This window comes from Granulicella aggregans, from assembly GCF_014203275.1.
GTDB lineage: Bacteria > Acidobacteriota > Terriglobia > Terriglobales > Acidobacteriaceae > Edaphobacter.
Map to the genome: position 1 here is coordinate 346,030 of NZ_JACHIP010000005.1, position 115,343 is coordinate 461,372.

84 protein-coding genes and 1 pseudogene (2 of these 85 only partly in view) are annotated in these 115,343 nt (G+C 59.9%); 41 read left to right on the forward strand and 44 right to left on the reverse strand.

The annotated features are described in order from the left end of the window. The 11 genes and pseudogenes from HDF16_RS18705 to HDF16_RS18755 all read right to left on the reverse strand — a co-directional run. Positions 1 to 455, reverse strand: the beginning of a protein-coding gene (locus tag HDF16_RS18705; RefSeq protein ID WP_184220051.1) for a protease pro-enzyme activation domain-containing protein. Its footprint begins 3,427 nt before the window's first position; 455 of the gene's 3,882 nt are visible here — the first part of the coding sequence; its start codon is at positions 453 to 455; the stop codon falls past the left edge of the window. 666 nt (positions 456 to 1,121) lie between these two features. Then, the gene (locus HDF16_RS18710; protein ID WP_184220054.1) at positions 1,122 to 2,618 is read right to left on the reverse strand and encodes a methyl-accepting chemotaxis protein; all 1,497 of its coding nucleotides are present in this window, start codon (positions 2,616 to 2,618) and stop codon (positions 1,122 to 1,124) included. Between the two features lie 131 nt (positions 2,619 to 2,749). Then, a complete protein-coding gene (locus HDF16_RS18715; protein WP_184220057.1) occupies positions 2,750 to 4,543 on the reverse strand; it encodes a porin in 1,794 nt (597 codons plus the stop codon). Positions 4,544 to 4,750: 207 nt separating this feature from the next. After that, on the reverse strand, positions 4,751 to 5,824 hold the full coding sequence (locus HDF16_RS18720; RefSeq protein WP_184220059.1) for a protein-glutamate methylesterase/protein-glutamine glutaminase: 1,074 nt from the start codon (positions 5,822 to 5,824) through the stop codon (positions 4,751 to 4,753). Further along, positions 5,821 to 6,252, reverse strand: coding sequence for a chemotaxis protein CheX (locus HDF16_RS18725; RefSeq protein ID WP_184220062.1), 432 nt, complete (start codon positions 6,250 to 6,252; stop codon positions 5,821 to 5,823). Before HDF16_RS18725 ends, HDF16_RS18720 begins: the two co-directional genes overlap by 4 nt. Before the next feature lie 28 nt (positions 6,253 to 6,280). After that, positions 6,281 to 6,664 carry a response regulator gene (locus tag HDF16_RS18730; RefSeq protein ID WP_184220065.1) on the reverse strand — a complete coding sequence of 128 codons (384 nt, stop codon included), beginning with the start codon at positions 6,662 to 6,664 and terminating at the stop codon, positions 6,281 to 6,283. Further along, on the reverse strand, positions 6,654 to 7,175 hold the full coding sequence (locus tag HDF16_RS18735; RefSeq protein WP_184220069.1) for a chemotaxis protein CheD: 522 nt from the start codon (positions 7,173 to 7,175) through the stop codon (positions 6,654 to 6,656). Before HDF16_RS18735 ends, HDF16_RS18730 begins: the two co-directional genes overlap by 11 nt. Next, entirely contained in the window at positions 7,172 to 8,068 is an 897-nt protein-coding gene (locus tag HDF16_RS18740; protein WP_184220072.1) for a CheR family methyltransferase, read from the reverse strand. The genes HDF16_RS18735 and HDF16_RS18740 overlap by 4 nt, the downstream gene beginning before the upstream one ends. Beyond that, on the reverse strand, positions 8,065 to 10,359 hold the full coding sequence (locus HDF16_RS18745; protein WP_184220075.1) for a chemotaxis protein CheA: 2,295 nt from the start codon (positions 10,357 to 10,359) through the stop codon (positions 8,065 to 8,067). The genes HDF16_RS18740 and HDF16_RS18745 overlap by 4 nt, the downstream gene beginning before the upstream one ends. 478 nt (positions 10,360 to 10,837) lie before the next feature. Then, positions 10,838 to 11,179: pseudogene (locus tag HDF16_RS31910) on the reverse strand (methyl-accepting chemotaxis protein); the annotation flags it as partial. 949 nt (positions 11,180 to 12,128) lie between these two features. Next, positions 12,129 to 12,647, reverse strand: a complete 519-nt coding sequence (locus HDF16_RS18755; RefSeq protein WP_348641357.1) for a chemotaxis protein CheW — start codon at positions 12,645 to 12,647, stop codon at positions 12,129 to 12,131. Positions 12,648 to 13,026: 379 nt separating this feature from the next. Here HDF16_RS18755 and HDF16_RS18760 point away from each other — a divergent pair, with 379 nt between their 5' ends. From HDF16_RS18760 to HDF16_RS18780, 5 genes are all read left to right on the forward strand, one after another. After that, positions 13,027 to 13,395, forward strand: a complete 369-nt coding sequence (locus HDF16_RS18760) for a response regulator (RefSeq protein ID WP_184220080.1) — start codon at positions 13,027 to 13,029, stop codon at positions 13,393 to 13,395. A 2-nt stretch (positions 13,396 to 13,397) separates the two neighbouring features. Beyond that, positions 13,398 to 13,865 carry a hypothetical protein gene (locus HDF16_RS18765; RefSeq protein ID WP_184220083.1) on the forward strand — a complete coding sequence of 156 codons (468 nt, stop codon included), beginning with the start codon at positions 13,398 to 13,400 and terminating at the stop codon, positions 13,863 to 13,865. Positions 13,866 to 13,915: 50 nt separating this feature from the next. Then, positions 13,916 to 14,173: a hypothetical protein gene (locus HDF16_RS18770; protein WP_184220086.1), complete on the forward strand. Its 258-nt coding sequence runs from the start codon at positions 13,916 to 13,918 to the stop codon at positions 14,171 to 14,173. Positions 14,174 to 14,509: 336 nt separating this feature from the next. Then, positions 14,510 to 15,106, forward strand: coding sequence for a hypothetical protein (locus HDF16_RS18775; RefSeq protein ID WP_184220089.1), 597 nt, complete (start codon positions 14,510 to 14,512; stop codon positions 15,104 to 15,106). Further along, on the forward strand, positions 15,103 to 16,398 hold the full coding sequence (locus tag HDF16_RS18780) for a methyl-accepting chemotaxis protein (protein WP_184220092.1): 1,296 nt from the start codon (positions 15,103 to 15,105) through the stop codon (positions 16,396 to 16,398). Before HDF16_RS18775 ends, HDF16_RS18780 begins: the two co-directional genes overlap by 4 nt. A 59-nt stretch (positions 16,399 to 16,457) precedes the next feature. Here the strand turns inward: HDF16_RS18780 and HDF16_RS18785 are convergent, their stop codons facing one another. Next, entirely contained in the window at positions 16,458 to 17,549 is a 1,092-nt protein-coding gene (locus HDF16_RS18785) for an acyltransferase family protein (protein WP_184220095.1), read from the reverse strand. A 154-nt stretch (positions 17,550 to 17,703) separates the two neighbouring features. Between HDF16_RS18785 and HDF16_RS18790 the strand changes: the two genes are divergently transcribed. The 9 genes from HDF16_RS18790 to HDF16_RS18830 all read left to right on the forward strand — a co-directional run bounded on the left by HDF16_RS18790 (position 17,704) and on the right by HDF16_RS18830 (position 37,765). Continuing rightward, positions 17,704 to 20,931 carry an efflux RND transporter permease subunit gene (locus HDF16_RS18790; protein ID WP_184220098.1) on the forward strand — a complete coding sequence of 1,076 codons (3,228 nt, stop codon included), beginning with the start codon at positions 17,704 to 17,706 and terminating at the stop codon, positions 20,929 to 20,931. Then, complete coding sequence (locus tag HDF16_RS18795; protein ID WP_184220101.1) at positions 20,931 to 22,571, forward strand: efflux RND transporter periplasmic adaptor subunit; 1,641 nt, start codon at positions 20,931 to 20,933, stop codon at positions 22,569 to 22,571. Before HDF16_RS18790 ends, HDF16_RS18795 begins: the two co-directional genes overlap by 1 nt. Continuing rightward, positions 22,571 to 24,724 (forward strand): TolC family protein, encoded by a 2,154-nt coding sequence (locus HDF16_RS18800; protein WP_184220104.1) that lies wholly within the window; start codon positions 22,571 to 22,573, stop codon positions 24,722 to 24,724. Before HDF16_RS18795 ends, HDF16_RS18800 begins: the two co-directional genes overlap by 1 nt. Positions 24,725 to 24,785: 61 nt before the next feature. Then, positions 24,786 to 25,733, forward strand: coding sequence for a carbohydrate kinase family protein (locus HDF16_RS18805; RefSeq protein ID WP_184220107.1), 948 nt, complete (start codon positions 24,786 to 24,788; stop codon positions 25,731 to 25,733). A gap of 117 nt (positions 25,734 to 25,850) precedes the next feature. Further along, entirely contained in the window at positions 25,851 to 27,890 is a 2,040-nt protein-coding gene (locus HDF16_RS18810; protein WP_246409295.1) for a beta-N-acetylhexosaminidase, read from the forward strand. Between the two features lie 468 nt (positions 27,891 to 28,358). After that, on the forward strand, positions 28,359 to 31,061 hold the full coding sequence (locus HDF16_RS18815; protein ID WP_246409296.1) for a glycosyl hydrolase 2 galactose-binding domain-containing protein: 2,703 nt from the start codon (positions 28,359 to 28,361) through the stop codon (positions 31,059 to 31,061). A 107-nt stretch (positions 31,062 to 31,168) separates the two neighbouring features. Continuing rightward, positions 31,169 to 32,503, forward strand: coding sequence for an APC family permease (locus tag HDF16_RS18820; protein WP_184220111.1), 1,335 nt, complete (start codon positions 31,169 to 31,171; stop codon positions 32,501 to 32,503). A 500-nt stretch (positions 32,504 to 33,003) separates the two neighbouring features. After that, positions 33,004 to 36,516, forward strand: coding sequence for a carboxypeptidase regulatory-like domain-containing protein (locus HDF16_RS18825; protein WP_184220114.1), 3,513 nt, complete (start codon positions 33,004 to 33,006; stop codon positions 36,514 to 36,516). Positions 36,517 to 36,595: 79 nt separating this feature from the next. Beyond that, positions 36,596 to 37,765: a tetratricopeptide repeat protein gene (locus HDF16_RS18830; protein WP_184220117.1), complete on the forward strand. Its 1,170-nt coding sequence runs from the start codon at positions 36,596 to 36,598 to the stop codon at positions 37,763 to 37,765. Here the strand turns inward: HDF16_RS18830 and HDF16_RS18835 are convergent, their stop codons facing one another. The 7 genes from HDF16_RS18835 to HDF16_RS18865 all read right to left on the reverse strand — a co-directional run bounded on the left by HDF16_RS18835 (position 37,766) and on the right by HDF16_RS18865 (position 46,948). Continuing rightward, complete coding sequence (locus HDF16_RS18835) at positions 37,766 to 38,041, reverse strand: hypothetical protein (RefSeq protein WP_184220120.1); 276 nt, start codon at positions 38,039 to 38,041, stop codon at positions 37,766 to 37,768. It lies immediately after the preceding gene. Positions 38,042 to 38,082: 41 nt separating this feature from the next. Next, the gene (locus HDF16_RS18840) at positions 38,083 to 38,466 is read right to left on the reverse strand and encodes a hypothetical protein (protein ID WP_184220123.1); all 384 of its coding nucleotides are present in this window, start codon (positions 38,464 to 38,466) and stop codon (positions 38,083 to 38,085) included. Between the two features lie 78 nt (positions 38,467 to 38,544). After that, complete coding sequence (locus HDF16_RS18845) at positions 38,545 to 39,771, reverse strand: multiheme c-type cytochrome (protein WP_221312892.1); 1,227 nt, start codon at positions 39,769 to 39,771, stop codon at positions 38,545 to 38,547. Between the two features lie 221 nt (positions 39,772 to 39,992). Next, on the reverse strand, positions 39,993 to 41,075 hold the full coding sequence (locus HDF16_RS18850) for a YncE family protein (protein WP_221312893.1): 1,083 nt from the start codon (positions 41,073 to 41,075) through the stop codon (positions 39,993 to 39,995). Between the two features lie 99 nt (positions 41,076 to 41,174). Next, positions 41,175 to 43,463 (reverse strand): beta-glucosidase BglX, encoded by a 2,289-nt coding sequence (gene bglX, locus HDF16_RS18855; protein ID WP_184220129.1) that lies wholly within the window; start codon positions 43,461 to 43,463, stop codon positions 41,175 to 41,177. A 237-nt stretch (positions 43,464 to 43,700) separates the two neighbouring features. Continuing rightward, positions 43,701 to 45,545 carry a translational GTPase TypA gene (gene typA / locus HDF16_RS18860; protein WP_184220132.1) on the reverse strand — a complete coding sequence of 615 codons (1,845 nt, stop codon included), beginning with the start codon at positions 45,543 to 45,545 and terminating at the stop codon, positions 43,701 to 43,703. A gap of 83 nt (positions 45,546 to 45,628) precedes the next feature. Beyond that, the gene (locus tag HDF16_RS18865) at positions 45,629 to 46,948 is read right to left on the reverse strand and encodes a zinc dependent phospholipase C family protein (RefSeq protein ID WP_184220135.1); all 1,320 of its coding nucleotides are present in this window, start codon (positions 46,946 to 46,948) and stop codon (positions 45,629 to 45,631) included. 177 nt (positions 46,949 to 47,125) lie between these two features. Here HDF16_RS18865 and HDF16_RS18870 point away from each other — a divergent pair, with 177 nt between their 5' ends. Continuing rightward, positions 47,126 to 47,758 carry a cysteine dioxygenase gene (locus HDF16_RS18870; RefSeq protein WP_184220138.1) on the forward strand — a complete coding sequence of 211 codons (633 nt, stop codon included), beginning with the start codon at positions 47,126 to 47,128 and terminating at the stop codon, positions 47,756 to 47,758. Between the two features lie 140 nt (positions 47,759 to 47,898). On the opposite strand, the gene HDF16_RS18875 is transcribed toward HDF16_RS18870, so the two are convergent. Further along, positions 47,899 to 48,906, reverse strand: a complete 1,008-nt coding sequence (locus tag HDF16_RS18875; protein WP_246409297.1) for an alpha/beta hydrolase — start codon at positions 48,904 to 48,906, stop codon at positions 47,899 to 47,901. A 106-nt stretch (positions 48,907 to 49,012) separates the two neighbouring features. On the opposite strand from HDF16_RS18875, the gene HDF16_RS18880 reads away from it, so the two are divergent. From HDF16_RS18880 to HDF16_RS18895, 4 genes are all read left to right on the forward strand, one after another. Beyond that, positions 49,013 to 50,479: a circularly permuted type 2 ATP-grasp protein gene (locus HDF16_RS18880; RefSeq protein ID WP_184220141.1), complete on the forward strand. Its 1,467-nt coding sequence runs from the start codon at positions 49,013 to 49,015 to the stop codon at positions 50,477 to 50,479. Between the two features lie 86 nt (positions 50,480 to 50,565). Beyond that, a complete protein-coding gene (locus HDF16_RS18885) occupies positions 50,566 to 51,552 on the forward strand; it encodes an alpha-E domain-containing protein (RefSeq protein WP_184220144.1) in 987 nt (328 codons plus the stop codon). A gap of 140 nt (positions 51,553 to 51,692) precedes the next feature. After that, positions 51,693 to 52,679, forward strand: a complete 987-nt coding sequence (locus HDF16_RS18890) for a transglutaminase family protein (protein ID WP_184220851.1) — start codon at positions 51,693 to 51,695, stop codon at positions 52,677 to 52,679. Between the two features lie 322 nt (positions 52,680 to 53,001). Further along, entirely contained in the window at positions 53,002 to 56,448 is a 3,447-nt protein-coding gene (locus HDF16_RS18895; protein WP_184220147.1) for a choice-of-anchor D domain-containing protein, read from the forward strand. Positions 56,449 to 56,577: 129 nt separating this feature from the next. Here the strand turns inward: HDF16_RS18895 and HDF16_RS18900 are convergent, their stop codons facing one another. The 3 genes from HDF16_RS18900 to HDF16_RS18910 all read right to left on the reverse strand — a co-directional run bounded on the left by HDF16_RS18900 (position 56,578) and on the right by HDF16_RS18910 (position 59,360). Continuing rightward, positions 56,578 to 57,396, reverse strand: a complete 819-nt coding sequence (locus tag HDF16_RS18900) for an SDR family oxidoreductase (RefSeq protein ID WP_184220150.1) — start codon at positions 57,394 to 57,396, stop codon at positions 56,578 to 56,580. Beyond that, positions 57,393 to 58,802, reverse strand: a complete 1,410-nt coding sequence (locus HDF16_RS18905; RefSeq protein WP_184220153.1) for an FAD-binding oxidoreductase — start codon at positions 58,800 to 58,802, stop codon at positions 57,393 to 57,395. The genes HDF16_RS18900 and HDF16_RS18905 overlap by 4 nt, the downstream gene beginning before the upstream one ends. A gap of 108 nt (positions 58,803 to 58,910) precedes the next feature. Further along, a complete protein-coding gene (locus HDF16_RS18910) occupies positions 58,911 to 59,360 on the reverse strand; it encodes a nuclear transport factor 2 family protein (RefSeq protein ID WP_184220156.1) in 450 nt (149 codons plus the stop codon). Positions 59,361 to 59,455: 95 nt separating this feature from the next. Here HDF16_RS18910 and HDF16_RS18915 point away from each other — a divergent pair, with 95 nt between their 5' ends. The 4 genes from HDF16_RS18915 (at position 59,456) to HDF16_RS18930 (ending at position 66,425) form a co-directional block, all read left to right on the forward strand. Beyond that, positions 59,456 to 60,367 (forward strand): NAD-dependent epimerase/dehydratase family protein, encoded by a 912-nt coding sequence (locus HDF16_RS18915; RefSeq protein WP_184220160.1) that lies wholly within the window; start codon positions 59,456 to 59,458, stop codon positions 60,365 to 60,367. Positions 60,368 to 60,579: 212 nt separating this feature from the next. Then, entirely contained in the window at positions 60,580 to 63,117 is a 2,538-nt protein-coding gene (locus tag HDF16_RS18920; protein ID WP_184220163.1) for an ABC transporter permease, read from the forward strand. 249 nt (positions 63,118 to 63,366) lie between these two features. Beyond that, positions 63,367 to 63,711, forward strand: a complete 345-nt coding sequence (locus HDF16_RS18925; RefSeq protein WP_184220166.1) for a PadR family transcriptional regulator — start codon at positions 63,367 to 63,369, stop codon at positions 63,709 to 63,711. A 2-nt stretch (positions 63,712 to 63,713) separates the two neighbouring features. Then, a complete protein-coding gene (locus HDF16_RS18930) occupies positions 63,714 to 66,425 on the forward strand; it encodes an ABC transporter permease (RefSeq protein ID WP_184220169.1) in 2,712 nt (903 codons plus the stop codon). 248 nt (positions 66,426 to 66,673) lie between these two features. Here the strand turns inward: HDF16_RS18930 and rplT are convergent, their stop codons facing one another. The 5 genes from rplT to HDF16_RS18955 form a co-directional block, all read right to left on the reverse strand. After that, positions 66,674 to 67,063, reverse strand: a complete 390-nt coding sequence (rplT, locus tag HDF16_RS18935) for a 50S ribosomal protein L20 (RefSeq protein WP_184220173.1) — start codon at positions 67,061 to 67,063, stop codon at positions 66,674 to 66,676. A gap of 191 nt (positions 67,064 to 67,254) precedes the next feature. Continuing rightward, on the reverse strand, positions 67,255 to 67,452 hold the full coding sequence (gene rpmI / locus HDF16_RS18940) for a 50S ribosomal protein L35 (protein WP_184220176.1): 198 nt from the start codon (positions 67,450 to 67,452) through the stop codon (positions 67,255 to 67,257). Positions 67,453 to 67,822: 370 nt separating this feature from the next. Continuing rightward, a complete protein-coding gene (locus tag HDF16_RS18945; RefSeq protein ID WP_184220178.1) occupies positions 67,823 to 68,497 on the reverse strand; it encodes a hypothetical protein in 675 nt (224 codons plus the stop codon). A 111-nt stretch (positions 68,498 to 68,608) separates the two neighbouring features. Further along, entirely contained in the window at positions 68,609 to 69,004 is a 396-nt protein-coding gene (locus HDF16_RS18950; RefSeq protein ID WP_184220181.1) for a helix-turn-helix domain-containing protein, read from the reverse strand. Then, positions 69,001 to 69,327 (reverse strand): type II toxin-antitoxin system HigB family toxin, encoded by a 327-nt coding sequence (locus tag HDF16_RS18955; RefSeq protein WP_184220184.1) that lies wholly within the window; start codon positions 69,325 to 69,327, stop codon positions 69,001 to 69,003. The genes HDF16_RS18950 and HDF16_RS18955 overlap by 4 nt, the downstream gene beginning before the upstream one ends. 264 nt (positions 69,328 to 69,591) lie before the next feature. Here HDF16_RS18955 and gyrB point away from each other — a divergent pair, with 264 nt between their 5' ends. Further along, the gene (gyrB, locus tag HDF16_RS18960) at positions 69,592 to 72,270 is read left to right on the forward strand and encodes a DNA topoisomerase (ATP-hydrolyzing) subunit B (protein ID WP_281383520.1); all 2,679 of its coding nucleotides are present in this window, start codon (positions 69,592 to 69,594) and stop codon (positions 72,268 to 72,270) included. Between the two features lie 256 nt (positions 72,271 to 72,526). Here the strand turns inward: gyrB and HDF16_RS18965 are convergent, their stop codons facing one another. Then, the gene (locus HDF16_RS18965; protein WP_184220190.1) at positions 72,527 to 73,279 is read right to left on the reverse strand and encodes a methyltransferase domain-containing protein; all 753 of its coding nucleotides are present in this window, start codon (positions 73,277 to 73,279) and stop codon (positions 72,527 to 72,529) included. 493 nt (positions 73,280 to 73,772) lie between these two features. Between HDF16_RS18965 and HDF16_RS18970 the strand changes: the two genes are divergently transcribed. Continuing rightward, positions 73,773 to 73,997: a hypothetical protein gene (locus HDF16_RS18970; protein WP_184220193.1), complete on the forward strand. Its 225-nt coding sequence runs from the start codon at positions 73,773 to 73,775 to the stop codon at positions 73,995 to 73,997. Positions 73,998 to 74,145: 148 nt separating this feature from the next. Here HDF16_RS18970 and HDF16_RS18975 read toward each other — a convergent pair whose 3' ends face one another. The 3 genes from HDF16_RS18975 to ypfJ all read right to left on the reverse strand — a co-directional run bounded on the left by HDF16_RS18975 (position 74,146) and on the right by ypfJ (position 76,702). Further along, positions 74,146 to 74,778, reverse strand: a complete 633-nt coding sequence (locus HDF16_RS18975) for a response regulator (RefSeq protein WP_184220196.1) — start codon at positions 74,776 to 74,778, stop codon at positions 74,146 to 74,148. A 59-nt stretch (positions 74,779 to 74,837) separates the two neighbouring features. After that, positions 74,838 to 75,590, reverse strand: coding sequence for a Crp/Fnr family transcriptional regulator (locus tag HDF16_RS18980; RefSeq protein ID WP_184220198.1), 753 nt, complete (start codon positions 75,588 to 75,590; stop codon positions 74,838 to 74,840). 200 nt (positions 75,591 to 75,790) lie between these two features. Beyond that, entirely contained in the window at positions 75,791 to 76,702 is a 912-nt protein-coding gene (gene ypfJ, locus HDF16_RS18985) for a KPN_02809 family neutral zinc metallopeptidase (RefSeq protein ID WP_184220201.1), read from the reverse strand. A gap of 245 nt (positions 76,703 to 76,947) precedes the next feature. On the opposite strand from ypfJ, the gene HDF16_RS18990 reads away from it, so the two are divergent. Further along, a complete protein-coding gene (locus HDF16_RS18990) occupies positions 76,948 to 78,348 on the forward strand; it encodes a cytochrome P450 (protein WP_184220204.1) in 1,401 nt (466 codons plus the stop codon). Positions 78,349 to 78,494: 146 nt separating this feature from the next. On the opposite strand, the gene HDF16_RS18995 is transcribed toward HDF16_RS18990, so the two are convergent. Further along, complete coding sequence (locus tag HDF16_RS18995) at positions 78,495 to 80,255, reverse strand: DUF885 domain-containing protein (protein ID WP_184220207.1); 1,761 nt, start codon at positions 80,253 to 80,255, stop codon at positions 78,495 to 78,497. 120 nt (positions 80,256 to 80,375) lie between these two features. On the opposite strand from HDF16_RS18995, the gene HDF16_RS19000 reads away from it, so the two are divergent. From HDF16_RS19000 to HDF16_RS19030, 7 genes are all read left to right on the forward strand, one after another. Beyond that, a complete protein-coding gene (locus HDF16_RS19000) occupies positions 80,376 to 82,196 on the forward strand; it encodes an amidase (RefSeq protein ID WP_184220210.1) in 1,821 nt (606 codons plus the stop codon). Between the two features lie 292 nt (positions 82,197 to 82,488). After that, positions 82,489 to 83,748, forward strand: coding sequence for a competence/damage-inducible protein A (locus tag HDF16_RS19005; RefSeq protein ID WP_184220213.1), 1,260 nt, complete (start codon positions 82,489 to 82,491; stop codon positions 83,746 to 83,748). Between the two features lie 209 nt (positions 83,749 to 83,957). Continuing rightward, positions 83,958 to 84,095 carry a hypothetical protein gene (locus HDF16_RS19010; protein ID WP_184220216.1) on the forward strand — a complete coding sequence of 46 codons (138 nt, stop codon included), beginning with the start codon at positions 83,958 to 83,960 and terminating at the stop codon, positions 84,093 to 84,095. 23 nt (positions 84,096 to 84,118) lie between these two features. Next, complete coding sequence (locus HDF16_RS19015) at positions 84,119 to 85,354, forward strand: alkaline phosphatase family protein (RefSeq protein WP_184220219.1); 1,236 nt, start codon at positions 84,119 to 84,121, stop codon at positions 85,352 to 85,354. 17 nt (positions 85,355 to 85,371) lie between these two features. Next, complete coding sequence (locus tag HDF16_RS19020) at positions 85,372 to 85,752, forward strand: hypothetical protein (RefSeq protein WP_184220222.1); 381 nt, start codon at positions 85,372 to 85,374, stop codon at positions 85,750 to 85,752. Continuing rightward, entirely contained in the window at positions 85,749 to 87,191 is a 1,443-nt protein-coding gene (locus HDF16_RS19025) for a hypothetical protein (protein WP_184220225.1), read from the forward strand. The genes HDF16_RS19020 and HDF16_RS19025 overlap by 4 nt, the downstream gene beginning before the upstream one ends. A 249-nt stretch (positions 87,192 to 87,440) precedes the next feature. After that, entirely contained in the window at positions 87,441 to 87,848 is a 408-nt protein-coding gene (locus HDF16_RS19030; RefSeq protein ID WP_184220228.1) for a VOC family protein, read from the forward strand. 82 nt (positions 87,849 to 87,930) lie between these two features. Here HDF16_RS19030 and HDF16_RS19035 read toward each other — a convergent pair whose 3' ends face one another. Together HDF16_RS19035 and HDF16_RS19040 are read right to left on the reverse strand one after the other, a co-directional pair. Continuing rightward, a complete protein-coding gene (locus HDF16_RS19035) occupies positions 87,931 to 89,754 on the reverse strand; it encodes a glycoside hydrolase family 13 protein (RefSeq protein WP_246409298.1) in 1,824 nt (607 codons plus the stop codon). An 86-nt stretch (positions 89,755 to 89,840) separates the two neighbouring features. Continuing rightward, positions 89,841 to 91,841 carry a peptidylprolyl isomerase gene (locus HDF16_RS19040; protein WP_184220234.1) on the reverse strand — a complete coding sequence of 667 codons (2,001 nt, stop codon included), beginning with the start codon at positions 91,839 to 91,841 and terminating at the stop codon, positions 89,841 to 89,843. Between the two features lie 370 nt (positions 91,842 to 92,211). On the opposite strand from HDF16_RS19040, the gene HDF16_RS19045 reads away from it, so the two are divergent. The 4 genes from HDF16_RS19045 (at position 92,212) to HDF16_RS19060 (ending at position 97,606) form a co-directional block, all read left to right on the forward strand. After that, positions 92,212 to 93,840 carry a S41 family peptidase gene (locus HDF16_RS19045; protein ID WP_184220237.1) on the forward strand — a complete coding sequence of 543 codons (1,629 nt, stop codon included), beginning with the start codon at positions 92,212 to 92,214 and terminating at the stop codon, positions 93,838 to 93,840. A 280-nt stretch (positions 93,841 to 94,120) separates the two neighbouring features. Beyond that, complete coding sequence (locus tag HDF16_RS19050; protein ID WP_184220240.1) at positions 94,121 to 95,074, forward strand: uracil-DNA glycosylase; 954 nt, start codon at positions 94,121 to 94,123, stop codon at positions 95,072 to 95,074. Between the two features lie 83 nt (positions 95,075 to 95,157). Next, on the forward strand, positions 95,158 to 95,817 hold the full coding sequence (locus HDF16_RS19055; RefSeq protein ID WP_184220243.1) for a hypothetical protein: 660 nt from the start codon (positions 95,158 to 95,160) through the stop codon (positions 95,815 to 95,817). Positions 95,818 to 96,010: 193 nt separating this feature from the next. Continuing rightward, the gene (locus tag HDF16_RS19060) at positions 96,011 to 97,606 is read left to right on the forward strand and encodes a DUF5597 domain-containing protein (protein WP_184220246.1); all 1,596 of its coding nucleotides are present in this window, start codon (positions 96,011 to 96,013) and stop codon (positions 97,604 to 97,606) included. 20 nt (positions 97,607 to 97,626) lie between these two features. On the opposite strand, the gene HDF16_RS19065 is transcribed toward HDF16_RS19060, so the two are convergent. After that, a complete protein-coding gene (locus HDF16_RS19065; RefSeq protein ID WP_184220249.1) occupies positions 97,627 to 99,126 on the reverse strand; it encodes a GGDEF domain-containing protein in 1,500 nt (499 codons plus the stop codon). A 116-nt stretch (positions 99,127 to 99,242) separates the two neighbouring features. Between HDF16_RS19065 and priA the strand changes: the two genes are divergently transcribed. Together priA and HDF16_RS19075 are read left to right on the forward strand one after the other, a co-directional pair. Then, positions 99,243 to 101,723, forward strand: coding sequence for a replication restart helicase PriA (gene priA / locus HDF16_RS19070; RefSeq protein WP_184220252.1), 2,481 nt, complete (start codon positions 99,243 to 99,245; stop codon positions 101,721 to 101,723). A 169-nt stretch (positions 101,724 to 101,892) separates the two neighbouring features. Next, positions 101,893 to 102,408: a hypothetical protein gene (locus tag HDF16_RS19075; protein WP_221312894.1), complete on the forward strand. Its 516-nt coding sequence runs from the start codon at positions 101,893 to 101,895 to the stop codon at positions 102,406 to 102,408. A gap of 140 nt (positions 102,409 to 102,548) precedes the next feature. On the opposite strand, the gene HDF16_RS19080 is transcribed toward HDF16_RS19075, so the two are convergent. Both HDF16_RS19080 and HDF16_RS19085 read right to left on the reverse strand, forming a co-directional pair. Further along, on the reverse strand, positions 102,549 to 102,785 hold the full coding sequence (locus HDF16_RS19080) for an anti-sigma factor family protein (RefSeq protein WP_184220258.1): 237 nt from the start codon (positions 102,783 to 102,785) through the stop codon (positions 102,549 to 102,551). Continuing rightward, positions 102,785 to 103,411, reverse strand: coding sequence for a sigma-70 family RNA polymerase sigma factor (locus tag HDF16_RS19085; protein ID WP_184220854.1), 627 nt, complete (start codon positions 103,409 to 103,411; stop codon positions 102,785 to 102,787). Before HDF16_RS19085 ends, HDF16_RS19080 begins: the two co-directional genes overlap by 1 nt. A gap of 229 nt (positions 103,412 to 103,640) precedes the next feature. Between HDF16_RS19085 and HDF16_RS19090 the strand changes: the two genes are divergently transcribed. Next, the gene (locus HDF16_RS19090) at positions 103,641 to 105,995 is read left to right on the forward strand and encodes a transglycosylase SLT domain-containing protein (RefSeq protein ID WP_246409299.1); all 2,355 of its coding nucleotides are present in this window, start codon (positions 103,641 to 103,643) and stop codon (positions 105,993 to 105,995) included. A 168-nt stretch (positions 105,996 to 106,163) separates the two neighbouring features. Continuing rightward, positions 106,164 to 106,427: a hypothetical protein gene (locus HDF16_RS19095; protein ID WP_184220261.1), complete on the forward strand. Its 264-nt coding sequence runs from the start codon at positions 106,164 to 106,166 to the stop codon at positions 106,425 to 106,427. Between the two features lie 12 nt (positions 106,428 to 106,439). Here HDF16_RS19095 and HDF16_RS19100 read toward each other — a convergent pair whose 3' ends face one another. The 6 genes from HDF16_RS19100 to HDF16_RS19125 form a co-directional block, all read right to left on the reverse strand. Continuing rightward, entirely contained in the window at positions 106,440 to 107,072 is a 633-nt protein-coding gene (locus HDF16_RS19100; RefSeq protein WP_184220265.1) for a response regulator transcription factor, read from the reverse strand. Next, positions 107,065 to 109,188: a sensor histidine kinase gene (locus tag HDF16_RS19105; RefSeq protein ID WP_184220269.1), complete on the reverse strand. Its 2,124-nt coding sequence runs from the start codon at positions 109,186 to 109,188 to the stop codon at positions 107,065 to 107,067. The genes HDF16_RS19100 and HDF16_RS19105 overlap by 8 nt, the downstream gene beginning before the upstream one ends. Then, positions 109,188 to 110,162, reverse strand: coding sequence for a substrate-binding domain-containing protein (locus HDF16_RS19110; protein ID WP_184220273.1), 975 nt, complete (start codon positions 110,160 to 110,162; stop codon positions 109,188 to 109,190). Before HDF16_RS19110 ends, HDF16_RS19105 begins: the two co-directional genes overlap by 1 nt. Before the next feature lie 28 nt (positions 110,163 to 110,190). Beyond that, positions 110,191 to 112,032, reverse strand: a complete 1,842-nt coding sequence (locus tag HDF16_RS19115; RefSeq protein ID WP_184220276.1) for a beta-L-arabinofuranosidase domain-containing protein — start codon at positions 112,030 to 112,032, stop codon at positions 110,191 to 110,193. A 39-nt stretch (positions 112,033 to 112,071) separates the two neighbouring features. Further along, positions 112,072 to 113,526 (reverse strand): tetratricopeptide repeat protein, encoded by a 1,455-nt coding sequence (locus HDF16_RS19120; RefSeq protein WP_184220279.1) that lies wholly within the window; start codon positions 113,524 to 113,526, stop codon positions 112,072 to 112,074. Positions 113,527 to 113,599: 73 nt separating this feature from the next. Continuing rightward, positions 113,600 to 115,343 carry the 3' portion of a TonB-dependent receptor gene (locus HDF16_RS19125; RefSeq protein WP_184220282.1) on the reverse strand. The gene runs 1,499 nt beyond the window's last position, so 1,744 of the gene's 3,243 nt are visible here — the last part of the coding sequence; its start codon lies beyond the right edge, outside the window — the gene reads right to left on this strand; the stop codon is at positions 113,600 to 113,602.

Genomic DNA, 115,343 nt, shown 5'->3' on the forward strand with positions numbered 1-115,343 from the left:
TCAATCACGTTCCGAGCCTTTGCAACCTTCGTCACCGTGAAGCCCTGCGACTGCAGCCAGCTCGTCACGCTCTGCAGGTCGTCAGCATTCATGCCAAAGGTATCCCCAAACTGCGCCGGAGTCAGCCAGTGATGATAGCGAGGCGAGGCCGGATTCTGCAGATCACCGAGGAGCTCCGACAGTGCCTGCTGCTGCTCGGCGCTGCGGTTCAAGAGCAATAGCATCTTCGGAGCAGCCGTCGAAGCCGGCGCCGTGCCGAGGTCCTTTGCATGCGTAACCCACGGTCTCACCGATGCGTTCAGCGAGACGCGGTCACTCGCATCGACTGCCTGGAGAACACGTCGCGGAGACACCCCGGAGACAGCGCCCTGAGCCATCGCTGTTGCCGACAACAGCACCGTTGCAACCACGCCAAGAGCCGGACGAAACATCTTTCGAGTTCTTATCAGCTTCATAGTCATTCCTGGTGAGACCTGGGATTTCTCCGCGTCCGCCGCAGCCTGTCTCCATCGTTTCTGATCAAGCGGACGACCCCTACGGCGGGGCGCCCGCCGCTGGCCGACGAGACAGACCGCAAAGTTCTCGGCCTTAGCTGGATATGGAGTGCGTTGAACCAAAGCGTAACGCGATGTTCATCATTTTTTCTTGATGACGGAGGCATTTGCGCTGGCCCGTGTAATTCCTGCGGCGGACAGGTTGATTGGCACATTGAGAAGCGCCATCTTCAAGCCTTGCGGCACCGCTAAAGCGGCCGCCCGCCATCCGAATGCCTGCAATCGGCACGCATAATCCGGCACAGCGGCTGACTGATGATCTGCTTTTATGTTCGGGGAAAGGGGTTGAGTGCGGGGATAATTCTGTGCCCGGATGTCAAGGCATCGAATCTTACAAGCAGGATGATGTCCCAGAGAACGATGTTCCCTATGGGTATGCAACGCCTGAGCCAACCGGAGGCAGGAGTGGTGACGAGCTGAACGGACAGCACCAACCAACCGCCGTGAGTGGAACGGCAAGGATGACGTCGCAACGACGTCGAGGTAGACGCCTGCTTCGTCTGGGAAGTCGAATCTGCTCGATACGCCAGTCTCGCTCACGCGCCAGTGCAGCTTACTTCATCGATCCTAGCGGTGTGATAACAGCAGCCGGCCATTCGATTCACTGAAGCCGGAAGATCGATAGGTCTTCGTCTCAGCGCCGCCGACGAGTGCGTTAAGGCTGGCGACAATGCTGCGGATCGCTTCGGATTGGGCAGCGAGTTCTTCCGAAGAGGCCGCACACTCTTCTGCGCTTGCGGCACTCTCCTGTGTGATCTTCTCGATTTGCTGAATGGAATTGGCGACCTGGTCTATACCGCGCAACTGCTCCTGGCTTCCGTGATAGATGTCGTCAACAAGTTGTTTGATCTTGCCGGAGTCACCCGTAATCGCTCTGATCACGGTAGCTACCTGGTCTACCTTCTCCTTGCCTGCGGACGACTTGACGATGGAGTCTTCGATAAACTCTGCCGTGTCCTTGGCTGCCTGGGCACTTCGCTGCGCAAGACTTCGAACTTCATCCGCGACCACGGCGAACCCAGCGCCTGCTTCTCCCGCCCGCGCCGCTTCCACCGCCGCGTTGAGTGCAAGAATGTTGGTCTGGAACGCGATCTGCTCGATCACCTTGATGATGCGCGAGATCTGCTCCGTGGAGGTGTTAATGCCATTCATCGCGTTCTCCATCTCCACCAGGCACCGATCGGCCTCTTCGAAACGAATCTGAGAAGAGGCGAACATAGCCGCGGTCGACTGCGAGGCATCCGTGCTGCGCCTGCTCATAGAGGTTATCTCAATGGTTGCGGCAGAAGTCTCTTCGATGAAGGCCGCTTGCTCATTCGCGCCTTGCGCAAGATTGGTGCTCAGAGCGGCAACCTGCCCCGAAGCAGACGCGATCTCTTCTGCGCCCTCGTTCAGCGAAGTGGCCGCAATCCGCAGCTCCTGGTTTACCTGTCGCACGATAAATAGAACCAGGCCGGCGATCGAAAACGAGATGCACGCCGCGATAAATGAATACCATCCCGCCCTGACCATGGCTGCACTCGACTCTGCCGCAGCGGCCGCGAGCGAGCGATGCTGTTCTTCAACGATCGCGGTAGCCCCGGCATGCATCGCGGCTGAAATCACCTTGTTTTGGCTGCGCAACGCGTAAGCCTTCGCGATGTCGCCAGACTTGCAGATTTGAACTAACTCGGCAAAGCGCGGCCTCCAGGTCTCTCGATTGGAGCGCACACTTTCAAGAGCGCTATGTTCCGCGTCACTCACCGCAAGGGGCTCCATCTCACGGAGGAGACTGTCAATCTTCTTACCCGATTCCTCGTAGAGGTTCACATACTGAGGTGCGGAAGATTCATCCTTCGCCTCGTAAGAGAGCATGAGCCCCCGCTGAGCTCCCTGCATCTCCGTCGTAGCGAGTTCGACCGAAGATCCAATCGCCAGCTTCTTGTTATAGACCTCGATGATCTTGTTCAGTTGCTTATTGCTCTGCTGGGTCTGATAGACGAAGAGCATCAACAGAGCGGCGATCAGCCCGAATGTCAATGCAAAAGCACCCAATACCCGCTTACCTACTGTCCATCCGCTCATGGCGTCTCCTGGAACGATTCCCCGTCCGGTTGTCTCAAGATCTCCCGCAAGGCAAAAGTGTCATGCTCTATCTCTTGCTTAGTTCCCATCTCTATCGAATCCCAAATTCAATTGTGCTCAAGGCCCGTGCTCTAGAATCGTTTATCAAGACCCGCGGAGACGCCCTTCAGGTGGCCCCCGGCCCAGCAGTGCGGATCGGAAGACTCTCCTCCTGTCGCGTCGCTTGCATCATGGCAATCGGCCGTGACTCCGCGACCTCCCGCACCCAGATCGTAGTGTGCATAAGGCCCGTTGAACGTTGCCGCCCAGTCAAAATAGGCTGTTAGCCCTCCCGCAAGCCGGTGACGGTACGCGACCGTATAAAGGTTTGCCGAATTGTCTTTCCCACGTCCACCTGTCGCATCTCCCGGCGAGCCCAGTGGAGGTAGTTCAAGCGAGGTGTTGTGCTGTCCCGGATCGCCTGGCGTCCGGTAAGCGCGGCCCCAACCCATCGAGATGCTGTCCTCGGCGGAGATCACCTGGGTCAAGGAAAGCCAGCTTCCAGAACGTTGCCGCTCATTCTGGAATTCCAGGAAGTCAGGAACATAGCGGTGCATCATCTCGTAGATCGCACTCACTGTTGTCTTCCCGGCGAAAGTGTACTGTGCTCCGAGTTTGGCCGCGTCCTCGTCCGCAACGGAGGCAGCATAGTAGGAGGGTGGAACGCTTGCGTAAAGGCCCGTGAGATCGCTTTGGCGATTCACCTTCATATGCCGCTCGTAAGCAGCCACGAGGTAAAGAGGCTCTTTGGTGTAAGAGACGCTTGCACTCACCGCGTCGCTGAATGCGCCGTCGTTGCAAGCGTACGGCAGGCTTCCGCCACTACCCGGAATATCTATGCCGGTGCAATCGGACTCACCTGCAGCGATATTATCGCTGGTGCTGGAGCGGTTCTGCCCCGGCGAGAAGAGCATGTTGACCTCAAGGCCGTCGAGCCTCTTGGACGTATACCAGATGGAGTGGTCGAGCCTTGTGCCGAACTCGACACGGTTGTCTCCGCCAGTGTTTCCCATGATTACCTGGTAGTCGCCGATCATTGCGAAGAAGGGGTTCAACCTCGCCGTTGATTGCTTGTAGGGAGCATCCGTTTTGCCGAAGACAATCGCGCCGAACCTAGGCGATCCCAGACCGATGTAGCTGTTTCTCGAGGTGAGACCACCCTTAACTTGGTTGCTCTCGGAACTGTTACTCTCGGCCGTGCCTGAAGTCGAAGAGATGTCAATCTGTGTCTCTAGTTGATAAACAAAATCCAGTCCCTTGAGGCCGGTGGCCTGCGTCCCTCGTATACCAACGTAAGAAAGGTTGGTAGAAAGATCAGGCAACCAACCGCCGTTGCCAACTGGCGGGAGTCCGTTCCCATCTCTCAGGTCGCGAATTCCCTTCGTCATCACATCGAACGAGACATCGAGGTTGCCATACGTTGTGAGTTCACCGGCGTGCGTGTAGAAGGTGAGATCCTTGCCTGGCTTCCGCTCGAAGAAACGGTGGGTCTTATTTATATCCGTGGGTAAGGTCTCGCCTCGGGTCAGACCGGCGACTGCTTCCGGATCGACTGCCTTCACGGAAGGGGTAGTCAAACCGGGTGCGCTGGCGGGCGCGCCATGCTGGGGTGTCGAACTCGCGGCCGCCTGTTGGCCTGACGCTGGGCTCGCTGATCCGTTGAGTGAGCTCTTGATAGCGTCGAGTTGAGCCTGCACTCCAGCAAGTGTCTGTTCAAGTTGCAGAACGCGCGCAGCAAGCACGGCCTTGTCCGAATCGGGTACTGAAGTCTGCGCCGAGACAGGCAGGCCTATTCCTACTAACAATACGGCAACCGCAGGAATCGTCCATCGCAACATAGCGAACGTCGCGATCTTGCCTCTAACTTTGAAGACTTCCTTAACCATCGAATCGTTTACCTCTCAACCTCTGAATGACGTACTGCCCCGCTATCGCCATCTTTGGTTGTCTTGATCAGGTCCACGGCGGCAATCTGTCCCCGAAGTTGTACCCCACTTGCGCAAGAACAGGCACACAGGTCCAGACACAGTCCTGGTTCGGCGCTAGCGAAATGCCAGATCCGCGCGTAGTCCGCACCTCACCACCGCCTATCTCTAAGCAGACCGCTTGATGGCTTGTGCCCCCTTCGTGACCAGCTTCACGATAGCTGCGGGAATACCCTGCAGCGGGAGTACCTGCTCCACTGCATTCAGCCTCGCGGCCTCTCGCGGCATTCCATAAACGACACACGTCTGTTCATTTTGCGCGATCGTTCTTGCCCCTGCGTTCCGCATACTCAACATGCCCTGCGCTCCATCAGCACCCATACCCGTCAGCAATACGCCGACTGCGCGGGACTTCGCTGTATTCGCAACGGAAGCAAACATCACGTCGACTGCCGGCCGCTGGTAGCAGATCTTTGGACCGTCCTGAACCTGGACGAAATACCCTCCGGCCCTCGCACGCAACACCATGTGAAAGTCACCCGGAGCCACCAGCGCACGTCCGGGACGAACTTCGTCGCCGTCTTCGGCCTCCTTGACTTCGAAGGGGCATGAGGCGTCAAGCCGTCGCGCGAACGACGTCGAGAACTGCTTAGGAATATGTTGCGTGATGACGATTCCCGGTATGTTCGCCGGCAACTGCATCAGCACATCGCGAATCGCCTCAGTCCCTCCAGTGGAGGCACCGATAGCGATGACCATGTCATTCTGCATCATGGTTGGCGCTTGCGGGAGCGGCGGGGCCACTATAAATTGCTTCGACACGGGCGCAGAGACCCTCGCTCCCGCGGCTGCCCGCAACTTTTGCGCCAACCCCTCCCTCAGTTCCCCGATGGAGTAAGGACCGCCCGGCTTTTCCATCACTTCAACTGCACCACTTGCGAGCGCCTCAAGAGAGATCTCACAGGAAGCCTTCGTCAGCGAGCTGATGATGATCACCGGCATAGGATGAAACTTCATCAGCTTCTTGAGGAAGGTCAGCCCGTCCATGCGCGGCATTTCGATATCGAGTGTGATGACATCCGGCTTCAGCGCGAGGATCTTGTCCCGCGCGACATAGGGGTCTGGAGCGGTCGCGACCACTTCCATATCCGACTCCATGGCAATCGTGTCAGAGAGAATCTTGCGAACGATTGCCGAGTCGTCCACCACCATTACCTTAATCTTGCCATTCTGTACGCTCATGCGGTCGCCTGAAGTTCCAACCACGTATAGATAAAGCCTTCGTCGAGTGCGTACGTCCCCTGGATTCGGCCGCTCTTCGCAGGCGATTCTGTGTCGGCGGAGACATGCTTCGGAGGAGATAGGGTGAACGCCTGCTTGGAATCGATCTGTGCCAGCAACGTGCCACACACCATATTCGTGAGCTCGCAGACGACCTCGACTGTCTGCTTTTCGCTAAGGTCCGCCTCGTCCTCCCCAAGGAAGTTGGCTGCTATCACAGCAGCAGTAGAAGGCGGTACGGCTATCCCAAAGGCACCCCCGGGAATACCCGAAAACTCAAGCTCGCCGCAGATCCAGTTCGGGCGATCATCTCCCATTTCATCCGTGGCCTCACCCTCAGAGGAGATGAAGCACATCGACTCGAGGACCTCGGCAACAGCACTTTCCATAAACGGCTTCAACTCACTCGCTTGCATCTTATGCACACCTCGACGTCATCTTGGTCAATGCGTACCCTAGCGTTCTCGGTACAAATGGCTTCGTCACATAACCCTTCGCACCCAGGGCCATCATCCTTTGCATTCTTTCTTCGCTGCGATCGGTAGAGACAACGAGCACGAGAAGATGCTGGTAATCCGGCGTAATTGAGATTCGCTCCATCAGTTCCTCGCCGTTCATGTTGGGCATGTTGATGTCCGTGAAGACGATATCCACTCGCTCCTGGGCAAGAACCGTGAGGGCCTCCAAGCCATCGCCAGCCTCCAGGCACTGCTCCGTGACGAAGCCCGACTGCCCCAACATCTTCTTAATAACCTTTCGCATCCCCGGTGAGTCATCGACGATCAATACGTTATAGGCCATTTGCTTCTCTCCGTTCAGTAATTCCCTGGTGAACCTCGTGCTGTCCCCGGCCGAATGACACCAGGATTTTGCCGCTGGCGACCTCTAGACGAGCCGTCCTCGGCGATGTTCCGCCCACTTCTTCGTGGTGGAGCATAACGCCAGCCTTCCATAAAATCTTTCGCATCGACATGAGGTTCCTTTTACCGATACTGAAAGAATCATTCGTGCCAAGAATCTGTGCGCCGCCTAAAGCAGTTACCTGGATACGTTCCTTTCGCGCGCCCGCTTTATAGGCCGTGTGAAATAGAAGTGGAATCCCTGTGTCCGCGAACATAAAGGGCTTCTGCGCTGCGCGATCTTTATCCATCGTGGAGTCCGGCAACATGTAATGCAGCAACCCCCCTACACGAGCCACTGGATCGTAGATGAGCAATCCAACGCAGGATCCAAGAGCATGTGTCGTGATGACAGCGTTCGGATCTCCGGATACGGCGCAATCGCTAATGCCTACAGTAAGAACATGGCTCATCTAGATCCTGCTGTTCCTCGCCGTTGGCTTGCCGCCTTCGCGCCTCTAGATCCACCCGCCTTGCGGTAGGTTGCCGTGCAGATGTACTCAAGGGAATGATTGATCCCATTCAGGCTCTCAGCATGGCCGATCAGAAGGTATCCTCCTGGAGCTAAACGGGAGACAAGATTATCGACAACGGTCTGCTGCGTCTGCTGATCGAAATAGATCATCACATTCCGGCAGAAGATCACCTGGAATGGGCCGATTGACGTGCACTGTTCAAGCAAATTCCATTGCCGGAACGTAATAAGCTTCTTCGTGGAAGCCTTCACCATGCACTGTGTAGAGAACTCGCCGGTACCTTTCATCAGGCATTCCCGACGCATCTCAGGGGTCAGAGCTTGCACAGATGTCAGTGGATACAAGCCTTTCTTGGCCTTCTCGAGAACGCGGGTCGAGATGTCGGTCGCAGTGATGGCAAGATTCGAGTAAGCCCTCGGCCCCATAGCATCAATCATCGTGAAGGCGATGGTGTATGGCTCCTCGCCCGTCGAACACGCCGCGCTCCAGATGTTCACCTCACTCTGTTCGGGCAACTCCGGAAGAACCACATCGCGCAGAAAGTCGAAGTGACGAGCCTCACGAAAGAAACTCGTATGGTTGGTCGTAAGAGCATCGATCATCTCGGTAAACATGGCTCCCGACGTGTCGGCCTCTACCTGGTCGCAATATTTCGTGAAGGAGGGCAGCTGCAGCAAACGGATCTTCTTTCCAAGTCGCGACGAGACAAGAATGTGCTTACCCGTTAGGTCAACGCCGCAGAAGTCATACGCCATGCGCCGAATGCGCTCAAACTCCTGGTGGCGCATCTCAATACCAGTAGTGGCAATCGGAGAGACTTCAACAATCATCGTCTTCTCCCTCTGTAGATTCCATCCGTATCGAGAATCAGCCCCACTCTTCCATCGCCAAGGACTGCGCAACCTGAGAATCCTGACGCATCCTGGAACGTCTCGCCCAGACTCTTGATGACCACTTCCTGCTTTCCAAGTAGATCGTCGACAAGCATGCAATAAAGCTTGTTCTCAGACTCAACCACGACGAGCAGACCCTGGCTGGGAGTTTCGATTCGCGACTTCACTCCTAGCCTCTGATTGAGCCTGACGATAGGCAGAAGTTGCTCACGCACCAGGACCATCTCTTCCTTACCCTCGACGCTGAACAGCGTGCTGGCCAACGGCTGGAAGATCTCGCGCACTACGGAGAGCGGAACGATGTAGTGGTTGTTGCCAACCTCGACTACGAGGCCGTCAATAATGGCTAGCGTCAGGGGCAGCTTCAACAGGAAGGTTGTGCCCTTGCCTAGCTCCGACTGGGTCTCGATTCGCCCGCGAAGTTTCTCTACGTTCCGCCGAACAACATCCATACCCACGCCGCGTCCCGAGACATCCGTGATCTTTTCGGCTGTCGAGAAGCCGGGCGCGAAGATGAGTTGGTAGACCTCGAGCTCGGTCAGTTGAACATTCGGAGTGATGATCTCTTTCTCTTCAGCCTTCCGGCGAATCTTTTCTGCGTTGAGGCCCCGCCCGTCATCGGAGATCTCAATGACGATCTGTCCGCCCTGGTGATAAGCAGCCAGCTTGATGATCGCCACAGGAGGTTTGCCGGCAGCGATGCGTTCTTCCGGCGTCTCGATGCCGTGGTCGACCGAGTTGCGAACCATGTGCAGAAGCGGATCGGAGAGCTCTTCCGCTACAGTCTTGTCCACTTCAGTGTCGGTCCCCGAAGTCTGCAGAACAACCTGCTTCCCAGCCTTGCGCGACAAGTCACGGATGACTCGTTCGATCTTCTGGAACAGGTTTGCGACAGGCACCATCCGCATGCTCATCGTCGCGCGCTGCACTTCAGCGGTGACACGAGCTAGATGCGAAAGGTCTCCGATCAGCCGGGAGTCAGTCGAGCTCAGCAAGACGTGGCTATGACGGATCAGAGATTGAGCGATGACCATCTCGCCGACCATGTCCATCAGGTAGTCCAGCTTCGCAGTCTCGACACGCACAGATCCGGAGTCGGGGGTCTTTGCTGGCTCGGACGTCCTAGCAACTTCGGTTGGCTTCGCGGGAACGGCTGCGCGAGATTCTGCGGGAGCAGCAGTTGGAACTATGGCTTGAGGTGGGGGCGTAACAACGATCGGCTCAGGCTTTACTGGCTCAGGAGCTGCAATGAAAGCGGATGGCACAGCCGGGAAGAAGTCATCTTCCGGCTCTTCAGCCTGCGGAGTTGGCGGCTCGGAAGCAGCGACCACAGCCGGTTCCACCTGAGCGGGAGTCGACACCGATGCCTTCTTCTTGGTCGCCTTCCCCTTCGATGCAGCCTTCTTTGTCTCTTTGACTTCTGCCTTGGCGGGTGCCGCTACAGGTTGTGCTGGGGGCTCGACGACTGATACAGCCTTGGCAGGAGCAACTTCCGGTTGTCCACCTTGGCTAGTGACCGCAACCAAACGAATCCGCGCGATCAGATCGCCGCTGTCCGCCGGATCGGCTGACTCCGCGCCGCCCAGCACGCGATCGATCGACGCCATCTCAACCAGGAGAAAATCCGCACTCGCTAGAACCACGTCCACAATCGGCGTGTCGATCCGTATCTTTTCGTTGCGCGCCAGATCGAGCAGCGTCTCTACTTCATGCGCCACCCCTTGCATAACGGAGAAGCCGAGAAACCCGGCTAATCCTTTGATCGTATGGAAGGCACGAAAGACAGCGTGGATGATCTCCATCGCGCCCGGATCGCGTTCCAGCGTGAGAAGCTGTCCCTCGATCAGCGAGAGGTGCTCGCGCGCCTCGACCAGGAAGTCCGCAATCAGCTCGGCATCGTCACCAAGAGAAGCGTAGGGAGGTGGTGCATTCGCTGGAAGACCTGCTTTTTCGTTACTGATCATAAGGCGTAGCTCATCGATCCCAGTCCTAAGAATTCCTTCGATATCTTTCCCGGTGCCGTTAGTGAGAGAATCCACCAAAGCGGCTGTCCGGTCTGCAAGCTTGTCACAATCTCCCTGGCGTGCCTGTTCACCCAGCGATCGAAGATCCGCGAGAACCGTTGCGCCAATCCCCTCCACCATGATGCGTACAGACACCTGGTTCAGAGCCTCTTCCAGTGCCTCAGCGGCAGTTGCCCTCGATTGATCATTTACAGACGACGGCATATCTTCTCTCTCGGTACCGCTTCGTGATGCTCGCAACTACGACTGTGAACACCATCGTTCGGATATGTCCACGCCAGAATGCTCCCTGGCTCGACTAGAACGATTGGAAGCTCTCTTCCATCGGAAATGGATCTGGTTCGGCAGACGATGGAGTTACCACGGCTGACACCTTCGCGCTCTGGCTTACTCCTCGCGGACGATCGCTCTTGAAGCTTCGCGCCGCGGTCGTGACCGGAGGACGATAGAGCTTCGGTGCAACCTTTGGCCGACGCGGGCCGCGCGAGGAGAAGCTTGCCGCCTGAACGCTGCCGCCCACCATCTCGTGCAGGCGACCGATGACGTCCTTCAATGTCTCGGACTGCGCGCTAAGCTGCTCGGCCGCTGCCGCGCTCTCTTCTGCGCTGGCCGCGTTGGTCTGCGTGACCTGCTCCATCTGGGTAATCGCTCGACCGATCTGGTCGATTCCCCGGGACTGCTCTTCGCTGCCCAGACTGACCTCATCGACCATTACCTTCACCTTCGCCGCGTCTTCCGTAACCGCGCGAATCGCGAGCGCCACCTGGTCAACCTTCACCTTGCCTTCACCCGAACGCGTTATCGAGTCTTCGATAAGGGCAGCAGTGTCCTTGGCCGCCTGTGCACTGCGCTGTGCGAGGCTGCGAACCTCATCGGCGACAACCGCAAAGCCCATGCCAGCCTCACCCGCACGCGCCGCTTCAACCGCAGCATTCAGAGCGAGGATGTTCGTCTGGAACGCAATCTCGTCGATCACCTTGATGATCTTGGAGATCTTGCCACTGGAATCCGTGATCAGGTCCATTGAGACGACCATCTCTTCGAGATAACGGTTCGCCTGGCCTACCTTCTCCTGTGACATGGCTAACAGTTCCGCAGTAGAGCGCGAGTTGTCCGTATTCTTTCGCGCCATCGAGTTGATCTCTTCAGACGACGCCGAGGTCTCTTCAAGGGAGGCAGCCTGCTGCGAAGCGCCCTGGGCCAGAGACTGGCTGGACGAAGACACCTGCCCGGCAGCCGTGGCCACCTGTTCGGCACCGTCGTTCAGTTCGACGATGCTGCTTTGCAAGGTCGAGTTGATTCCCTTGATCACCCACGCTACAGCTCCACCCACGCCCATGGCGAGCAGCACAAAAGCTATGCTGAGATAGCGAGCCGGCGCGATGCTGCTAATCGCGTCTTCAGCACTCACAACGACAACCTTATATTGGTCCTGTGCAATCTGGTCGGCTGCGGCGCTGATCTCTTTCGCCGCGGGGTTAAGCTTACTAACGTAGACGGTGTCCATCGCACCGAGGTCGCCCTTGGTCGCTGCTTGATAGTCTTCTGTGATCAGCTGCGACAAAGGACCCAGCTTATCCAGGACTTTTGACTGCATGTCGTCACGCAGCTTGGGAGTTTTCGCCGCGCTCTTGAACTCTTCACCTTGTTTGCGGATGTGCTCGAGATCGTCCTGCAGCAAGCCGTAGTTCTTCTGCACCTCCGACATGTCTTTTATGTGAGCGCGGAGGTTGAGTCCTCGGATGCTTGCAAGTATGTCGGTGCTAGTGTTGTTCACGTCACCGGAGAGGTAGAGATTGTGCGATCGCACCATCGCACTTTCCTTGAGCTTGTCACCCAGCGAGTCGAGGTTATAAACCGCAACGATACCCATCAGCAAACTGATCAACACCGCGGCCCCAAACCCTGCGTACAGCTTCTTACCTATCGTCATTTGTAGACCCCGTATCTTTGTTGTTTCGAGTGTTCAGGCGTTAGCTGCGAGCAACCATGCGCTCCAGCTGATTGCCGCGGAGAACCTGCTCGATATCGAGCACGATCTTGACGCGCCCCTTGATCTTGGCCATGCCACGGACATAGGGCATCACGCCGTCGAGCCCAAAGTCTGGAGTGTCTTCGATATCTTCACCGTTGAAGGTAAGCACCTCCACGACGCCATCGACAACGATGCCGACAGGCTGTTCGCCGCCGTCCACCTGCATGCGCACTACGACGATGCACGTCAGATCGGTATCTTCGCGATCTTCAATGCCGAACTTACGGCGAAGATTGATCACCGGGACGATCTTCCCGCGCAGGTTGATCACCCCTTGGACGAAGGAAGGGGTCTGCGGAACGCTGGTAATCGCCTGCATCTTCATGATCTCTTTGACATTCATCACGTTGATGGCGAACTCTTCAGACCCTAGTTGAAAGATCAGGTGCTTACCGCTGATCTCTGTAGCGGGTGACGGAAACATCTTGATGGAGGGAGTATTGATTGCAGTCGCCACGGTGTGTCCTCGAGCCTTATCTATCGACAATTCTGATAGTTTTTTCTTGAACTGGTAATGGTACTTTCAGGTGATCCCGATCGCGAACGTTGCAGCTTTGTTCGAGCGGCGCTAATCGCGAATAGACGGTTCCGCGCGCCCGCGACAGTGTCCGATGGCGCTACAGAAGCGAATTCTGTCTTGGATGACTATTGGCAATATTGTTTGCTTTTGCCATATCACTACCGGGTTACGCTGGAGAACCGCAGTGGCATCCTGACGAGCCCTCAATAGTCCTAGGCGCGATGAAATCTTTTCACTGAAAGGCCGATAGTGAGCATGCCTTAACCATCGCGGGACACCTGGGTCCGCATCGGTACAGGCGAGAGGGAGTTTTTTAATGGACATATTACTGGTGGACGACAGCAAGACGATGCGCATGCTGGTGCAGCGCGCTATCCGTCAGGCAGGTTACAGGAGCCTCTCATTCGGCGAGGCGGAGAACGGTGTGCAGGCGCTCGAGTCGATGCATCAGGAGAAGCCGAAACTCGTTCTTTCAGACTGGAATATGCCAGAGATGTCAGGCATCGAGCTCTTACAGTCGCTGCGCAAAGAGGGGAACAAGACACCCTTCGGATTCATCACCTCGGAGAGTTCCGCGGAGATCAGGGATATGGCCATCAGCAACGGCGCGAGCTTCCTGTTGACCAAGCCCTTCAATCCGGACGATGTACAGGCTGCACTCGATCCCTTCCTGGAAGGTTGCTAGCCGTGGCCGAGCCGAAACCCTTCACCATCGCAAAGCTGTTCACGGATCTCACCGGACAGAACGTTAATTTCACGCAGATCTTGAAGGCCCCCTTGACGAAGGCCGCTCAAGCTTACGGGGTCTACCTGATCAAGCCGATGGATTCGATCCGGGTGGTTCAGGTTGATCTTCCATTGCTCGGCTCTCTCGGCGGCGCTCTGTTAGGGCTTCCTTCACAGACGGTGAAAGAAAGTCTGGCGGCCCCAGCACTCGATGAGCCACTGCGTGACGCAATTCACGAAGTACTCAACGTGGCCTCTACTATTGTTTCGATCGATGACAGGGCAGTATTCCAGACGATGCACTTTGGTGTCGATTCACTGCCAACGGGCGTCGCAGATTCTTTGAAAAACCCAGCATTCCGCTCCTACTTCACCGTGACGATGAACGGCTATGAAGGCGGCGCATTTTCGATCTTCGCTCCAATCTAAGTGAAAAGTGTCCAGGATTGGAGCCATTCCAAACGGCGGTTAGGTGAACGATGCTGACAGTCTACGATGTCCAGGTTTTCCTGAGTGCGGCCGCGAGTGTGGCCGATGTAATCAAGCTCAAGGATCACTTCAAGGCACTCTCTATAAACTCCGTTGGTCTCGATAGCAACGACCTCAGTTATAGGTCGGCAGGCCTGTCGTTTTCCATCTACGGAAATATCGGCCCGTTCATGATGAAGAGAATGGCGTTGGAGTGCACGGAAAACGTCTTCCCCGGCTCCATCGTGGATCTGTCGGAGCGCCCATAAGGCCGCGCAGGCCAGTCGTAGCGGTCGGCCCTATGCTCGAGACGCATCGCTCCGACTTCGCCACTCCGTCACCTGGATCACTTCTTGCCGGAAAACAATAGAGAGTCATCATCGACTCAACTCCATCGATGTGCCGACGCGTGACCTACAACCTTCGTGCAAGCGGCGAAGCTCATCGCAGTAGATACAGTCAGTTGCAGCAATCGCCCCCACAGAGAATCGCGATTTGAACCGGTAAATTGCAAATGAGAGCGCCGGATCTTAAGGCATACTTCCAATCTCGCGTGCCTCCAGGGGGCCACCATCACACGACGCCTTCGATCTCCGAAAACTTTCTTGCTCGTCTGGGCGGCTGCGGCTCTCGTTATCGGCACCGTCCTCACGTCCTATCACCAGCCTATGCTGGCACCGGGGGAGGCAGTTCTCAACCTCGCGGAAGCTTCAACCCCGTCCCAATGGCAGGCCATTCATGTTCTGTCCGGAGCCTGTGGGTGTTCTCAGCGCGTGATGCGCAACCTGCTTGCTCGCGGCCCGATGGCGGGAAGCATCGAGCAAATCATCATCGCTGACGGGGACGAGTCCGACCTGCCGGGCACGGACCTCCTTCTAACGCAGTTGAAGGAAGCCAAATTCCAGGTCACCCGCCGTAAGACCGAGGACTTGGTCCGCGACACGGGGATGCGGGGGGTCCCGCTCCTTGTGATCGTTTCACCGAATCATACCGTGGCCTATCTGGGCGGCTATGGCATGAACGGCGATCAGGCAAACTCCATTCTGGCCCGGTCTATAGCGGGTAAGGCAGGTTCTCCCTTTCCAATCTTCGGGTGCGCGGTCGGACAGCGTGTTCGCCGCGAAGTCGACCCTTTCGGACTTAAGTACGGGGCCCTTGGCAACAGGCTGTCACTTGCTATAAGAAAGGCATTCTCAGCATGAACACCAGCGGAGCCTATCAGCTCGCCTACACCAGAAAAGCCAATATCTTCGGCTTCCTGTTTCTCGCGGCCCATCTGCCTCTGCTCTGCGGCGTAGCGAGTTTCAATAATGGAAGCCTCGTGACGGTAGCGAGCGTCATGCTGATCCTGCTCGCCGGTCCGGCAATGATCCTGCTTCAGGATAAGAGCTCTCCACTTGGCTCCATCGCGATCGCCGTCGCCGCGATGGGAACCAGCGCGCTCGCGATCTATGTGGCGAATGGAATGATCGAGGCTCACTTCGAGATCTTTGTACTCATCGCGTTATTGGCGGTCTACGGACGGATCGCTCCTCTGCTCACGGCCGGCGCGACGATTGCGCTCCACCACGTTCTCTTCTGGCTGTGGCTCCCGGCCGGCATCTTCAACTACAAGGCTTCCTTCCAGGTAGTCCTGGTGCACGCCTTCTTCGTGGTACTTGAGGTTGTTCCCTGCTGTTGGATCGCTCTTCAACTCGGCCGTGCTATCGAATCGCAAAGCATAGTGCTCGAGTCCCTTAAGAACTCGGCGGATCACATCTCGTCAGCCGCCGCGGAGATCTCTTCGTCAAGCCTCTCCCTTGCGAAGGGCGCCTCTCAACAGGCCGCTTCGATCGAGGAAACCTCCGCCTCCACTGCGGAGATCAGCAGTAAGGCCCAGAAAAATACGGAGCACTCAAAAGACGCAGCCGATCTGGTCTCGGAGTCTGATGCTAACTTTGTCAGGACAGACGCTTCCCTGTCCCAGATGATCAAGGCCATGGATGCGATCAACGAGTCGAGCGAGAAGATCTCCAAGATCGTCAAGGTCATCGATCAGATTGCGTTCCAGACAAATATTCTCGCGCTCAACGCCTCGGTTGAAGCGGCGCGCGCCGGGGAAGCCGGCATGGGCTTCGCCGTTGTCGCCGATGAAGTTCGCAGCCTGGCACAGCGCAGCGCGGCAGCGGCCAAAGACACGGCAGAGCTGATCACGGACTCCATCACGAAATCCAAGGCCGGCATGCTCATCGTCGATGAAGTAGCTATCGCTATCCGGTCCACCACGAAGGACGTGGCAAAGATCAAGGAACTCGTCATCGAGATCAATAGCGGCAGTAGAGATCAGTCGGCGGGAATCAGCCAGATCTCACAATCGATTCAGCGTATGGAGGCGGTGACCCAGGCGGCTGCCGCAGCCTCTGAACAGGCAGCCGCCGCCACTGAGGAGTTGACCCACGAATCCGAATTCATACGCGAGATCGTTCAAAGGTTGACAGTGTTGAGCGGCGGGTAGACCTCGTTGCATGGTCTCTCCGTTGTGATTCTCGCTGGCGAAAATTCTTCCGAAGTGCCCTAGTCTCCGACGGCCACAGCTTCGCGCTCTTTCACCACATACTGCCGTAGCTTCTCCGGCCACCGATGATCCATGCAGGGTTTCTCCACCAGCAGGTAGAACACGGTGCAGCACACTGAGATCAATCCCAGGCTTACCGCCCACACCATCGCCGCGCTGTGCAGCTTAATCGCCACAACGCCAATAATCTGCTGGTGGATCAGGTAGATCGAATAGCACATTCCGCCGATCGTCGACGTAAACCGCGACCGGAACACTACGTTCACCAGCTTCCCTGCAAACGCCGACCAGTACACCGCGACCAGGCCCAGCGGCATCATCAAATTCCACCACTGCTTGTCGGTCGCCAGCACCAGATACCAGCCCAGCACCGCCGCAACGTCCCACAAGTACGTCCTGACCTTTGGCGGATTCAGCAGGTAAAGATCCGCCAGCAGGAATCCCGCGACGAAGAACTGCAGCGTCCCCACGATGCTATGGTCCGATCGATAGTGCCCATTCAGCGACAACCCAAACGCTGAGAACGCCAGCGTCGCCATCACCAGCACCGTCCTGCGCACTCGCGTATTGCGGATCGCGAAGACATAAACCAGCAGCGGGACCAGCAGGTAAAACTGGATCTCCACCTCAAGTGACCACGCCACGGGATTAATGGTGCTCAACGCTGCGTAGATCACCGAGTGCATATAAAACAGCGTCGCCAGGAAGTGTGGAATCAAAGTACCGAGCGGCTGCTTCTTCACCACGATCAGCACCGCTAGGCAGAGCAGGACGCTTACCAGGTAAGGCGGCTCAATGCGCGTGAGGCGGCGCAGAAAGTACGTCTTAAGCTCCACCTTCCTGCCCCTCTGTAACCAAAACTTGGCGAACGGCAGAGCCAGGACGAATCCACTCACGGTAAAGAAGAGTTGAACTCCGCGGTTCAGCCGGCTCGTCATAAACGAGGGATCTTCGAGCAGGTAAAGATGTGTCTTCTGCAGCAGGTGGTAGAGGATCACGAAGACGATCGCGACAAACCGGAAGGAGTCGATCTCCGGTACATACACCCTGCCCCCAGTATCGCGCCGCAACAGGCCCCACAACGTTTGCATGCCACCCCATTCGCAGCGCTTTCGGGCGGCTACGTCTTCATTCCCATGAAAAGTATAACGGGATGAAATCGAACGAAAGCATGTTTATGCAACGGGAGTCCTGCAACTATAGTCCAACGTACATTAGAACCAAGGTAATCTCCGAGGGGACTTCATGTGGATCGTAAGACTGGCGCTCCGGCGTCCTTACACGTTTGTCGTTGTGTCGATGCTCATCCTCGCCCTGGGCATCGGCTCCGCCATTGAAGCCCCCAAGGACATCTTCCCCTACATCGACATCCCCGTCGTCACTATCGTCTGGGCCTACCCCGGTCTAACCCCCACCGAGATGGAAGGCCGCATCGTCACCATCTGCGAGCGCGCCCTCACCACCACCGTCAACGACATCGAACACTCCGAGTCCGAGTCCTACCAGGGTGTCTCGGTCGTTAAAGTCTTCTTTCAACCCACCGTAAAAGTCGACCTCGCCGTCGCGCAGGTCACGGCCATCATGCAGACCATACTGCGTGGCCTTCCCCCCGGCAGCTTCCCTCCCAACGTCATCAAGTACGACGCCTCTAGCGTTCCCATCGTCCAACTGGGACTCTCCGGCGAAGGCCTCTCCGAGACCGACCTCTACGACCTCGGCCTCAGCTTCATACGCCCCCGCCTCGCCACCGTTCAGGGTGCCGCTGTCCCCCTCCCTTACGGCGGCAAAGCCCGCCAGGTCATGGTCGACGCCGACCCCGACCTGATGTACGCGAAACACATCTCCGCCGCCGACGTCTCCACCGCCATCGGCCAACAGAACCTCATCCTCCCCGCCGGCACCGCCCGCCTCGGTGGTCGCGAGTACGTCGTCAAAGTCAACAGCAGCCCCACCATCGTCTCCGCCCTCAACGACCTCCCCGTTCGCGCCGCCAATGGTGCCGTCGTCTATATAAAGGATGTCGCCCAGGTGGAACTCGGCTTCGCCGTCCAGACCAACGTCGTCCGTGAGAACGGCAAGCGTGGTGCCCTGCTGACCGTCCTCAAGAATGGCAAAACCTCCACTATCGACATCGTCGACGGCGTCAAGCAGGCCATCCCCCGCATCACTGCCGACCTGCCCCAAGGCCTCAAGGTCACGCCGCTCTTCGACCAGTCCATCTTCGTCAAAAGCTCCATCAGCGAGGTCGTCCGCGAGGCCACCATCGCCGCCGTGCTCACCGGCCTGATGATCCTGCTCTTCCTCGGAAGCTGGCGTAGCACCATCATCGTCTGCGTGTCCATTCCGCTCTCCATCGCGACCTCGCTCATCATCCTCACCGCCCTCGGCGAGACCATCAACGTTATGACCCTCGGCGGTCTCGCGCTCGCCGTCGGCATCCTCGTCGACGACGCCACCGTCGAGATCGAGAACACCCATCGCAACATGGGCGAGCAAAAATCTCTCGTCCGCGCCATCCTCGACTCCGCCGAGCAGGTCGCAGCACCCGCCTTCGTCTCCACGCTCTCCATCTGCATCGTCTTCATCCCGGTCGTCCTGCTCACCGGCGCGGCGAAGTTCCTCTTCACCCCGCTGGCCGAAGCCGTAGCCTTCGCCATGATGGCCTCTTACTTCCTTTCACGAACCCTCGTTCCCACCATGATGCACTTCCTCCTCCCCGCCGAACTCGTCCTCTATCAGGACGAAGCCGCCGCCATCGAGGAAGAAAAGCACAACTGGATCTGGCGCTGGCACAAGAAGTTCGATCATCAGTTCGAGAAGTTCCGACATAAGTACAAGGGCGTCCTCGCGTGGTGCCTCGACAACCCCGCCATCACGCTCACGATGTTCGCCGCCTTCATCCTTCTCTCGCTTCCGCTCGTCTTCGTCATCGGCCGCGACTTCTTCCCTTACGTCGACTCCGGCCAGATGCGACTCCACGTCACTCCGCCCGAAGGCATGCGCATCGAAGACTCTGAACAGTACTTCGCCGCCGTCGAAAAAGAGATTCGCCACGTCATCCCGCCCGACGAGGTCAAGCTCATCCTCGACAATATCGGTCTTCCCAACGGGGGCATCAACCTCGCCTTCGGCAGCACCGGTACCATCAGCAACTCAGACGGCGAAGTCCTCATCGCCTTGAACCCCGGCAAACGCGATACCGAGCGCTATATGCGCGAACTTCGCGCCGACCTTGCCCAGAAGTTCCCGGACGGAGACTTCTTCTTTGCGCCCGCCAACATCACCAACCAGATCCTCGACTTTGGCCTGCCCGCGCCCATCGACTTGCAGATTGTCGGTCGCGGCAAGAACAACTATCAGATCGCCCAGGAACTCCAGAAGAAGATCGCCGCCATTCCCGGCGCGGTCGACGTCCACATCCACCAGCAGGTGTCCTATCCAACGATGCAGGTCAACGTCGACCGCAGCCGCGCCCGCCAGCTTGGCCTGACCCAGCAGGACGTAGCCCAGGGCATGCTCATCTCGCTGACCGGCACCGCCCAGACCGCTCCCAACCAGTGGCTGAACCCGCTCAACGGAGTTAACTACCAGGTCGTTGTGCAGACGCCCATCTATCGCAACAGCAGCCTGCAGGAACTGGCTCGTACTCCCATCAGCTCGCCGAATGGCAACTCCAGCCAACTCCTCGGCAACCTCGCGAGCTTCCGTCGCGACGCCTCGCCCATCGTCATCGACCACTACAACATTCAGCCCACGTTCGACGTCTATGCGGATGTTGACCAGCGCGACCTCGGCGGCGTCGCCAGCGACATCCAGAAGATCATGGACGACACCAAGAAGTCGCTCCCGGCAGGCACCGTTCTCACCCTACGCGGTGAAGTCAAGACCATGCAGGACTCCTTCATCCGCCTTGGCATCGGCATCATCTTCGCGATCGCCCTGGTCTACCTGCTGATGGCCGTCAACTTCCAAAGCTGGCTCGATCCGCTAATCATCCTCATGGCCATCCCCGGCGCCTTCTGCGGAATCCTCTGGATGCTCTTCGCCACCCAGACTACCTTCAGCGTGCCCTCGCTGATGGGCGCGATCATGACCATCGGTGTAGCCACCGCGAACTCGATCCTGATGGTCGTCTTCGCCAACGACGAGCGCGTTGCCGGTAAGGACCGCTACGAGGCTGCCCTAAACGCTGGCTTCACCCGACTCCGTCCCGTCTGCATGACCGCCCTTGCCATGATCATCGGAATGCTGCCGATGGCGTTGGCCTTCGGGGAAGGCGGCGAACAGAACGCCCCACTCGGTCGCGCCGTAATCGGAGGCCTTCTGCTCGCCACGGTCGGCACCCTCTTTATCGTCCCGGTAATTTATTCACTGCTCAAGAAAAACCCGCCCATCGACTTCTCCAAAGAGATCGACGAAGAGTACACCGAAGGCGACCCCAACGAAACGTCCCAGAAGGAGCAGTACGCCTGATGCCCACGCCCGACAATCGTTCCGACAATCAGCGGCTTGCGAACTCCTTCGCCGACCCCAACTCCCTCGACGATCAGAAGCTCGGCAACGCCTTCGTCGAATCGAACTCCAGCAAGAAGAAGAAGCACCATCACGAAGACCACGATCACGATCGTTCGAACAAGAAGCCCGTCAACAAGCGCATCCTCTTCTTCTTCATCATCGCCGTGGTGGTCGTCTTCCTACTCGTCTTCTTGCTCGGCTTCCTGCCCCGTCACTCCCGCAACAAGGAGATCGAAGCCCGCGCCAAAGATCAGAAAGACTCGGTGCCCGTCGTCCAGGTGCAGCAGATCAAGCACGCGCAGGATACCGCTGGCCTCACCGTCCCCGGCACCACCACTCCGCTCATTGAGGCCTACGTCTACGCCCGCTCGAACGGCTACATCTCCCGCCGTCTCGTCGACATCGGCGACCATGTCCGCAAGGGCCAACTGCTCGCCATCATCGACTCCCCCGACCTCGACCAGCAGGTCGACCAGGCCCGCGAACAGGTCTCCCAGGCCGAGTCGCAGGTAGCCCAGCAGAAGGCGCAGCTTGCTCTCGCCACCGTCACCGTCCAGCGCTACCGCGTCCTCGTTGCCAAAGGCGTCTTCTCGAAACAGGATGGCGACCAGCGCGAGACCGATTACCAGGGTGAGATCGCCAACGTAGCCGCCGCCGAACGCAACGTTGAAGCCTTCAAGGCCAACCTCCGCCGCACCATCGCCCTTCAGAGCTACGAACGCGTCACTGCCCCCTTCGACGGCGTCGTCACCGCCCGCAACTTCGACGTCGGTGCCTTAGTCTCCGCGTCTGGTTCGGCCAATGGCTCCGGCGCGGGCGCACCGCAAGGCCAGCAAACCGGCTCAGCCAGCGGAGCTACCAACAACTCCGGCACCTCCGGCTCTTCTTCCACTGCCGCCAGCCCGAGCACAGGTGGCGGCCAGGGCGGAGCACTCTTCTCCATCGCCCAGGTCCAGCGCCTTCGCATCCTCGTCTCCGTACCCGAGGGCTACGCTCCACAGGTCTTCGTCGGCCAGCATGCCACCGTCAACCTCCAGGGCGCACCCGACGCCAGCTTCTACGGCGACGTCACCCGCACCGCCTCCTCCATCGACCAGAACACTCGGACACTCCTCACAGAAGTCCAGGTCGACAACAAATCAGGCAAACTGCTCTCGGGCATGTACGCCGTCGTCACCTTCGACGCCATCAAGGGCACGGGCTCCATCCTCGTCCCCAGCGATGCCATCGCAATCCGCAAGGACAAGTCCGTCATCGCCATCCTGACCAGCGACAACAAAGTCCGTATGCAGCCCGTACAGATTGGCCGCGACTACGGCCCATCCACCGAGATCACATCTGGCCTCAAAGACGGCGACACCATCATCACTGAGATCACCGACGACATCACCGATGGCGCACCGGTCAAGCCGAAAGCCGCTGGCGGTCCCGGAGAAAACCCCGACGCAAAGAGCACCATCAACCAGCCAGCCCCTCCCGGCGGCCCTAGCCAGTACGGCAACCAGTCCATCACCGACCAGAACATGCAAGGCAAAAACGCCCAACCCCAGAAGAAGTCCGGCAAGAGCAATGACTCAAAGTCGGGGAGCAAGCAATAATGCGCCCACTGACATCATCCATAAAGAATCGTCATCTCGACCGAAGCGCAGCGAAGTGGAGAAACCACCGCATTTCGCTCTTACCCTTAGCCCTGCTCGCAACCAGTCTCGCATCTGCGCAGACCACGATTGAGCCATCCGCCGGAGCTGTAACGTCGCCAGTTACAAATCAGCAGACAGTCCCTGACGCTCCACGTTTGAATCTACCGCCCATCACGCCATTCACCGCCGCACCCGCATCTCCCGCGCCGCAACTCAGCCGCGACGAGGCCGTAGATACCTCTCCTACTCGTTCCGCCCCCAAAGGCCTGCGCCCGGACTTCCTAGGCTTCCTTGGCCCGTATCGCCGAGCTACAGTTCCACAACTGTTCCCCGGCACAGGAGAACGCCTCAACTCCTTGGTAAAAGAGGGCAAGCTCTACCTCACCCTGCACGACGCCATCGCCTTGGCCATCGAGAACAATCTCGACGTCGAAGTCGAGCGCTATAACATCGTCCTCGCCGACACCGACCTAGTTCGCGCCAAAGGCGGCGGCAGCACCCGCGGCATCGACTTCACGATCCAGGAGCCACAGAACGGCGTTGGTGGCCCCGGCAGCCCTCTGCTCAACACTGCCGCCGTCAGCACCAATCCTGTAACTCCTACGGTTACAGATCTCACCTCGCTCAATTCCATGGTGCAGTCCCAGCAAAACCTGTCCGAAGCTGGCACCGGCTCTACCTATTCTCAAGGTCCCAACATCCCGCTCTACGATCCCAGCCTCTTCGCGGAATCAGGCTACCTGCAGCGCTCCAACACCACCACGCTGACCTCCACTACCGGCACCGACGCAGGCAGCACCACAACCACCCAGACGGGCAGCCTGAAATATGTAACCGCTAACGTTGCTTATCTGCAAGGCTTCAGCACCGGCGCTCAGATTGAAGCCACCATCAACAACGACTCCTCCGTCGTCTACGGCTCCGCCTCGCAGTACGATCCCTTCGCCACGGTAAGCACCTCCAGCACCGTCACCCAGCCGTTACTGCGCGGGCGCGGGCGCGAAGTAAATCTCCGTTATCTCCACATTGCGGGCAATAATCGCAAGGCGTCCCGCCTCCTCTTCGAGCAGCAGGTCCTCGAAACCATCTACGGCACCTCCCGGCTCTACTTCGACCTCGTCTCGTTGGGAGAGAACGTGACCGTCAAGCAGGAGTCCCTCCGCGCCTCGCAAAAGCTCGTTGAAGATGACGAATCGCAGGTCGACCAAGGCACCCTTGCCCCCATCGAACTCACCCGTGCTCGCGCTCTGCTCGGCAGCAGCCAGTTCGATCTCATCCAGGCCCAGGGCCTCTATCGCCAGCAGGAGGTCATCCTCCGCGACGAACTCATTCGCACCGGCTCGCCTGTCTTCGCTGCGCAGTTTACCGAGATCGTCCCCACCGACCGCATCCTCGTCCCCGACCAGCCCGATCCCTTGAACGTCCCCGACCTGATCCAGCAGGGCCTCGCCCGCCGCCCCGACCTGGCCCAGGCCGCTCTCCAGATCAAGAACGGAGAGATTAGCGTCAAAGCCTCCCGCAACCAGGCGCTGCCGCAGCTCAACCTCTACGGCAACGTCGAAACCCGAGGCTCCTCCGAGCAAGCCTACGAGCAACTCGGCAGCACTGGCACCGGTCTCCCCACCATCCCGCAGAACTTCGCCCTTGGCGGCCTCCGCACTTCCACCATCTATCAGGGAGGCGTCCAACTTACCCTGCCGCTTCGCAACCGCGTAGCCCAGTCGGATGCAGCCCGCGACACCATCCAGCTGCGCCAGGCTCAGGCCCGCACCGAAAAGCTCGCCAACCAGATTCGCGAGGCCATAGAGAACGCCGTCATCGCAGTCGACACCGCATACGCCGCCTACAAAGCCGCGACCACTAGCCGCGACTACCAGGAGCAGCTGCTGCAATCCGAACGAGACAAGCTGACCGTCGGCTCGTCGACCAACCTCCTTGTAGTCCAGAACGAGACCTACCTCGCCCAGGCTCGCTCTACCGAGATCGCTGCGCGCAGCAACTGGAAGAAGGCCCAGATCGACCTCGACCACGCCATCGGCAATCTACTCGACCGCAATAACATCAAGCTCGACGATGCCATCTCCGGCACAATCGCCAATACGCAGCCATGATCCGCTTATTTTGGCCAGAACGGCCATCTCACGCATTCATCGGCCATTTACAGTATTAAAGATGGCAAAAACTGCAAAGGTCGATCTGGTCGGCGTCGGTCTCAACGCTACGGACACCGTAATCCCACTATCCAAATACCCCACCCGCGGCTCTAAAGTCGAGTACAGTCACGCCTCCGTCCTTCCAGGCGGCCAGGTCGCCTCCACCGTCGTCGCCTGCCAACGCTGGGGCATGAAGACCCGCTACGTCGGTAAACTCGGCGATGATGTCGCCGCCACCCTCCACCGCGAAGCCTTCGCCCACGCCGGCGTCGAGACGCGCCTTATCACCGTCAACGGCGGCGCAAGCTCACAGTCCCTCATCCTCGTTGACGACGGTGGTGAGCGCACCGTCCTCTGCCGCCGCGACGAACGCATGAATCTGCGGCCAGAAGAGTTGAATCGCGACTGGATCGTCAACGCAGGCGCCCTTCACGTCGACGGCTACGACACCGCCGCCGCCACCGTCGCCGCCCAGTGGGCGCGAGAGGCAGGCGTCCCCGTTATCGCCGACCTCGACGAGACCTACCCCGGTATCGAAGACCTCCTCGCCAACGTGGATTACCTCGTAGCCAGCCGCGACTTCCCCATCCGCCTCATGGGCGAATCGAACCTGGAGTTCGCCTTGCAGCGGATGCAGCGCCGCTTCGGATCCCGCATCACCGCCGCCACCCTCGGCGAAGACGGCGTCCTGGCTTGGGATGGCGAACAGTTCCACCACGCCCCCGCTTTCCGGGTCCCTGTCGTCGACACAACCGGCGCAGGCGACATCTTCCACGCCGGCTTCATCTACGGCATGCTTCAGGATTGGCCCCTGCAGCGCCAGTTGGACTTCGCCTGCGCCGCAGCAGCCCTTAACTGCACCCAGGTCGGCGCACGCGGAGGCATTATGCCCGTCGACGTCATTGAAGAGTTGATGGCAACCGGCCCACGCTACGACAGCGCCTTTTGCATTCAGCTCGCCGACTAAAAAAATGGCGCACTAGGGCAAAGCGGGCCGGTAATTGAATGCTTAGCCGGGATATGATCATTTCAATCCCGACTAGACCTCTGCCGGCCCGACCTAAGTAAGAAGGAGACCCCTCTGTTGATCGCCTCTTCCCTGCCATCACGCCTTTCCGCTGTCGCCGCACTCTCCGCCTCACTCTTCTGCACCTCTCTTCACGCCCAGGCCCCGCTCCAGATCATGCCGCTGCCCGCCCACGCCACGATCGCATCGGGTAGCTTCGCCGTCGCCGGTCCGCTCCCGGTCGTCTTCACCGGCTATAAAGAGCCCCGCCTCGAACGCGCCCGCCAGCGCTTCCTCGCCAACGTCGCCAGCCGCACCGGCGTTCCCCAGTGGGCCACCGCACTGGCCAGCGCCCCCGTCATCACGATCCACACCGGCGGCCCCAGCGCCACGGTCCAGCAGGTCGCCGACGACGAGTCCTATAAGCTTCAGGTCACCCGGTCCGGTATCACCCTTGACGCGCCAACACCGCTAGGCGTGATGCACGGCCTGCAAACTCTCCTCCAGCTCATAGAACTGACTCCCACAGGCTTCACCATCCCTGCGGTCACCATCGATGACGCACCCCGCTTCCCCTGGCGCGGCCTTATGGTCGACTCCGGCCGCCACTTCATCTCACTCGACGTCCTCTACCGCACTCTCGACGGCATGGAAGCCACCAAACTCAACGTCTTTCACTGGCACCTCTCTGAAAACCAGGGCTTCCGCCTCGAGAGCAAGGCCTTCCCACTCCTGACTGAGAAGGGCTCCGACGGCCTCTACTACACGCAGCAACAGGCCAAAGAAGTAATCGCATACGCGCGCGACCGCGGCATCCGCGTCATCCCGGAGTTCGACATGCCCGGCCACGCTACCGCCATGTTCGTCGGCTATCCCGACCTGGCGAGCGGCCCCGGCCCCTACACGATCGAGCGCCAGTGGGGCATCTTCGATCCCGCCATGGACCCCACCCGCGAGTCCACCTACAAGTTTCTCGACAAGTTCTTCGCCGAGATGACCGCCCTCTTCCCCGACGCCTACTTCCACATCGGCGGCGACGAGTGCAACGGCAAAGAGTGGGACCGCAATCCGCGCATCCAGGAGTACATGCGCGCCCATAACCTCAAGGACGACGCGGCCCTCCAGGCCTACTTCACCACCCGCGTCCAGGAGTTAGTCACCAAACACGGCAAGATCCCAATCGGCTGGGATGAAGTCCTCCAGCCCAACACCCCGAAGCAGGTGATGATCCAGTCCTGGCGCGGCCAGGAATCCGTCGCCGACTCCGCCAAGCGCGGCCACAACGTTATCCTCTCGAGCGGCTACTACATCGACCTCAGCGAACCCGCTTCGCAGCACTACGCCGTCGACCCGCTCGGCAAGGCAGCCAGCCTCACCCCCGAAGAGAAGAGCCATATCCTGGGCGGCGAAGCCACTATCTGGAGCGAGATGGTCACCTCCGAGACCATCGAAGGACGCATCTGGCCTCGCACCGCAGCCATCGCGGAGCGCCTCTGGTCGCCGCAGGACGTCACCGACCAGGCATCTATGTATAAGCGCCTCGCAATCGCAGCCCAGACTTTGACCTGGCAAGGTAGCCCGTATCTCGCTACCAGCAGCAATATGATCGACCGCATCGCCAACGGCAAAGACTCCGCCCCACTCCGCGTCCTCGCGAGCGTCGTCGAGCCGCCCAAGGAGTACGCCCGACCAGACCTGAAGCCGTACGATAGCTCCTCGCCCATGAACCTGCTCGTCGACGCGGTCTCCCCAGAGAGCGACACCGCCCGCAACTTCCGTGACCTGGCTGCACGCATCGCCAGTGGCACGGCATCTCCCGCAGAGCACGCTCAGGCCCGCCAATGGCTGATACTGTGGCGCGATAACGATGCAGCTCTTCAACCCACAATCTCGTCGTCGGCACTGGCAGCGGAACTGGCCCCCATCTCTCGCAACCTGCACGACAGCTCAACCATCGGCCTGACAGCCCTCGATGCCATCGAGCAGAAGAAGCCCCTCGCTTCCGCAACCAGCTCCCAGCAACTGGCCGCACTGAAGACCCTCGAAGCCCCACAAGCGGTCCTCCTCAATCAGACTGTCCCCGGCATCGAGGCCCTGGTCACCGCCGCGGGCCACTAACCCAGCGGATAAGCCAACGCCCATCATCACCACGAATCCGGGTGCCCCATCCATGGCTCGCCTTTGGCCATGGGTGGGACATTCGCGCCACGCGCGAACCGCCTTCTCTCCCGCTCCCCCATAAATCCGTCATCCCGAGCGAAGGCCCTCGCAGTCTCGCCGCAGGGGCCGCAGTCGAAGAATCCGCTGCTCCGCCCGCATCACCCACATCGTTCGTAACTTTTCGCCACGCCCCCCAGACTCGTCATCCTTCTCAAAGCGAAGGACCTGCTTTTGCCTTTGTCGTTGCCTGTTCTTCCATCTCAGACGACAGAACCCGATTCCGTTTGACATCCCAACCCATTTCCCTTTATCTACTAATCACGTATTAAAACGTTGCAATAAAGGAATCCAAGCGATTCCTGAGCTTCTGTCACCCTGAATTTTGGCCCGCACTCCATTCCAAATCTCCTGTAGGAGGGTTAGCAGATGATGCTCCCGCGCAAGGCTCCCGTTTACAGCATGGTCGTCTCGCGGCTCTGCGCTCTCGCTCTTCTCTCCGCCGTTCCCGTCCTCCACGCGGCTACCTCCACTCCGCTCAAGCTCGGCTGGACCGTCCAGTCGGACTGCAAGATCCACGGCGACGGCGCTTCTCTTTCACTACCCGGCGCGGACACAAAGGGCTGGTACACCGCGACCATCCCCTCGACCGTGCTCGCCGTGCAGGTCGCAGCGGGCGAGTTCAAAGAACCCTACGTCGGCATGAATCTCCGCAACATCCCCGGCACCTCCTACCCAGTCGGCGAAAACTTCTCCAACATCGATATGGCCGCCGACAGCCCCTACCGCTGCGGCTGGTGGTACCGCAAGTCCTTCGAAGTCCCCGCCACTGGGGCCAATAAAACGAGCTGGCTGCACTTCGCGGGCATCAACTACAAAGCCGACGTCTGGCTCAACGGCATCAAGATCGCCGGCTCCGACGAAGTTCAGGGAGCCTATCGCACCTACGACTTCAACGTCAGCAAAGCCCTTAAGCCCGGCCACGAAAACGTCCTAGCCGTCGAGACTTTTGCTCCCACACCGACCGATCTCGGCATCAACTGGGTCGACTGGAACCCGTGCCCACCCGACAAGGACATGGGCCTTTGGGGAGCCGTCAGCCTGCGCACCAGCGGCCCCGTCGTCGTCCGCTCGCCGCTCGTCACGACGCACTTCCCCGACGCGTCCCTCAAGTCCGCCGAGCTCACCGTACACGCCCAGGTCACCAACGCCACAGACCACGCCATCTCCGGCAAGCTCGAAGGCACCGTCGCTGGCATCGCCATCTCGCAGCCTGTGACCCTCGACCCCAGCCAATCGAAGTCCGTCACCTTTCCCAATCTCACTATCGCAAGCCCGCACGTATGGTGGCCAGCGGACGTGGGCGCTCATCCCCTCGAGAACGCGACCCTACGCTTCGTCATCGACGGCCAGCTCTCCGACGAAAAATCCATCCGCTTCGGCATCCGCGAAGTCGTCTCCGAGCTCACCACCAAAGGCGCACTCCTCTTCAAGATCAACCAGCGCCCCATCCTCATCCGCGGCGCAGGCTGGTCGCCCGACATGATGCTGCGCGACGATAACGAAAAGCTCGCCGCCGAGTTCACCCTCGTCCACGACATGCATCTCAACACCATCCGCCTGGAAGGAAAGCTCGAAACCGAAGAGTTCTTCAACCTTGCCGATGAGCAGGGCGTTATGGTCATGGCCGGCTGGTGCTGCTGCGACCATTGGGAGCACTGGGACAAGTGGGACGCCAACACCCTCAAGGTCGCCACCGCCTCGCTCGACGCACAGATCATGCGCATCCGCAGCCACTCCAGCCTGATCGCCTGGTTCAACGGCAGCGACAATCCGCCGCCCGCCAACGTTGAAACCGCCTACCTCAACGTACTCAAGCAGGATGCGTGGCCCAACGCCATCGTCTCCTCCGCCACCGGTCAGAAGACAGCAGTCACCGGCGAAAGCGGCGTCAAGATGACCGGCCCCTACGACTACGTCGCTCCCTCCTACTGGCTCACCGACACCAGGTACGGCGGAGCCTACGGCTTCAACACCGAAACCAGCCCCGGCCCTGCCATCCCATCGCTCACCAGCATTGCAAAGATGCTTCCGCCCGATCATCGCTGGCCGCAGGACGCCGTCTGGAACTATCACGCCGGCAGCGAGGGCTTCAAAGACATCCGCGTCTTCAACGACGCCATGACTGCCACCTACGGCTCCGCCACCACACCGGAACGTTACAACCTCATCGCGCAGTCCATGGCCTTCGACGGCGAACGCGCCATGTTCGAGGCCTATGGCCGCAACAAGTACACCAAGACCACCGGCGTCGTTCAGTGGATGCTCTCGAACGCCTGGCCCTCCAGCATCTGGCACCTCTACGACTACTACCTGGACGCCGCCGGCGGCTTCTACGGCGCGCGCAAGGCCAACGAGCTTCTCCACATCCAATACTCCTACGACGACCACAGCATCTGGGTTGTGAACAGCCTCTACGAAGCAGCACCGCAGCTCACAGCGACCGCCCGCGTCTACGACCTCGGTCTGAAGGAACTCTTCACTAAGTCGAACACCCTGGACGCTGCATCCGACAGCTCCACCAAGACCATCGACATCCCGCAGGACGTCTTCGCCAATACCTCCGGTACCTACCTGGTCATCCTCGAACTCAAAGACGCCAAAGGCAAGATCGTCAGCACCAACTCCTACTGGGTTCCCGGCAAGCTCACCGAATTCGACTTTGCCAAGACGAATTACACCCACACCCCAGCGAAGACCCCTGAGGACATGACCGCTCTCGCCTCGCTACCCCCCACGAACGTAACCGCGACCGCGCAGAACACCGGCAGCAGCATCCACGTCCGCCTCTCCAACCCGTCGAAGAAGCTGGCCTTCCAACTCTCCGTCGAACTCGAAGACGAGCACGGCAACAAGCTCCCACGCATCACCTGGAACGACAACTACATCGAGCTCTTACCCGGCCACGCTCACGATCTCACCGCCCAGCTTCCCGCCGAAACCCTCAAAGCCCTCGGCATCAAGGACGCCTCAACTCTCAAGGTCAAACTCGAAGGCTGGAACGTAGCCCCAATCACCATCAGCCCTCTAGCCACGGTCAATAAAACTAAGGACTCAGGAACAGGCGAGTAAGAATGGGTGCCCCGCCCATGGCTCGCCTTTGGCCATGGGTGGGATGTACGAACCTCGCCCAGCAGCCCTTCGTTGTACTCTGAATCAATCCCTCACCAAGGACCCACATGCCCAAAGATCAGCACGCGCCCGTAACGCTAAAACGCTCCCTGCGTTACCGCGACCTGATCCTATACGGCATCATCCTCATCCAGCCCACGGCCCCCATGCCGGTCTTCGGCGTCATCTACCAGGAGTCGCGCGGGCACGTCGTTCTCGCCATCCTGCTCGCGCTCGTCGCCATGCTCTTCACCGCCTACAGCTACGGTCGCATGGCCCGAGCCTACCCGACCGGCGGCTCTGCCTTCACCTACGTCGGCCAGGAACTCCACCCCGGCCTCGGCTACATCACCGGTTGGTGCATGGCCATGGACTACATTCTCAACCCGCTCATCTGCACCATCTGGTGCAGCAAAGCCGCGATGAACTTCGTCCCCGGCGTCCCTTACTTCGCCTGGGTGCTGCTCTTCGCCCTCCTCTTCACCGGCCTCAACCTCCGCGGCGTAGAGACCTCCGCTCGCATAAACGCCGCCGTAGCCGCTGGCCTCGGCGTCGTCATCGTCCTCTTCGTCGTAGCCGCGATCCGATACCTCATCCACACCGCGATCGGCTCGCCCGCCTTCTTCCTCGATCCGCTCTACAACAAGGCCACCTTCTCTGCCCCGGCCGTCTATCGCGGCACTTCGATCGCCGTCCTCACCTACATAGGCTTCGACGGCATCTCTACCCTCAGCGACGAGGCCCACGACCCGCAGAAGACCATCCCCCGTGCCATCATCCTCACCTGCCTCATCACCGGCGTTCTCGCGAGCATCGAAGTCTATCTCGCCCAACTTGTTTGGCCGCGCGGCATGGCCTTTCCCGACCTCGACACCGCATACGTCGCCGTAGCTCAACGTGTCGGAGGAGTCTTCCTCTTCGCCATCATGAACGGCGCCCTATTAATCGCCACGGTCGGATCAGGTATGGCGTCGCAACTTGGAGCAGCCCGCCTGCTTTTTGCAATGGGGCAGGATGGCGCTTTACCTCGTAGTTTCTTCGGATCACTCAACCCCGTCCGGCGCATCCCGCAAAACAACGTGCTCCTCATCGGAGCAATCGTATTGGTCGGATCACTCGCGATGAGTTATCAGTTGGGCACAGAGCTTCTGAACTACGGGGCCCTGCTCGCGTTCATGGGAGTCAACGTTGCATCCGCCGTCCTTGCGTGGCGTTCCCGTGAGCCGGCCTTCTGGGTAGCAATCGTTTTCTCGCTCGCCGGATTCATCGTCTGCTTCTTCCTCTGGCTCAACCTTGGACGAACCGCGCTTTGGGCCGGAACCATCTGGGCGTGTCTGGGAATCCTGTTATGGCTGGTCCGTCGCAAGCGGATAGGCTCGCCGTTGGCCACGGAACAGGGATAACAGGTACGCGGCAAAATCGCGCCGAAAGTTCAGCACGAAAGCCACTTGTTATTTAGAAAACTGACTGGCTTGAGTAACTGAGGGTTCCCTTCCACGAAAAATTCCTGCTTCGCTTATCTCTAACTTCCCATTCTCAAGTAATCGTTTCCCGACTGCTTTGAAAATTGTTTTTTACTAGCGGAGATTGTTTCAGAACACAGAAGATCTCAACCTTCCGTCGTTCGTAAACGCTCCCGGGAACCCCCTTGCCCAAAAGTGGTCCGTCCGCCTGCCTCGAAAAAATTCTCTAGAAACAACCCATTGACACCTTCGTGCAAAAGCGTATAGATTTTGCAGCCGAATCAACTGAATCGTTTTTGTAGAGGCCAACCGAAGCCTCGAAGGTCGGAGTTGCTCTTTCCGGCATAGCAGGAAATGCCACGGCAGGCCGAGCTGCGGATCGGCCAGAAGCATAAGCCTGGGCCCACGTACGACGCAACACTTTTTAGGAGGAGTGAACCGTGAATCGAAAGATAAGGCGTTACCTATCCTTGCCAGTCGTTCTTTTGCTGGCCTTTGTAGTTTCTCTAACCTGTTCAGCTCAACAGAACTCAGAAATCAACGGAATCGTCACCGATAAGCAGGGCGCGGTCGTTCCAAATGCGCATCTCATACTCACTCTCCCAAGCACCGGCCTGACCAGGGAGACCGACAGCAACACTTCCGGCTTCTTCACTTTCCCCGGCCTCAATATCGGTACTTACACCCTCAAGGTGACAGCACCAGGCTTCCAAACTTCACTGCAGTCAGGCCTTGAACTGAATATCTCGCAGACCCTGCGTTCGGACATATCGATGATCGTCGGCTCGGTCGACACCACTGTCTCCGTTGAAGCCAGCGCCCTGCAGGTCCAAGCCGACTCGAACGTGGTCAGCACGCTGATCAACTCGGAGCAGTTCTCCGAGATCGCTACCGAAAACCGCAACTTCGCCGCGCTCGTGGCCCTTGGACTTGGCGTCAGCACGACACTGCCCGACAGCAATACGCCGACTTCTGTCGCGTCCAACTTCAACATCAGCGTGAACGGCCTTCGCGAGAGCCATAACATCTGGCTCATCGACGGCGGTGAAGCCGACGACCGTGGCGGCGGAGGCGGCCCCAACATCATGCCCTCGCAGGACGCCATCTCACAGCTTGAGACGCTCTCCAGCAACTATCCTCCGGACTACGGTATCTCCTCCGGCGCGACCATCTCGCTCGGCCTCAAGAGCGGTACCCGCAAGTTCCACGGCTCCATCTGGGAGTTCAACCGCAACGCCGACTACGACGCCAATACCTACTTCAACAAGCAGGGCGGTCAAGCGCGCACCAAGCTCAACTACAACATCTACGGCTTCAACATCGGCGGCCCTCTCTTCGTTCCCAAGACCTACAACACCGGTAAGGAAAAGACCTTCTTCTTCTGGAATGAGGAGTGGCGCAAGATCGTACAGGGCAGCACTCCGAACGCCGTGAACACCTTGCCTGCGGCAGACTTTCCGGTCGCTGGCCAGAATTTGGCGTACGTCGCTCCAGCCTTCGCGCCCACTACCTCAATCATTGTTCCGACCGTAGGCGACGCCGCCTACAACGCCAAGCTGGCGACCCTTGGGCTAGTAGCGGGGCAGCCGTTCCCGAACCAGACCATCCCGGCCGCTTTGCTTGACCCCAACGCCATCCTCTACCTGGCCAGCGGAATCGTTCCGAAGCCCAACCTTGCAAATGGTCAGAACGTCTCCTCGGCCAACCAGCCGATCTACGTTCGCGACGACGTCGTTCGCATCGACCATAAGCTCAACGACAAGTTTCAGATCCTCGGGCACTATCTCGCCGATAAGGTAATCCAGGGCTATGCTTCGCCGATGCTCGGCTGGTCCGGAGCGAGCTATCCCACCATCACCAGCACGCTTACAAACCCCTCCAACAGCGCAGTCGTCAAACTCACCGACACCATCAGCCCGAACCTGCTTGCCGAAGCCAGCTTCAACTACGACGGCAACGTGATCGGCATCACCAATAGCGCCAATTCACAAAACCCCTCAGGTTGGACAGTCAGCCCCTTCTTCGCCAATGGCTCAAAAAACGTTCCCAATATGAATTGGGGATCACCCTACGGGACTCAGGAGAATCCCGGTTCCGCACCCTGGCATAACGCAGCCCGCGACTACTCGCCCAACGGCAGCCTCTACTACGCCGTCGGGAAACATCAGATGAAGTTCGGCCTCGGTTACAACCGCTACACCAAGAACCAGCAGCTATTCGGAGATCCCGGCGGGCAGTTCAAATACGGGACGCTCAGCAATGATTCGTTCGTCGATATGATCCTTGGCCTCGCTTCAACCTACGACCAGGCACAGGCGCTGAACACCAATCACTACGTGAATCAGACGACCTCGGCCTACGTCATGGACAACTGGCACGTTACCCCAACTCTCAGCTTGCAGCTTGGCCTCCGTTATGATGCCTTGCCGCACGCTTACGAACGCGCCAACCAGATCGCCAACTTCGATCCTACGCAATACCTGCAGAGCTCCGCAGCTCAGTTCAACGCTGACGGTACGCTCAATGCTTCCGGCCCTGGCTTTCAGACCGTCGGCGGAACAGCTTTCTACCAGAACGGCATCTATAACGCCGGGACCAACGGATATCCCAAAGGTCTCGTCACCAACGACTACGCAACCCTTCAACCGCGCGTCGGCTTCTCTGACGACATCTTCGGCCACGGAAAGACCATCCTCCGCGGCGGATTCGGCTCCTTCTACGAACGTGTCCAGGGCAACGACATCTACAACACGGCCGCGAACGAGCCTTACTTCAACGATCCGCAGGCTTCCAGCGTCTATCTCTCCAACCCGCACACCAGCTTCGCCACAGGCAACACCGCAGCTTTGCCTAACTTCGCTCAAGGCCTGACATCCCTGGCGCGCACTTACAAAGCGCCCGGCGTTGTTCAGTACAGCCTTGGCGTCCAACAAGAGCTTCAGCCATCACTGATCCTGGTCGTTCAGTATGTCGGAAATCTCGCATGGCACCAGCAGGTGGAGCGCAACATCAACACCTATTCGCTGAACACACCTCTAACCTCAACCCAGGCCGCTCTTGGATCGGTCCACACTCCGGGTAGGGCAGATAACTCGCTCTACAGCCGCGCTAACGCAGGCGATCCGAACAACAAGTCGGGGACCAATCCTGGTGCCAGCTCCATTCCGGTTCCTGACCAGCTTCGCAACTTCGTCGGCTACACGGGAATCACGCAACAGGAGAACAGCACCAATGGCGGCTACAACGGCTTCCAGACTGGCCTGCGCGCCCAGAACAAGCATGGCCTCACCGGTGAGATCGACTACACGTGGTCGCACGAGATCGACATCACCAGCTTCGACGAAGCCACCGTCAGCAACCCCTTCAACCTGAAGTACGACAAGGGGTCGGGCGCAATTGACCGGCGCAACATCCTCAGCATCAACTACGTCTACAAACTGCCCTTCTTCACCAGCCCCAACACCTTCGCACATAGCATCGCCGGTGGCTGGGAAGTCGCTGGAACGTTCATCGCAGAGACCGGAGTCATCATCCAGAACCAGGGCCCTGGCCTGTCGGTGGGCTACGATCCAGTCGGTCTCGGCGGAGGCTACAGCAACCGTCCAAACGTAAATGGCAAGGTCCACTACACGAAGAAGTCGACCCAATGGTTCGACCCAAGCGTCTTCTCCGCTCCAATCCCGGTATGGGCTGGCGGCGTCAACCAGGGCTTTGGTAACGCTCGCAAGGATACCGTTCTCGGCCCTGGCCGCAACAACTTCACAACCTCACTCTACAAAACCTTCGTCATCCATGAGGGCATTGAATTCAAGTTCCGTGCCGAGTCCTTCAACACCTTCAACCACACCCAGTTCAACGGCGTGAGCAACAACTACGGCAACGGAAACTTCGGTGCCATCACCAGCACCTACGACCCGCGTGTCCTTGAGCTTGGCGCATCACTCAAGTTCTAACCACCTCACTCCAACCGAAACAGGCGCGGCAGGTCTCTCTGCCGCGCCTGTTTCTCTTTTGTGCCTTCACACGGTTATCATGAACGCGTCTACAAACCGCCTCTCCTCCTCCATGCGTTCTCTCTTCTGCCTTATCCTCGCCGCAGCTTCACTACAAGCTGTCGCACAGTCCCCGGATCGCGCCGCAGCCATCGCCCTCGAACAACGGGGCCGCACCGTAGAAGCAGAACTAGCGTGGCACTCCATCGCCGCCTCCGATCCCGGCAACGCCGAAGCCTTCGCCCATCTCGGCCTGCTCGCCTCTCGTCAGGAGCACTACGCCGACGCCATCGCCAGCTACAACAAAGCCCTCGTGCTCGCCCCGAATATGCCCGGCCTGCAGATGAACCTCGGCCTCGTGCTCTTCAAGGCAAACCAGTTCCCCGCCGCCATCAAGAACTTCTCCGCGCTGCTCAGTCTCCATCCCGATGCCGCGACCGTCAATCATCTAACTATCCTCCTCGGCATGGCCCACTTCGGCATGGGCGACTATCTCGTTGCGATCCCTTACCTCGAACGCTCCGCCGCCAACGATCCCCAAAGCCTCACCCTCCGTCTCACGCTCGCTCACAGCTGCCTCTGGAGCAAGCAGTACGACTGCGTCCTCTCCGTCTACAAACAAATCCTGGCTCTCAACGCCGACTCCGCTGAAGCCGACATGATCGCTGGCGAAGCGCTCGACGAGAAAGGTGACGACTCCGGCGCCATCGGACAGTTTCGCGCCGCCACCCACGCCAACCCCAGCGAGCCCAATGCACACTTCGGACTTGGCTATCTCCTCTGGAAGCAGCAGCACTTCGACGAAGCCGCTGTCGAATTCGAGGCCGAGCTCAACATCAACCCCACCCAGGGCCAGGCCCGCGCCTACCTCGCCGACTCGCTCGTAGAGATCAATCAGTTCGAGAAGGCCCGCCCCGATCTCGAACAACTTGTCGCTGCTCCGAACTCATCCGCAATGGTCCACCGCGATCTCGGAATCGTCTATGGCGAGACCGGCCACCCCGAAGACGCCATGAAGCAGCTTCAACAAGCCATCCTACTCGACCCCAGCTATGTCTCTGCCCACTGGCGCCTCGCGAAGATCTATCAGGCCACCGGCAACAAGGCCCTCGCCAAATCGGAGTTCGAGATCGTAAGCACCATGAAGCAGCAAAGCAGCCGTCCTCTCACTCAGCAACTGGACACAACTCCATCATCACAGCACCCGTAACTATGGCACCTTCCCCACCTCCGCCTTCACCACTGCAGCCAGCTTCTGCAGCTCCTCCACCTTCTTCACCATCGCCAGCGACAGCGTATCCGGGCCATTCTTCGCCATCTCCGCTTGCACCTCGCGGCTAAGCGCAAGCATCCTGTGTGTATCCGCGATCAGCTTTACACGCTTCGGGTCGAATGATTCAGCCTTCGTGCTCGCATTCGCAGAAGGCTCCGCCTGACTCTGCGCTAGCGCAGCCGGAACTCCGGCCATCAGAATGAGCGTGAGCACTAATGAGCAGATCCACCTTCGCCGCTGCAACGTAGCCCTCATCACTGCGCCTTCATCGCAATGGCGAGATTCTTCGCCAGCGTTTCGATCTTGTTTACGTTCGCGGCAAGCTCCGCCTTCGAGGCATCACCCGCCGGCCCAGAGGCCGCCTTCTCCGCACGCTCCGACAACACCACCAGTTCATTCGCTGCCCACACAATCAGCTGCCTGCGCTTCTCGTTCTGTGCCGCGACCGCCCTCCGCATCGCGGCGGCCGCCGCCGGGTCTTCAGCATGGTTGCGGAGACGCGGATCAATCTCTCGCGGCGTTGGGTCAGGCAGCTTCAGCACCTGCGACGGACTGTTCTGTCCTCGTGCGCCATCCACCAGCAGGCAGTTCATTCCGGCAGCTAAGAGTATCCACTTAAGCAGGCGCTCTCTTCGCATATCCACCTCCAGCATCGCGGACCCGAGTACAGAAGCCATCAAGCCTTACGCAAAGCACCAGGCCATCGCTGCCGCAAATTATAGTCCCGCAGACGCACCCATCTTCGCCATCGGATAGACCTTTATCCAGTGGGTCCTCATCCGGGCGCGCACTGTCTGCCCCGCCGTCTCGGAGGCGATCACCTGCGTCTCCTCCACCGGCATATGGCAGTCGATGCAGTTCTTCTTGATCGCCGCTCCCTGCGTCTTCGCCACCCCGCAACTCTGCCACTGATGGCATGTCAGACATTTCTCCGAGTAAGCAGCCGCCACCTTCTCCGGCTCATGCACGTTGTGGCAGGTCGAGCACGAGAGCGTCGCCGAACCTTGATAGCACTTGCTTCGCTGCAACAGTCCCACCTGGTTTCCATGCACGTCTGGATGCTCCGCCGCCGCCCCGGGCATCGATTCAAAGTAATCTTTCAGCGGCCTCCCCGGCACATACGAGTACGCCGGGAGCAAGGCCCTCCTCTGTATCCCGCCGTGGCAGACCGCGCAGGCATCCACCTGCAGGTCCCGCGTAAACTTCGCCGGATTCAGGATCGCTGCATCGCCTCCATGCGCCGCGCCCGCGGAATACTTCGCCACATGCGCCGACCCGCCGCCATGGCAGCTCTCGCAGGTAATCCCCGTCACCAGGGTCGTCTTCACATACGCATTCGTCATCGCGTCGCTGGATGCCGCCGCGATATAGCTCGCGTGGCACTCCATGCACCCCGGATTCACAGGTCGCGTGAAATCCGCAGTGCCATCCGTGTACCCGGGGCTGTTCACCCATCGCTTGCCATCACTCCAGTAACTCACCGGCAGTTCGAACAGCTTGTCGCCCTGCCAATAGAGATACGTCTGCCCGCGCGCTCCCGACCCAGTCACCACGTCGATGCTCTCGCGGCGCTTGTGTGTCTCCTTCCCCCATCCCGTCACTGCAGTCTGTGAGAAACCCGTGCCGTCCCTCTCCATCTTGAAAAAGAGCGAAGGCAGCTCAGGATTCTTCGCCTCATCATGGATTGTCAGAACATTCTCGCCGCTGCGAAAACTCCCCAGCAGACTTCGGTCGTTCGCCGGTGCAGATGCCGCTCGATGCGCCGTGTGCATGTAGGAGCCGGTCTCACCCGCATGACAGTGCGCGCAAGCCGCATCGCCGACATATCCCGGCCTCGGATCATGCTCCGCACCCTGTCCAGCCAACGAACGCCCCACCGCGAACATGCATACGAAGGCACCCGCTAAGAATCGCGACGCAATCCTCTTTCGGCTCACAATCATCGCGCCCTTGACGCTCTCTCTACGAGCCGAGTCTATGTCCTCTCTAATTGGCAATCCGAGTCCCGGCCCCCGCTCGACCGAGATGACTATACCTCTCGAAAACCCGCCGAACAAGAGGCCATAATCTCGACTTAGCCCTTTCAGAAGCGTCATCTCCACCGGAGCGTAGCGAAATGGAGGGCCCCCGCATTTCGTCTTTGTCTTTCCCGCTTTCATCCCCATTACTGCGCCGCCCACGCCAGCCCATCCGGATCGCCGCCCACATCCACATGCCCCGTCACCTGTAGCGTCTTCAGATCCACCACGGCCACATAGTTGTCCGGTCCGCAAGATACAAAAACACGGTTGCCCACCGGGTCCATCAGTATCCCCGAAGCTCCATGCCCGATCTTCACCCGCTTGAACTCCTTCCGCGAAGCCACGTCGTAGACCACCAGATCCCCGTCACCCAGGCTTGAGATCACCGCACGCTCGCCATCCGGAGTAAACTTCAACCGGTTCGCCCCGAAGGTCTTTGCCGCAATAGTCGCCATCACTTTCTTGCTCGTCAGGTCGATCACAGACAAAGTTCCATCCTGTGCATTCGCGGTCCACAGTTCGGTCCCATCTGGTGTCACGTCGAATCCTTCATCGCCTCTGCCCACCGGGATCACAGTCTCCTTCCAGTCCATCCGCGGCGCGTTCCCTCCCGGAGGCGGACCACCTTGCGACATGCCCGGAGGTGGCTTCATACCTGGGGGTGGCCCCATCGGAGGCAGCGTCACCAGCTCCAGAACGGTCACCGTCGCGGAACTCACATTCGTCGTGTAGATATGTTTCTCGTCCCTCGCAACATAGATCATGTGCGTCCGGTCCTGCCCCGTTCCCATGATCCATTCCACCTGCGCCGTTGAAGGATTGTAGGTCGCAATCGCCTTTGCACCCTCCGCCGTAAACCAAACCTTGTCGTCCGCGAACGCCAACCCATGCGGCCCGTTCAATGCGCCCGTATCGATGTCCGGCAGCGCCTTTTGCCCCACCAAATCAATCACAGACAACGCGTGAAAACGCCCGCCACCATAGATAGACACATACGCCGTCTTGCCATCGTCCGACGCGATCACCTCATGCGGGTCAGGCCCCACCGGTGCCTTCGCCATCACCTGCAACGTATCCGCATCCACGATCGACAGAGTGTGGTCCCGCTTCGAGAGCGCCAGCAGAGACCGCTTCGGTTGAGCTTGCGCAAACGCACCCATCGCAGCCGCAAGCAACGTCACCAAGGCCGCGGCGGCCAGTAATACACGCTTGTCCTCAAGCTGCATCAACCCCTCCGGCTAATCTGGAAACAGCATACAGATTCTTTGACAGACGTAGCCCCGCAACGTCGCTTCCACACATTCAAATGCCGTCGCGTCTGAGCCTCACTCCGCCACGATAAAGCTGTCGTGCAACGTTGCCGCCGAGCTGTCCCCTACCCAGACATCAAACTCCGACGGCTCAACTACCCATCCGTTCTTCGCCGCGCTCCAGTAATTCCGCTCATCATGCCCGATCGTGAACGTCACCTCGCGCTTTTCTCCCGGCTTCAGCGTCACCCTCTCGAAGCCCTTCAGCTCCCGCACTGGTCGCGACGCCGATCCATATTTCTGGTGAATATAAAGCTGCACCACCTCGTCCGCCGCGACCGCTCCTGTATTTGTAATCATGGCGGTTGCTTTTATCGCGCCGTTCACCGGCGAGCTCTTCGCGCTCAGCTTCAGGTCGGAGATCGTGAACGTTGAATAGCTCAGCCCGTACCCAAACGGATACAGCGGAGACGTCTCAACATCCCAGTAGCGAGACGTGAATTCCTTCGAGTCATACGGCTTATGCGATTCCGTATGCGCGTAATACACCGGAATCTGCCCTGCCGCCCTCGGCCAGCTCACCGGCAGCTTGCCCCCCGGAACCGCATCGCCCACCAGCAGATCCGCCACGGCGTTGCCCGCCTCCGTCCCGCCGAAGTAGCAATCCATGATCGCCGGGATATGCTCTGAAGCCCATTGCAGATCCAGCGGACGCGTGCTGAACAGCAGCAGCACCACCGGCTTGCCCATCGCCTGAATCTTCTCCAGCAACTCCTGCTGCTTGCCCGGTAGCATCAGCGATGAACGCGACGAGTACTCGAAGTCCATCCCCGCGAGTTCGCCCAGCGTCATCACAACCACATCCGAGCTACTGGCCAGATCAAGCGCCTTCTTCATCTCACTCGCAGCCTCGTCCCCGCTCCACGGCGTCTCCAGCTTCGCCCCGAACAGGCCATCGAACGATGACGGAAACGCCTTCGCAATCTGGACACCCTCGGCAAACTCAACATCAGCACTTTGCAGCTTCGCCTTGATCCCCGCGTACACCGAAACCGAGTCCTCGCCTTTCGCCGTCAAACTCCACGGCCCATTCATGTCGGCGCCGGAGTTGCCCAGCGGCCCAATCACCGCGACCTTCTTCACCGACTTCGACAGCGGCAGCACACCGCCCTCGTTCCGCAGCAGCACCGCAGTCCGCGCCGCCGCCGTCCGCTCAGCCGCGCGATGCTTCGCCAGCATCTCCACATGCGTGCCGTCGGTCGCGTCCGCATAGGGGTGTTCAAACAACCCAAGGTGATACTTAGCCGCCAGGATCGGCCGCACAAGCTCGTCAAGTTGCGCTTGCGAGACCTTGCCCGCATCCACCAGCTTCTTCAGATTCTCCAGATACGTCCCGGAGCCCATGTCCATATTCACGCCCGCAGCCGCGCCGCGCCCTGCCGCGTCGAGCCTGTCTTTCGCGAACCCCTGCGTTACCAGGCTGCCCACCGCGAACGCGTCGCTGACGACAAAGCCCTTGAATCCCATCTGCTCTCTCAGCAAGTCATGCAGTAGATGAATGTTCCCCGCCGCCGGAACATCGTTCAAATCCATGTACGCGCTCATCACCGTTCCCGCGCCCGCCTCCACTCCAGCACGAAACGGCGGCAGATAAACATTCTGCAGTTCCTCTTCAGAGATGTACGCAGCGTCGTAATCCCGTCCACCCTCAGCCGCACCGTAGCCCGCGAAGTGCTTTATCGTCGCCATAAACGGCCGCGGACTTCCCGGTCGTCCCTGAAATCCAAACACCTGCGCCCGCGCCATCGCCGCCCCAAGATACGGGTCTTCGCCCGCACCCTCTGAGATCCTTCCCCAACGCGGGTCGCGCGCAATATCGAGCATCGGCGCAAAACTCCACCGCAGGCCTGCGTGTCCCGCCTCCTCCGCCGCCATCGCCTGTCCGGCTTCGGCCTGCGCCGGATCCCACGAAGCCGCCGTAGCGATCGGCACCGGCCACTCGGTATCAAACCCATGGATGACGTCGAAACCAAACAAAATCGGAATATGCAGCCGCGTCTCGGTCAGCGCAATCTTCTGCAGTTCGTTGATCTTCTTCGGATCGGTCAGAAACAAGAACGACCCCACCTCACCCCGCCGCACCCGGTCCTCATAGGACACGGTATCCGTCTTCATGCCTGGCACCGGCACCGGGAAGAAGAACGGCTGATTCAACTGCCCGACCTTCTCCTCGGTCGTCATCTGCTTCAGCAACGCATTCGCGCGCTCATTGTCCTTCGCAGAAGTGGGACCCTGCGCAAGCGCCGTCCCTCCAAACAACACACCGCTCATCGCGGCGATCAGACATACAGAAATTCTGCGCATACACGGCCTCTCAAAGTCCTTCAACTTAGCTATAGGATGACGCCCACCGCAAGAAAGCTAATATAGACCCTTTCTGCAACTCCGGTCTCCCGAAAATGGCACGCTGGCTCTGCCACCACTCTGTACCCCATTCATCGCAGCAAAACCGCGATGAGTGAGGCTTCCACAAGACTCCCCCAGAAACAAAAAGGCCCGCATCCACCGGATGCGGGCCTCTTCAATTTGTATCGCCTGAAGTTACAGCTCGACAGGAGCGCTCGTTCCGCGCTTCGGTCGCCGGTTCGGCTGCAGTACCTTCTTGCGGATGCGCAGCGACTTCGGCGTTACCTCAACCAGCTCGTCGTCCGCGATGAACTCGATACACTGCTCCAGCGTGAACTGCTTGTAAGGCACCAGCCGCACAGCATCGTCCGAACCCGAAGCACGCATGTTCGAAAGCTTCTTCTCACGCACGCAGTTCACGTCGAGGTCGTTATCGCGCGAGTGCTCGCCGACGATCATGCCCTCGTACACCTCAACACCATCGGCCACAAACAGAATGCCGCGATCCTGGAGACCATCGAGCGCGTAAGCCGTCGTCGTTCCCTGACGGTCAGAGATCAGAGCGCCCGAAAGGCGCTGCGGAATCTCGCCCTGGTAGGCAATATAGCCATCAAGAATCGAGTTCATGATGATCGTTCCACGCGTCTCGGTCAGCATCTCCGAACGAAGCCCGATCAACCCGCGGCTGGGAATCCGGAACTCCATGCGAACCCGTCCCGAACCGTGGTTCGTCATCTTGTTCATCTCGCCTTTTCTCGGCCCAAGACGCTCGATCACGGTTCCGACAAAGGTTTCCGGAACGTCGATCGAAAGCTGCTCAACCGGCTCCATCAAGTTGCCGTCAATCCGCTTCGTAACAATCTCCGGACGGCTCGCCATCAACTCGAAGCCTTCGCGACGCATCATCTCGATCAGAATTCCAAGCTGCAACTCGCCGCGGCCCAGCACCTTGAACGCATCCGGCGATCCCGTGTCCTGCATCTTGATCGACACGTTCGTCAGCAGTTCCTTATCGAGACGATCCTTCAAGTTACGCGAGGTAACAAACTTGCCTTCACGTCCGGCAAACGGCCCGTTGTTCACGTTGAATTGGATCGCAATCGTCGGCTCGTCGATGATGATCGGAGGCAGCGGCTTCGGGTCTTCGATGTCGCAGAAGCTCTCACCGATAAAGATGCCGGGAATACCCGCGATCGCAACGATGTCGCCAATCTGCGTCTCTTCGATATCCGTGCGCTTCAGCCCCGAAAAGCTGAACAGCTTCGTGATCTTGTGCTTGGTAAACGTTCCGTCGATCTTCGCGACACTGTATTCCTGGCCTGTCCGCATCGTTCCGTTGAAGACGCGACCGATAGCCAGACGTCCCAGATAGTCCGAGTAGTCGAGATTTGTCACTAGGATCTGCAGCGTACCTTCGGGGTCACCCTTGGACACGGGAATCGTCTGGATGATCTGCTCGAAGAGCGGTTGCAGGTCGACTCCGGGAATCGCCATATCGGACGTTGCCGTGCCTGCCTTACCATTCGTGTACATCACCGGGAAATCGAGCACGGACTCATCCGCGTCGAGGTCGATGAACAGGTCATAGACTTCATTCAATACTTCCTGAACGCGCGCGTCGGGCCGGTCAATTTTGTTGATGACCACCATCGGCGTAAGACCAGCCTCAAGCGCCTTCGAAAGCACATACCGCGTCTGCGGCAGCGGACCTTCCGAAGCATCGACCAGCAGCACAACGCCGTCGACCATCTTCAGTGCGCGCTCTACCTCGCCGCCGAAGTCCGCGTGGCCCGGGGTGTCGACGATGTTGATCTTGTTGTCGTGGTAGTAAAGAGCGGTGTTCTTCGCCAGAATCGTAATTCCGCGCTCTTTTTCAAGGTCGTTCGAGTCCATCACGCGCTCGGTCAGCGCTTCGTTCGCACGGAACGTTCCGCTCTGACGCAACATGGCGTCCACAAGGGTGGTCTTGCCATGGTCGACGTGCGCGATGATTGCAATATTGAAGATTGGCTTAAGGGCGACTGCGGTCGGGCTGCTCACTGCGAAGGTATCCTGTCTTGTTTGCGATTTGGGCGCTTTTCGGGCGGTTCGGGTAGTACTAAATATGAAAATGCGCGGCTCTTTTAGTTTACCGCAGTTGGCGCGGTAGTTGCCGACGATTCCGCCGCTCCCGCAGCAGCAATCGCGTTTGCAGCCCCAGTCGCATCGAACGCCTTCAAGTCCACCTGCAGCTTCTCCCAGACCTTAGGCTTCTTCGCGTACCACTCTGGCTGGCTCCGCTTGCTGTAAAAGTCCACAAAGCTCTGTCTGACGTCTGCCTTCATCTGAGTTTTAGGATCATGGAGTAGCAGATCCAGCAGGCCGCCATACGACTCATCCGCGAGCTGATACTCGCCAAACTGTGCCGGATGGCCCGTATCGAGATCGATCTCTTTCAACTCCGGTGCCGTCATCACCGTGGTCACCGAAGCAGTCTGCTGCGTCATCGCCTCAAGGTAGTGGTCATAACGGTCAACCGTATGGTTGATGCTCTTCAGATAAAGGTCCTGCTGCGCGGCGTCCGGCACCTTCACCTGTAGCGACTTCAGTGGCCCCACCTTTGGCAGAATCCCGATAAAGAACGCCAGCACCCGCGTTCCGAAGCCCGGCTTCGCGTACTGCGTCCCGTAACTTTGCTCAAACTCCGTTCGCTTCAACCGGTAAACAAATTTCTTATGGTCGAACCCTGGATTCTCTTTCTCGATATCGCCCTTGTAGCTCACCAACGCAACCTTGGTCATCTTCGGAATCAGGCTGCTAACCGCCCATCGGTAGCTCCCAATCGCCAGATCCTCGTTCTTCATAATCAAGTTCACCGGAACTCCGTATGTCTCCATAAACGCCCGCTCCATCAGCGGCTTGGAGACCTGGAACCCGATGAAATCCCGGTAGTTCTCCTGCGAGTAGCGTCCGTGCGCCACCTCCACCACATCGAACCCGAACTCCGTCCGCACATGCGCCACCGGGTTCTCGTCATAGGTCACAATCTGCCCAAATCGCGCCCGCAGCTTCGGATTCTGCTGCGAAGTCACCAGGTTGATCGTCGGATGCCCCTCCACGTCCCCGCAATAGTGGGCAAGCGCCCCCAACGCAAACGCAAACTCATTAGGGTCGTTCGACTCGCGAATCATCGTCGAGACAAAATCTCCGCTGCGCACGTAATGCACCATGTCGGAGAACTGGTGGCTGCCAAATGGATAATAGCCAATGTCCTGGATGATCGACCCGCCATACGCATACGCATGCGCCATACGCAGCTGATCGTCGGTCAAACCCGGATACCGAGCCTTCAGAAGCGGCACAATCTGTGGCAGCCAAGCGAGATCTACCACCTCTTCATGCGACAGCACCGAGTAGGCATCAGCCCGCCGCTCCGCGAGCAAAAGCAGTACAACAATAGCCAAGAGTAACGAGACGGCGCAATGCCCTATCGACCTTCGAGATGTTCGCATTCGCTTGAAACCCTCGTCCGGGGGTCAACCCGTCTCCGCCCGATTCTACTGATTCGGATGCCGTTTCTCATACAGCTGCAAGCGCGCAGGCTAAAGATTGGTGATAATAAAAACAGGAGACCGCGCGCTATGCCCCTGCAACCCGCCACCGAGACCCACCCCCTTCACACCTCCATCGGGGACTTCGTCGCCGGCCTCAAGGAACTCGAGCGCGACCTCATCACAAAGGACCGCATCGCCAAGTACATGGCCGCCATGCCCCTCCGCGCAGAAGCCCTCAAGAATTACGTATGGTGGCGGGATAGCTTCTACACCCGCAACCTCATCTACCGCGACGATCTCTTCGAGGTCATGACCATCTGCTGGTCGCCTGGCCAGAAGACCGCCATCCACACCCACAACGGCCAGCTTGGCTGGATGACCGTCGCCCAGGGCGAGGTTGTCACCCACGAGTACAAGCACGGGAGCTGCAACGCCCCCGAGAACCAGAACGTCGTCAACATCGACTGTCTCGGCGGCGCCACCGAGCTTCAGCTCGACCGCATCGGCTCCGTCGCCTGCGCCGAAGGCACCGGCATGGTCACCGTCGATAAGCTCCAGACCATCCATCAGATCGAAAACGCAGGCTCGACCGGCTGCGTCAGCCTCCACGTCTACTCGAAACCCTTTGACTCCTGCATCGCCTTCGACCTCGACAAGCAGCGCTGCTACCGCCGCAACCTAAGCTACTTCAGCAAAGACGGCCAACAGATCCAGTCGTAAACTCGCTCCTTCAAGAATCGTCATCCGACCAGAGCAAAGCGCAGTGGAGAGACCCCGAATTTCGTCTCCTCATAAACAGCCGCAACTCTGTGCACCATTCATCGTGGCACTATCGCGATGGATGGGCCGCGCCACAACTCTCACTCCTCAATCATCCCAATCGTCTTCAACCACCTTTCCACCAACTCCGGCCACCCGGTCGCCGGATACTTCGTCCTCCGCAGCCCGAACGCGTGCCCGCCCTCCGCGTAGGTATGAAACTCTACCTTCACCCCAGCCTTCTCTAGCGTCGCATAGTAGGTCAGCGAGTCCCACACCGTATCGACATGGTCATTCTCGTTCTGCAATAAGAACGTCGGCGGCGTCTGCTTCGTAATGTGGCTGGCAATATCCGGATTCAGGCCCAATGTCCCTTCCTTCACCGACAGATGCCCGGGATACAGCGCGACCGCAAAGTCCGGACGGCAGCTCTCTTTATCCACCGCATCGACCGCCAGATAGAGCCTCTTTCCAAAGTGAACGCTGGTCGCCGCCACAAGATGTCCGCCTGCCGAGAACCCAAGCACCCCGATCTTATGCGGATCGATCTTCCACTCCGCCGCATGAAATCGGACCAGCCCAATCGTCCGCTGCGCATCGTCCAGCGCAATCTTCGACTGCGGATACGCTCCCCAGTACGGCGCGGACCGAGGCGCGGGAACACGGTACTTCAGCAGAACGCAGGTAACGCCTTTCGACACCAGCCAATCGCAAGCCTCCGTCCCTTCCAGGTCAATCGCGAGAACCTCATATCCCCCGCCCGGAAACACGATCACCGCCGCGCCGGTATTCTTCCCTTTCGGCGGATAAAGCGTCATCGTCGGTCGCGTGACATCACTGATATAGAGCCATGGTCGCCCCGCAACCAACTCCTTTGTCTCCGTCTTCGTCGTTTCCGGATTCTTGGCAGGCCGCGCGTCCGGCACCGCTCCCGGCCAGATGGGCATCTGCGTGTGTCCCGCCGAGGGCTGCCACTCCACCTCCTGCGCGTTTAACGAGCTGAATCCCCATCCAACTAGCAGCACAATGACCGACGCCGCACGCATCGCGCGCAGTATCCGCCGCCTCCACTTCGACTTATATCGGACCAACTTCCAGCGTTCTGCCATGGGCATCTCGCGGAGTCGCACAGGGCCTCTTCAGAATGCACGCAATCCCGTCCGCACCTGTTAATGAGACAGATCCCCGCCAATATGCTCTATACTCAAAACTTCCATGAACCCATCCCAGACGAACCAGTTCGCGCATCCTGCACTGAAGAATTACCTGCTGGACCATGCCTACGACGAGATGTTCGCCGGTGAAAACGAGCTTCACCCCCACTACGAGCCTCTGCTCGAGCTCTTCAACACCCTCTCGAAGGAAGAACTCCGTCGCCGCAAGAACTCCGCCGACGTCAGCTTCCTCAACCAGGGCATCACCTTCACCGTCTACGGTCGCGATGAAGGTACTGAGCGCATCTTCCCCTACGACCTGCTCCCGCGCATCATCACCAGCGCCGAGTGGGCCACGGTCGAACGCGGTCTCACCCAGCGCATCACCGCGCTCAATCTCTTCCTCAAAGACATCTACAACGAAGGCCGAATCCTCGAAGACGGCATCGTTCCCCGCGACGTCGTCTATAGCTGCAAGCACTTCCGCCGCCAGATGATCGGCCTGCAGGTCCCGCGCAACGTCTACATAGCCATCTGCGGCACCGACCTCATCCGCATGGAGAACGGCGAGTTTGTCGTTCTCGAAGACAATCTCCGCGTCCCCTCGGGCGTCAGTTATATGCTGACCAACCGCCGCGTCATGAAGCGGATCTTCCCCCAACTCTTCCGCAGCTACAACGTCCGCCCCATCGAGCAATACACCCAACTCCTGCTAGGCACCCTGCGCTCACTCGCCCCTGAAGGGAGACCAGAGCCCAACATCGTTCTACTCTCGCCGGGCGTCTTCAACTCCGCCTACTTTGAGCACGCCTACCTCGCCCGTCAGATGGGCATCGAGCTCGTCGAAGGCCGCGACCTCGTCACCCACGACAACATCGTCTACATGCGCACCACCAGCGGCCTGCGCCGCGTCGACGTCATCTACCGTCGTGTCGACGACGACTTCATCGACCCCCTGGCCTTTCGCGGCGATTCCATCCTCGGCGTCTCCGGCCTCTTCAACGCCTACCGCGCCGGAAACGTCACCCTCGCCAATGCCTTCGGCACCGGCGTCGCCGACGATAAGGCCCTCTACGCCTATGTTCCCGACATCATCAAGTACTACCTCTCGGAAGAGCCTGTCCTCCAGAACGTCAAGACCTACCTGCTTACCGACAAGAAATCCCGCCAGCACGTCCTCCAGAATCTGGACAAGCTCGTCGTCAAAGCAGTAGGCGAGAGCGGCGGCTACGGTATGTTGATCGGCCCGCAATCCACCAAGGCCGAACAGGCAGAGTTTGCCGCCAAAATCGAGGCCGACCCGCGCAACTATATTGCGCAACCGACCATTTCCTTCTCCCGCGCCCCATGCCTCATCGGCGACGAACTCCAGCCCCGCCACGTCGACCTCCGCCCCTACGTCCTCTATGGTGACAAGGTCACCATCGTCCCCGGCGGCCTCACCCGCGTTGCTCTAAAAAAAGGCTCCCTAGTAGTCAACTCCTCGCAAGGCGGAGGCAGCAAAGACACCTGGGTCCTAAGCCAGTAGCTTTCGGCGCGAAGCGCGTCCAGCGTACGCAGTACCGCCCGCCCGGCGTTAGGGCGCATCTGTATCTTGTTTAGGAGGGTTGCACATTGCTGTCACGCGTAGCTGATTCCCTCTACTGGATGTCCCGTTACCTCGAGCGCGCCGAGCACATCACGCGCCTCATCGAGGTGAACCTCAACCTCATGCTCGACGAGTCCGCCGTGTCCGCCGAGCGCCGCTGGCAGCGCGTTCTCCTAGCCCTCGGCAACCCCAAGGACATCGAGTGGAGCGGCGATCCGTACTCCCTCACCTACGAGCTCACCTTCGACACATCCTTCAAGGGCTCCGTCATCTCCTGCATCATCAACGCTCGCGAGAACTCCCGCCACGTCCGCGAGCAGATCTCGACCGAAATGTGGCACCGCCTCAACAGCCTCTATCTCGAAGTCACGCGTCCCGGCATGCAGGCAGACATGCTCGCCGACGCGAAGAACTCCAACACCGAGCGCCAGACCGAGTTCCTCCAGCGCGTCATGGAAGCCGTCCACCAGTTCCAGGGTGTCACCGACTCCACCATGAGCCACGGCGAAGGCTGGCAGTTTATCCAGGTCGGCCGCTACATCGAACGCGCCTCCGCCACCGCCAAGCTCCTCGAGGCCTATCACGAAGACCTATGGAAGCTCCCCGAACAGCTCCCCGGCGGCAATGAATACCTCGACTGGATGGGACTGCTCCGCTCCGCCACCGCCTTCGAAGCCTATTGCAAGGTCTACACCGCCGACCTTACTCCGGATCGCATCCTTGAGTTCCTCCTCCTGGACGAAGAGTTCCCCCACTCCCTCCGCTTCGCCATTGACAGCCTCCAGCACTCGCTCGAGGCCATCCATGCAGAGAGCGGAAAGCAGCGTACGCTGCACCTCAGCCGGCTTGCCGGACGTCTGCAGGCAGGTCTAAGCTTCAACCGTGTCGAAGACATCCTGGAGCAAGGTGTCATCGCCTACCTTCAAACCATCCAGGCCCAGTGCCGGGAGATCCACGAGACCATCTTCGAAATCTACGTCGACTACTCCATCCAGGCAGCCCTCGCAGGCTAGACCGAGTGGGTAAAACATCGAATTCGTTGGCTTCCTCTTCCCCCGACGCGAGAGACTCCAACCAAGCAGCCAGTTCATGGCAGACGGCCAAAAAAATGAACTCTGGACTCCTCTTCTCGCTCGACGAAGTGAGGCTACCCATGTACTACTCAATCCGCCATCTCACCAAGTTCCTCTATAGCAACTCGGTCAGCGAAAGCATGATGGAGACTCGCATGCACCCCCGCAGCGACCAGAACCAGCGCTGCCTCACCTTCCATCTCTCCGTCAGCCCGCGCTGCCGTGTCTTCAGCTATCGCGACCACCTCGCCAACCACGTCCACCACTTCGACATCCCCGGTCAACACGGCCAGCTCGTCATCGTCGCTGAATCCCTCGTCGAAGTTCAGCCTTCCGCTCCCGTCCCCTCATTCCTCGCTCCCGGCGCATGGGAGGAACTCGACGAGATCGTGCAGAACGGCGACTACTGGGAGATGCTCCTCCCCAGCGAATTCTGCGAACCCACCCCCCTCCTCGACAAACTCGCCGCCGACCTCAATGTCCGCCGCCGCGATGACCCGCTCATGGTCCTCCACGATCTCAATGAGCGCCTCTATCGCTACTTCGATTACGTCCCCAAATCCACCAAGGTCGACTCCCCCATCGACGTAGCTCTCACATCGCGCAAGGGTGTCTGCCAGGACTTCGCGCACGTCATGATCACCCTAGTCCGGTCGAAGCTCCGAATCCCCTGCCGCTACGTCAGCGGCTACCTCTACCACGGTCAGCTCGATACCGACCGCTCCGCGAACTCCGCCACCCACGCCTGGATCGAAGCCCTCGTCCCACAGCTGGGCTGGGTCGGCTTCGACCCCACCAACCTCCTCGTTGCTGGAGACCGCCACATCCGCACCGCCATCGGCCGCGACTACGCCGACGTCCCACCCACCCATGGCATGTTCCGAGGCCGCGCCGGCAGCGAGCTCACCGTCGCCGTCCGCGTCACGCCCAGCGAAGGCACTTCCTCGCTCGACCAGGAACTTCCCGTCCCCGAGGACTGGTCGACACTGGTCGAAAAGGCGAGCGCCCTGCCCGATCAGCCACCACCCCTTACCCGTCATCAGCAGATGGCCCAGCAGCAACAGTAGCGTCCCATGAGATTGAGGAAAGCATGTTGTAAAAAACGTCACCTTATTATTGGGCGGAAGCAAAGACTTATTGCCAGCGAGCCAGCGAAATGGTTATCTTCACAGAGTCAGCGACCTAATTCGATGGTGGGCCCTCATGGTCGTAACTCCTTTCTTCGCGTCTCACTTGCTATTGAGTCAACGTAGACATCGCTCGGGGATTAGCCGTTTCATCGTCGCGTCCCTCTGTCTCTGTACCGCCGTAGTTCTTCTCTCAGGAACCGCACTTCTCGCGCAGGCACCTTATGCGGCCGACGCCGTTGCCTCTGTTCCGATATCCGGCTTGAACGCCCCAAACAGTGTTGCCGTCGACGGCAGCGACAACATCTTCATCGCCGACAGTGGTAACAACTTAGTCAAAGAGTTCCTGGCTGCCGAAGGTTACACTTCGGCCCATCTCATTGGGAGCGGATTTAGCGACCCAAACGGAATAGCCCTCGACGCCAGCGGAAACGTCTTCGTCGCTGATACCACAAACAATGCTGTCAAGGAAGTCACGGCGGCAAGCGGGTATACGACCGTTATCCCAATTGGCAGCGGATTTGCACAGCCTTACGGGGTTGCCGTCGACACCAGCGGCAACGTATTTGTCGCTGATTACGGAAATCTCGCAGTCAAAGAAATCCTCGCGGCCGGAAACTACTCTAACGTGGTCTCTCTGGGAGGTGGATTCAGCTTCAGCGGCCCTCAAGGCGGCCCTACAGGCGTTGCGGTGGATTCAGCAGGAAACGTCTTTGTAGCCGACTATGGGGACTATTTTGTTGAGGAAATTCTTGCTGCGGGGAACTACACGACAGTCAGGTCTCTCAGCGGCGATTTCAAAGATCCCAGGAATGTCGTGCTGGACTCGCACGGCAATATCTTCGTCGCGGACATCTACGGAACCTCGGTCAAAGAGATGCTGGCAGACGGGGGCTACACAACCATTTTGACTCTCTATGGAGGATTCAAGAATCCCGCTGGGATCGCGTTAGATCACCAGGGCGACGTCATCGTGGTCGACTCCGGCAATAGCACCGTTAGTCGGATCATGACGCAGGGAGCCAACTTCGGCAACGTACCCGTCGGAGAAACCAGCCCAACAAACTTAGCCATCTCTTTCTATCTCCCGTCCACCATCACGATCGCTTCCCCTTCAGTCCTCACGCTTGGGACCGGATCGCTCGACTTTAAAGATGCGGGAACCGGAGACATCTGCACAAACGGTACATACCCACCCGGCACCTACAATGCTGGGTCGACATGCACCGTCAATGTCAGCTTCACTCCTGAGTCGAGCGGCTCTCGCGTCGGAGCTATCGAGCTCACAGACTCTTCGGGAAATCTGGTTGCCACATCCTATCTCTACGGCACCGGCACCGGACCTAGAATCACCTTTGGGCCTGCGACGAACATTACCCTCGCAAGCGGCGCGATTGCACCCTCATCGGTGGCAGCAGATGGCAGCGGCAACATCTTTTATGCCGACGCATCGGCTGGTACGGTCACGGAACTACTCGCCTCCGAAGGATATGCAAATCCTCATGCTGTAGGTTCCGGATTCAACGCCCCGAGCTCAATCGCTATAGATGGAGAGGGGAATACCTTCGTCGCGGACACGGGAAACAACGCGGTCAAGGAAGTATTCGCCACCGGCGGATACACCACCATCGCCTCGATCGGCAGCGGCTTTACCGCTCCTCTCGGCGTCGCCGTTAGCGGTGGAGGGAACGTCTTCGTTGTGGACTCCAGCAACAATCCCATAAAAGAGATTCCCTTCCTGGGAGGATATGTCTCGACTTACTCGCTGGGAGCCAGCTACACAAATCCCTCCGGAATCGCCGTCGATGCAACCGGGAATGTCTTCGTAGCTGACGCCGGAACTTTGAAGGAGATCGCCAGAACCGGCGACTACACGAATACCGACCCCTTGGCGACCGGATTCGACCCTTCGAGCAAGATAGCGCTCGACAGCAACAACAACATCTTCATCGCCGACAGTACAAACAACGTGGTCAAAGAAGTCCTAGCCACAGGCGGATACACTTCCGTCAACACGATTGGCAGCGGCTTCAATGCTCTGGCGGGACTCTTTGTCGACGGCAGCGGCAACGTCCTTGTCGCGGATAAAGGCGCCCACGCCATCAAGCGACTCGATACGGTGACGCCGCCCACTCTCAGCTTCTCCAGCACAGCATATGGCTCCACGAGCACCGATAGTCCGAAGACAGTCACGGTCACGAACGCAGGAAACCAGCCGCTTACTTTCCCCTCACCTCTTAGCGGTTCAAACCCGACCATCAGTGATCAATTTTCGATCGACAGCGCGTCCACCTGCCCCGTCTCCTCTTCGACCTCGAGTCCAGCAACCCTTGCGGCTGGAACCTCCTGCAAGGAGCTGCTCAGCTTTACTCCAACTCAGGTAGGCGCCATCTCCGGGAAGCTCACTCTCGTGGATGACTCCCTCAACGCTGCCGCCCCAAACTACGCGAACCAAATCATCCTGCTAAACGGAACCGGATCGATGGCGCCCCCAACGATCTCCTTTAGCGTCGCGGACCAGATCTACGGCGCTTCACCCTTCGCCGTTACGGCGACTTCAAACTCCACGGGAGCATTCACATACTCCGTTGTTTCTGGACCAGCCATGATCTCAGGAAACACAGTAACGCTCACCGGAACGGGCTCCGTCACCCTCAAGGCTTCTCAAGCTGCAACGTCGCAATATTCCGCCGGTTCCGCAACGACTACATTCCAAGTCTCCGCCGGAACCCCTGTTATCTCCTTCTCGGTGGCCAACCAGGTCTACGGCACTCCGCCGTTTACGGTCACGGCGACCTCAAACTCTCCCGGGGCCTTCACCTACTCCGTAGTCTCAGGGCCGGCCACAATCTCCGGAAACACAGTAACGCTCGCCGGCGCAGGCTCCGTCACCCTCCAGGCCTCACAAGCCGCGACGGCCCAATACAGCGCAGGCTCTGCGACAACAACATTCCTCGTCGCGACCGCAACGCCCGCCATCTCCTTCTCCGTAGCGAACCAGGTCTTCGGAGCTCCGCCCTTTACGGTCGCACCAACCTCTAACTCTCCCGGGGCATTCACTTACTCCGTCGTCTCGGGGCCGGCCATCATCGCCGGAAACACGGTCACGCTTTCCGGTACAGGCTCCGTAACTCTGAGTGCGTCGCAGGCTGCTACGGCCAACTTCTCCGCAGCAACCACTACGGCAACCTTTCTTGTCACAGAGGGATTTACAGTGACCGCTACTCCACCTTCGGCAACCGTGGTTCCCGCCGGTTCAGTGGACTTCATTCTCACCGTCGCCCCTGGGAAGGGATCGACCTTCCCACACCCAGTACAGCTAACGGCGACAGGGCTTCCCAACGATGCCACGGCCACTTTCTCGCCAACTCAAGTTCCCGCAGGTGCAGGAACCACCCAGGTCAAGATGACGATCCAGACAACGATTCAAGTAGCGCGTGAGCAGCACCCGCGGAACTCGCCTCTGTCACCGATCACATTTGGCTACCTTCTTATCCCCGGCTTCTTCTTCAAACGGTCGCGCCAAGCCATGAGGAAGCTTCCGCACCTACTCCTCATAGCTACCCTGTCGTTGACAGCGTTGCTATTAACAACAGGTTGCGGAAGCGGTCTGCAGTCAAGAAATCAGGATTTCACGATCACGATTACCGCTACCGACACGGTCTCGGGCGACAGCGCTAAAACCACAGTGAATCTCCATGTGCAATAGCGGACGATTCCAAATATCCAACCAGAGTCCCGTGCTGAAAATGGCCTGCCTTTTCAAGGGCAGGCCATTTTCATCGGGCGATTACAGCTCCGGCCCGCAAGCAATGGCGGAATCGCTGAGATCGCGTTCCTAGGTATTCGTCTTCTTGAAGATCGTCTCAGGGATATGCGTCAGCACGAACATGATCAGCGCCCACTTCCCCGGGACATACAGCGTGTCCTTCTTCGCATCGACAGCCGCCACGATGCTCTTCGCCACCGCGTTCACGTCCGCGAACTTCTCGCTTCCCGGCATCGACGAGGTCATTGCCGTCTTGGTCGGCCCCGGCTTGATCGTCAGCACGGTCACGCCTTCCCGATCCACGCGATTCCGCAGTCCACCAAGGAACGCCGACAAGCCCGCCTTCGACGATCCATAAACATAGTTAGACTTCCGGCCACGATCTCCCGCCACCGACGAGATTACCGCCAGCACGCCCGAGTGCCGCTGCACGCAGTAGTTCGCCAGCCAGGTCAGCAGCGACACCGGCGCCGTAAAGTTCGTATGCAGAATCTGCTCCGCCGTCCCGAAATCCGCCTCCGCCTGCGCCTGATCACCCAGCACGCCGTGAGCAAGATATGCCACGTCGAGGCCGGTCAGCGAGTTCACCGCATGAGCCAGCAACTCCGGGTGCGTCGACGTGTCATCGAGGTCCGCAACCGCCGTGTCTACATAGTGGGCTCCGCGCGTCTTCAGGTCAGCCGCAACTGCGGCCAGTTTGTCCGCGTTCCGAGCCACAAGAAACAGGCTCGCCCCCTTGGCCGCCCAGATCCGGCAGGTAGCTTCGGCAATGCCTGAAGTCGCACCCAGCACCAGGATCTTCTTCGAGGCGTAGATCGTCTTTGCCGGTACAGCGTGCAATGCAAGTTCAGGAGTCCCGTTCTGTGTATTCACGGTCTGTGTGCTCATAGTATGGTCTTATCTCCGGTAACGCGCTCCCAGAAGCTGGAGGTAAGCAAGGGGTCACGGAAGCGCTCAAGCTTCTCCCACTGAGGATAGAAAGCTTGGAACTGCGAAGCGGTCATCGCGGCATCCTTCGCCGGATAAAGCCGTCCGCCGTACTCGCGAGTCATGTCCGCCAACCGCTCGAACAACGGAAAACTCAAATTCGGCTTGATCGGAAAGTCCAGCGCCAGCGTGATTCCCGGCTGCGGAAAGCTCATCAATCCCGGCGACGGCACATCGCCAAACGCCTTCAGCACCGCAAGGAACGACGCCAGACCCGACTTCGCCACAGCGCCCAGGATCGCAATGGTCCCTTCGCGCGCGTTCTCCCACGGAATCGCATACTGGAACTGCAGCAGACCGCTCTTCCCATACATCCGGTTCCAGTGCAGCACCTTATCCAGCGGATAGAAGAACGGCTCGTAATCCTGTAGCGCCTTCACATGCGGCTTCAGTTGCTTATGAAAGAAGACCGTATTGAACGCCGTGACCGAGTACTGATTCAACGCAAATCCCGGAGCGTCGAACGGAAACACCAGCTTCGGCTCCGGCGAGGGATTTAGCTCGTCCGGCACCCTCGAGTGGTCGCCCAGCATGAACACGCCGCGCGCAAAGTTCTTCCCCGTCGATACGCAATCGACCCAGCTCACTGTGTACTCGATGTGCTTGTACTGCTCGGTCAGCGCGAGGAACTCGTCGATCCCGTGGAACTGGATCCCCTCGTAATCGATCGCCCGCGACACAATCGGCTTCATGCGCAACGTCGCCCACGGAATCACTCCCGTCAGCCCCAGCCCGCCAATAGTCGCCGAGTACCAGTCCGGATTCTCCGTCGGCGAACAAAGCTTGTAGCTCCCGTCCGACCGCATCAGCCCAAACTGCGTCACATGGGACCCGAACGTCCCGGCCACATGATGGTTCTTGCCATGAATATCATTCGCAATCGCGCCACCGAGGGTCACATATTTCGTCCCCGGCGATACCGGTAGAAAGAACCCACGCGGCACGCAGAAGTCCAGAATCTGCGCCAGCGTAATCCCCGCTTCCGCCGTCAACAGCCCTGTCGCCGGATCGAAGTCCAGTAGCCGGTTCATCCCGGTTGTCAGGAGCAGGTTGCCATCCTTCAGAAGACAGCTATCGCCATAGCTCCGGCCCATGCCGACGGCCAGCGCCCCGCCGTGAAGCCCCTTCATGGAGCCCGGGATATCTCCCTGCCAGTTCAGAGGAACGATCTTTGCGTCATAGACCGGATACCGTCCCCACGGCTCGAAGGGCGGTTTGAAACCAGGCTGAGGGGGTGCCTGGTAGGGCGGCCTCGCAGATGTTCCCGTTTCCTGTGCAGGTTCCTGGACGCTCGCAGATTGTGCCATGTTCCCAGAATAGCTGATCCGGATCGAATTCCAATGAAAAAGCTGCCCTGCCACAGGTACTCCGCGTGACTCTTTCGCAGCCTTGAAATCCCGCGATCTTCTCTGAACCTATTCCCTTGCCTCGGCAAGCAAGACGAACAGCTCCGACCGCAGCTTCCATCCCTTTTCCGTACGCCGCCACATCGCCGAATACGTTCCCGTAAAGAGGTTCCGTCCGTCCGCCAGGGTTGCCTTCCAGTGTCCGTGCTCCGCCGCCAGCGGAAGTGCAGCCGAGAGACAAATCTCCTCCGCAACCCGCTCGTAGCTCAAAGGCGAACGCTGCTCAAATCCGTGCGCAAAAGCCGCAATGTACTCCTCGCGACGAAGAAAAGTACCGTCCCCAATCACCACAACAAAGTCCTCGGCAAGACTGGCCGAAACGCCCGCAACATCCTGCGCGGCGATCGCCCGGTTCGACTCCGCGCGAATCGCGCGAATCTTTGCCTCTTCAGGGGATATCGACGAATAGCTGGCGAGCGAGCTCTCCAACAGCACAGCTGCCCTTCTGACTTTTTTCATCGCACCAGCATAGCGCGACGCCACTTACGCCCTTATGCTTACCATGTTCCAGCGGAGGCCTGAGTACCGGCTGTTCCATCGATAGGGAGAGAGCGATGCGCGTATTTGTAGCAGGAGCCAGCGGGGCGATCGGCGAGCCGTTGATCGCCGAGTTACTAAAGCAGGGGCATTCTGTGGTGGGAATGACAACCAGCGAAGCACGAGCAGGAAATCTGGTCCGTCAAGGAGCAGAAGCCGTGATCGTCGACGCATTCGACGCCGCCGCAGTAGACGCCGCGCTGCGGCAATCGAAGGCAGAGGCGGTCATAGACGAACTCACCTCGTTGCCAAAAGAGCAAAGCGACATGCCGAAGTACGCCGAAGGCGACCGGAAGCTCAGGTTGGAAGGCGGAGGAAACCTGTTTCACGCGGCAATCGCGAATGGCGTCCGGCGATATCTCCAGCAATCAAGCGGCTTCTTCCTGAAGGCTGCGGAAGGAAGACTGGCAGACGAGTCCGCCCCTCTGGACATGAATGCCAGCCCCAGCGTCGCCGCCAGCGCCCGGACGTATACCGAGCTTGAAATGCGGCTCTTCAGCTCAAGCGCAATCGAAGGCGTAGCCCTCAGATACGGATTCTTTTATGGCCCCAAAACCTGGTACCACCCCGGCGAGGCCGCAGCGAACATGATCATGCGGCAGCAGAATCCCGTTGTAGGCAAAGGCGAAGGCGTCTCCTCCTTCGTTCACATCGACGACGCCGCCATCGCAACCGTAGCGGCTCTCACCGCGGACCCCGGCATATACAACCTGGTCGACGACGACCCTTCGCCACAGGCGGTCTGGCTACCGGCGTTCGCGAAGTTTCTCGGCGCACCCGCTCCCCCACACATGACGGAAGATGAGGTGAAAGCCATCGCCGGAGAAGACATCGTCTACTACGCAACGAAGTTGAGCGGAGCCTCAAACGCGAAGGCGAAGCAGGCCCTCGCATGGAAGCCGCGCCGACTGGAATGGCTGAGCGCCTGACCGAGGACCCGGTATGCTAGCAGCCACTCGTCCAGATTCGGACATCTACTTCCACGAATGAACATCTTCACCGTGAAGATATCTCTAACCCATTCATTCTGAAGCACGCACTTTGGCCCAGCATGTGCCTTGAAGGAGTGTGGCAGGAACCGCCTCACCCATCATCCATCGAGCGGCCCTGCGACCAATAGCGACCAACCCGAGGCGGCGATATGACGACGATCATGCAGGATGTACGCTACGCTCTACGCCAACTGCGCAAGACGCCAGGCTTCACCATCACCGCCGTCCTGACCCTCGCCCTCGGCATTGGCGCAAACGCCGCCATCTTCACCCTCGTCAACGCAGTCCTGCTGCGCGACCTCCCCGTCTCCGATCCCAAGTCCCTCGTCCGCATCGGCGACCGCCGGGCATGCTGCGTCGGCAAGGGAACGCATAGTGACGGCGACAACGGCCTCTTCTCCACCGACACATTCGACAAATTCAGAAGCGCCAATCCCGACTTCTCCGAGCTGGCAGCCATGGAGGCCGGCTACGAGTACCGCCCGCTCACCGCGCGACGCGACAGCGGACAAGAACAGGCGCGGTCCACCATGGCCGAGTTCGTCTCCGGCAACTACTTCCGCATGTTCGGCCTGCAGCCCGCCGCCGGCCGCCTGATGAACGACGCCGACGACCGTGAAGGCGCTCCCATCACCGCCATGATGAGCTATCAAACCTGGGAGAACTTCTACAACTTCGATTCCTCCGTCATTGGCAGCACCTTCTGGGTCAACACCAAACCCGTCACCATCATCGGCATCACTCCCAAAGCCTTCTTCGGAGACCGCCTAAGATCCTCCCCACCAGAGTTCTATCTTCCCCTTCGCTCCGAGTCAGTCGTCCGCGGCACCACCTACGAGCGCGATCCCGAGACGACGTACCTCTGGATGATCGGCCGCGTGAAGCCCGGCGTCTCCCGCGACCTTCTCCAGCAGAAGCTAAGCCAACAATTGCGCCAGATCTTCGCCACGCAGCATCTGTACTCGACCCAGGCCAACAAGCCTCTACTCGATCGCCAGCACGTAATCCTGACCGACGGCGGAGAGGGCGTCCCGGACATGCAGCAGAGCTACGGCACCCGCCTCAAGCTGCTCCTTTGGATCTCCGGCCTCGTCCTCGTCATCGCCTGCGCCAACATCGCTAACCTCCTGCTCGCTCGGGGCATGGCCCGCAAGTCCGAGATGGCCGCGCGCGCCGCCCTCGGAGCTTCGCGTTCCCGCGTCCTCCGCCAGCTACTCACCGAAAGCCTCGTCCTCGCCGCCCTCAGCGGAGCAGCCTCCGTCGCCGTCTCCTACGCCGGAGCGCATCTCCTCCTCCGCATGGCCTTCCCCGGCGGCCAGGCCGTACCCATCGCCGCCGAGCCCTCCCTGGCCGTGATTGGCTTCGCGCTTCTGCTCTCCCTCGTCACTGCTGTCCTCTTCGGCATAGCCCCGGCATGGATCGCCGCCGGAGCTCAGCCGGCCGACATCCTTCGCAGCGGCACCAGGACGACAACCGGCGGCGCATCCCTCCTGCAACGTAGCCTCGTCGTGGCCCAGGCAGGACTCTCTCTGGTACTGCTCGTCGGCGCAGGTCTCTTCGCCCGGAGTCTCGGCAACCTCGAGCACTCCGACATGAAACTTGACCCCACCAACCGCTATATCGTTCACTTCGATCCCCAGACCGCAGGCTACTCCCCATCACAGATCGAAGCCCTCTACCGCAACATCGAAAACCAGTTCCACGCCGTTCCCGGAGTCTTAAAGGTAGGCATCAGCAGCTATGCCCCCATGGAAGACAACAACAACGGCGGCGGCGTCCAGATACAGGGCAAACCCCAGGTGGACAAGGGCGCCACCGTCGTCAAGGTCACCCCGGAGTACTTCGATTCCGTGGGAACCCACGTTCTGACGGGCCGGGGAGTCGGCGTACAGGACGTCTACGGCGCCCCCTCCATCGGCGTCGTCAACCAGGCCTTCGTCAGGACCTTCTTCAATCCTGGCGAGAACCCCATCGGCCGCCGCTTCGGTTCACCCGGCCCCAAATCTTCCGGCGACTTTCTCATAGTCGGGGTCGTAGAGGACACCGTGTATCAGAGCGTTGAATGGAAGAACCACGAGATGTACTTCACACCTATAACTCAGCGCCCCCCAAGCGCCGACGGTCCACTCGAAGAGGACACCTCCTTCTACGCCAGCACAATTGTCGTCTCGACCAGCCATCCCGTCCCGGAGATGGAGTCCATCGCCCGCCGCACGCTATCCTCCATCAACCCGAATCTCGCGGTCGTAAGGTTCCAGACCTTCAGCGCCCAGATCGCTGACAACTTCGTCGAAGAGCGCATGATCTCCCGCCTCATGCTCATCTTCGGAGGCCTCGCACTCCTGCTCGCGACCATCGGCCTATACGGCGTCACCTCCTACACCGTCGCCCGCCGTACCAGCGAGATCGGCATACGCATGGCCCTTGGCGCAAAACGCGGCGACGTCGTCCTGATGGTTCTCCGCAGCGCCATCACCCAGACCCTCATCGGCCTCGCCATCGGAGTTCCCACCGCGTTCTACTGCGTCCGCTTCGTCAAATCGCAGCTCTACGAACTCACCACGCTCGACCCGGCGGCTCTTGCAATCGCTGCTCTAACCTTGCTCCTCGCTGCGCTCATTGCAGGCTGGCTACCCGGCCGCCGCGCAGCCTCCATCGATCCCGCCCGAGCCCTGCGCAGCGAATAGTCAACGCCCACCATTTTTTTGTTCGTCAATCCGAAGGGAATCTGTTTTTGTCTTAAGTAAGCCGGGTGCCCCATCCATGCGCAGTCTTATCGCGAATGGGTGGGATCGTACAACCTGTCCCTGCCTTTTAAAAACCCCATGAGATTCATGGGACACGGAACTTTCCCCCAAGACCCTCCGTAAAGCTCTTCTGTGGACATTGCAAAGGAGAACCTGGTAGCCTCCTGTGCAACATCCAAAGGAGAAGCCATGCCAGCCGATAAGTCCGAGGTCCTGCAAGGAACGCTCGACCTCATGATTCTCAAGACGCTACAAGCCCTAGGCCCGCAGCACGGCTTCGGCATCGCCCGGCGCATCGAGCAACTAAGCGAAGACGTCCTCACCTTGAACGAAGGGACCGTCTACACCTCGCTCCTTCGCCTCCAACAGAAGAGCTGGATCGCCAGCGAGTGGGGCACCTCCGACAACAACCGCCGCGCCCGCTTTTACAGCATCACCAAACGCGGCCTGAAGCAGCTTGCCGTCGAGACCGAAAACTGGGAGCGTATCGCCGCCGTCATCGGCCGCGTCCTCGCCCTCGAGGCCAAGGCCTAGCCATGTCCGACCGCGCGCTCACCTTCGCTGCCAAGTTGAAAGCTCTCTTCACCCAAAGACGCGCCGACACCGCCTTCGACGAAGAGATGACCACGCACCTGGAGATGCTCGCAGAAAAGTACGAGCGCGAAGGCATGAGCCACAAAGAAGCCGCGCGCGCGGCAAGAAGGCAGTTCGGCAACACCACACTTCTAAAACAACGGCAACGGGAATCGAGGACGACCATGTTCTTCACGAATGTCTGGCGGGATGTACGTTACGGTGCGCGTCAACTGGCGAAGACGCCTGTCTTTACAATCGTCTGTGTGCTTACCCTGGCCCTCGGAGTCGGTGCGAACACCGCTGTCTTCAGCGTCATGCACGCCGTTCTGATGAAGATGCTGCCCGTGCAGGACGCCTCGCACGTCTTCTACCTGCACACCACGGGATGGCCCGATGGCGGCTCCCAGACCGGCGACTCCAACACCTCTTTTTCTTACACGATCTACCGGCAGCTCCGCGATCAAAGCGGCTTGCAGGAGGTCATGGCCTTCATCCCAATGTCCTTTAGTGGCAAGGCACCCGTGCGCGTCGGAGGAGTGCCGGAAGAGGCCGCTGGCGACATGGTCAGCGGCAACTACTTTCACGGCCTCGGAGTAGGCACCGAACTGGGCCGCGGCTTTGTGCAGAAGGACGAGGAAGACCACACCCCAGTCACCGTCATCAGCGAACGGTTCTGGTCCACCCATTACGCGCGCAGCCGAGACGTAGTCGGTAAGACCCTCTTCATCAAATCCGTCCCCTTCACCATCGTCGGCGTTGCGGCCAAGGGCTTCGAAGGCACCGAAGGCCGCCTCCCGCTCGACTTCTGGATTCCCCTTCAAAGCAGACCGGAGTTCAACGCCTGGGGCAACCCGGCGGAATACGGCATGTACCTGACCAAACTGAACTTCTGGTGCATGAAACTGATGGTCCGCACCGCGCCCGGCGTCAGCCAGCAACAGGCCCTGGCAAGGGCGCAAACCGTCTTCGATCAGGCTGCATACGCAGGCGTTCGTCCGAAGCGCGCAGGCGATGAGACCTACAAGATCTCCTTCATGGATGCCAAGCAGTTCGACACACAGGACGACTCCTTCGCCAGGATGCTGAAGACGCTGATGGTGATGGTGGTACTTGTGCTTCTGATTGCCATGAGCAACGTAGTGATGCTGCTGATGGCGCGCAATTCGAGCCGGCAGCGCGAGTTCAGTGTGCGGCTGGCCCTTGGCGCAGGCCGCAGAGAGATAGCCCGGCAGTTGCTCACGGAAAGCCTGTTACTTGTGACGCTGGGCGGCGCTACAGCATGGGTCTTAGCGCTGGGCGCAACCCGGGCCTTGGGAACGTGGTCGAAGATTCAATCGAATCTGCAGCCGGATGGAACCGTGCTCTTGCTGACGCTGGGGGTCCTGTTTCTTCTGGCTCTCGTCTTCGGGCTTGCGCCGCTTAGGGCTGCCATGTCGAGCGGTCCGGAGATGGTGCTGCGCAGCTCTGCAACCGTCTCACAATCGAGCTTCCAGAAGGTGCGCGCAGGCAATGCCATTATCGTCGCCCAGATCGCCATGTGCGTCGTCCTGCTGGTAGGCGCCGGATTGCTGCAGGGAACGCTCCGAAACCTCCTCAACACGCCGCTCGGCCAGAAGCCACAAGGCCTGCTCGTATTCGGCGTGCATCCGCAACACGCCCACACCAAGGACGAGAGCATCGCCTTCTTCGTCGCCCTCCAACAGCGACTCCGCACCATTCCTGGCGTCGAGAGCGTCTCGCTCGTCTCCAATCGCCCCGGCTCCGGATGGTCCAACAACAACGCCGGCATCCTTGTCGACGGCCACAAACCCAACGGCATCGAACCCGACCAGGCTGAGTTCCGAGGAAACATCGTCGGCGCGGACTACTTCCGAACCATGGGTGTGCAAGTTCTGCAAGGCCGCGACTTCTCAGACGCCGACACCGCATCCGCACCTAAGTCCCTAATCGTCAACGAGACCTTCGCAAAAAAATATCTCGGCTCATTGAACGCCGTAGGCCACGTTCTCACCGACCCCAAAGGCACCGACCCCAGCCTCATCATCGGCGTCGTGAAAGACCACAAGTACACCAGCATCACCGAAGAGGCGAAGCCGATGATCTGGACCGCCTTCGCGCAGGGTGGCCCCCAGAACGAACTCAACGTCGAGATCCGCGTGACCGGCGACCCGATGGCGATGCTGCCCACGGTCCGAAAGGTCATCGCCCAGATCGATCCCGACATGCCCCTGCTTGATCCCACCACGCAAAGCGCCGTCTTTGAGGAATCCATCTCCCAACAGGCTCTCTTCGCTCGCCTTGCTGGTTGCTTCGGCATCCTCGCCGTCGTCCTCATCGCGACGGGCCTATACGGTACGCTTGCCTACCGCGTAAGCCGCCGCAGCGCGGAGATCGGCGTCCGCATGGCCCTCGGCGCACAACGTTCACAGGTCGTCTGGATGGTGCTCCGTGGAAGCCTTCTACTATGCGCCGCCGGCGTCGTACTCGGTATACCGCTTGCAATTGCGGCCGGGAGAGGACTCGAAAGCTCTCTCTATGGAATGAAAGCTCTCGACGCCGCCAGCTACGCCTTTGCCGTCGTCGGCGTCGCGATCGTCGCCCTCTTAGCCAGCGCGATCCCCGCAGGCCGCGCCGCCAGCGTAAACCCAACCCGCGCCCTCCGCCTCGAATAATCTCGCTTACCAACAAGCCCGGCGTTGCACACAAGTTCGGGCGCCCCATCCATGCGCAGTTCCATCGCGAATGGGTGGGAACGTAGGACGTCCCCTGACCGCTTCCTCAAGCCACCAGGTGCCAGACAGATGCGGAAGTCCTCAAACTCTGTACCCCATTCATCGCGGCTCGATCGCGATGAGTGGGACCGCCACCAAAGCAAAAGGGCACCGCCGAAGCGATGCCCTCAAATCTTCTTACTTTGAAACTAAGCAGCAGCCTTCTCGCGCGCCGACTTCGCCGCAGCCAGAGCCGACTTCGCCTGCGCCGCAAGTACGGCAAAACCGGCAGCGTCATTCGCTCCGATATCGGCAAGAATCTTGCGATCCAGCGGATTGCCAGCCAGCTTCAGACCATTGATAAAGGTCGAGTAGCTCATACCGTTGATCCGGCAAGCCGCGTTGATGCGGACGATCCACAGAGCGCGATACTGCCGCTTCTTCTGCTTACGGCCGGTGTAGGCGAACATGAGTCCGCGCTCGACGGCCTCCTGCGCTGCCTGGTAGAGCTTGGATTTCGTGAGGAAGTAGCCACTCGCGCGCTTGAGGATCTTTTTACGGCGGTCACTACGTTTTGTACTCCGTTTTACACGGGGCATGGTGCATCTCCTTTGGCGTACTACGGTTAAGCGGCTGGAGGGAGGTGACCCTCTTCACACGCTATGCAACTTCAGATCTCGGTGGAAGACGCCACAGGCGGCTTCCAGGGGCCGATAACGCATTTCCTGGCCCTTCGCTCTTTCAAGACGGCTCGATCTGAAAAACTCTTGCTACCCAACCCGAGAAAAACTCAGGCGTAGGGCAACATGCGGGCGACGTTGTACGTGTCCGACTTCGCGATCAGCGCCGACCCGCCCAGCTTGCGCTTGGTCTTGGTGGCCTTCGAGGTCAGAATGTGGCGCATCTTGGAATGCCCGCGCTTGAACTTGCCGCTGGCAGTCTTCGTGAAGCGCTTCGACGCGCCCGAGTGTGTCTTCAACTTTGGCATGGGTTTCCTGGTGACTCTGGGTGAAACTGCACAACCTTCTTAGTCTATACGAGATGCAAGCAGGGTGCCAACTAGAAGTCTAATTTCATTCTTGCTCGGATCTCGTCTCCGGTACAGGTCGTCTACGGTTTTTTACCGACGAGAATAAACACACTTTTTGACCCTCCCTCATCGACGGATAGAGGACCAAGATCGCCTTCTTGGGGGGCGATGTCAGTTGCCAATCCTCCCTTCAGTGCCATCGCAGCTCTTATATACTCTGGAAGCATCTGTATGGGCTCAGACGGTAAGGCGGCCCTATTTGAGGATTGAGCTCCGACATATACGCCAGACCTCATCGCTATCGGAACTGAAAAATCCTTTGAGATGGTTAGCTGGACGTCCCCAAAAGAGTTCTGAGGGGTAACTTGCCACGCATCCATCCAGCATCCGATAGTGCTTTATCAATCTGCATCAGAAGGTTGATCGAGTCCTGGTCTTGGAAGCAACCAAAAAATACGTACTCCGTACCCCTGAACGGTTTCATGGATTCCGTGAGACCCGCTGCATTGGACAGAGACCTCGGCGTTCTTATTCGGGCTAATTCAAGATTTGCTTTAGCTGCTTCAGCCGTAGCTCCAGCAACCTGTGCCTGAGCCTTCGAAGACGCCTCATTTGCTTTAGCGATATCGAGTCGGAATCCCTCAGCCTTTGCATTTGCTTCAGCGGAATTCTGTTCAGCCTGCGCGAGGCTTGCCTGGGCGTGGGCCGCTGATTCATTTGCTGTAGCGATATCTAACCGAAATCCTTCGGCTTTCTTGTTTGCCTCGGCAGAGTGCTGTTCTGCCAGAGCAATGCTTGCTTCCGCCTTTGCCGCTCGTTCCTGCTGTTTCGCTAACTCAGTTTTTGCTCCTGTCAGGTCAACATCGAATTGGCGGAGCTTGCCATCTTGCCGTTTGTTGATGATGTTCCCCGTTATGAGCACGCCAGCCCCCGCGAAGAACGTAAGTCCTAGCAGAACTACCGTAGCTATATCGAACAGCGATTTAAGACCCTCTACGGACATCGCTAAGCTCCCTAATCAACCTTTGTCCTAGTGGCTGCCCTTCTGAGGGCGGGCAGACGGTATGCGAGGAGGAGTTTGGACTCTCGATTCTTCTGACAACATTCGCAGATTTCACCCAAAGAAAACCGCCGGCGACACCCTAAACCTCCGACTCAACCTCGCAATATGATCCCGATTCAACTTCCGCTTCCCCGCCAGAACCAGCGAAACGATGCTCTCGCCGCCCATCTCCCCCGCAATATCCCGCTGCGAAAGCCCATTCTGATCGAGCAGAAACCGCAACACCTCCGCCGGCTTCGCCTCCGGCATTGGGTACCGCTCCGACTCGTACCGGTCGACCAGAACGGTCAGAAGCTCAATCGCCTCTTCATCCTCCCGCGACCGCTCAGCCTTCGCAGTCAGCCCAAACAGTGCCTCGGTGTACTCCGCCAGCTCCTCGTCCGTATGAATCAGCCGCGGAGCTCCCGCTCGGATCATCTCCGTTGGATTCGCTAAAGCTGTGCTCATCGCTTCACTCCCCTATCCCAGTTAACCCGGTTGTCATACTCCGCGTGCGTCAGAAATGACCGGATATAGACATGCCCCTCGGTCAATCGGCCGTCCCGTTCCCGCGAATAGTGGATCACCGTGATCAGCCTGTACCGGTTCCGGCGGAGATTGAACACCACATATCCATCGACCGCGTCCGCATCAGCAAAAACCTGCCGTACTTCGACGAAACCTCGCCATCGCGAGTGCTTCACGATCATTTGCCAGGCCCTGATCTCCTTGGCGGCATCCGGATATCTTGCCTCAGCTTCGGCCAGATGTTTACGCGTAACAATATTCACGAAATCTGCCTGAAAGCCATTCCAGATTACTTTGCAATTTGCAAAGCGTCAACATATTTCATGTAGCTCCGAGGGTGCCTCGGGAGGCCACTCCAGCCCCCAAAAACCACGCCTCCCCGTGCTACACTATAGATACACAAATCGCCCGCAAGATCAGCACTAAACCCCTGAATTGACGCGGCGATCATCCACTTGATGCACCACTTTCAGAGCGGCCCCGACGGCCCCTCCTCGCGCACCAAATTCCAGTCTCACGGAGCCCCTTTGGCATCGACAGCAATTCCGACCGACCCCGCCCTTCTCGCCCTCGAATCAGCCCCGGAAGCTCCAGCGAAAAAAGAAGGCGGCGGCTACTCCGCTGAAAACATTACCGTCCTCGAAGGCCTCGCCGCCGTCCGCCTCCGCCCCGCCATGTACATCGGCAGCACCGGCGAGCAGGGCCTGCACCACCTCGTCTACGAAGTCGTCGACAACTCCGTCGACGAAGCCCTCGGTGGCCACGCCACCCGCATCGACGTCACCATCCACGTCGACAACTCCATCACCGTCGTCGACGACGGCCGCGGCATCCCGGTCGATGACAAGGTCATCAACGGCGAGAAGATGCCCGCCGTCCAGGTCGTCCTCACCATGCTCCACGCCGGCGGAAAGTTCGACGCCTCCAACTACAAGGTCTCGGGCGGCCTCCACGGCGTCGGCGTAAGCTGCGTCAACGCCCTCTCGGAAGAGTTCGACGTCGAAATCTGGCGCGACGGCCACGCCTGGGAGCAGGACTACTCCAAGGGCGCACCCATCAGTACCCTCCGCAAGATGGGCCCCTCCAAGCGCAAGGGCACCAAGGTCCACTTCCTCCCCGACAAGTCCATCTTCACCGTCCACGAGTTCTCCTACGACACCCTCGCCCAGCGCCTCCGCGAGCTCGCCTTCCTCAACAAGGGCCTCGAGATCCACCTCACCGACGAGCGCACCACCGACGCCAAGACCGGCGAGAGCAAGCACCAGGAGTTCAAGTACATCGGAGGCATCGCCGAGTTCATCAAGCACCTCAACAAGGGCAAGCAGGTCCTCCACGAGAAGCCCATCTACATGGAGGCCGAGCGCGACAACGTCGCCATGGAGATCGCCCTCCAGTACAACGACGCCTACTCCGAGACCGTCTTCACCTTCGCCAATAACATCAACACCATCGACGGCGGCACCCACCTCTCCGGCTTCAAGACCGCGCTGACCCGCACCATCAACGCCGCCGGCCAGTCCCTCGGCCTATTCAAGGACGTAAAAGAAAACCTCTCCGGCGACGACGTCCGCGAAGGCCTCGTCCTCGTCATCTCGGTCAAGCTCTCGCAGCCCCAGTTCGAAGGCCAGACCAAGGGCAAGCTCAACTCCGACATCGCCGGCACCGTACAGGCCTTCGTCAACGAGCGCCTAGGCGGTTTCCTAGAACAGAACCCCCAGGTCGCCAAGAAGATCATCAACAAGGCCATCGACGCCTCACGCGCCCGCGAAGCCGCGCGCAAAGCCCGCGACCTCACCCGCCGCAAAGGCGCGCTCGATGGCGGCGGCCTTCCCGGCAAGTTGGCCGACTGTTCCGAACGCCAGCCCGACCGCTGCGAACTCTATCTCGTCGAGGGTGAATCGGCCGGCGGAACCGCCAAGCAGGGCCGCGATCGCCGCTTCCAGGCCATCCTCCCGCTTAAGGGTAAGATCCTCAACGTCGAAAAGGCCCGCTACGACAAGATGCTCGGCCACGAAGAAATCCGCGCCATGATCACCGCCCTCGGCTGTGGCATCGGCAAGGACGACTTCGACGCCTCCAAGCTCCGCTACGGCAAGCTCATCCTCATGACCGATGCCGACGTCGACGGCTCCCACATCCGCACTCTCCTGCTCACCTTCTTCTTCCGCCACATGACGGAGTTGATCAAGCGCGGCCACGTCTACATCGCCCAGCCGCCGCTCTTCAAGATCAAGAAGGGCAAGTTCGAGCAGTACATCAAGGACGAGCGCGAGTACGTCGCCGTCATGCTCAAGCGCGCCTCCGACGGCATGCTTCTCACCTACGGCGAGAAGAAGCTGCAGCTCCACGGCGAAGACTTCACCAACTTCATGGGCCAGCTCTCGGAGTACCTCGGCCTCTCCGACAAGTTCCAGAAGCGCCTCCGCAACGAGACCGTCTCGCTCGACTTCCTCAAGCTCTTCTCCCACGAAGGCGCAAGTCCCGCAAACAAGGCAGACTTCCAGGCTGATCCCGCCGACCTGAGCAAGCCACCCGCCAAGCTCGTAGAGATGCAGGCCAAGCTCCAGGCCATCGTCAAGGAGTTCCAGTTCCGCGCCGTAGGCGAGCCCACCCTCGACGAAGAGCACCAGACCTGGTCCGTCAACTTCACCGACTCCCAGGGTGCCGTTCGCAACATCGACTGGGCCCTCGCCAACGCCGCCGAGAGCCGCCAACTCCTCGCCAAATACGCCATCCTGAAAGACCGCCTCGAAAGCCCCTTCCACATCTCCTACGCTCCCAAGACTGCGGTCGCAGCAGCACAGGAAGCCGCCGACGAAGCCGAAGAGATCGCCTCCGAAGAAGGCGTAGCCGCCGACGCACAGGCACCCGGCACCATCGCCGAGACCAAGCCCGCCATCAAGCGCTCCAGCAAGGTCAACCAGGACCCCGTCGAGAAGAAAACCCCTCGCGAGGTCTTCGAGTACGTCATCGAACAGGGCCGTAAGGAATATCAAGTCCAGCGCTACAAGGGGCTAGGAGAAATGACCGCACCCCAGCTCTGGGAGACCACTATGGACCCCGAACGCCGAACCCTCATGCAGGTCAAGCTCGAAGACATCGCCGCGTGCGAAGAGATCTTCACCACCCTCATGGGCGAAGATGTCGAAAGCCGCCGCAGGTTCATCGAAGAGAATGCCCTCGACGTAAAGAACCTCGACATCTAACTCCATTCCATCTCTAACCAAAAGGGGCACGATCCGACTCGGGATCGTGCCCCTTTGCCATTCCCTTGTACCTTTGTCATCCTTCGCCGAAGGCGGAGGACCTGCTTTTGCCTCTACACTTGTCATTTCCGGAGGGGATCTGCGTTTGCCGTTGTTGTTCCATGCCCTGCCCTCAAATCTCACACCCTGTCATTCTGAGCGCAGCGAAGAATCCGCGCATTCTTCCACCGAGTCAAAGCCCCCACTCCCAACAAGATCAACCCTTCGCTCCATGCTCCCGATTGAACGCGATCCCATCGCCCTGCCGCAGCAGCCAGGGTTTCAGCTCATCGCGTTTCGTAACGCAGCCGAAGAACTTGTTCCCTTGCTCCCTCACCCACGGCAGATGGGTGGCAATAGCCTGAAAGACATGCAAGCCAGCGAGAAAGAGACCCGGCCCCACAATCCTGGTGAAACTTCCAATCCTCGTCTGGTCGCGCCGCGCGAGCTCTTCCCGATCCACATTGAAGTCCCAGTAGGAACGGATATAAAAATCACACTCCGATTCAGGGAGAAAGGATGCTGTTGTCTGCTGCAGGTCGCGCGGACTCCAGCGGTAGATGTAGTTCGGGACGCAGGAATTGCGGACCCCTCCTGCCTCGAAGCCGTTGGCGACAACGGCCGGGAGTTCATACGGAAACGAAAGACGAAATCTCACCAAGGCTTGCATCAGCAGCGAGTCATTCGGTTCAAGAAGGATGACGTGTTTGCTGCTGACGCGCAGCATCTCGAGCAACGCTTTGTGCGGGGAGCGGCAATGGTGAAGCACCTCGTGCGCTAGTACTAGGTCGTAGCTGCCATCGGCGAGCGACATCTCTTCCGCGTCCGCGTTGACCGTCCTCAACTCGACCCCGGTCATCTGAAGAGGCTCGAAACTGGCCATGTCCTGAAGGTTGGAGAGGGTCATGCGCCGAAATCCAACTACACGCAGGATCTCGGCATCCTGGTAGCTGCCGCCAACGATCAACACATTGCCCCCCAGATCGATGCCGACTGCGCATACACAATCGGCCAGTCTCTGCTAGAAGAGGGTCCGGTCCTTAGTCACGCTTCCCAGCGCCTCTTTCCGGTCATCCTGCGGCTTCATGGCTCGCCTCCTCACGTTGCATGCCCAATCTGAGGGTCGGCGTGGAGAGATCGGATGCAAACTCACTCTCTACCGGCAAACCTTCAGTGGTCAGATTTATTCAAGTGTGGAGAGCTTGCGTCTGGTAGTTGTCACCGGGATGTCATAGTTGTGTCGATTCTGAGCGAAGCGAAGAATCCCCGCATCGCTCCTCATCACCCCGAACATACAGACCGAACTTCGGCCACTCCGATACCTGCTTGAAAGAATCTCGCGTCATTACGCGTTTTTTAGTGAGCCCACCTGAAACGCGCAGTAGCTTGGTTTCCCCTAAAGCCGTCCAGAGAAATTGTTTTATGTTCGCGGCCACGAAACGCACGGACCAAGGAGTTTTGATATGTATTCACGCGTTGGACTGACCGTCATTCTGTGCACCGCACTTGCCATGACCGTAGCCATGCAGGCACAACAGGTCGAGCCCAGCAAGACCGCTCCGGTCTCAAGACAAGTAGCCAGCCCAGTGACTCCCGCCATCACGCCCGCTGTAACCCCGGTTGCGGTAACGACAACTGGGCGAACGCGCACCGCATCCCGGTTGAAGAAGATAACCCGAAGCGGATAAGGGAAAGTTTCTTCATCCGGAGCTCTTCGGCAGGCCGAACGAAGCGAACGTCGAGGAGTCGCACCGTCCGAATCTTCCGAAACAGAAGAGGACAGCACCCGTGGATGCGACTACGCGATGATCAAGAAGAGGGGACGCGCATCATCTTTCACTGCTCGGCCCGGGCACGCTCTTGACTGGAAAACTGCAGCGGCGACGCCGGGTTCATCGGCTGGACGGTCGCGTAATGGATCTGCGTTCCGCAATAAACACAAAGGGTCTCATGGATCACAAAGTCCGCGGCCTCAACCGATAGCGAAAACGCTCTCAGGCAGTCAGAGCAACTGATGAGCACTTGCGCCTTCAACGACGCATCGCGGTCGGTCGGCGAAATCCAGATCGGTGTGGCTGAACTGCTCCGATTCCTCGACGCAGGATTCGGCAAAGATGCGTTCTGCATGAGATCGAACAAATACGTAAGGCCAGTTGCCTTCGCGTAATAGGCGTCCGCTGCTATTCCGTTTGGAACTCCATCTCCGGCAAAAGCTCCGCTGGTGGCAATGACGTAGATGCCAGGGATACGCCTTCGCACCACCGACAAAAGTTCGAAACCGGACATGCCCGGCATATTCAAGTCGGACAGAATCACATCTGGAGACTCAGCCTTGATTTGCTCCAGCGCCGCGAAACCATCCTTCGCAGAGAGAACATCGTGCCCACGGCGTGTAAAAACCTGGGTCAGCAGATCCCTGGTAGTCGGTTCGTCGTCCACGATCAACAGTTTTGGCTTTCTCTCTGCCATCGGAATCTCCTCAATGTTTCAATACGTGTGCTCAAGATCGAGCTGCACCAGGACTTGCTTTAGAGTTTGGCTGTTCGCCGCTTCCCATTCGTTGCAAGAGAGGGTTGGCTCGCCATCGAGCCTTTCCCCGGTCCGGTGCCGTCTTCGGATAGTTGGTCATGCAGGACGACGTTCAGCAGCGACTTATGCACCTTGATCCTGCCGTTGTACTCGATAAATCCAAGTCTTCTGAAGCGGTTCATGAAGAAGCTCACCCGCGAGCGCGTCGTCCCGATCATCTCGGCAAGCGTCTCTTGGGTTATCTTGGGAATCAGCGTCTCTGGATCACTGGCTTTACCAAACTCAGCCATCAGAAGCAGTATCCGTGCAAGGCGCTTTTCACTGGAGTTGAAGAGTTGATCTACAAGATCAGCTTGAATCCTCATACTTCGTGCCAGCAGGAACTTAAGGAATAGCGCCGAGAGATCGTGTTCCTCACTCATGACACGAATCATCTCTTCCCGTTCAATCTTCAAAGCCGTGCAGTGAGTCATCGCGGTTGCCGTCGCCATTCGCAGCCCGACCGGCCCGGCGATCGACTCTTCCCCCACGAAGTCGCCAGAGGACAGAAGTGTGATCGTGGCCTCTTTACCGGTCTTGGACACAACCGTCAGCTTGGCTCGACCTGCCTGTAGATACAGGACGAAGTCGGCAGGCTCACCCTGAGAGAAAAAGTGTTCGGACGCCTTAAGATGAACGATCTTGCGACCCAAACCTGCATTCGCGAGAAAAGCGGCGAGATCGAATGCCGGTTGAGTTCGCTTCGTCGTCATATTGTCGTTCTTCCCTAAGTATGCGATGCAACACAAGGATCGCACTCCAGGGAACTTAGAGATGTACCATTTTGCTCATTCTGCGTGGAATGTCCTCCGCGGACTGGCCGCAAATCACAGCCACCGCCACGGCAGAAACCAAAACGTCCTCCTAGGTCGCAAATCAAATCCACGGTGCGCCCCGCACGGCTTACGAGTCTCTACGGCGCAATCTTCCCATCAAACGTAGTGCAACTCTCGATCGTCCCTCCACTCAGCCCCGTCTTGAACCACTTAGTGCGCGACGCGCTCGACCCATGCGTCCACTTCTCCGGGCTCACTGCCTTGCCCGCCATCTGCTGCAAGTGATCGTCCCCCACCGCAGCAGCCGACTTCAGCGCTCCCGCAACATCGTCCTCATGCACAATGTTCCGCTGCTCGGTTGAGTGCGCCCACACGCCCGCAAAGCAGTCCGCCTGCAGCTCCAGATCCACCGAGAGCGGGTTCTTCTCGCTTGGCTCCTGCTGCGTCAGCCGCTGCATCTTGTTCTCGATCCCCAGCAGGTTCTGCACATGGTGCCCCAGCTCGTGCGTGATCACGTAAGCCTGCGCAAAGTCCGCCGTGCTCCCGCCAAGCTGCTTCAGCTCATCCCAGAACCCCAGGTCGATGTAGATCTTCTCGTCCTGCGGACAATAGAACGGTCCCGTAGTCGCCTGCGCCGTCCCGCATCCCGAGTAGGTCCGATCACGATAGAGCACCAGCTTCGCGTGGTGATACTGCTTTCCCTCAGCCGCGAAGATCTGCGTCCAGGTCTTCTGCGCATCATCCAGCACAAAGCTGATCAGCTGCACATCGCGATCTTCCCCAGCGGGATGTGCTCGCGGAGCGTCACCCCCGGCCACGCGCGGTCCCGTCTGCACGCTTCCCTGCCCACCACCTCCGCCGCCCAGAAGACCGCCCAGGAAGTTGTGTCCAAACACCAGGCTCAGCAGCAGCAGGATCACAAACCCGCCAATCCCTAAACCACCGCCACCCATCCCGCCGAAGCCACCAAATCCGCCACCACCTCCGCCACCCGAATCATCTCTACGATCTTCAATGTCGCTACTCTCACCACCCGGCGTCCAATCCATATCACTTCCCTCTCATCTTTCAAGCCTATCTAATTTTGTAGATACGTCATATCGACCGAAGCCGTGCAGTCTCATCGCACGGTGTAGTGGAGAGACCCCCGCATTTCGCCTTTCGCTCGTAGCCGCACCGCAATCCGATTACACCTTCAGATGCACTCTCGCGCTTCACGCCAAAGAAAAATCCTGTGTAAGGAAACTTCGTCCCGCCAAACCGGCACCCCGACCGACCTCTACACTCAAATCATATGAGCGCCACCCCACGCATCGACCAAGGCAACGGCCTCTACCCTCCCGGCCCGAAGTTCCTCCCCCGCCTCCTCTCCGGTCGTGTCTTCCGCGGCAACGCCGTCACCTACATGCAGGAGTGCGCCCAGACCTACGGCGACCTCGTCCACTACACCGCCTTGGGCCGCCACATCTACCAGATCACCCACCCTTCCCTCATCGAAGACTTCTTCCTCAAAGACGCCGCCAAACACCACCGCGGCATCGTCATGCAGCGCGCCAAGGCCGTCCTCGGCGAAGGTCTCCTCACGAGCGAAGAACCCCTCCATATGAGGCAGCGCCGACTCGCCCAGCCCGCCTTCCACCGGAACCGCATCGCCTCCTACGCGGAAACCATCGGCCAGCAATCCCTAGCCATGATCGCCCGCTGGCAACCCGGAACGACTCTTGACCTCCGCGAAGAGATGCTCGCCATCGCCCTCCGCATCGTCGGCAAATGCCTCTTCGATCTCAACGTAGAATCAGACGCCGAAGTCAAAAAAATCTCCGCCGCCGTCGACGCCTTCATGGGTTTCCTCCCCATAGCGTTCCTTCCGTTCTCGGAACGCATCATGAAGCTCCCTATCCCCGTCATGCAGCGCATTCGCAAGGGCAGCGCCGAGCTCGACGCCATCATCTACGGCATGATTGATGACCGCCGCAGAGACCCGTCTGACCGAGGCGATCTCCTCTCCATGCTGATGGACGCGGTTGATCCCGAGGCCACCGGAGACGAATCAGCCAGCATGTCTAACCAGCAGCTTCACGATGAGTGCCTCACCATCATGCTCGCCGGCCACGAGACCACCGCCAACGCCCTCGGCTTCGCTCTCGCCGTCCTCGCCCGCCATCCCGAAATCCAGGCCGCCGTTTCCGCAGAAGCTCGCGCTGTCCTTGGCACGGGAGACTCCGCGCGCGCGCCCGCCGCCGAAGACTACTCCAGGCTGAAATACACCACCCAGGTCTTCGCCGAGACCCTCCGCCTCTACCCTCCCGTCTGGGTCACCGCCCGCACCTGCGCTGAAACCTACGAGATCGCGGGACACAAAATCTCCCCCGGCTCCATTCTGGTAGCACCGCAGTTCGTCGTCCACCGCGATCCGCGCTTCTTCCCCGACCCCCTCCGCTTCGACCCATCTCGCCATTCCGACGAGAACAAGGCGGGACGTCCACGCTACGCCTTCTATCCCTTCGCCGCCGGCAGTCGCCAATGCATCGGCGAGGGCCTCGCCTGGATGGAAGGCGTCTTCATCCTCGCCGTCATCGCCCGCGACTGGCACCTCACGCTCCCACCCAACACCCCCGCCGAGATCGCCATCAACCCCGCCATCAGCCTCCGCCCCAAACATCCCGTCAACCTGACCCTCACTCGCCGGCCATGACTCCAAAAGAAAACGTCATCTCGAGCGGCCAACGGGAGCGGAGAGACCGCCGCATTTCGTTTTCAGATCGACGACACAGCATTGGCTTCCTATGTCTTGAGTATGAAACATGCGACCACGACTCCTGCCGTCTCGCCCAACCAGCACTATTTCTGGCGGGGCACAAAATCCTCCATCACCGCCTTCCGCATCAAATCCGGCGGAAGCAACCCCTGATCCAGAATGAAGTCATGAAACTTCTTCTGATCGAACTTAGCTCCCAGCGCCGCCTCCGTGTCCTTCCGTAGCGCCAGCAACTTCACATACCCATAGAAGTAGCTGTTCGCCTGCCCCGGCATCCGATACGTGTACCGCTCCACCTCTTCCTTCGCCAGGGCATGGCTCAACACAACGTCCTTCTCCAGCACCACGTACACCTGCTCCGGAGTCACCTTGCCGCTCTGCAGCTCCGAGTCGAGGAACGCACGCGCCGCGCGTTGCAGCCGAAACTGCAGTGTGATCAACTGGCCCTCGACCGGCTCATATGGCTGCATAATGTACTCGGAATACAGCCCCCAGCCTTCCACATTCGTTGAGTTGAACGCATACTCCACCCTCGCCAAGCTCACGCCATGCTCCAGCATCGAATCGCCCTGTAACTCGTGCCCGGGCCTCGCCTCATGCGCCGTCAGAGTCCAAGATGCCGCGTCGTAGGTGAAGTCGTCGTACTTGTCCGCTTCGCCGCCCGTCGCCGAAGGGATGTTCAGCGGCAGCACAAACTCCCCGCGCTCCCCCGTATTGTTCAGGTAAGCTGGCCCCAGAGCATGCGGAGCAGGTTGCTGCGCCGTCTCCGCCGCCGTCGCCAGCCGGATGATCGCCGGCCGGTCTGGCAGCGTCACTAAGTTCTGCGCCACAATGATCTTCTCAATCTCGTGCAGCCTCTCGGTGAAGAATGGCAGAATCGCCTCTCCCGTAATCTGCTTCTTCTTCATCTCCGCGATCACCGCGCGATAGTCGCTCGAAGGATACCCATTCTTCTTCGCAATCTCCGCCGCCAGAGGAGCCATCTCGCCTTGGATCTGCGTGAACGCCGCATGAGCCATCGCCGCCAGTTGCGCCGGTGGAATATCGATGCCATATCCCTCAAACGCTAGTGCGTACTCCTCTGGTGCCAGCCTGAAGTCGGTCCGCGCCTTCGGCAGCATGTTCGCCCGGATCCACGCGTCATACTCCGTTAGCTCCACCTTCAGCTTTGCGTACGGCTCCTCCCATCCCGTCAGCTTGTACTTCTTGAAGAGGTCGGCGATCCCGTCCACATAGTTCGAGTCCCGCCCCATCTCCGTCTCGATCTCGCCCTTCGACGGATAGAGCACCCCAGGCTTAGCCATCTGCTCGATCTCGCGCTGTTTCAGCAGGTCCGTGAAGGGCTTGTACCCAGGCTCCGTTCCCGCGTACTTCCTCAGCCGGATCACCGCGTCGGGTCGGCGCTCCGCCTTCACCTGGTCGTCCAGCAACGTCTTTAACCCGCCAAACACACTCTCGCTCGCATTGATAAAAGGCACATCATGGGCCTCCCCGAAGTCCTGCTGGCGGAACTGCAGATCGACCGCCTTGCGCAGAATCTCCAGGTCCTGTGCTACCTGCTTGTTCGTCTCCTTCGCGTGCTGCGCCTCGATCTTCTTCAGCACGGACTCTGTCTCCCGCCGTGCCGCCTTCTCGTCAGCCAGCGTAGGGTCACTGATCCGCTTGTCGAACTTCACCAGCCCCTCTGCGGACCCTCCCTCCGGCGAGTGTTCCAACTGCACGTCCAGCAGCATCTGGGTCCAGACATTGCTCTGCTTAATCCAGCTCTTGTCCGGAACAGCCTGCTGGGCGGAGGCCGCCACCGTCGTCGCGGCCAGCATCAGTAAAGGGAAGACTCTGCGCATAAGACTCCTGTGCTCTTTGGTGTATCAGCCACTATACGCATCCTGTCAAAGACAGTTCCCCGATGGCCACTTCTTCCACCGCCTCAAAATCCCTCCGCGCCCCGATGCAATAATCCCAACATGCCCGCACCCTCACGCCGTCACTTCCTCGCCCTCTGCTCCGCCCTCGGCCTGGGCAACACCCTCCTTCCCGGCACCCTCTTCACCCTCGCCGCCCAGACTCCAGCCACACCTGAAGCGCCAACCAAGATCACTCCCGAGATGATCGACGCCGCAGCCGCAATCGCCGGCATCACCCTTACGGCCGAGCAGAAGAAAATGATGCTCACCGGCCTCACCGAGCAGCGCGACTCCCTCACTGCAATCCGCGACCTCCACATTCCCAACTCCGTAGCTCCCGCCTTCGTCTTCGATCCCGTCCCTCCCGGAACCGTCCTCAACACCGTTCATAAGCCCGCAAAACTCGGGCCAGCCCCGCGCGTCTCGATCGACGTTAGCAACTCCGAAGCCCTGGCCTACGCCACCATCCGCGAACTCTCCGAACTCCTGCACACCCGCAAGATCACCTCTCTCGCTCTCACCAAGATGTACCTCGCGCGTCTCCGCAAGTACGACCCGACCCTCCACTTCGTCATCACCTACACCGAAGACCGCGCCCTCAAACAAGCCGCCGCCGCAGACGCCGAGATCGCCGCCGGCAACTATCGCGGCCCGCTCCACGGCATCCCCTGGGCCGCCAAGGATCTCCTCGCGGTGAAAGGCTACCCCACCACTTGGGGAGCAGGCGGCTTCGAGTCTCAAACCTTCGACTACGACGCCACGATCGTCCAGCGCCTCGACGACGCCGGTGCCGTCCTCATCGCCAAGACCACACTCGGGGCCCTCGCCCAGGGCGATCTCTGGGGCAGCAAACAGCACGGAGCACGCACCCGCAACCCCTGGAACCCGCGACAAGGCTCAAGCGGTTCCTCCGCCGGAAGCGCCAGCGCCACCGCCGCCGGGTGCGTAGCCTTCGCCATCGGCACCGAGACCCTCGGCTCCATCGCCTCACCCTCCACCCGCTGCGGAGTCACGGGCCTTCGCCCCAGCTTCGGTCTCGTCCCGCGCACCGGCGCCATGGCCCTTAGCTGGACCATGGACAAGATCGGCCCCATCTGCCGATCCGTCGAAGACTGCGCCATCGTTCTCTCCACCATCTACGGCCCCGACGAACACGACCTAGCCGTCAAATCCGCCGCCTTCAACTGGGATGCCACACTCGACTGGAAGACCCTCCGCGTCGGCTACCTCAAAAGCGCCTTCGAGATCACTCCGCCCAAACCAGACGCGAAAGAATCCGAAAAGCAGTCCTACACCCGCCGTCTCTACGACGCAAAGTACGCCAACGCCACTCTCGATGCCCTCCGCGCCATGGGCGTAACCCTCACGCCAGTCGAACTTCCCGACTTCCCCTTCAAACAGATCGGCCCTGTTCTCGAAGCCGAATCCGCGGCCGCCTTCGACGACCTCACTCGCTCCGGCCGCGACAGCCTTCTCGCCGGCCAGAAGGAATTCGACTGGCCGACCACCTTCCGCATCGCCCACCTCTACTCCGCAGTCGACTACATCCAGGCCATGCGCGCGCGCACTCTCGCCATCGCGAAGATGTCCGAGCTCTTCGCGAAGTTCGATGTCATCGTCACCCCCTCCGGAGGCACCCAGCTAACCGCCACGAACCTCACCGGCCAGCCCGCCATCATCGTCCCCAATGGCATCCGCGGCAACGACGCCCCACCCGCAACCCACGACGACGCCGACGACATCGACAACCCTGGCGGCCCGGGCACCCCCACTTCCATCACCTTCCTCGGCCCTCTATACTCTGAAGCCCGCCTCGCCACCTTCGCCCACGCTTACCAGGAAAAGACCGGCTTCCACAAACTTCACCCAAAGCTCACCTGACGATGTTGCCGTCCAGTGACTATTCTTGCCGTCATCCTGAGCGCAGCGAAGGACCCACCACACCGCTCACACCACCACCGCATCCCAAACCGTTCTGCCACCAACAAACCACCGTCCCTCAACTCCGTGCCCCATTCATCGCTCCTTTGTCTCGTGCAATGAGTGGGATCGCCACATCCCCACCACTTGTCATCCATCGACTCAATCAGAGGATCCCCTTCCAGCACTTCCGCGCCACAAATTCCACATCTTCCCGTATCCCTCCGCCCAATCTTCGTATCTCATAGTAGACATGATCGCTGAAATCATCGCCGCCGGCTCCGAGATGCTCACGCCCTTCCGGCAGGACACCAACTCCCTCTATCTCACCTCCGAGCTCAACGCCCTCGGCGTCTCCGTAGCCTTCAAGACCATCGTGGGCGACAACCTCCAGCACCTCACCGCCGCCGCAGCTGTCGCATTGATGCGCGCCAACATCGTGATCCTCTCCGGTGGTCTCGGTCCCACCGAAGACGACCTCACCCGCGAAGCCGTCGCCTCTGCCCTCGACATCTCCCTCGTCCGCGACGAAAAACTCCTCGCCGACCTCGAAGCCCGTTTCGCCAAACGCGGCATCCCCATGACCGCCAATAACTCCAAGCAGGCCGATGTGCTTGAAGGCGCCGAAATCCTCCCCAACATCAACGGCAGCGCCGCCGGTCAGTTCCTCGTCACCAACGTCACCGACCCCCTCGGCAATCAGCACCGCCGCATCGTCATCCTCCTCCCCGGCCCACCCCGCGAGCTCAAGCCCCTCTTCGCAGCCGAGGTCAAGCACCGCCTCGTCTTCCTCGTCCCCGAGCGCCATATGGCCAAGCGCGTCCTCCGCATGGCCCTCCTTCCCGAGTCCCAGGTCGACGCCCGCACCGCTCCCATCTACAAGCAGTTTCCCGATGTCGAGACCACCATCCTCGCCCACGCCGGAGAGATCCAGCTTCACTTCCAGGCATCCGCGAAGACCGCCACCGAAGCCCAGTCCCAGGTAGACAACCTCGCTTCTCTCATCAAGGCGGAGATGGGCGAAGCCATCTTCTCCTCCGACAACAGTTCCCTTGAAGAGGTCGTCCTCGATCTCCTCGCCGCGAAGAACTTCACTCTCGCCACCGCCGAGTCCTGCACCGGCGGCCTCCTCGCCCAGCGCGTCACCGCCATTCCCGGAAGCTCGAAGCAATTCCTTGGCGGAGCGGTCGTCTACAGCAATCTCCTGAAAACCGCCTTCGCCGATGTCCCAGCCGAAATGATCGCCACCCACGGCGCGGTCAGCGAACCCGTAGCCCGCGCGCTTGCGCAAGGAATTCGCAAGCGCACAAACGCCTCGGTCGGCATCGGCATTACCGGCATCGCCGGACCGACCTCTGCCGACACTAGCAAGCCCATCGGCCTCGTCTACATCGGCCTGGCCACGCCCACCGCCACCACCGTCACTCAGCACAACTTCACAGGCGACCGCGACCGGGTCCGATGGTGGTCCTCTCAACAAGCCCTCGAACTCCTCCGCCAATCCCTCCTCTAAAGCGAGCCCCACACCAAAATCTGTGCCCCATTCATCGCAGCACTATCGCGATGAGTGGGTGAGTCGCGACGACCTTCACTCGTCGCCACAGATGCGAGCGGTCCTACAACCCTGGCCCAATTCCGCCGCGAAGGGTTTGACCGAAAGCGGCTCTCCCCTCAATCTCCCTCCTCGTCTTGCCCCTTGACTCCCCTCGAAACTGGATTACCATGATCCGTCAAAGATTCCCTGTAACGTTTGTCGCAGCCTTCCTCACCATCAGTCAGACGGGCCCCGCAAGCTGCGATTCTGGGAATCCTTATCCCGCATCAGGCCACGCTCAGTTCATCACCAGCGGCTATGCGTAATCCCGCATCTATGGAGGAATTCGATGGCGCTCGACCGTACTCTGCCAGGAATTCAAAACCTCAAGCACGTCGTCGTTCTCATGATGGAGAACCGTTCCTTCGACCACATGCTCGGCGCGCTCAAGGCCACCAACCCCGCCATCGACGGCCTCGACGGCACCGAATCCAACCCCGACACCACCGGCGCGAAGGTCACCGTCCAGCCGCTCGCCGAGTATCAAAGCCAGCTCGACCCCGACCCCAACCACCACTTCGCCGCCGTCAATCTGCAGATCTTCAACAGCAACCAGCATGGAGCGCCCCTGCCTGCCACGATGCAGGGCTTCGTCGCCAGCTACTTCAACCAGCAGCAAAACACAAAACACTCCCAGAAGATCCTCTACTACTTCACGCCGGACAAACTCCCGGTCCTCACCACGCTCGCAAACCAGTACGCCGTCTTCAATCGCTGGTTCGCCTCCATCCCCGGCCCTACCATCTGCAACCGAGCCTTCGCCCACTACGGCACCTCCTTCGGCCAGGTCAGCATGGACATCTTCTACGAAGGCAAAGACATCCCCGCCATCTACACCCGCCTGCTCGCCTCCGACCACACCACCAAGCTCTTCTACTTCGACGAAGCCAGCTCCACCATGGAAGTCGTCAACCTCCTGCAGAACGAGCCTGCCATCTTCGGCACCTTCCCCGACTTCCTCTCCGCCTGCGAGCAAAACGCTCTTCCCGACTACTGCTTCATCGAGCCCAACTACACCGACCACCCCGCCCCCGACGGCAGTGGCGAAGCCATCGCCTGCGACCAGCATCCCGATCACGACGTCCGCGCCGGCGAGCAGTTCATCGCCCAGGTCTACAACGCCATCCGCGGCAATCCCGATCTCTGGCCGCACACCGCAATCCTCGTCGTCTACGACGAGCACGGCGGCATCTACGACCACGTCCCGCCGCCATCCTGCCCTGCCGACGCACCCTACACCGCGCAACCAGCCGACACGGGCACCCTCGACTCCTTCATCTTCGATCGCCTCGGAGTCCGCGTCCCTGCCATCCTCATCTCCCCATGGGTCGCCGCCGGCACCGTCATCAACGAGACCTTCGATCACGCCAGCATTCCCGCCACGGTCAGCGACTTCCTGCAGCTCCCACCGGGCAAGACCTCAGTCCGTGAGCAGAACGCCAACACCTTCCTCGGCAACCTCACGCTTGCCACCATGCGCACCGACGACGAGTGCCCCACCTTCGTCCTTCAACCTTCCAACTGATAGCAGGAGGCAGTCCCGTGGAACCTATCGTCGTCCCCGCGCCACCGCGCTCCGCTTACAACCACAATCGCCGCATCTCCGACCTGCTTCTCAGCCAGCTCAAGCACTTTCAGCACGTCGAGAAAAAGAGCGGCGACTTCGGCATCGATCCCGAGATCGCCCGCAACATCCACACCGAAGGCGGCGCCGCGAAGTACATCGCCGCCATCACCACGACGCTCCGCGCCCGGGGCCTCGCGGGCACCGCAACACAACCGGCCCTCAGCTTCGTTCCAACAAGAAAGTCCTCGAAGAAGCAGCCTAATGCCGCGCCTCTCGCCATCGCTGCCGCCGCAGCGCCAAACAAGCACCCCGCGAAGAAGTCCGCTGCGAAGAAACTCGCGAAGGGGAAGAAATGAAGCCCCGACTGTCACTCTTCCCCGCCGCTCTCCTCATCGCTCAGCTCTCGATGACGCACACGACTGCCTCAGCTCAGGGCGGCAACGAAAGCCGCATCCACTCCGACTTCCGCCGCGAGTGGCTCGAGCTCCACCCGTGTCAGCAGCAACTCGTCAAGCCCTGCTCCACCTTCACTTTCGGCCATCTTGCCGGCATCGGCCAGACGCTCGTCCTCGGCCAGCCGCTGCACATCGCGGTCGGCAGCCTCGCCCCGCAAAACGGCTTCGCCCCCGGCCTAGCCTTCGTCGAGCACAAGGACTTCGCCAGCGAGCGCCGCCTCACCTTCAACGCCGACGCCGTCGCCAGCACCAAGCTCTCATGGCGCGCCGGAACCTACCTCACAACCTACAAGCTCCCGCAATCGAACCGGACTATCGGCGTAGTCATGGGCACGCCCACCTCGAAGCAGAAGTCTCCCTCCGTCCTCGTCTCCCCCGTCTTCAACCTCTATGCCGAAGCCACCTCGCTCAACCGCCTTTACTTCTACGGCCTCGGCCAGAACACCCTTCCTTCCGGCATATCCTCCTTCGGCCTCACCCAGACCATTGCCGGAGCCAGCGCCATCATCCCGCTCAACCGCCACGGCATCTCGTTTACCGGCGAGGTCAACGGCCGCGTCCCCCAGCTCCGCCCCGGCAACGACCCCGCCGTCCCCACCATCGCCGCTCTCTACACCGAAGCCTCAGCTCCCGGCCTCGCTCAGTCCGCAGCCTTCCTCCAGCCCGGCGTCGGCATACAGGTCCAGCCCGCCCTCTTCAACAATCGCCTGCGCCTGCACTACCTCGCCAACTTCCAGTACTTCGGCGCCATCAACGCGCCCTACACCTTCCGTCGTTGGACCGCCGACATCGGCCACGAGTTCGCCCTCAATCGCAAAGTCACCCTCATCGCCGCCAACCCCCAGAACGGCCCGGACTCCTGCGCCTCCGTAGGCTCCGCCTGCCCGCACATCTCGACCACCATCAACAACGAGGGCTCAATCAGCCTTCGCCTGTTGCTCAGCGGTTCAGCCGCCAACACAAAAAACGCCGTCCCCTTCTACTTCGACCCCACCACAGGCGGCTCCAACATCGACGGTAACCCCATCCTCGCCAGCTATCCCGACTACCGCTTCCGCTCACCAAACGTTGTCCTTCTCCGCGGCACCGCCGAACACTCGATCCCCAAAGTCCCTCTCGGCGTCTACTTCTCCGCCGACGCCGCCAAGTCGCCGCTCACCCGCAGCGGCATCGACTTCAACGGCCTCCGCACCAGCTACTCCGCCGGCCTGACCGTCCACGCTGGTGGCCTTCCGCTGGTCTATCTCCTCTTCGCGTGGGGCGGCAACGAAGGCACCCACACCGCCTTCTCCATCAGCAACACACTACTAGGCGGATCGCCCCGCCCCTCGCTCTTCTAACCGGCTGCCGTAATCCGGTTGCCACAGGGAAATGGGTGCCCCATTCATCGCAGTCCTATCGCGATGAGTGGGATCACTTCCCCAAAAGCGTCCGCGGTCCTGATTTGTTAGCTTTTGCCGTCATCCTGAGCGAAGCGAAGGACCCGCCATACCGTCGCCTGACCACATCCGCTCGAAGCTTTCAGCCACAAACACTCGCCACACTCACCCGGTGCTATCCTGCCTCCCACACCCCACGCGAGGCAGCTCATGCTCTATAACCGCTCCGTCCCTCCCTGCCCCGTCATCCCCGTCCTCTGCTATCCATCCCCGCAGGACGCCGCAGCATGGCTTCAGAACGCATTTGGGTTCACGATCCGTCTGATCATCGCCAACCACCGCATCCAGATGCGCGCGGGCGAAGGTTGCTTCACCATCGCCGAGGGCGACGCCGTTCCCAACCACTCCTGCACCGTGCAAGTCCGCATCCCCGACGCCATCGCACACTGCGAACGCGCCCGCGCTTCAGGTGCCACCATCCTTAGCGAAGTCCGCGACGAAGTTTACGGCGAGCGCCAATACACCGCGCAGGACTTTCACGGCCACCGATGGAACTTCACCGAAACCTACGCCGACATCGAACCAGAAAGCTGGGGCGGCACTTCAGTAGACCTATAAGGCCCGGGTGCCCCATCCATCGCAGTCCTATCGCGATGGGTGGGATGCACAACGCATCAAAGCGCCACAGCCAGGAAGCTACCTACTGTTTGTAGATCCGCGACTCCCAGGGCCCAAGGTTCAACGTCGAAGCATTCGCCTGATGCGACGAAGGAATATCAGATAGCAATAGCGTCCCAGCCTTCAACCCATCCGGCAGGGTATACGTCTGAGCGCTCGAGCCGAAGTTCTCTACCACCAGGTACTTCTCTTCACCCAGCGTCCGCGTATACGCATACACCTTCTCGTTTTTCGGATCGAGATCCTTGTAATCGCCATAGACGAAAGCGCGCGTACCCGCCCGCAGCTTGATCAGCGCGCGCATATAGTTCAGCACCGAAGCCGGATCAGCCTCTTCCGCAGCCGCATTGATCTCCGTGTAGTTCGGATTGACCGCCAGCCAAGGGTGATCGCCAGTAGTAAATCCAGCTTCGGAAGAGCCATCCCATTGCATCGGTGTCCGCGCATTGTCGCGAGTCACCTTGGCCTGCCCCGCAAGGAAAGCTTCAGCCGAAACCTTGCCCGACTCCACCTGATCCTTATAAGCATTCTTGATGGCAATGTCGTTGTAGTCAGAAAGCTTCTTGAACGGATAGTCCGTCATACCAAGCTCGTCGCCTTGATAGAGAAACGGCGTGCCCCGCAATGTCAGGATCATCGTCTCGAAGAGCTTTGCGGATGGAACACGCATGGCTGGCGAATCATCACCAAACGTCGAGACAATCCGTGGATTATCGTGGTTCGAGAGAAAGACCGTGTCCCAGTCGTGCTTGGTCAGCACGCTGGCGTGCGCATCGTAGATCGACTTAAGCTGCGACAGCGACCACGGCCCAAGCACGCTGGGCCCAAAGTCAGGTCGACCCAGCTTGATCGCATCGAAGTTGAAGATCATGTTCAACTCATGCCGCCGTTCGTCCACCAGCGAGTTCGTCTGAGCCAGAGTCGTGCCCGTCGCTTCACCCACGGTCATGGTGTCGTACTTCGCAAGCACCTCGCGATTCATCTCGTGAAGATACTCAGGCAGCCGCGGCCCATTGGCGTAAGCGTTTGGCGGGTTCTGAAGCTGCTCCGGCGTAAGATCAGGCATCCCCGCAGGCTTCGAGATCAGCGGGATCACGTCCATGCGAAAACCATCGACACCTTTATCCAGCCAGAACCGCATCAGGCTGTAGACCTCTGCACGGACCTTAGGCTCGTCCCAGTTCAGATCAGGCTGCTTCGCCGCAAAGTAATGGAGGTAATACTCATTCGTCTTAGGATCTAGTGACCATGCAGACCCGGAGAAGTACGACGGATAGTTATTGGGCGGTGTACGGGTGCCATCCGCCGCCGTGTGCCCCGGCCTCCAAATATAAAAGTCGCGATACGGATTCGTCTTGCTGCTCCGCGATTCGACGAACCACTTGGTCTCGTCTGATGTGTGATTCACAACAAGATCGATGATGAGCCGCATATGCCGCTGCTTGATGCCGGCGAGCAGGCTATCGAAGTCGCCCATGTCGCCGAACTCTTTCATGACCTTGCGATAGTCGCGGATGTCGTAGCCGCCATCGACATTGGGCGAGTCATAGTGCGGACTCAGCCAGATCACATTCACGCCCAGCTTCTGCAGATAGTCCAGCTTCGAGATGATGCCCGGTATATCCCCAATGCCGTCGCCATTCGAATCTTTGAACGAGCGCGGATAGATCTGGTAGACAACGGCTTCCTTCCACCACTTCGGCTCATAGCCATTGACGAGCTGTTGAGCGGGAATCGCAGAGACAAAGGACAACAGAACGGCGGCAACAAAGGCGCGAAGAATACGAGTCCGGAACATGCGTGGAATTGTACCGCCAGACTGCAAAGACTGGCGCAAGGTCAACATCGTCGCTCTACTCAACCCGCCCGCACACAAAACAAAAACGCGAGAGCCTAAGCTCTCGCGTTCTTGCCCTTACCCCTTCAAATCATCTACATCGTCGGCGGCGGAGTAGGGATTGGAGTGCCCGGCGTCGCTGGAGTCGTATCGCCCGAAGGCGGCGCTCCCGGAGCAGGTGCAGTCGCCGGTGGGAGTTGATCGGTAGCCGGAGCCTTGGTCGCCGGAGTTGTGGACGTCGGATGGTAAGGAGTCGGATACACCCCGTTCTCATCTGGCTTCGGCGCATTCGGGTCCTTCGGCTTCGGCGTCAAACGCTCCTTCGCTTCACCCTTCTTGCGCTTCACCTTCTTCTTCTTCGCCGTATCGCCATTCAACCCCAGCGGAGCAGCCTGAGTCTGCTTCGTCGCCTTCTCGTCAGTCGTCATGGCAACAGGAGTCGCAATCGCCTTGTCCTGCGCCTTCGCCGTCTTCACCTTCTCCTTGCGCAGCTTCACTTCAGGAGCCTTGGCGCTGAAACGCGTCTTCTTCTCCGGTCCCAGCTTCGGAGCCAACGGATCGGCATCCGAATCGCTCAGCGCCGAAGTGCTCGCTCCCTCAAGCGGAGCCACCGGCGCAATCGCCGTGCCCGGAGCGGGCAGCGTCGAGCTTCCGCCCGGACCGGCATTGTCCGCCCGCCCAATTCCCGTATCCACCAGCGCGCCACTCCCCTTGGTCACAGGTCCCGCAGGCAGTGCCTGTTCCGGCGACTGACCATACCGGATCTTCTCGCGCTTCACCTTCTTCGGCTTGCCATGCTTGTCCAGCTTGATCACCGCCGGCTTGGCGACCGCAGCAGGCGCACTCGCCGCCACATTCGTCGCTCCGCCACCGCGATCGAACCGCTTCTTGTTCGCCTTCTTCTGCTTCTTCGAGACCGGCGCGGCATATGCGCTGAATACCGGCTTGGTCTGCTTGGTGCTCGAACCCGCATCCACAAATCCACTCTTGATGTCGATGAACGCATTCTCGCGAAGCTTCGTCAGGTAGGCGCGCAGCGCGGGCTGCATCTGCTCGGCGTACATCGCCTCCTGCACCTGCTGCTCCACGTCCTTCAGAGGGGGCGTGCCCTCGGCCTGATGCGCCGTCACCTTCAAAATCACAAATCCCTGTCGCGTCCGGATCGGAGCCGTATTCTCGCCCGGCTGCAACGAGAACGTCTGATCCTCCAGCACCTTCGCCAGCGACCCGCGCTTGAACAATCCCAGATCGCCGCCCTGCGCCGCCGTCTGTCCACCCGAGATCAGCTTCGCCAGGTCCTCAAACTTGTCGCCCGCCTTGATCTGCTTGGCGATCCCGTCGGCCTTGGCCTTCGCTTGGTCGATCTGCTCCTGCGTCGCGTTATCCGGCGTCGGCACCAGGATCTCGCTCAGCTTCACCTGCTCTGGTTGCGAGAACTCCGCCTTGTGCGCTTCGTAGAACGCCTGCTCCGCGCTCTGCGTCAGTTGCAGCCTGCGACCCACTTCGTCGCGGACTACCTGCTGCGAGATGATGCTGTTCTTAATGTTCGCCTTGAAGTCCTCGAAGCTCACGCCCTGCTGACGCGCCGCCTTCTCCAGGTCTTCCATCGATTCCAGCTTGTTCTGCTTGCGAATCTCGTCCAGCCGCCGGATCACCTCAGCATCGGCATTGATGCCCAGTTCCTTGCCTCGCGACAGCAATAGTTGCTGGTCGATCAGGTCGCGCAGCAGCGTCTTCTGCCTGTCCGCAGTCTCCTCCGGAGTAGCATGGGCAGTCTGAGCATCCTGCTCAAGCTGCTGCTCCGCGCGCTCCAGATCGCTGCGGTTGATGATCTGGTCGTTCACCTGGACGATCACGTCCTCGACTACCGTGCCGTTCGGCGTAATCGGCGCCGGCAGCGGAAGCGATATCTGCGGCACAGGCGCATTCACCTGTCCCTGCGCGATCGGGCTCTGATAATGAGGTGTCTGTGCAACCCCGCCTGGCGTCAGGGCCATCTGCGCCGCCAGCACCGCGACCCCACTCCACACCAGACCGCTACGCCGTACGCTGTTCACTCCGCCCAATACCGTCACCTGCAAATCGCTAAGAATCATCTTTACCCGCAAACTCTTCCCGGTCGGAACTTGAAAGTCCGCCACTGCCTCTACGCCTGCCCGTATCCATAGAAACCGGCAGAGCGCACCGATTGGACGCAGTCTCTCTCGCGTCTGTCATCGGTGCCTCCCATTCTAAATGCCGCCACCCCAACACGCGAATCCGTCCTTCCGCTCAGCGAAAGATCGGGTGCCCATCCATGCAGTCTCACCGCATGGGTGGGACATTCGTGCAGAGCACGAACGCTTTCCTCCCCCATACCACCACACCCCCGCTTACCCCCCCGGTGTATACTTCGTCCAACGCAAGGTCTGCGCTTTTAACCCGTCCCCGGCCAACGCGCCGCCTTATTTCGAGGTACACCAAGCAATGGCCCCACGCACTCGCCGCGCCCTCTTCTCCGCGACCCTCTTTCTTGCCACTTGCGCCGTTCTAGGGTCTGCAATCAGCCATAAAGTGGCTGCCCAATCGGCATCCGACGAGTCCACCCTCCGCGACTCCCTCCACTCCTTCACCAATGTCTACTCTGTCGTCGAGCAGAACTACGCCGAAAAGCTCGACTCCGACAAGATCGACAAGGCCGTCTACGACGGCGCGATCCCGGGCATGCTCCACACCCTCGATCCCCATTCCAACTTCTTCGATCCGAAGGCCTTCGCCCAGATGCGCGAAGACCAGCACGGCAAGTACTACGGCGTCGGCATGTCCATCCAGCCGCAGCCCGACAAAGCCGGCAACAGCATCAAGATCGTCGTCCTGGCCCCCTTCGAGGGCTCACCTTCCTATAAAGCCGGTATTCGCCCCGGCGACGTCATTCGCACCATCGACGGCAAACCCACCACCGGCATGGACTCCGCCGCCGTCGCCTCCCAGCTCAAAGGACCTAAGGGCACCCACGTCGCCGTAGGCATGGAGCGCGAAGGCACCCCTAAGCCCATCGTCTTCGACCTGGTCCGCGACGACATCACCCGTCCTTCGGTCGACCTCGCCTTCAACGTCCGTCCCGGCATCGGCTACATCCGCGTCACCAGCTTCATCGAAACCACCAGCCGCGAAGTCGGTGACGCCATCGACACACTCAACAAAGATAACGATATGAAGGGCCTCATACTCGACCTCCGCGGCAATCCCGGTGGCCTGATGATCGAAGCCGTAAACATGTCCGACAAGTTCCTTTCGAAGGGACAGATCGTAGTCTCGCAACGCGGTCGCGCCTTCCCCGACCAGGTCTATCGCGCCTCTCACGGCGAACAAGGCACGAAGTACCCCATCGTCGTCCTCGTCAACCGCGGAACGGCATCCGCCGCCGAGATCGTCTCCGGCGCACTTCAGGATCACGACCGCGCTCTCATCGCCGGCGAAACCACCTTCGGCAAGGGCCTCGTCCAGACCGTCTTCCAGATCTCCGAGAACACCGGCCTCGCCCTGACGACTTACCACTACTACACCCCGTCCGGTCGCCTCATCCAGCGCAACTACGACAACGTCTCCCTCTACGACTACTACTACGTCCGCGACCAGGGCACCGCTCCCAAAGACAAGTCGAACCTCGAGGTCAAGCTCACCGACTCCGGACGCACCGTCTACGGCGGCGGCGGCATCACCCCCGACGAGAAGATCGACCCCACCAAGGCGAACCACTTCCAGAACACCCTCTACCAGCACTACGCCTTCTTCGACTTCAGCAAGCACTACCTCGCCAACCACACCATCGCCCGCGACTTCACCGTCGACGACGCGGTCATGCAGCAATTCAAGGACTTCCTCAAGTCCCAGGACGTCGAATACAACGACGCCGACATCGCCGGCGTAAACGACTGGTTGAAGGCCAGCATCAAGAGCGAGCTCTTCAAGAGCCAGTTCGGCCAAACCGAAGGCCTCAAGGTCACCGCCGCATGGGATCCTGAGGTAGCCAAGGCCATCACCTTCCTACCCGAAGCCCAGACCCTCGCCGACCGCACCAAGACCGGCACTAAGGTCGCTAGCCTCAACCGCTAGTCTGGACATGCCGCTGCAAGATGAAGCCCGCCAAAAGGCGGGCTTCATCTTTGCCCTTCCTCTTTAGCCTTGCGTTGTCATCCGGCTTTATCTTGTCATCCTTCGCGAAGGGGAGGATCTGCTGCTACCGTTGCCCGTTCTTGCCGTTGCCCGTTCTAGCCGTTGTTTGTTCTTGCCGTCATCCTGAGCGCAGCGAAGGACCCGCCACACCGCTCACCTACCCCAGCCGTTCGACCCTTTCCGCCACGAAACCCACCATTCAACCCCGTACAATCGACCCATGGCCCCCGCAACAGACCAGCTCCGCGCATATGTGGAATACCTCCGCGACCTGGGCATCCACGACCTCTACCGCCAATCCGACCCTCTCCCCGCAGCCGAACTCGCCACCCTCCTGGCCGAATTCGCCCCGGCACCCCCAGCGCCCGCAACAAAGCCCCCGGCCGTCAAAGTCGCAACCCCGCCTCCAGCAACCCGGCCCGCGACCTCATCAGCCTCCCCATTCGCCCCACCAAAGACCCCACCGGCATCCCTAAACCTCAAACCCGCCGAAGCCCCCGCTCCCGCCCGTCCAAGCTTCCTGGAGGTCCCCATCCCCAAGCCAAAATCCTTCGACGAGCTGATGCCCCTCCCGCAAGACCGCATCGCCCCCGACCAGCGCCCCGCCGCCCTACAGGCCATCCGCGACCTCATCGGCGATTGCACCCGTTGCCCTCTCGCCTACGCCGGCCGCCGCACCATCGTCTTCGGCGACGGCGACCCCAACGCCCGCCTCATGTTCGTCGGCGAGGGCCCCGGCGCCGACGAGGACGCCTCCGGCCTCCCCTTCGTCGGCAAGGCCGGCCAGCTTCTCAACAACATGATCAACGCCATGGGCCTCAAACGCGAGCAGGTCTACATCGCAAATGTGGTCAAGTGCCGCCCCCCGGCCAACCGCACCCCGGAGCCCGTCGAGGCCAACACCTGCAGCCCCTTCCTGCTCGAACAGATTGATGTCATTCGCCCCGAAGTCATTGTCGCCCTCGGAGCCACCGCCGCCACCTATCTCCTCGGAGTCAAACAGTCCCTCGGCTCCCTCCGCGGCACCTGGCACTCCTGCCGAGGCGCGAAGGTCGCCGTCACCTACCATCCCGCCTTCCTCCTCCGCGACCCCACCCAAAAGGGCGAAGCCTGGAAAGACCTCCAGCGCGTCATGGCGGAATTAGGGTTGAAATCACCGTCTAAGATGTCGTGACTTAATCGATGATCGATCCTGAATTCTCTGGGGAATTTGCTTGTGTAAGATCTCTTATCGAGCTTTTCTGTAAGGAGCATTAGATGACCATGCAGGTTGGGATGATAGCTAAGGACGGGATCGTCCTGGCGAGCGATACATGGTGGAGCAGGTCTCCGAAGCCGGGGCACTCTGGTACACATCATGGGTGGGACAGCTCCAAATTTGTTATTAACGACGCAAAAAATATTGCTGTGGCTTGTGCGAGAGACAAGATCACGTCTACTCGTATAGCAGAAGCAATCGTGTCGAAGATGTCCGCAGCAGAACCTGCGGGTAACCGTGAGCAGAGAATCCGGCAAGTTGCCTCAGTGGCGGCAGAAGGGCACGACGTGGAATGCCTGATTGCATTTGCGGGATCAGATCCTGGCTTATACCTTTTCCAGCATGTGAATCAAGGTGCAGACGTTATAAGCGACAGAATTATCAAGTTCGCTCATACTGGGGACTCTACAAATGCGGCGCTTTTTTGGCTTATGCGCTACTACCAACACGACAAGACAGTCTTGCAACTAATGGGCTTAGCTAGTCACACAGTTTTAGCTGCGAAGGAGTTTAACAGCGCCCTAATTAGTGGGCTAGAAATTGTGTATAGCGATGGATCGGAATTTCATAGATTGAGTCCTCATGAGAACAATGAATGGGTCATGCGATCTAAGGGATGGGAGGCGCAGATAGAAGAGTTGATTATGGGAGTAACTTAGCCGGGTGCCCCACATCTCGATTTGAGATGTGGGAAAGTAAAACGCTCAACTGCTTCCTGGTACCGGTCATCTCATCCATCGCTGCCTGAGATCAATGCACGGAACCTTCGCACAAAATCCCGAATCGCCCTCCCCATTCGCACCACCCCTTCCCACCCATCGACTCAATCCCGTATCCTCCTCGCACTCACTTATGCGACTCCTTCCGCTCCTCCTGCTAGCCTCCACCACCCTCCTCTCCGCCGCTGCATCCGAGCTTCCGCGCGTCGAGAAAACGTCTACCGGCTCCTACCGCATGATGGTCGACGGCCACCCCTATCTCATCCTCGGCGCCCAGACCCGAAACTCCTCCGGCTGGCCCGAACAATTAGAGAAAGCCTGGCCCCTCTACAAACAGCTCCACGCCAACACCGCCGAGATCCCCGTCTACTGGGAGGTCATCGAGCCCCAGCCCGGCCACTTCGACTTCACCTCCGTCGACCGCATCCTCGACGGCGCTCGCAAGAACGACCTCCGCCTCGTCCTCCTCTGGTTCGCCACCTGGAAGAACGGCGAGATGGACTACGCCCCGCAGTGGGTCAAATCCGACACTGCAAAATACCCGCGCATGAGCGACCGCGTCGGCGACCAGATCCGCGTTCTCTCGCCCATCGCCGCCACCACCCGCACCGCCGACGCCACCGCCTTCGCCGCCCTCATGCGCCACCTCAAAGAGGTCGACTCCGACCAGCACACCGTCATCATGATGCAGGTAGAAAACGAGCCCGGCTCCCTCGAAAGCGACCGCGACTACTCCCCCGACGCCAACCGGCTATTCGCTGAAAAAGCGCCCGCTGAACTGACGAAGGCCCTCAACAAAAAGCCCGGTACCTGGCTCGAAGCCTTCGGCCCCGAAGAAGCTCCCGAAGCCTTCGCCGCCTACTATATTTCGACCTACATCAACACCGTAGCCAAAGCCGGCAAAGCCGAGTACCCCCTGCCCATGTACGTCAACGTCTGGCTGCGCGAGCGCAAATCTTTCGAGCGCCCCGGAGACGCCTACCCCAGCGGCGGCGCAACCTCCAACGTCCTCGACGTCTGGAAGGCCAACACCCCGTCCATCGACGCCATCGCCCCCGACAACTACGTCCTCGACTACGCCGGCTATCGCGACATCCTCCAAAAATACGGCCGCCCCGACAACCCTCTCTTCGTCCCCGAAACCATCCTCGGAGGCCTCGGCGCGCGATACATGTTCTACGCCATCGGCGAGTATCACTCGCTCTCCTTCGCCCCCTTCGGCCTCGACGCCCAGGTCCCCGCCGACTACCCCATCAAGCAGGAAGACCTCTTCCCCGGCCTCGCCCAAAACTTCAAGCTCCTCGCACCCGCCGTCGCCCAGATCTCCGACCTCCAGCAGAAGAACGCCATCCAGGTAGCCGTCGAAGAAGACCAGATCACCGACCTCCGCCAGCAATGGGAGAAGTTCGACTCCGTCGTCACCTTCGGCACACCCAAGCCCAGCTACGGCGGCCTCTTCGGCTCCGGCACCAAGAACAAGACCGGCCGAGCCATGGTCGCCGAGCTGGCCCCGGACGAGTTCCTCCTCTGCGGCTTCGACTCCCTCATCCGCTTCATGCCCCGCCGCGGCTCCGACCTACGAAAGGCCCAGTTCCTCTCCGCCGAAGAAGGCACCTTCGTCGACGGCAAGTGGCAGACCTCCCGCCTGCTCAACGGCGACGAAGTCTTCTTCGGCATCTCCTTCCCCGCCGAAGGCAAATGGGTCAAAGTCAAACTCAAGGCCTACTGATCAAAGCCGCACGAACCTCCTCAAGCCCCTAACGCTCTCCGCCCGCCAGCCGCAGGTTCATGGGCCTCCACCCGGTTCCTGCCGTCCTTCTTAGCCATGTAGAGAGCCGCATCCGCGCCCTCCACCAGCGCCTCCGAACGTCCAAATCTCTGCGGCACCGTGCTATGGCAGCCCACCGAGATCGTCACTACCCGATGCGGATTCCGCTCATGCTTCAACCCCATCGCCTCTACCGCCGCCCGCATTCGCTCCCCCACCATCAACGCTCCCGTCTGGTCCGTCCCCGGCATCAGGACAAAGAACTCCTCGCCTCCATACCGCCCGACCAGGTCCGTTGCCCTATAGCCTTCGCCAGCCAGTGCCGCCGCAATCCGACGCAGGCACTGATCTCCCGCAGGGTGGCCATAGGAGTCGTTGAACATCTTGAAGCAGTCCACGTCGATCATCAACAGCCCAACTGGCCGCCGTTCCCGTATCGCCCTCTTCCACTCGACGGCCAGAGTGGCGTCGAACCGCCTCCGGTTCGCCAGCCCCGTTAGTCCATCCCTGGTAGCCAGCTCCTCCATGCCATCGCACGCCTCGCGCAAGTCCCGCTCTAGCGCGTCACGCTCCATCATCATCATGCTGACCGGAAAACAGCTCAGCATGCACATCGCCAGGTACACCTGCAGGACGATGATCCGGTACTCGCCCTGCACGAACGCGAACGGACCTCGCCCATGCAACGTCGCAATTGCACCCAGGATCGCCAGCAGGTTCACCGCCAGCACCGACGCGCTGAACCCGAGACGCACCGCCACCAGCAGCAGGACCGGCAGCACCATGAACGACACCGGAAGAGGCCGGTGCCCAAAGACCACCGCGCCTACGCCAGCCGCTAGTCCAGCTACGGCCAGGGTCTTCGGCAAAGCCCGCCACCGAAAAATCGCATAGGTCTCCGGGCTCAGCAGCACGAGCGCCAGCGGCAGCCACAACACGATGCCCAGCGAGTCTGCGGAGAACCAGTTCTTCGCCTCCGTCCAGAAGCTCACATGCAACTCGCGCGAGAAGACGATTCCAACCGGAATCGACGTAACCATGGGTCCAAGCAACACCGGAAACGCGATGAAACGCAGCAGCAGGTCGCGCTCCCTCATCCAGCCCGAAAGGTTGGTAAACGGCGGCAGCGCGTATGCCGTAACCATGACTTCCGCCACATCGCAGACTGTATCGACCACCATCTCGTCGAACAAGTAAGCCCGTTCGGCGAAGATATGTCCGAAAACGATCCCCAGCACCACCCACGGCCAGCGCCGCCTTGGGAGCTTGAGCAACACCGCCGTCACCAGGCCAACCATCGGCCAGCAGACGGCGATCCCATTGCCAAACAGAAGCACCAGGCTCAGCTTCATCAGGATCGTGAAGCACACCGCGCTGACGCAGGTGGTCGCGAATGCCTGCAGCCACTTCTTCCGATCGAAGTACTCGATGACTCTCCGGGCGGTGCCGCGCACGCGCGATCGAATCGTGGTCGCGCCCATGTCGAGCCTCCATGAGTCCACATCGGCAGCGAGCCAATCCGCATTACCGGTTCGATTGCCGACAGTCGCCTCGCGTTCCTACCCCCTACACCCTTCTCCCTGTACCCTTAAGACTGATGCCCGCCTTCTGCGATGTAGCCCTGCCCGTCCCGCTCGACCAGAACTTCACCTACGCAATCGACGGTGTCGTCCCGGTGGTCGGCGCGCGCGTCCTCGTCCCCTTCAGCGGACAGCGGCTCATGGGCGTGGTCATTCGCCTACACGACGACCCGCTCCCGGAAGGCGTCCAGACCAAGCCCGTCCAACAGGTCCTCGACTCCACCGCCATCCTCACCGATGAACTCATGCGCCTCGCGGCTTGGATCGCGCAATACTACGTCGCCCCGCTCGGCGAAGTCCTCCGCGGCATGCTCCCCCTGGCCGCCGAGGTCAAGCGCAACTTCGTCTACCGCATCGCCGAACCCGGTCGTAAGGTCCTCTACCAGGGAGCCGAGAAGGGCTCCTCCCGCCGGTCGCGCCTCAGCCCCGAAGATCAGAACCGCGAGTACGCGGTCCTCAACTATCTCGAAGACGGCACGACCGCCAAAGCCTCCGCACTCCGAGCCGCCACGCAGGCCAACAAAGCGCTCCTCGACGGCATGGTCAAAAAGAAGTGGCTCATCCGCGAAGCTGTCGCCGAAGAGCGCGACGCCCGTCGCCTGGAGCGAGTCGCCGTGCTGGCCCCCGAGACCCGCCTCCCCAAACTCAACGCCAACCAGACCACCCTGCTCGCCGAGCTAGCCGCCGTCGGTGGCCGCATGAAGGTCGCCGACATTCGCTCCCTCGGCATCCCCGACTCCACCCTCGGCACCTTGGTAAAGCGCGGCCTCGTCACCATCGAGGAAGTCCCCGAAGACTTCTTCCGGTCTTCCACACACCCTGTGGGAAAAAAGCACGCCCATGAACACCCTCTCAACGAATCTCAACTTGAAGCATTAAGTTCCATAGTCATCTCGATCAATCAAAAAGGCTTCCGCCCACATCTACTCTTCGGAATTACCGGCTCCGGAAAGACCGCCGTCTACTTCGCTGCCATGCAGCGCGTCCTGGACCAGGGCCACGCCTCGCTTCTTCTGGTCCCTGAGATCGGCCTCACCCCCGCCATGTCCGGCCAGATGTACGCTGCCTTCGGCGATGCCGTCGCCCTCCTCCACTCCCAACTCACCCCGGACGAGCGCGCCGAACAGTGGCACCGCATCCGGCGCGGCGAGGCCCGCATTGTCGTCGGCACCCGCTCCGCCGTCTTCGCTCCCATCGTCGATCTCGGCCTCATCATCGTCGACGAGGAACACGACAGCAGCTACAAGCAGGAGGAGACCCCGCGATACCATGGCCGCGACGTCGCCGTCATGCGCGCCAAGTTCCTCGAGATTCCCGTCGTCCTCGGCTCCGCCACCCCATCGCTCGAGTCCTGGTCGAACGCCGAAAAAGGCCGTTACAGCCTCATCGAAATGCGCCAGCGCGTCGCCAACCGCCCCATCCCGGCGGTGGAACTCGTCGACATGCGCACCGAATTTCAACAGACCGGCCAGGAAAACTTGTTCTCCCGCCAACTCCTCCTCGAAACCCAGGCCACCCTTGACCGTGGCGAACAAGCCATCATCCTCCTCAACCGGCGCGGCTACTCCTTCGTCGTCATGTGCCGCTCATGCGGCGACAAGATACAGTGTGAAAACTGTGCAATATCAATGACTTTCCACAAACACCTAAACAATGACACGAGCATTGCCGAACCCGGCGAACGCCTCCAATGTCACTACTGTGGATTTCGCCGCAACGTCCCCAAGACCTGCCCAACCTGCCAGTCAGAACACCTCTACTATCTCGGGGCAGGCTCCCAGCAAGGCGAAGAACGCCTCCAAGAGCTCTTCCCCAACGCCCGCATCGGACGCATGGATCGCGACACCGTGCGCGGTCGCATGGACATGGAGCGCCTCCTCGCCCGCCTCCACGCCGGCGAGATCAATCTCCTAGTCGGCACCCAGATGATCGCCAAGGGCCACGACATCCACGGCGTCACTCTGGTCGGCGTCGTCGGCGCGGACTTCGCCCTCGGCCTACCCGACTTCCGCGCCGCCGAGCGCACCTTCCAACTCCTTACCCAGGTATCCGGCCGCGCTGGCCGTGGCGACCTCCCAGGCAAAGTCCTCGTCCAGACCTACCACCCCGACCACTACGCTATCCAGTTCGCTGCAAACCACGACTACCCGGGCTTCGTCGCCAAGGAACTCCAATACCGGCGCTGGATGCACTACCCCCCATTCGCCGTCTTGGCCAACATCATCATCCAAAGCCCCAAGCTCGAAGAAGCCACCGCCTGGTCGGCCACCCTCGGCAAATGGTTCGAGCGAACCCGCCTAGACAAGATCCGCGTCCTCGGTCCAGCCGCCGCCCCGATCTCCCGAATAAAACGCATATACCGCTTTCACTTTGTACTGAAAGCCGAACAACGAAATACACTTAGCCGCACGCTACGTGCAATGCTCGCCTACGCCGACACCCACGAGATCCCCCGCCGCAGCCTCATAGTCGACGTAGACGCCGTCCACCTCATGTAGCTCAAACCACAACAAACCCGAGTGCCCCGCGTCTCGCTTCTGAGACGTGCGAACACCGCCACGACCGCCCGGGTGCACCATCCATCGCAGCCTCATCGCAATGGGTGGGAACGTAAACCGTCCCACAGTCAGCCTTTACCAACCAAACTCCGCTACTATGAACTCCAAGATGACCCTGTTCCGCCACCTCACCGCAACCGCCCTCCTCCTAATCGCTTCCGTCGCCCACGCCGCGACCTGGCACCAGGCCACCGAGTCCGAACTCAAAACCGTCATCCCCGCCCGCGCTCCCGTCATCTCCGAGCGCATCGAGACCGAGTTCCGCACTGCCTCCGGCATCGCCGACACCAAGGGCCACATCATCGCCGGAGTCCTGCTCATCACCGCCGGCTACTCCGCAAACGGAAAGTACTCCTACTTCCTGCTCACCCAAACGCCAATCAAGATCGCCGACAAAACCCTGGCCCCCGGCAACTACCTCATCGGCTGGACCCGCAGCGACACCGAACTCTTCGTCACCATCTCCGACGCCGCCACCGGCAACCCCGTCGTCGAAGTCACAGCCGCCCGCAACCTGGAGATCCACCGCGTCGAGAGCTTCCACATCGCCCCGCCCGGCGGCATGTCCGTCATCCAGCTTGGACGGTTCACCTTCCCTTACTCGCTTCCGGAAGCCACACGTTAAAAAAGGACGCCCCCTCATGGAGGGGGCGCTGGGGAGTGCTACTTGACTTCCTTAGAGTAGGTCACTCCCGGTCTTCTTCCATCAACCCTGCGGTTGGACTTCACTCCACCCAAAGGTTGACTCTCAGCAGTATCAATAACTTACCGGCACTCAGCGCATTTGGCCATGATGGCCTTGTGCATCCGGTCACGAGTCTCGGTCGATAGTTCGTAGATCTCGTGGTCCTTGTAGATCTCGATGGTCTGCCGTGTCGTGTTCACGACGACCTCGCAGTGGCTGCACTCGCAGAGGTGAGCGCGTACCTCTTCAATGAACTCAGGCTGTACCTGCCCGTCAAAGTAGTCGGTCATCTTGCTGAGAAAGTCTGTGCAAGTCACTACGCTGTACTCTCTTTCTTCTGCCGGAAGTAACGGCTCAATCTTTCCCGCAGCTGCAGTCTGGCCCGAAGCAATCTCGACTTGACTGCCGGTACGCTCAGTCCAAGCGCCTCAGCCGTCTCTTCCGTCGACAGGTTTTCGATGTCGCGCAATGTGAAAACGGTTCTAAATCCTGGCGGCAAGCCGTTAATTGTCTTGCGGAGTATATCGCCAAGTTCGCCCTGGTTGTACAGCTGCTCAGGATTTGGGCTCCAATCGGCGAAATCGCGCGGGATCGAACCCTCTTCCGTGTGGACGTCTTCGTCCATGGAGACGGTCTTGCTCGTCTTCCGTTTGCGCAGCCGCATCAGGCTTTCGTTCACAGCGATTCGCACCAGCCAGGTCGAAAACTTCGAGTTCCCCTGAAACTGATCCAGCTTCTGGTAAGCCTTCAGGAACGCGTCCTGGGTAATGTCTTCGGCATCTTCGCGGTTCTGAGTGATGTGCTGGGCCACGCGGAAGATCTGCCGGTCATACTGCTTCACCAGCGTCTCAAACGCGGAGACGTCGCCGGCCTTGGCGCGCTCAACCAGAGCCACGTCAGGGTGAATCTCTACTTCGGTAATCGCGGTGGGAGTAGTTGCCATAGGAAATTCATGCTCGGTGCGAACCCGCTCCATGCCAGCCGCGACGCACTCCGCAAAGATGAGTGTAACCGCAGCAGACATCGCGGGCAATCCTTGGCATCACCAGCGAGGCTCCGCACCCGATCCCGAAAGAGGCAATCGGGCGTACCCGGCAAGGTTCGTTCATGCCTCATACACCCCCAGTTCCGCCGCGAGGGCATAAAGTTGACGAGTGGGCTTGATGGACAAAATGAAGCAGCCAGATAATCTCAGCGCCAGGCCGAGAATGGTTTGCGCGCTCGCTGGCGCGCTTACCCTCGCGCTTGCGCTTCCTCTCTACACTTCTAGCGCTCAGACCCCGAAGAAGAAGACAGCCAATACTACGCAGTCGGCGAAAAAAGCGGGCACTTCGGCGAAGTCCGGCTCTAAATCCTCAAAATCGAAGTCGGCATCAAAATCGACTGGCAAGACAGGCAAGAGGCGCAAGTACGCCTCGAAGCCCACCGCCCAGAGCATCCGCCTTTCGAGCGCATTCGTCGCCTCGGCCAATCTGCGCCCCATGGCGCAGCAACTCGCCGCTACTCGCTCCGCAGCAGCGTACGCCGGGGTGCAGAACTACGCAGCCGCCCACCCCGGCGAGGGCGCAGCCGCAGCCTATCTCGCTCTCGGCCACGCCTACGCGCAGGACCACCGCCCCTCCGACGCCGCTGCCATGTTTCGCCGCGCCGGCGCAGCCGGTAAAGCGCTCGACGACTACGCTGACTATCTCGGCGCCCAGGCCTCGCTCCAGGCGAACCGTCCCGCAGACGCCTACACCCTGCTCGACCACTTCGCCGACCGCCATCCCGACAGCATCTTCGCCGCCACCGCCCCCATCCTTCTCGCCAACGCCTATCTTCAAAGTGGCGACCCGCAGGGCGCTATCCGCACCCTAAAGCCGCTCGCGGACGCTCCGGTGGGCACCAAAGCTGATTTCCGCTACGTTCTCGGCCATGCCTACCAGCTCTCCGGCAACGCCGCTGCCGCTTCGGAGATCTACCGCAAGCTCTACAGCCAGCTCCCGCTTAGCTCTGAGGCCCAGCAATCGCGCAGCCAGCTCCAGGCAATGGGCCAGCCGCTGACGGCAGGAGAGCGCAAGTCTCATGCCGACCAGCTCTTCAACGCCAAGCGCTATACCGAGGCCGGCGACGAGTACCACGAGATCGCCAAGAACTCCTCCGGCCTCAGCACCGCCGACCTGAACGCCCTGAAGATCTACGAGGCCGTCTGCGACCTGAAGCTGAAGCACCTCTCTCGCCGCGACGTCGAACACCTACCCGACACCGGCGACGATACCGCCGCATTGAAGTTCTATATGCTCGCCGAGATCTCGCGAACCGAGAACGACGCCTCCGGTCACGATGCCATCATCAATGACATGGTGAAGCGCTTCCCTTCCAGCCGTTGGCTTGAAGAAGCGCTTTACTCGGGCGGCAATATGTATTTGCTCAAGCACAATTCCCAGCAGGCGATCTTCCACTACACCACGCTGGTCACGCTCTTTCCCCGCAGCACCTATGCTCCCTCCGCCCACTGGCGCGCTGCGTGGATGAACTACCGCCTCCGCAATTACTCGGAGGCCGCCCGCCTGATGGACGAGCAGATTGAACGCTACGGTGGCGGCATAGAGATTCCCAGCGCACTCTACTGGCGCGGCCGCATCTACGAAGACGAAGAACACAACTTCGGTCAGGCGGCGAACTATTACCGCGCTCTCTCGGCCACCTTCACCAACTACTACTACGCGATCCTCGCCCGGCAGCGGCTGGCCGTCATCGGCAACAAGGACAAGGTCGACCCCGCGCCCGTGCTCGCCTCGGTCCACCCGACGGACATCCCGGACCTGAGCCCCGAACTTCCCGAAGACGACATCCACCTCATCAAGGCGCGCCTGCTCGCCAATGCCTCGCTGAACGAGTTCATCGGCCCGGAGATCGCAGCCAGCCCCGATTCGCCCGAGTGGGGCGCGCTCGCCCAGGCCCAGATCTACGTCTCCTTCGGCGAGTTCACCCGCGCCCTGCAATCCATGAAGCACAGCGGCCTGCCCTACTTCGCCCTGCCGATCGACCAGGTCCCGAACATCTACTGGCAGCTTCTCTTCCCCAAACCCTACTGGGCCGACCTCGTCACCGATTCGCAGCGCAACGGCGTCGATCCTTACCTCGTGGCCTCGCTCGTCCGGCAGGAGTCGGAGTTCAACGCCGGTGTCGTCAGCCACGCCAACGCCTACGGCCTCATGCAGTTGATTCCGTCGACCGGCAAGGCCGCCGCGAAGAAGAGCGGCATCAAGCACTTCACGACAAATGACCTGCTGAACCCCGCGATCAATCTGCAGCTTGGCACACTGAACCTGAAGCAGGTGCTGGACCGCTTCGGCGGCCAGGCCGAGTACGCTCTCGCCGCCTATAACGCCGGCGATGTTCCCATCCGCCAGTGGCTCTCCAGTAACGACTACAAGGACATCCCCGAGTTTGTCGAGTCCATCCCCTACACCGAGACGCGCGAGTATGTGCAGGCCATCCTGCGCAACCGGGAGATGTATCGGGCTCTCTACCCCATCCGCTGAAGATTCCCACATGTATGTAATACTCGCCCGCCTCAATCTGCGGTATGATCTGCACCATAAGTAGTGCACTCCGCGCCCGGAGGTTCCGTCTTTTAGCTTCGTCACTCGCATCCCGTTGTCGGCGAACAGGCATTCAACCTTGCAAAGTTTGAGCGGAAGAGGGCGCACATGGTGGCAGATCTCAGCTTCATCGAAGAGTGGATTCCCGAACAGATGGACCCCGGAACGGTATTCGTCCTGGAAAATGCAGGAACGCTGGGTGAGGCGCAGAATCCCTATTGGGCGGTTCTCTCCTGCCCGGACTGTGGCTCGGTCGGCCTGATCACACGCGCACAATTTCACGGACTCGAAGCGATGATCTGCGGCGCGGACGACTGCTCTTCCCAATACTTCCTGCGCGACGGCAATCTTCGTTACCGCCAGCCAAGCTGAGTGTCACGAACTTCAGTCGATGCGGATAATCCCCTGCTCGATCGCGACCCGCGCTGCCTCGGTGCGGTCGCAGACATCGAGCTTGCTCGAGATGCTGCTGAGCTGGTTCCGAACCGTGAACTGACTCACGCCCGACGCCCCGGCGATCTCCTTGTTGGTCAGCCCCTTCGCCACCATCTCCAGCACGCTCAACTCCCGCGCGGTCAGGTTTCTCCGCTGCCGCCGCTGCTCGATCCGCTCCATCATCTGGCTCGAAAAGATCAGCCTTCCGGCATGCGCCAGTTCAATGCTCTTCGAGATATGGTCGGGCAGCGCATCCTTGCTCAGATAGCCACGGGCACCAGCCTCGAACGCCTGAAAGATCTCTTCATCCAGCTCGTAGGTCGACAGGATCAGCCCCCTGCACGCCGGTGCCTTCTGCTTCAACCTCTTCAGCACCTCGACGCCGCCCATCGGAGACATCCGCAGATCGATCAGCATGACGTCTACCGGCTGGCGGCACGCAACGCGCAAAGCCTCCTCGCCAGAAGAACACACCATCACCAGTTGAATCTGGGCGAAGTTTGAGATCATGCTGCGCAGACCTTCGCGGACTACGGGGTGGTCGTCGACAATCAGCAAGCGGATCTTCGAGGTATCAGTCATGGCGCTCTCCCTTCCTTATTGAATCCTTGAGGTAAAGCCAGAAGCCGTGCACGCCGGAGCCATTGAGGAGATGAGGCAGTCGAACCAGCTCTGTCTCCAGTCGAACGGAGGTGCCGTGGCCATCGCTCGATACCTGCAGGTGCGCCCCAATCATCTCCGCCCGCTTGCTCATGCCGAAGAGACCATTGCCGGTGGATTCCTTCTTCTCGCTCAGCCACCGACCATTATCGACGATCAACAACGTCAGATGCCGCGCCTCATACCGCAGACGAATCGAGAGCGAAGACGCCTCCGCGTGCAACACCGCGTTCGAGATCGACTCCTGCCCAATGCGGAAGAAGCAGTCCGCGACGCGCAGCGGCAGCCGTCTTGGCTCACCTTCTGAGACGCACTCGATCGTCAGGCTACCGCCCTCCACCAGTCGCTCAGCGCAGGCCTTCAGTGCCGCTGCAAGGTTGCTCAGGCTCGCGACCTCGGATCGAAGCGTGGTGATGCTCCTCCGCAGCTCCTCGTGGCTCTCGCGCACCATGGTCTGTGCCCGTCCCAGTTGCAGTTGCGGTGACTTGCCCGAACCGAGTGTGTCCTCAACCGCCCGCAGTTGAAATCCGATCCCGGCAAAGCTCTGCGACACCGTATCGTGCAGATCGTGCGCCAGCAACTCGCGCTCTTCGAGAACGTGAAGAAGATAACGGTGCTTGATCTCGTTGTAGATCATCACGCCGCCAACGGCGAGCACAAGCACCAGAATAGTCACGTAAACGATGTGCCGCCGCGTCCACCACGGAGCCTCATGGGTGACGCGCAAAGCTCCCTGCGAAGGAGAAAGCAGCAATGCGAAGGCGCTGTCTCCAGCAAATCCCGGGTCAGAACGAATGACGCCGGTCAGTTGCAGCTCGCTCCCAGGCCTCAGCTTCGATAGCTCACGTTCATAGTTGTTCGCCTCGACGATCACGCGAAAGACTTCGCCTCTGGCCTCAAGCTCAAGCACTCCCTCCTGGCCCGACGTCTCAAGCGTTCGCATCAGCGTTCCCTGCAACACGACCAGCCGACCGTCTTCATCCCCGGTAGCCGCCTCGTCCGCAGTAATCATCGGCGGTGAAGCAGGATTGTTCGACCAGAGAATCTTCACGTGCCCCTCCCTCATCACCAGCAGACCTGCCGAGCGCGAGATCGATCCGGTAATTTGTACCTCATCGCCAATCGCAAGCGCGGGAGCGTCGTGCGACTCCACCGCAATGCCTCCGGTCGCGTCTTCCACGTAGACCATCGGGGACAACAGACGCACCACCCCGCGGATGGACGCTTGCGTCGCGGTCGTCGGGGACAGCAGCTTCAGCTCCGCCACCGGCACCGTCACTCCTTCCAGACGATGATTCAGCGCCTCCTGCTGGATCGGCCCGATATCGTTAGCGTGTTGCGCGACGCCATAGAGCGTTCCCGCCCTGTGTGAGCCCAGAGCTGTGCCACCCATCAGGGCGTTCAGATCATCCATCGTCGCGGGCTGCACGCGAAAGTTCTTCCACATCGCGGGTGTCTGGTACGACTTCACGCCGACCTCCCCGGTACGATTGCAGTTCGTCAACTCGACTCCCTCGCGGACCACTCCTCCGCCCGGAAGATTCACCATCACGCCGATTGAGCATCCCACCACAACCACCTTCAGGTGATAGAAGCGGCGCACTTCAATGTTCCCCGGAATCGGAGTCGCCTTGTACTCCTCCCATCCAAAGTCCGAACGGCCAAGCAGCAGTGTGTTGTCCAGCGTGCGCAGCCCAGCGAAGAACCCGGAGTACGAGTCGACACCCTGCTCGGGATCACGCGCTCTTACAATCAGCCCCGTGTCACCATAGCTACCCAGCAACGCAACATCGGACTCGACGCTGTAGTCCTTCCAATACTTCGATCCGCCCAGCAACTTCGCCCCTCGCTCGTCGGAATTGTTACGCATGATTCCATCGCTCAACTGCCAGGCGCCCCCATAGGGCGTCCACGCGTCAGCCTGATTGCTGAAGCCCGCGATAGATGGCCGCATCAGGCTGCGATATCCCGCCCACGCGGCTGCAGCGATCGCGAGGACCACAATCGACAGCACGACTTTGAGTTTGCTCTTCGACATCACTCCTTCCGCTCGTCCCACCAGGCGCGGTCCAGAAGTTCATCCGCCACCTCAGCACCGCCGATGTTCGCCGCCGTAACCAGCAGCGGCTGAACCACCGTCCCCGCCTTCATAGGTTCACCTCGCACGCCGGCGCAGATCGCTTCGGCAGCCATCTTTCCGATCTGTCGCGTCCGCATCGCCACGATGGCGTCAATCTCACCCGTGTTGATCGGCATCAGCAGATCCTGGTCGAAGCCCACGATGTGCAATGGTCGCGGATCAGCCTGGTTCAACTTCGCAAAGTAGGCTCCCCGCGTCGACGCCGCACTCAACGCCACCAGGGCATCCACCTGCACAGGCAGCGATAGCAACTCCTGCCCGATCTGCTGCTCCTGCGCAAGATTCACAGAGCCGCTGCGCCGACCAACTACCTGGATTCCCGGGAAGCTCTTCGAAAGCTCAGCCTCGAATCCGCGCTCGCGCTCAAGGCTGCTGGAGCGGTTCAGATCGAGACCCATGATCGCCACCGCGCCCTTGCCATGAAGCAGAGCGCCGATCTCGTCGGCAGCCATCTGCCCACCCAGCCGCTCGTCGCTGAGAAAATAGGCCACATTCGACCGGCGAATTCCCAGGTCCTCGCCAATGACCACAATCGGCAGCCCTGCCGAAGCTGCGCGTTGAACAGGATTGCGCAGCGCCTGTGCCTGGATCGGCACCAGGATGATCCCCGCGTATTCACCTCGGCGTGAGTTGTCGAAGAGCGTCAGCTGCCCCTGCAGATCGTCATCGCGCGCAGGCCCGTTGTAGTGAACGCCCAAGCCGCAGCTCGCCGCGCCAACTACCGCTCCGGCATGGGCCGCATCCCACAGGGGAACTCCGGTGGTGATCGGAATCAGGGTGATCTGCTTTGGCGCGCGCCTGCATCCCGCCACGACTGCCAAAAGCATGAGCGATGCCATCAGCCATCGGCGAAATCCTGCTGACGATGACATCACCCTCCTCCCGCCGCGCCTCACGAATTTACGTCGACTGATAAAGCCGGTACTCCTCCGTCGCGATCGCCGGATACGGACGCATCAACACCTTACCACCGTCCGTCTGCACCTCCCAGTCACCGGAACTGGCGGAGACACGCTGCGCCGCCAGCATCTGCGCCTTCGTCAGCTTCGCGCTTCCCTGCTCGATGGCAAACAGCGAAACCGGCCCCCGCACCAACGCCACGGTATCCGGATGCTGTGGATCGATGGGCACCAGCCGCGACGGCATGTCGAAGGTAAGTTCGATGCGGTCGTCGTTCTTCCACGTCCGATCGAGCTCAGCCCACGTTCCGGGCTCCAAAGTCTTACCTGACGGCTTGCCATTCACCAGCACTTCAGACTTTGACCCTGCCCACGCCGGGATGCGCAGCGCGACGATGAACTGCGCTGGCTTGTCCATCTTCAAGTGCATGGTCGACTCATCCAGCCGCGGATACTCCGTGTTCTGGGTAAGAACGACGCGAGCCCCTGCCTGCCTGAATGTAACTTTTGAAGGCACATAGAGATTGACGTACACACCTTTAGGGCTACGCAGGTACGAGCTGATGCCGTAGTCCGCGGTCAACTGCGGAAACGTCCCCGAGCAGCACGGCCACTTCTGCTCGTAGTCCACCTTCTTCGCGTCGTTGTTGTAGTCCGCATAGTAGAAGCTCACACCATCCGGACGAATCGGACGCGCACCAAGAATCGTGTTGTGCAGCACGGCCTCCATGCTGTCGCCGTAAGTGCTGCTGCCAGTAACGCGCATCAGGTTGCGCGCGATCTTGAAGTGGCCGTAGGCTCCACACGGCGTCTCGAAGCTATTGTGAGACGTGGTCAGCGTATGCGCCAGATCATCCGTTCCCGGCTTGCGGAATCCCTCGTCCGGGCCCCATCCACCGGTCGCGAAGCTTTGCTCCAACACAAACTGAAAGCCGTTCTTCGCGGCGGCCAGATGCATCTCACTGCCATCGGTGATGTAAGACTGCATCGCGGAGTTCAGCGCATTCACGTGGCTATAGGCATGTTGCCCGGGCAGAACATTGCGGTTCTCCGACAACGGCCCAAAGTAGGTATCGTCCTGCAGGAACCGCCGCGCCAGCAGGCGGTAGCGATCGCCCGCGCCACGCTGGTATCCGATGAAAAAGTTCTCCGGCAGCGTGTAGCTCTCGTCCCATGTATAAGCGACGTTCGGGTGTGGTCGCGCGGCCATCTCGGTGCGGTCCAGCGCCTTCGGTGGGAGCCACGGCAGGACCGCGTCGGTGGACTTATTCAGCACCGCGAACGCATCAGGATCATGCGCGAACTCATGCGCATCGATCAAGCCGCAGTTCGTCTTTTCGAAGGTGTAAGCGGGTAGGCAATAGCCATCGTAGAACTTCGTGTTCACCGTAGCCGCATAGCCCTTCACCAGCCGATGTACCTTGGCTTGCGTGGCCTTGTCGCCAGTCACGGCATAGGCACGGGATAACCCGGAGAGATACTGCCCGAAGCTATGCCCCGGGATATAGCCAGTCATGTCCTTCGGCGGATCGAACTTGTTCGAGGGCGTGTACCACCCGCCCATATCCTCACCCGGAGCAGGCATCCCAGTAAGCTGGCGAAAAGGCTTCAACATGCTGTCTTCGTCGAGATTCAGGAAGAGCTCGTGGTTGTGCTTGAACTGTTCCTGCATCGGCCCCTCGAGCAACTGCACGTCCGCATAGTCGAACTGCATGAGCCGCGTGGGCTTCGGTGACGTGGCGGCATTCGTAGTGGCACCGAAGGACAAACCACGCATCACCGCACTTCCAGCAGCAAGCGCTGCACCTCTCTTTAGAAAACTCCGCCGGCTCTTATAGGACATCGTTTGTTCCCTCTCTGTGTCGCAGTTTTCGAAAGACGTTCAGTGTTCATTCGGAGCAGCCGCCCCATCGCTCAGCACGTACTTCGTGACAGCTATCTGGTTGTGACTCTTCGCAGCCTGCAACCTGGCGACGAGATCCGGCAGCCGATCTGACTGCTTCAACCGCCGCTCTGCCTGCAACTCCTGGTAGAGCGCCGCCTCGTCATAGGGGTCGCGCTTGAGCGCCTCATTCGCCTGCTCCACGACCTCCTTTAGATCCCCATGCCGCAGCAACAACACGCACAGCAGATCGCGCGCCGGTTGATAGGAAGGCTCAAGCTCCACCGAGCGCTTCGCCGCTGCAATCGCCTCCCCCAAAGTCTTCGCATCTTCAACCGTCCCTTCCGAGAGCGACTCTGCATAGAGATACTGCAACAACGCATCATTCGGCTGCGCCTTCAGCTTGTCGCGGAAGACCGACCGCGCGGCAGACATATCGTGCTTCTGGCTGAAGAGCACGCCCATGGCGTCCTCTGCCAGCGAAAGCTTCGGGTCGAGGCGATGCGCGGCTTCGAAGTCCCTGAGTGCAGCGCCCATCTGATCAAGCTGCGCGAGCAGTACCCCACGCGCAAGCAGCAGACGCGGATTGTCCGGCAACTGTTGCAGCCCCGTATTCAGCAGATCAACGCCAACCTGGTACGAACCATGCGCGAACGACACCTCGGCAAAGTACAGATAGTTCTCCACGTTCTTCGCACCAACCTGGATCGCCTGACGCAACCACGCGACTGCCTCGGGAGTCTTGTTATCGGCCTCCGAGATACGCGCCCGCAGCAGCAACGCCGCGTCATCAGGAGGCTCCGCGTGCAGCAGCGGATCAAGCGTCATCACAGCAGCAGCACGATCTCCCGAGTCGCTCTGCGCCCGCGCCAGCGTTCGGCGATTGACACCCTTATCCTGGAGAGCGAGGAGGTCGGTCAGCGGCTCGACCGCCTCCCTCATTCTGCCCAGCGTGACCAGGCAGCCAGCATACTGACGAAGCGCTGGGACACTGCGGCTGATCTGCTCGCTCGCCATCGCATAGTTCGTCACCGACGCCTCACAATCCCCACTTCGTGCCTCGACCGCACCCAGCATCGCGTGGGCCGCCGAGTTCCCTGGCTGCAATTCGATGACACGCTTCAACAAGCCGTCCGCTTCTGGCATGCGTCTGCTGTAAGCAATCTCCGCTGCTCCTTCAAGGCTTGCAAGGTTCGTCGGACAAGATTGATTGGCACTCTGAAAACTTTGAAACGCGTCATCGAGTTTCGACTGGCCACGCTGCGCTAGACCAAGCAGCGTCAGGACGGAACAGTCGTTCGGCTTCGTCACAAGCACTGCGCGAGAAGCAGTCTCAGCCTCAGCAAACTTGTGCTGCTGCAGCAAGGTGAAGATAGCGGAACCCGATTGCGCAGCAGCGCTGGCAGCCCCCATCGCAATCAGCCAACTCAGAGCCCACCGGTAAAGATGTCGCATGAAGAACTCCAACCTCGAGAAGAAAAGAAAGCTGCGGCCATTGGAGCACATGACCGCAGCCCGGAGAGAGCGATTAGAAGGTCAGGTTGCCTCCCAGTTGGAAGAACCGCGGCGGCCCCTGCGAAGTCGCCTTGCCGAAGTTGCCGTTCGACAGGTCTGTCACCACACCGCCAAGGTTTGGATGGTTGAAGATGTTGAAGAACTCAAAGCGAAGCTGGAAGTTCACCGACTCCGCAATCGCCGTGGTCTTCAGGAACGAGGCATCCCACTGCTGGAAGGCCGGTGTACGGAAGGCGTTGTACTTCTCATTACCATCCGTGCCCAACGTCGGCGCGGTAAAGTTCGAACCCACCAACGATCCGGTATTCAGGAAGGCCTTGCGGCTGGTGTCCTGCTTGTAGCTAGCGACGTTCGGGAAGTCGAAGTTATCGCCATCCGCGTTATAGTCGCCGCCGTTGGCAAAGGACGCTGACGTGTACACGTTAAGCGGATTCCCACTCTGCGCGATCAGCGTTCCGTTGACCGACCAGCCGCTCAATACGCGCCCCGTCAGGCCCAGACCGTTGTTGTACTTCGGCACCTCGTAGTTCAGCACTGCCGACACACGATCTGGAGCGTCCCAGTTCGATGGCCCATACCAGCGATGCGGATTGGTGTAGGTCGGAAGGACCTGTGTGTCATCCTTCGAAGCGGAGTGCGTGTAATACACCGTGAAGAAGGTACGCGGGAACCGGCCACGAACTCCAGCGATGAAGGCGTTATACCCCGACTCGCGGTCGTTCTGCGTGTAGTAGACCGAACCGAAGCTAGTGTTCAACCTCGTCGGTGAGGTCGAGCCGTTCTGTACCAGGTCCCCTTCGAAGACGTTGATGTCCTGACCATAGCTGACGTTATAGACCTGGCCGCCGCCCGAGAGTAGGTCCGTACCCCGTGTGCCGGAGTACGCCAGGCTGGCGACGATGTTGTGTGCAACCTCGCGCTCTACGCCAGCGGAGTAGATGTATGCGATGGGCGACTTCAGATTCGCGTCGATACCGCCAATCGAAAACTGAAGGCCCTCGATACCGCCCTTAGCGGTAAGCGGACGCGCAGGCAGCTCAGGCGCGGCATAGCCATAAGGCTTGACGTTCGTCGTTCCCAGGCCAAAGACAGGCGCCGGGTCCTGTCCGCCGTAAAACACCGGGAAGATGTTTCCTGGAGGATTGCCGCGATACTCCTCCTGCAGGTTGGCAAGCGTCGGCCAGTTGTGGAAGATACCCGCGCCGCCCTTGATCAGCCACTTCCCTGCTGAGTCCGGGCTGTAAGCTATACCTGCGCGAGGGCTGAAGACATCGGTGATGGAGCGGTTCAGCGCGTGGTGATGCGGAACCACAGCTCCATTCGAGATCTGCTCCTGGAACGTAGTACCTGCGCCGGGAATGAAGTTCCCGAAGACCGTGCTTGGCGTACGCGAGTAGGGATTGCCGTAGTCATCCCAACGGAGCCCGTAGTTCAGGGTAAGGTTGCGCTTCAGCTTCCAGGTGTCCTCTGCGAAGAAGCCATGCGTCACGCCAGCAGCGTCCCAGCTATAGGCCGTGCGCTGACCGGTTGTCGGGTTGTAAGAGAGTCCGGTCTCCGTATAGACATTATCCTTCGCCAAGTCGAGCAGGCTGTTGAAGTTGAACGTCGGCTGGTCATAAGGACCATCGAAGACCTCGACGTCGTCTGAGAACAAACCCTCATAGCCGACCCGGATATCGTGTGACTTGAAGGTGTGATTGAGGACGTCGCGCCAGTGGTAGTTGTGCTGAATAAAGTCGCCCTGAGCGAAGCCCGCG

Excerpts from the sequence above, each read along its gene's own strand:
- HDF16_RS18710 (WP_184220054.1), bottom strand. The coding sequence starts at position 2,618 with ATGAGCGGATGGACAGTAGGTAAGCGGGTATTGGGTGCTTTTGCATTG.
- HDF16_RS18715 (WP_184220057.1), bottom strand. The coding sequence starts at position 4,543 with ATGGTTAAGGAAGTCTTCAAAGTTAGAGGCAAGATCGCGACGTTCGCT.
- HDF16_RS18720 (WP_184220059.1), bottom strand. The coding sequence starts at position 5,824 with ATGAGCGTACAGAATGGCAAGATTAAGGTAATGGTGGTGGACGACTCG.
- HDF16_RS18725 (WP_184220062.1), bottom strand. The coding sequence starts at position 6,252 with ATGGAAAGTGCTGTTGCCGAGGTCCTCGAGTCGATGTGCTTCATCTCC.
- HDF16_RS18730 (WP_184220065.1), bottom strand. The coding sequence starts at position 6,664 with ATGGCCTATAACGTATTGATCGTCGATGACTCACCGGGGATGCGAAAG.
- HDF16_RS18735 (WP_184220069.1), bottom strand. The coding sequence starts at position 7,175 with ATGAGCCATGTTCTTACTGTAGGCATTAGCGATTGCGCCGTATCCGGA.
- HDF16_RS18740 (WP_184220072.1), bottom strand. The coding sequence starts at position 8,068 with ATGATTGTTGAAGTCTCTCCGATTGCCACTACTGGTATTGAGATGCGC.
- HDF16_RS18745 (WP_184220075.1), bottom strand. The coding sequence starts at position 10,359 with ATGCCGTCGTCTGTAAATGATCAATCGAGGGCAACTGCCGCTGAGGCA.
- HDF16_RS18760 (WP_184220080.1), top strand. The coding sequence starts at position 13,027 with ATGGACATATTACTGGTGGACGACAGCAAGACGATGCGCATGCTGGTG.
- HDF16_RS18770 (WP_184220086.1), top strand. The coding sequence starts at position 13,916 with ATGCTGACAGTCTACGATGTCCAGGTTTTCCTGAGTGCGGCCGCGAGT.
- HDF16_RS18780 (WP_184220092.1), top strand. The coding sequence starts at position 15,103 with ATGAACACCAGCGGAGCCTATCAGCTCGCCTACACCAGAAAAGCCAAT.
- HDF16_RS18785 (WP_184220095.1), bottom strand. The coding sequence starts at position 17,549 with ATGCAAACGTTGTGGGGCCTGTTGCGGCGCGATACTGGGGGCAGGGTG.
- HDF16_RS18790 (WP_184220098.1), top strand. The coding sequence starts at position 17,704 with ATGTGGATCGTAAGACTGGCGCTCCGGCGTCCTTACACGTTTGTCGTT.
- HDF16_RS18795 (WP_184220101.1), top strand. The coding sequence starts at position 20,931 with ATGCCCACGCCCGACAATCGTTCCGACAATCAGCGGCTTGCGAACTCC.
- HDF16_RS18800 (WP_184220104.1), top strand. The coding sequence starts at position 22,571 with ATGCGCCCACTGACATCATCCATAAAGAATCGTCATCTCGACCGAAGC.
- HDF16_RS18805 (WP_184220107.1), top strand. The coding sequence starts at position 24,786 with ATGGCAAAAACTGCAAAGGTCGATCTGGTCGGCGTCGGTCTCAACGCT.
- HDF16_RS18815 (WP_246409296.1), top strand. The coding sequence starts at position 28,359 with ATGATGCTCCCGCGCAAGGCTCCCGTTTACAGCATGGTCGTCTCGCGG.
- HDF16_RS18820 (WP_184220111.1), top strand. The coding sequence starts at position 31,169 with ATGCCCAAAGATCAGCACGCGCCCGTAACGCTAAAACGCTCCCTGCGT.
- HDF16_RS18830 (WP_184220117.1), top strand. The coding sequence starts at position 36,596 with ATGAACGCGTCTACAAACCGCCTCTCCTCCTCCATGCGTTCTCTCTTC.
- HDF16_RS18840 (WP_184220123.1), bottom strand. The coding sequence starts at position 38,466 with ATGCGAAGAGAGCGCCTGCTTAAGTGGATACTCTTAGCTGCCGGAATG.
- HDF16_RS18845 (WP_221312892.1), bottom strand. The coding sequence starts at position 39,771 with ATGATTGTGAGCCGAAAGAGGATTGCGTCGCGATTCTTAGCGGGTGCC.
- HDF16_RS18850 (WP_221312893.1), bottom strand. The coding sequence starts at position 41,075 with ATGCAGCTTGAGGACAAGCGTGTATTACTGGCCGCCGCGGCCTTGGTG.
- bglX (WP_184220129.1), bottom strand. The coding sequence starts at position 43,463 with ATGCGCAGAATTTCTGTATGTCTGATCGCCGCGATGAGCGGTGTGTTG.
- HDF16_RS18870 (WP_184220138.1), top strand. The coding sequence starts at position 47,126 with ATGCCCCTGCAACCCGCCACCGAGACCCACCCCCTTCACACCTCCATC.
- HDF16_RS18875 (WP_246409297.1), bottom strand. The coding sequence starts at position 48,906 with ATGGCAGAACGCTGGAAGTTGGTCCGATATAAGTCGAAGTGGAGGCGG.
- HDF16_RS18880 (WP_184220141.1), top strand. The coding sequence starts at position 49,013 with ATGAACCCATCCCAGACGAACCAGTTCGCGCATCCTGCACTGAAGAAT.
- HDF16_RS18890 (WP_184220851.1), top strand. The coding sequence starts at position 51,693 with ATGTACTACTCAATCCGCCATCTCACCAAGTTCCTCTATAGCAACTCG.
- HDF16_RS18900 (WP_184220150.1), bottom strand. The coding sequence starts at position 57,396 with ATGAGCACACAGACCGTGAATACACAGAACGGGACTCCTGAACTTGCA.
- HDF16_RS18905 (WP_184220153.1), bottom strand. The coding sequence starts at position 58,802 with ATGGCACAATCTGCGAGCGTCCAGGAACCTGCACAGGAAACGGGAACA.
- HDF16_RS18910 (WP_184220156.1), bottom strand. The coding sequence starts at position 59,360 with ATGAAAAAAGTCAGAAGGGCAGCTGTGCTGTTGGAGAGCTCGCTCGCC.
- HDF16_RS18915 (WP_184220160.1), top strand. The coding sequence starts at position 59,456 with ATGCGCGTATTTGTAGCAGGAGCCAGCGGGGCGATCGGCGAGCCGTTG.
- HDF16_RS18920 (WP_184220163.1), top strand. The coding sequence starts at position 60,580 with ATGACGACGATCATGCAGGATGTACGCTACGCTCTACGCCAACTGCGC.
- HDF16_RS18925 (WP_184220166.1), top strand. The coding sequence starts at position 63,367 with ATGCCAGCCGATAAGTCCGAGGTCCTGCAAGGAACGCTCGACCTCATG.
- HDF16_RS18930 (WP_184220169.1), top strand. The coding sequence starts at position 63,714 with ATGTCCGACCGCGCGCTCACCTTCGCTGCCAAGTTGAAAGCTCTCTTC.
- rplT (WP_184220173.1), bottom strand. The coding sequence starts at position 67,063 with ATGCCCCGTGTAAAACGGAGTACAAAACGTAGTGACCGCCGTAAAAAG.
- rpmI (WP_184220176.1), bottom strand. The coding sequence starts at position 67,452 with ATGCCAAAGTTGAAGACACACTCGGGCGCGTCGAAGCGCTTCACGAAG.
- HDF16_RS18945 (WP_184220178.1), bottom strand. The coding sequence starts at position 68,497 with ATGTCCGTAGAGGGTCTTAAATCGCTGTTCGATATAGCTACGGTAGTT.
- HDF16_RS18950 (WP_184220181.1), bottom strand. The coding sequence starts at position 69,004 with ATGAGCACAGCTTTAGCGAATCCAACGGAGATGATCCGAGCGGGAGCT.
- HDF16_RS18970 (WP_184220193.1), top strand. The coding sequence starts at position 73,773 with ATGTATTCACGCGTTGGACTGACCGTCATTCTGTGCACCGCACTTGCC.
- HDF16_RS18975 (WP_184220196.1), bottom strand. The coding sequence starts at position 74,778 with ATGGCAGAGAGAAAGCCAAAACTGTTGATCGTGGACGACGAACCGACT.
- HDF16_RS18980 (WP_184220198.1), bottom strand. The coding sequence starts at position 75,590 with ATGACGACGAAGCGAACTCAACCGGCATTCGATCTCGCCGCTTTTCTC.
- ypfJ (WP_184220201.1), bottom strand. The coding sequence starts at position 76,702 with ATGGATTGGACGCCGGGTGGTGAGAGTAGCGACATTGAAGATCGTAGA.
- HDF16_RS18990 (WP_184220204.1), top strand. The coding sequence starts at position 76,948 with ATGAGCGCCACCCCACGCATCGACCAAGGCAACGGCCTCTACCCTCCC.
- HDF16_RS18995 (WP_184220207.1), bottom strand. The coding sequence starts at position 80,255 with ATGCGCAGAGTCTTCCCTTTACTGATGCTGGCCGCGACGACGGTGGCG.
- HDF16_RS19000 (WP_184220210.1), top strand. The coding sequence starts at position 80,376 with ATGCCCGCACCCTCACGCCGTCACTTCCTCGCCCTCTGCTCCGCCCTC.
- HDF16_RS19005 (WP_184220213.1), top strand. The coding sequence starts at position 82,489 with ATGATCGCTGAAATCATCGCCGCCGGCTCCGAGATGCTCACGCCCTTC.
- HDF16_RS19010 (WP_184220216.1), top strand. The coding sequence starts at position 83,958 with ATGATCCGTCAAAGATTCCCTGTAACGTTTGTCGCAGCCTTCCTCACC.
- HDF16_RS19015 (WP_184220219.1), top strand. The coding sequence starts at position 84,119 with ATGGCGCTCGACCGTACTCTGCCAGGAATTCAAAACCTCAAGCACGTC.
- HDF16_RS19025 (WP_184220225.1), top strand. The coding sequence starts at position 85,749 with ATGAAGCCCCGACTGTCACTCTTCCCCGCCGCTCTCCTCATCGCTCAG.
- HDF16_RS19030 (WP_184220228.1), top strand. The coding sequence starts at position 87,441 with ATGCTCTATAACCGCTCCGTCCCTCCCTGCCCCGTCATCCCCGTCCTC.
- HDF16_RS19035 (WP_246409298.1), bottom strand. The coding sequence starts at position 89,754 with ATGTTGACCTTGCGCCAGTCTTTGCAGTCTGGCGGTACAATTCCACGC.
- HDF16_RS19040 (WP_184220234.1), bottom strand. The coding sequence starts at position 91,841 with ATGATTCTTAGCGATTTGCAGGTGACGGTATTGGGCGGAGTGAACAGC.
- HDF16_RS19045 (WP_184220237.1), top strand. The coding sequence starts at position 92,212 with ATGGCCCCACGCACTCGCCGCGCCCTCTTCTCCGCGACCCTCTTTCTT.
- HDF16_RS19050 (WP_184220240.1), top strand. The coding sequence starts at position 94,121 with ATGGCCCCCGCAACAGACCAGCTCCGCGCATATGTGGAATACCTCCGC.
- HDF16_RS19055 (WP_184220243.1), top strand. The coding sequence starts at position 95,158 with ATGACCATGCAGGTTGGGATGATAGCTAAGGACGGGATCGTCCTGGCG.
- HDF16_RS19060 (WP_184220246.1), top strand. The coding sequence starts at position 96,011 with ATGCGACTCCTTCCGCTCCTCCTGCTAGCCTCCACCACCCTCCTCTCC.
- HDF16_RS19065 (WP_184220249.1), bottom strand. The coding sequence starts at position 99,126 with ATGGGCGCGACCACGATTCGATCGCGCGTGCGCGGCACCGCCCGGAGA.
- priA (WP_184220252.1), top strand. The coding sequence starts at position 99,243 with ATGCCCGCCTTCTGCGATGTAGCCCTGCCCGTCCCGCTCGACCAGAAC.
- HDF16_RS19075 (WP_221312894.1), top strand. The coding sequence starts at position 101,893 with ATGACCCTGTTCCGCCACCTCACCGCAACCGCCCTCCTCCTAATCGCT.
- HDF16_RS19085 (WP_184220854.1), bottom strand. The coding sequence starts at position 103,411 with ATGGCAACTACTCCCACCGCGATTACCGAAGTAGAGATTCACCCTGAC.
- HDF16_RS19090 (WP_246409299.1), top strand. The coding sequence starts at position 103,641 with ATGAAGCAGCCAGATAATCTCAGCGCCAGGCCGAGAATGGTTTGCGCG.
- HDF16_RS19095 (WP_184220261.1), top strand. The coding sequence starts at position 106,164 with ATGGTGGCAGATCTCAGCTTCATCGAAGAGTGGATTCCCGAACAGATG.
- HDF16_RS19100 (WP_184220265.1), bottom strand. The coding sequence starts at position 107,072 with ATGACTGATACCTCGAAGATCCGCTTGCTGATTGTCGACGACCACCCC.
- HDF16_RS19105 (WP_184220269.1), bottom strand. The coding sequence starts at position 109,188 with ATGTCGAAGAGCAAACTCAAAGTCGTGCTGTCGATTGTGGTCCTCGCG.
- HDF16_RS19110 (WP_184220273.1), bottom strand. The coding sequence starts at position 110,162 with ATGTCATCGTCAGCAGGATTTCGCCGATGGCTGATGGCATCGCTCATG.
- HDF16_RS19115 (WP_184220276.1), bottom strand. The coding sequence starts at position 112,032 with ATGTCCTATAAGAGCCGGCGGAGTTTTCTAAAGAGAGGTGCAGCGCTT.
- HDF16_RS19120 (WP_184220279.1), bottom strand. The coding sequence starts at position 113,526 with ATGCGACATCTTTACCGGTGGGCTCTGAGTTGGCTGATTGCGATGGGG.